Source organism: Variovorax sp. 3319, from assembly GCF_031456585.1.
GTDB classification, from domain to species: Bacteria; Pseudomonadota; Gammaproteobacteria; order Burkholderiales; family Burkholderiaceae_C; genus Variovorax; species Variovorax paradoxus_P.
In genome coordinates, this window is record NZ_JAVDUZ010000001.1 from 1 (window position 1) to 112,285 (window position 112,285).

At 65.8% G+C, this 112,285-nt stretch carries 105 protein-coding genes and 4 tRNA genes (1 of these 109 cut by a window edge); 71 read left to right on the top strand and 38 right to left on the bottom strand.

Going from position 1 to position 112,285, the window contains the following annotated elements; all coding sequences use genetic code 11:
• The coding region (locus J2X67_RS00005; protein ID WP_309949400.1) for a cytochrome ubiquinol oxidase subunit I at window positions 1-695 on the bottom strand (695 nt) is incomplete at its 3' end.
• Window positions 696-884: 189 nt separating this feature from the next.
• On the opposite strand from J2X67_RS00005, the gene J2X67_RS00010 reads away from it, so the two are divergent.
• From J2X67_RS00010 to J2X67_RS00020, 3 genes are all read left to right on the top strand, one after another.
• Window positions 885-1,535 carry a glutathione S-transferase family protein gene (locus tag J2X67_RS00010; protein WP_309949401.1) on the top strand — a complete coding sequence of 217 codons (651 nt, stop codon included), beginning with the start codon at window positions 885-887 and terminating at the stop codon, window positions 1,533-1,535.
• A gap of 17 nt (window positions 1,536-1,552) precedes the next feature.
• A complete protein-coding gene (locus J2X67_RS00015; RefSeq protein WP_309949403.1) occupies window positions 1,553-2,818 on the top strand; it encodes an MFS transporter in 1,266 nt (421 codons plus the stop codon).
• Window positions 2,819-2,925: 107 nt separating this feature from the next.
• Entirely contained in the window at window positions 2,926-3,846 is a 921-nt protein-coding gene (locus J2X67_RS00020) for an AraC family transcriptional regulator (protein WP_309949405.1), read from the top strand.
• A gap of 22 nt (window positions 3,847-3,868) precedes the next feature.
• Here the strand turns inward: J2X67_RS00020 and J2X67_RS00025 are convergent, their stop codons facing one another.
• Complete coding sequence (locus tag J2X67_RS00025; protein ID WP_309949407.1) at window positions 3,869-4,777, bottom strand: LysR family transcriptional regulator; 909 nt, start codon at window positions 4,775-4,777, stop codon at window positions 3,869-3,871.
• A 163-nt stretch (window positions 4,778-4,940) separates the two neighbouring features.
• On the opposite strand from J2X67_RS00025, the gene J2X67_RS00030 reads away from it, so the two are divergent.
• The 10 genes from J2X67_RS00030 (at window position 4,941) to J2X67_RS00075 (ending at window position 14,360) form a co-directional block, all read left to right on the top strand.
• Entirely contained in the window at window positions 4,941-5,660 is a 720-nt protein-coding gene (locus J2X67_RS00030) for a pirin family protein (RefSeq protein WP_309949408.1), read from the top strand.
• Between the two features lie 155 nt (window positions 5,661-5,815).
• Entirely contained in the window at window positions 5,816-6,469 is a 654-nt protein-coding gene (locus tag J2X67_RS00035; protein ID WP_309949410.1) for a hydrolase, read from the top strand.
• A 17-nt stretch (window positions 6,470-6,486) separates the two neighbouring features.
• Entirely contained in the window at window positions 6,487-6,762 is a 276-nt protein-coding gene (locus J2X67_RS00040) for a DUF1427 family protein (RefSeq protein ID WP_309949411.1), read from the top strand.
• Between the two features lie 104 nt (window positions 6,763-6,866).
• Entirely contained in the window at window positions 6,867-8,756 is a 1,890-nt protein-coding gene (locus J2X67_RS00045) for an amidohydrolase (RefSeq protein ID WP_309949413.1), read from the top strand.
• A gap of 5 nt (window positions 8,757-8,761) precedes the next feature.
• On the top strand, window positions 8,762-9,157 hold the full coding sequence (locus tag J2X67_RS00050; protein WP_309949415.1) for a DoxX family protein: 396 nt from the start codon (window positions 8,762-8,764) through the stop codon (window positions 9,155-9,157).
• Complete coding sequence (locus J2X67_RS00055) at window positions 9,150-10,745, top strand: MFS transporter (RefSeq protein WP_281147481.1); 1,596 nt, start codon at window positions 9,150-9,152, stop codon at window positions 10,743-10,745. Before J2X67_RS00050 ends, J2X67_RS00055 begins: the two co-directional genes overlap by 8 nt.
• 39 nt (window positions 10,746-10,784) lie before the next feature.
• Entirely contained in the window at window positions 10,785-11,330 is a 546-nt protein-coding gene (locus J2X67_RS00060; RefSeq protein WP_309949417.1) for a DNA starvation/stationary phase protection protein, read from the top strand.
• Between the two features lie 59 nt (window positions 11,331-11,389).
• Window positions 11,390-12,211 (top strand): alpha/beta hydrolase, encoded by an 822-nt coding sequence (locus J2X67_RS00065; RefSeq protein ID WP_309949419.1) that lies wholly within the window; start codon window positions 11,390-11,392, stop codon window positions 12,209-12,211.
• Between the two features lie 19 nt (window positions 12,212-12,230).
• Window positions 12,231-12,812 carry an AraC family transcriptional regulator gene (locus tag J2X67_RS00070; protein WP_309949421.1) on the top strand — a complete coding sequence of 194 codons (582 nt, stop codon included), beginning with the start codon at window positions 12,231-12,233 and terminating at the stop codon, window positions 12,810-12,812.
• Window positions 12,813-12,911: 99 nt separating this feature from the next.
• On the top strand, window positions 12,912-14,360 hold the full coding sequence (locus J2X67_RS00075; protein WP_309949422.1) for a catalase: 1,449 nt from the start codon (window positions 12,912-12,914) through the stop codon (window positions 14,358-14,360).
• Here the strand turns inward: J2X67_RS00075 and J2X67_RS00080 are convergent.
• The 5 genes from J2X67_RS00080 to J2X67_RS00100 all read right to left on the bottom strand — a co-directional run bounded on the left by J2X67_RS00080 (window position 14,357) and on the right by J2X67_RS00100 (window position 19,854).
• On the bottom strand, window positions 14,357-14,914 hold the full coding sequence (locus J2X67_RS00080) for a thioredoxin domain-containing protein (RefSeq protein ID WP_309949423.1): 558 nt from the start codon (window positions 14,912-14,914) through the stop codon (window positions 14,357-14,359). The two genes, J2X67_RS00075 and J2X67_RS00080, sit on opposite strands and share 4 nt — an antisense overlap.
• A gap of 24 nt (window positions 14,915-14,938) precedes the next feature.
• Complete coding sequence (locus J2X67_RS00085) at window positions 14,939-15,931, bottom strand: AraC family transcriptional regulator (RefSeq protein WP_309949425.1); 993 nt, start codon at window positions 15,929-15,931, stop codon at window positions 14,939-14,941.
• Between the two features lie 158 nt (window positions 15,932-16,089).
• Window positions 16,090-16,911, bottom strand: coding sequence for an alpha/beta hydrolase (locus J2X67_RS00090; RefSeq protein ID WP_309949427.1), 822 nt, complete (start codon window positions 16,909-16,911; stop codon window positions 16,090-16,092).
• Between the two features lie 128 nt (window positions 16,912-17,039).
• Entirely contained in the window at window positions 17,040-17,852 is an 813-nt protein-coding gene (locus tag J2X67_RS00095) for a methyltransferase domain-containing protein (RefSeq protein ID WP_309949429.1), read from the bottom strand.
• 175 nt (window positions 17,853-18,027) lie between these two features.
• Window positions 18,028-19,854, bottom strand: a complete 1,827-nt coding sequence (locus J2X67_RS00100; RefSeq protein WP_309949430.1) for a histidine kinase — start codon at window positions 19,852-19,854, stop codon at window positions 18,028-18,030.
• A gap of 225 nt (window positions 19,855-20,079) precedes the next feature.
• Between J2X67_RS00100 and oxlT the strand changes: the two genes are divergently transcribed.
• Window positions 20,080-21,432, top strand: a complete 1,353-nt coding sequence (oxlT, locus tag J2X67_RS00105) for an oxalate/formate MFS antiporter (protein WP_309949432.1) — start codon at window positions 20,080-20,082, stop codon at window positions 21,430-21,432.
• Window positions 21,433-21,548: 116 nt separating this feature from the next.
• Here the strand turns inward: oxlT and J2X67_RS00110 are convergent, their stop codons facing one another.
• From J2X67_RS00110 to J2X67_RS00155, 10 genes are all read right to left on the bottom strand, one after another.
• Window positions 21,549-22,298 (bottom strand): response regulator transcription factor, encoded by a 750-nt coding sequence (locus J2X67_RS00110; RefSeq protein ID WP_309949434.1) that lies wholly within the window; start codon window positions 22,296-22,298, stop codon window positions 21,549-21,551.
• A gap of 8 nt (window positions 22,299-22,306) precedes the next feature.
• Window positions 22,307-22,597, bottom strand: coding sequence for a DUF1330 domain-containing protein (locus J2X67_RS00115; RefSeq protein ID WP_309949435.1), 291 nt, complete (start codon window positions 22,595-22,597; stop codon window positions 22,307-22,309).
• 68 nt (window positions 22,598-22,665) lie between these two features.
• Window positions 22,666-24,297, bottom strand: a complete 1,632-nt coding sequence (locus tag J2X67_RS00120; RefSeq protein WP_309949436.1) for a tannase/feruloyl esterase family alpha/beta hydrolase — start codon at window positions 24,295-24,297, stop codon at window positions 22,666-22,668.
• Window positions 24,298-24,458: 161 nt separating this feature from the next.
• The gene (locus J2X67_RS00125) at window positions 24,459-25,139 is read right to left on the bottom strand and encodes a Crp/Fnr family transcriptional regulator (protein ID WP_258504151.1); all 681 of its coding nucleotides are present in this window, start codon (window positions 25,137-25,139) and stop codon (window positions 24,459-24,461) included.
• A gap of 239 nt (window positions 25,140-25,378) precedes the next feature.
• Window positions 25,379-25,942 carry an HNH endonuclease gene (locus J2X67_RS00130; RefSeq protein WP_309949437.1) on the bottom strand — a complete coding sequence of 188 codons (564 nt, stop codon included), beginning with the start codon at window positions 25,940-25,942 and terminating at the stop codon, window positions 25,379-25,381.
• A gap of 69 nt (window positions 25,943-26,011) precedes the next feature.
• Window positions 26,012-26,086 (bottom strand) — tRNA-Asp (locus J2X67_RS00135).
• Window positions 26,087-26,138: 52 nt separating this feature from the next.
• Window positions 26,139-26,339, bottom strand: a complete 201-nt coding sequence (locus J2X67_RS00140) for a short-chain dehydrogenase (protein WP_309949439.1) — start codon at window positions 26,337-26,339, stop codon at window positions 26,139-26,141.
• A gap of 102 nt (window positions 26,340-26,441) precedes the next feature.
• A tRNA-Arg gene (locus tag J2X67_RS00145) sits at window positions 26,442-26,519 on the bottom strand.
• Window positions 26,520-26,575: 56 nt separating this feature from the next.
• A tRNA-Asp gene (locus J2X67_RS00150) sits at window positions 26,576-26,651 on the bottom strand.
• 158 nt (window positions 26,652-26,809) lie between these two features.
• Window positions 26,810-26,886 (bottom strand) — tRNA-Gly (locus J2X67_RS00155).
• 545 nt (window positions 26,887-27,431) lie between these two features.
• Here J2X67_RS00155 and J2X67_RS00160 point away from each other — a divergent pair.
• Window positions 27,432-27,818, top strand: coding sequence for a hypothetical protein (locus J2X67_RS00160; protein WP_309949440.1), 387 nt, complete (start codon window positions 27,432-27,434; stop codon window positions 27,816-27,818).
• 23 nt (window positions 27,819-27,841) lie between these two features.
• Here J2X67_RS00160 and paoC read toward each other — a convergent pair whose 3' ends face one another.
• From paoC to J2X67_RS00190, 6 genes are all read right to left on the bottom strand, one after another.
• On the bottom strand, window positions 27,842-30,055 hold the full coding sequence (paoC, locus tag J2X67_RS00165) for an aldehyde oxidoreductase molybdenum-binding subunit PaoC (protein ID WP_309949442.1): 2,214 nt from the start codon (window positions 30,053-30,055) through the stop codon (window positions 27,842-27,844).
• Window positions 30,056-30,060: 5 nt separating this feature from the next.
• Window positions 30,061-31,011 (bottom strand): xanthine dehydrogenase family protein subunit M, encoded by a 951-nt coding sequence (locus J2X67_RS00170; protein WP_309949444.1) that lies wholly within the window; start codon window positions 31,009-31,011, stop codon window positions 30,061-30,063.
• On the bottom strand, window positions 31,008-31,667 hold the full coding sequence (gene paoA / locus J2X67_RS00175) for an aldehyde dehydrogenase iron-sulfur subunit PaoA (RefSeq protein WP_309949446.1): 660 nt from the start codon (window positions 31,665-31,667) through the stop codon (window positions 31,008-31,010). The genes J2X67_RS00170 and paoA overlap by 4 nt, the downstream gene beginning before the upstream one ends.
• Before the next feature lie 197 nt (window positions 31,668-31,864).
• Complete coding sequence (locus J2X67_RS00180) at window positions 31,865-32,806, bottom strand: AraC family transcriptional regulator (RefSeq protein ID WP_309949448.1); 942 nt, start codon at window positions 32,804-32,806, stop codon at window positions 31,865-31,867.
• Window positions 32,807-32,935: 129 nt separating this feature from the next.
• Window positions 32,936-33,838: a beta-1,6-N-acetylglucosaminyltransferase gene (locus tag J2X67_RS00185; protein WP_309949449.1), complete on the bottom strand. Its 903-nt coding sequence runs from the start codon at window positions 33,836-33,838 to the stop codon at window positions 32,936-32,938.
• 71 nt (window positions 33,839-33,909) lie between these two features.
• Complete coding sequence (locus tag J2X67_RS00190; protein WP_309949450.1) at window positions 33,910-34,809, bottom strand: LysR substrate-binding domain-containing protein; 900 nt, start codon at window positions 34,807-34,809, stop codon at window positions 33,910-33,912.
• Window positions 34,810-34,935: 126 nt separating this feature from the next.
• Here J2X67_RS00190 and J2X67_RS00195 point away from each other — a divergent pair, with 126 nt between their 5' ends.
• The 5 genes from J2X67_RS00195 (at window position 34,936) to J2X67_RS00215 (ending at window position 39,901) form a co-directional block, all read left to right on the top strand.
• Window positions 34,936-36,096, top strand: coding sequence for a CoA transferase (locus tag J2X67_RS00195; RefSeq protein WP_309949451.1), 1,161 nt, complete (start codon window positions 34,936-34,938; stop codon window positions 36,094-36,096).
• Window positions 36,097-36,148: 52 nt separating this feature from the next.
• Window positions 36,149-37,075, top strand: a complete 927-nt coding sequence (locus J2X67_RS00200) for a dioxygenase (RefSeq protein ID WP_309949452.1) — start codon at window positions 36,149-36,151, stop codon at window positions 37,073-37,075.
• A 12-nt stretch (window positions 37,076-37,087) separates the two neighbouring features.
• Window positions 37,088-37,894 (top strand): citryl-CoA lyase, encoded by an 807-nt coding sequence (locus tag J2X67_RS00205; protein ID WP_309949454.1) that lies wholly within the window; start codon window positions 37,088-37,090, stop codon window positions 37,892-37,894.
• Window positions 37,891-38,859 carry a tripartite tricarboxylate transporter substrate binding protein gene (locus tag J2X67_RS00210; RefSeq protein ID WP_309949456.1) on the top strand — a complete coding sequence of 323 codons (969 nt, stop codon included), beginning with the start codon at window positions 37,891-37,893 and terminating at the stop codon, window positions 38,857-38,859. The genes J2X67_RS00205 and J2X67_RS00210 overlap by 4 nt, the downstream gene beginning before the upstream one ends.
• Before the next feature lie 61 nt (window positions 38,860-38,920).
• The gene (locus J2X67_RS00215; RefSeq protein ID WP_309949458.1) at window positions 38,921-39,901 is read left to right on the top strand and encodes a tripartite tricarboxylate transporter substrate binding protein; all 981 of its coding nucleotides are present in this window, start codon (window positions 38,921-38,923) and stop codon (window positions 39,899-39,901) included.
• Between the two features lie 22 nt (window positions 39,902-39,923).
• Here the strand turns inward: J2X67_RS00215 and J2X67_RS00220 are convergent, their stop codons facing one another.
• Entirely contained in the window at window positions 39,924-41,336 is a 1,413-nt protein-coding gene (locus J2X67_RS00220; RefSeq protein WP_309949459.1) for a PLP-dependent aminotransferase family protein, read from the bottom strand.
• Between the two features lie 161 nt (window positions 41,337-41,497).
• On the opposite strand from J2X67_RS00220, the gene gabT reads away from it, so the two are divergent.
• The 7 genes from gabT (at window position 41,498) to J2X67_RS00255 (ending at window position 49,719) form a co-directional block, all read left to right on the top strand.
• Window positions 41,498-42,790: a 4-aminobutyrate--2-oxoglutarate transaminase gene (gabT, locus tag J2X67_RS00225; protein WP_309949460.1), complete on the top strand. Its 1,293-nt coding sequence runs from the start codon at window positions 41,498-41,500 to the stop codon at window positions 42,788-42,790.
• 27 nt (window positions 42,791-42,817) lie between these two features.
• A complete protein-coding gene (locus J2X67_RS00230) occupies window positions 42,818-43,912 on the top strand; it encodes an ABC transporter ATP-binding protein (protein ID WP_309949462.1) in 1,095 nt (364 codons plus the stop codon).
• 61 nt (window positions 43,913-43,973) lie between these two features.
• Window positions 43,974-45,002: an ABC transporter substrate-binding protein gene (locus J2X67_RS00235; protein ID WP_309949464.1), complete on the top strand. Its 1,029-nt coding sequence runs from the start codon at window positions 43,974-43,976 to the stop codon at window positions 45,000-45,002.
• A gap of 27 nt (window positions 45,003-45,029) precedes the next feature.
• On the top strand, window positions 45,030-46,286 hold the full coding sequence (locus J2X67_RS00240) for an ABC transporter permease (protein ID WP_309949466.1): 1,257 nt from the start codon (window positions 45,030-45,032) through the stop codon (window positions 46,284-46,286).
• Window positions 46,287-46,308: 22 nt separating this feature from the next.
• Window positions 46,309-47,127 carry an ABC transporter permease gene (locus J2X67_RS00245; RefSeq protein WP_309949467.1) on the top strand — a complete coding sequence of 273 codons (819 nt, stop codon included), beginning with the start codon at window positions 46,309-46,311 and terminating at the stop codon, window positions 47,125-47,127.
• Between the two features lie 12 nt (window positions 47,128-47,139).
• Entirely contained in the window at window positions 47,140-48,096 is a 957-nt protein-coding gene (gene speB / locus J2X67_RS00250) for an agmatinase (RefSeq protein ID WP_309949469.1), read from the top strand.
• A gap of 144 nt (window positions 48,097-48,240) precedes the next feature.
• A complete protein-coding gene (locus tag J2X67_RS00255) occupies window positions 48,241-49,719 on the top strand; it encodes an NAD-dependent succinate-semialdehyde dehydrogenase (RefSeq protein ID WP_309950802.1) in 1,479 nt (492 codons plus the stop codon).
• A gap of 67 nt (window positions 49,720-49,786) precedes the next feature.
• Here the strand turns inward: J2X67_RS00255 and J2X67_RS00260 are convergent, their stop codons facing one another.
• The gene (locus J2X67_RS00260) at window positions 49,787-50,521 is read right to left on the bottom strand and encodes a M48 family metalloprotease (protein ID WP_409050450.1); all 735 of its coding nucleotides are present in this window, start codon (window positions 50,519-50,521) and stop codon (window positions 49,787-49,789) included.
• 273 nt (window positions 50,522-50,794) lie between these two features.
• Between J2X67_RS00260 and J2X67_RS00265 the strand changes: the two genes are divergently transcribed.
• The 6 genes from J2X67_RS00265 (at window position 50,795) to J2X67_RS00290 (ending at window position 55,388) form a co-directional block, all read left to right on the top strand.
• Window positions 50,795-51,211: a hypothetical protein gene (locus tag J2X67_RS00265; protein ID WP_309949472.1), complete on the top strand. Its 417-nt coding sequence runs from the start codon at window positions 50,795-50,797 to the stop codon at window positions 51,209-51,211.
• Between the two features lie 126 nt (window positions 51,212-51,337).
• Entirely contained in the window at window positions 51,338-51,682 is a 345-nt protein-coding gene (locus tag J2X67_RS00270; protein ID WP_309949473.1) for a hypothetical protein, read from the top strand.
• Complete coding sequence (locus J2X67_RS00275) at window positions 51,679-53,106, top strand: TolC family protein (protein ID WP_309949474.1); 1,428 nt, start codon at window positions 51,679-51,681, stop codon at window positions 53,104-53,106. The genes J2X67_RS00270 and J2X67_RS00275 overlap by 4 nt, the downstream gene beginning before the upstream one ends.
• Window positions 53,107-53,136: 30 nt before the next feature.
• Entirely contained in the window at window positions 53,137-54,561 is a 1,425-nt protein-coding gene (locus J2X67_RS00280; RefSeq protein ID WP_309949475.1) for a copper oxidase, read from the top strand.
• A gap of 20 nt (window positions 54,562-54,581) precedes the next feature.
• Window positions 54,582-55,073, top strand: a complete 492-nt coding sequence (locus J2X67_RS00285; RefSeq protein WP_309949476.1) for a cupredoxin family protein — start codon at window positions 54,582-54,584, stop codon at window positions 55,071-55,073.
• A 21-nt stretch (window positions 55,074-55,094) separates the two neighbouring features.
• A complete protein-coding gene (locus tag J2X67_RS00290; protein ID WP_309949478.1) occupies window positions 55,095-55,388 on the top strand; it encodes a copper-binding protein in 294 nt (97 codons plus the stop codon).
• Window positions 55,389-55,397: 9 nt separating this feature from the next.
• Here J2X67_RS00290 and J2X67_RS00295 read toward each other — a convergent pair whose 3' ends face one another.
• Window positions 55,398-55,727 carry a four-helix bundle copper-binding protein gene (locus J2X67_RS00295; protein WP_309949480.1) on the bottom strand — a complete coding sequence of 110 codons (330 nt, stop codon included), beginning with the start codon at window positions 55,725-55,727 and terminating at the stop codon, window positions 55,398-55,400.
• Between the two features lie 244 nt (window positions 55,728-55,971).
• Between J2X67_RS00295 and J2X67_RS00300 the strand changes: the two genes are divergently transcribed.
• Window positions 55,972-56,865, top strand: coding sequence for an alpha/beta hydrolase (locus tag J2X67_RS00300; RefSeq protein WP_309949482.1), 894 nt, complete (start codon window positions 55,972-55,974; stop codon window positions 56,863-56,865).
• 4 nt (window positions 56,866-56,869) lie between these two features.
• Here J2X67_RS00300 and J2X67_RS00305 read toward each other — a convergent pair whose 3' ends face one another.
• Window positions 56,870-57,421: a DUF4142 domain-containing protein gene (locus J2X67_RS00305; protein ID WP_309949484.1), complete on the bottom strand. Its 552-nt coding sequence runs from the start codon at window positions 57,419-57,421 to the stop codon at window positions 56,870-56,872.
• Between the two features lie 296 nt (window positions 57,422-57,717).
• Between J2X67_RS00305 and J2X67_RS00310 the strand changes: the two genes are divergently transcribed.
• Window positions 57,718-57,981 carry a hypothetical protein gene (locus tag J2X67_RS00310; RefSeq protein ID WP_309949486.1) on the top strand — a complete coding sequence of 88 codons (264 nt, stop codon included), beginning with the start codon at window positions 57,718-57,720 and terminating at the stop codon, window positions 57,979-57,981.
• Window positions 57,978-58,733, top strand: coding sequence for an alpha/beta fold hydrolase (locus J2X67_RS00315; protein WP_309949487.1), 756 nt, complete (start codon window positions 57,978-57,980; stop codon window positions 58,731-58,733). Before J2X67_RS00310 ends, J2X67_RS00315 begins: the two co-directional genes overlap by 4 nt.
• Before the next feature lie 43 nt (window positions 58,734-58,776).
• Here the strand turns inward: J2X67_RS00315 and J2X67_RS00320 are convergent, their stop codons facing one another.
• Window positions 58,777-58,983 (bottom strand): hypothetical protein, encoded by a 207-nt coding sequence (locus tag J2X67_RS00320; protein ID WP_309949489.1) that lies wholly within the window; start codon window positions 58,981-58,983, stop codon window positions 58,777-58,779.
• A gap of 230 nt (window positions 58,984-59,213) precedes the next feature.
• Between J2X67_RS00320 and J2X67_RS00325 the strand changes: the two genes are divergently transcribed.
• From J2X67_RS00325 to J2X67_RS00390, 14 genes are all read left to right on the top strand, one after another.
• Window positions 59,214-61,244, top strand: a complete 2,031-nt coding sequence (locus J2X67_RS00325; RefSeq protein WP_309949490.1) for a S9 family peptidase — start codon at window positions 59,214-59,216, stop codon at window positions 61,242-61,244.
• A complete protein-coding gene (locus J2X67_RS00330; RefSeq protein ID WP_309949491.1) occupies window positions 61,241-61,648 on the top strand; it encodes a response regulator in 408 nt (135 codons plus the stop codon). The genes J2X67_RS00325 and J2X67_RS00330 overlap by 4 nt, the downstream gene beginning before the upstream one ends.
• Window positions 61,649-61,784: 136 nt before the next feature.
• Window positions 61,785-62,702, top strand: a complete 918-nt coding sequence (locus J2X67_RS00335) for a manganese catalase family protein (RefSeq protein ID WP_309949493.1) — start codon at window positions 61,785-61,787, stop codon at window positions 62,700-62,702.
• A gap of 13 nt (window positions 62,703-62,715) precedes the next feature.
• Entirely contained in the window at window positions 62,716-63,621 is a 906-nt protein-coding gene (locus J2X67_RS00340; RefSeq protein ID WP_309949495.1) for an NAD(P)/FAD-dependent oxidoreductase, read from the top strand.
• Between the two features lie 99 nt (window positions 63,622-63,720).
• A complete protein-coding gene (locus J2X67_RS00345; RefSeq protein WP_309949497.1) occupies window positions 63,721-64,902 on the top strand; it encodes a zinc-dependent alcohol dehydrogenase in 1,182 nt (393 codons plus the stop codon).
• A 17-nt stretch (window positions 64,903-64,919) separates the two neighbouring features.
• Window positions 64,920-65,441, top strand: coding sequence for a hypothetical protein (locus J2X67_RS00350; RefSeq protein WP_309949499.1), 522 nt, complete (start codon window positions 64,920-64,922; stop codon window positions 65,439-65,441).
• 17 nt (window positions 65,442-65,458) lie between these two features.
• Window positions 65,459-67,261: an ATP-dependent DNA helicase RecQ gene (locus tag J2X67_RS00355; RefSeq protein ID WP_309949500.1), complete on the top strand. Its 1,803-nt coding sequence runs from the start codon at window positions 65,459-65,461 to the stop codon at window positions 67,259-67,261.
• 10 nt (window positions 67,262-67,271) lie between these two features.
• Entirely contained in the window at window positions 67,272-68,597 is a 1,326-nt protein-coding gene (locus J2X67_RS00360; RefSeq protein WP_309949502.1) for a lytic murein transglycosylase, read from the top strand.
• 136 nt (window positions 68,598-68,733) lie between these two features.
• Window positions 68,734-69,993, top strand: a complete 1,260-nt coding sequence (locus J2X67_RS00365) for a putative Na+/H+ antiporter (RefSeq protein WP_309949504.1) — start codon at window positions 68,734-68,736, stop codon at window positions 69,991-69,993.
• 53 nt (window positions 69,994-70,046) lie between these two features.
• Entirely contained in the window at window positions 70,047-71,711 is a 1,665-nt protein-coding gene (locus tag J2X67_RS00370; RefSeq protein WP_409050451.1) for an alpha/beta fold hydrolase, read from the top strand.
• A 58-nt stretch (window positions 71,712-71,769) separates the two neighbouring features.
• Window positions 71,770-72,357, top strand: a complete 588-nt coding sequence (locus J2X67_RS00375; RefSeq protein ID WP_309949506.1) for an XRE family transcriptional regulator — start codon at window positions 71,770-71,772, stop codon at window positions 72,355-72,357.
• A 13-nt stretch (window positions 72,358-72,370) separates the two neighbouring features.
• Window positions 72,371-72,907, top strand: coding sequence for a GNAT family N-acetyltransferase (locus tag J2X67_RS00380; protein WP_309949508.1), 537 nt, complete (start codon window positions 72,371-72,373; stop codon window positions 72,905-72,907).
• 63 nt (window positions 72,908-72,970) lie between these two features.
• Window positions 72,971-74,617 carry a Mur ligase gene (locus J2X67_RS00385; protein WP_309949509.1) on the top strand — a complete coding sequence of 549 codons (1,647 nt, stop codon included), beginning with the start codon at window positions 72,971-72,973 and terminating at the stop codon, window positions 74,615-74,617.
• Window positions 74,614-75,684 carry an aldose epimerase family protein gene (locus J2X67_RS00390; RefSeq protein WP_309949511.1) on the top strand — a complete coding sequence of 357 codons (1,071 nt, stop codon included), beginning with the start codon at window positions 74,614-74,616 and terminating at the stop codon, window positions 75,682-75,684. Before J2X67_RS00385 ends, J2X67_RS00390 begins: the two co-directional genes overlap by 4 nt.
• A gap of 4 nt (window positions 75,685-75,688) precedes the next feature.
• Here the strand turns inward: J2X67_RS00390 and J2X67_RS00395 are convergent, their stop codons facing one another.
• Entirely contained in the window at window positions 75,689-76,639 is a 951-nt protein-coding gene (locus tag J2X67_RS00395; RefSeq protein ID WP_309949512.1) for an SMP-30/gluconolactonase/LRE family protein, read from the bottom strand.
• A gap of 136 nt (window positions 76,640-76,775) precedes the next feature.
• On the opposite strand from J2X67_RS00395, the gene J2X67_RS00400 reads away from it, so the two are divergent.
• Window positions 76,776-77,552 carry an SDR family oxidoreductase gene (locus J2X67_RS00400; RefSeq protein ID WP_309949513.1) on the top strand — a complete coding sequence of 259 codons (777 nt, stop codon included), beginning with the start codon at window positions 76,776-76,778 and terminating at the stop codon, window positions 77,550-77,552.
• Between the two features lie 4 nt (window positions 77,553-77,556).
• Here the strand turns inward: J2X67_RS00400 and J2X67_RS00405 are convergent, their stop codons facing one another.
• Window positions 77,557-78,516, bottom strand: a complete 960-nt coding sequence (locus J2X67_RS00405) for a LysR family transcriptional regulator (RefSeq protein WP_309949515.1) — start codon at window positions 78,514-78,516, stop codon at window positions 77,557-77,559.
• Window positions 78,517-78,652: 136 nt separating this feature from the next.
• On the opposite strand from J2X67_RS00405, the gene J2X67_RS00410 reads away from it, so the two are divergent.
• From J2X67_RS00410 to J2X67_RS00455, 10 genes are read left to right on the top strand one after another with little or no spacing between them, the layout of a single operon-like run.
• Window positions 78,653-80,104 (top strand): aldehyde dehydrogenase family protein, encoded by a 1,452-nt coding sequence (locus J2X67_RS00410; protein WP_309949517.1) that lies wholly within the window; start codon window positions 78,653-78,655, stop codon window positions 80,102-80,104.
• Between the two features lie 47 nt (window positions 80,105-80,151).
• On the top strand, window positions 80,152-81,117 hold the full coding sequence (locus J2X67_RS00415; protein ID WP_309949518.1) for an ABC transporter substrate-binding protein: 966 nt from the start codon (window positions 80,152-80,154) through the stop codon (window positions 81,115-81,117).
• 11 nt (window positions 81,118-81,128) lie between these two features.
• Window positions 81,129-82,199 carry a multiple monosaccharide ABC transporter substrate-binding protein gene (chvE, locus tag J2X67_RS00420; protein ID WP_309949520.1) on the top strand — a complete coding sequence of 357 codons (1,071 nt, stop codon included), beginning with the start codon at window positions 81,129-81,131 and terminating at the stop codon, window positions 82,197-82,199.
• 8 nt (window positions 82,200-82,207) lie between these two features.
• The gene (gene mmsA / locus J2X67_RS00425) at window positions 82,208-83,764 is read left to right on the top strand and encodes a multiple monosaccharide ABC transporter ATP-binding protein (RefSeq protein WP_309949522.1); all 1,557 of its coding nucleotides are present in this window, start codon (window positions 82,208-82,210) and stop codon (window positions 83,762-83,764) included.
• Window positions 83,751-84,965, top strand: a complete 1,215-nt coding sequence (mmsB, locus tag J2X67_RS00430) for a multiple monosaccharide ABC transporter permease (RefSeq protein WP_309949524.1) — start codon at window positions 83,751-83,753, stop codon at window positions 84,963-84,965. The genes mmsA and mmsB overlap by 14 nt, the downstream gene beginning before the upstream one ends.
• Window positions 84,966-84,969: 4 nt before the next feature.
• Window positions 84,970-86,493 carry a sugar ABC transporter ATP-binding protein gene (locus J2X67_RS00435; protein WP_309949526.1) on the top strand — a complete coding sequence of 508 codons (1,524 nt, stop codon included), beginning with the start codon at window positions 84,970-84,972 and terminating at the stop codon, window positions 86,491-86,493.
• Window positions 86,490-87,524, top strand: coding sequence for an ABC transporter permease (locus tag J2X67_RS00440; RefSeq protein WP_309949529.1), 1,035 nt, complete (start codon window positions 86,490-86,492; stop codon window positions 87,522-87,524). Before J2X67_RS00435 ends, J2X67_RS00440 begins: the two co-directional genes overlap by 4 nt.
• Window positions 87,521-88,564 (top strand): galactofuranose ABC transporter, permease protein YjfF, encoded by a 1,044-nt coding sequence (yjfF, locus tag J2X67_RS00445; RefSeq protein ID WP_309949531.1) that lies wholly within the window; start codon window positions 87,521-87,523, stop codon window positions 88,562-88,564. Before J2X67_RS00440 ends, yjfF begins: the two co-directional genes overlap by 4 nt.
• Before the next feature lie 50 nt (window positions 88,565-88,614).
• Window positions 88,615-90,366, top strand: a complete 1,752-nt coding sequence (locus J2X67_RS00450; protein ID WP_309949532.1) for an IlvD/Edd family dehydratase — start codon at window positions 88,615-88,617, stop codon at window positions 90,364-90,366.
• 6 nt (window positions 90,367-90,372) lie between these two features.
• Window positions 90,373-91,290, top strand: coding sequence for a dihydrodipicolinate synthase family protein (locus J2X67_RS00455; RefSeq protein ID WP_309949533.1), 918 nt, complete (start codon window positions 90,373-90,375; stop codon window positions 91,288-91,290).
• Window positions 91,291-91,320: 30 nt separating this feature from the next.
• On the opposite strand, the gene J2X67_RS00460 is transcribed toward J2X67_RS00455, so the two are convergent.
• The 5 genes from J2X67_RS00460 to cphA (J2X67_RS00480) all read right to left on the bottom strand — a co-directional run bounded on the left by J2X67_RS00460 (window position 91,321) and on the right by cphA (J2X67_RS00480) (window position 97,733).
• Window positions 91,321-91,575 (bottom strand): hypothetical protein, encoded by a 255-nt coding sequence (locus tag J2X67_RS00460; RefSeq protein WP_012746204.1) that lies wholly within the window; start codon window positions 91,573-91,575, stop codon window positions 91,321-91,323.
• Window positions 91,576-91,741: 166 nt separating this feature from the next.
• On the bottom strand, window positions 91,742-92,272 hold the full coding sequence (locus tag J2X67_RS00465) for a hypothetical protein (RefSeq protein ID WP_309949534.1): 531 nt from the start codon (window positions 92,270-92,272) through the stop codon (window positions 91,742-91,744).
• A gap of 79 nt (window positions 92,273-92,351) precedes the next feature.
• On the bottom strand, window positions 92,352-92,759 hold the full coding sequence (locus tag J2X67_RS00470; protein ID WP_309949535.1) for a hypothetical protein: 408 nt from the start codon (window positions 92,757-92,759) through the stop codon (window positions 92,352-92,354).
• Between the two features lie 149 nt (window positions 92,760-92,908).
• Window positions 92,909-95,476 carry a cyanophycin synthetase gene (gene cphA / locus J2X67_RS00475; protein WP_309949536.1) on the bottom strand — a complete coding sequence of 856 codons (2,568 nt, stop codon included), beginning with the start codon at window positions 95,474-95,476 and terminating at the stop codon, window positions 92,909-92,911.
• Window positions 95,477-95,489: 13 nt separating this feature from the next.
• Entirely contained in the window at window positions 95,490-97,733 is a 2,244-nt protein-coding gene (gene cphA / locus J2X67_RS00480; protein WP_354328394.1) for a cyanophycin synthetase, read from the bottom strand.
• 139 nt (window positions 97,734-97,872) lie between these two features.
• On the opposite strand from cphA (J2X67_RS00480), the gene J2X67_RS00485 reads away from it, so the two are divergent.
• The 3 genes from J2X67_RS00485 to queC are packed head-to-tail and all read left to right on the top strand — an operon-like array spanning window position 97,873 to window position 101,440.
• Complete coding sequence (locus J2X67_RS00485) at window positions 97,873-100,155, top strand: ABC transporter ATP-binding protein (RefSeq protein ID WP_309949539.1); 2,283 nt, start codon at window positions 97,873-97,875, stop codon at window positions 100,153-100,155.
• Window positions 100,155-100,655, top strand: coding sequence for a DUF1854 domain-containing protein (locus tag J2X67_RS00490; protein WP_309949541.1), 501 nt, complete (start codon window positions 100,155-100,157; stop codon window positions 100,653-100,655). Before J2X67_RS00485 ends, J2X67_RS00490 begins: the two co-directional genes overlap by 1 nt.
• A gap of 56 nt (window positions 100,656-100,711) precedes the next feature.
• The gene (queC, locus tag J2X67_RS00495) at window positions 100,712-101,440 is read left to right on the top strand and encodes a 7-cyano-7-deazaguanine synthase QueC (RefSeq protein ID WP_309949543.1); all 729 of its coding nucleotides are present in this window, start codon (window positions 100,712-100,714) and stop codon (window positions 101,438-101,440) included.
• Here queC and J2X67_RS00500 read toward each other — a convergent pair.
• Entirely contained in the window at window positions 101,398-103,185 is a 1,788-nt protein-coding gene (locus J2X67_RS00500; protein WP_309949545.1) for an ABC transporter ATP-binding protein/permease, read from the bottom strand. The genes queC and J2X67_RS00500 overlap by 43 nt on opposite strands.
• Before the next feature lie 110 nt (window positions 103,186-103,295).
• Window positions 103,296-103,856: a phosphonate degradation HD-domain oxygenase gene (locus tag J2X67_RS00505; RefSeq protein ID WP_309949547.1), complete on the bottom strand. Its 561-nt coding sequence runs from the start codon at window positions 103,854-103,856 to the stop codon at window positions 103,296-103,298.
• Window positions 103,857-104,082: 226 nt separating this feature from the next.
• Between J2X67_RS00505 and J2X67_RS00510 the strand changes: the two genes are divergently transcribed.
• The 7 genes from J2X67_RS00510 to J2X67_RS00540 all read left to right on the top strand — a co-directional run bounded on the left by J2X67_RS00510 (window position 104,083) and on the right by J2X67_RS00540 (window position 111,699).
• Window positions 104,083-105,117 carry a putative 2-aminoethylphosphonate ABC transporter substrate-binding protein gene (locus tag J2X67_RS00510; protein WP_309949548.1) on the top strand — a complete coding sequence of 345 codons (1,035 nt, stop codon included), beginning with the start codon at window positions 104,083-104,085 and terminating at the stop codon, window positions 105,115-105,117.
• Window positions 105,117-106,190: an ATP-binding cassette domain-containing protein gene (locus J2X67_RS00515; protein WP_309949549.1), complete on the top strand. Its 1,074-nt coding sequence runs from the start codon at window positions 105,117-105,119 to the stop codon at window positions 106,188-106,190. Before J2X67_RS00510 ends, J2X67_RS00515 begins: the two co-directional genes overlap by 1 nt.
• A 229-nt stretch (window positions 106,191-106,419) precedes the next feature.
• Window positions 106,420-108,135 (top strand): putative 2-aminoethylphosphonate ABC transporter permease subunit, encoded by a 1,716-nt coding sequence (locus J2X67_RS00520; protein WP_309949550.1) that lies wholly within the window; start codon window positions 106,420-106,422, stop codon window positions 108,133-108,135.
• A complete protein-coding gene (locus J2X67_RS00525; protein ID WP_309949551.1) occupies window positions 108,135-109,289 on the top strand; it encodes a TIGR03364 family FAD-dependent oxidoreductase in 1,155 nt (384 codons plus the stop codon). The genes J2X67_RS00520 and J2X67_RS00525 overlap by 1 nt, the downstream gene beginning before the upstream one ends.
• A 10-nt stretch (window positions 109,290-109,299) precedes the next feature.
• On the top strand, window positions 109,300-110,127 hold the full coding sequence (gene phnX / locus J2X67_RS00530; RefSeq protein WP_309949552.1) for a phosphonoacetaldehyde hydrolase: 828 nt from the start codon (window positions 109,300-109,302) through the stop codon (window positions 110,125-110,127).
• A gap of 82 nt (window positions 110,128-110,209) precedes the next feature.
• Window positions 110,210-110,344: a hypothetical protein gene (locus tag J2X67_RS00535; RefSeq protein WP_309949554.1), complete on the top strand. Its 135-nt coding sequence runs from the start codon at window positions 110,210-110,212 to the stop codon at window positions 110,342-110,344.
• A 101-nt stretch (window positions 110,345-110,445) separates the two neighbouring features.
• On the top strand, window positions 110,446-111,699 hold the full coding sequence (locus J2X67_RS00540) for an MFS transporter (RefSeq protein WP_309949556.1): 1,254 nt from the start codon (window positions 110,446-110,448) through the stop codon (window positions 111,697-111,699).
• 9 nt (window positions 111,700-111,708) lie between these two features.
• Here J2X67_RS00540 and J2X67_RS00545 read toward each other — a convergent pair whose 3' ends face one another.
• Window positions 111,709-112,285 carry the final stretch of a phosphocholine-specific phospholipase C gene (locus J2X67_RS00545; RefSeq protein WP_309949557.1) on the bottom strand. 1,667 nt of this gene lie beyond the right edge of the window, so 577 of the gene's 2,244 nt are visible here — the last part of the coding sequence; the start codon falls outside the window, past its right edge; it ends in the stop codon at window positions 111,709-111,711.

Consider the following 112,285-nt stretch of genomic DNA (forward strand, 5'->3'; position numbering starts at 1 on the left):
AGCGGCGCGGCGGCCAGGAGCATCCACAGGGCCATCGACAGCATGGTGCGCACGCGGGTGTTGTCGCGCCCGCGCAGCAGGTGCCAGGCGGCCGCCCCGCCGACCATGAGCGCGGTGGCCAGGTAGGCGGCGGTGACGGTGTGGGCGAGCCGGTAGGGGAACGAGGGGTTGAAGATGACACGCAGCCAGTCCACGGGCACCACGCGCCCGTCGATGATCTCGTGGCCCTGGGGCGTTTGCATCCAGCTGTTGGAGGCCAGGATCCAGGTGGCGGAGATCAGGGTGCCGACGGCCACGGCCAGGGTGGAGACGAAGTGCAGGGCGGGGCCCACGCGTTCGCGCCCGAAGAGCATCACGCCCAGGAACCCTGCTTCCAGGAAGAAGGCGGTCAGCACCTCGTAGGCCAGCAGCGGCCCGGTCACGCCGCCGGCAAAGCGCGAGAAGTTGCTCCAGTGGGTGCCGAACTGGTAGGCCATGACCAGCCCGGAGACCACGCCCATGCCGAAGGCCACGGCAAACACCTTGATCCAGAACTGGTACAGGTCCAGGTAGACCTTGCGCCCGGTGCGCAGCCACAGGCCCTCCAGCACGGCCAGGTAGCTCGCCAGGCCGATGGTGAGCGCCGGAAACAGGATGTGGAACGAGATCGTGAAGCCGAACTGGATTCGGGCAAGCAGCAGGGCGAGGGGTTCCATATCGGTTTCCATTCGACCGGGTTGCCGCAACGCTCGTGAGCCGAATGGTGGGCGGCGCCGGTCGGTTGCCGCTATTACACGGCCGCGCGGCGATTGGGGGAATTGGGCGTTTTGCCCTACCGCCTGCGGACGCCGGCAGCTTTTTCAACGCGGCTTGTCCGGCTACATTCGGCCAAACGGACGTTCACCATGACCATCACCATCACTGCATTCGAACGCTCGCCCGACGGCGGCAAGGGCCTGGCGCGCGACACGCGCGTGCGCTGGGCTTTGGAAGAAGCGGGGTTGCCCTACGAGGTGCGCCTGGTGTCCTTCCGCGCGATGAAAGAGCCGGCGCACCTGGCACTGAATCCCTTCGGCCAGATTCCCACCTACGAGGAAGGCGACCTCGCGCTGTTCGAGACCGGCTCCATCGTGATGCATATCGCCGAGCGCCATCCGGGGCTGTTTCCGCCTGACGCCGACGCAAGGGCGCGGGCCATCACATGGATGTTCGCGGCGCTCAATACTGTCGAGCTTCCCATCCTGGAGCTTGTCACCGTCAAGTTTGCGGAAGGCGACAAGCCCTGGAAGGCCGACCGCCTGTCCCTCGTCGAAGACCGTGTGCGCGCCCGATTGAACCAGCTGGCCGACCGCCTGGGCAATGCCGAGTGGCTGGACGGCAGCTTTACCGCAGGCGACCTGCTGATGGTGTCGGTGCTGCTTCGGCTCAGGCCGTCGGGCTTGCTGAACGAGTTTCCCGGCCTGGCCGCGTACGTCGCTCGCGGCGAAGCGCGGCCTGCCTACCAGCGCGCGTTTGCAGCGCAACTGGCGATCAACGCCGCGCCCCTCGCGAACTGACGTTCGATGCAAAGCCGATGAGCGCCGCACCTTCGCCCGCGGCTCGCACCGGCCTTGCGAGCCTGCTGCCAGCCGGGGTCGATCCGGGCGCCATCCCCTTGCTCGCCGCGCGCGGACTGCGCGCTTTCGGCGACGGCTACATGGCCGTGTTGTTGCCCGCCTACCTGCTGTCGATCGGCCTTGGCACGCTGGAGGTCGGCATCGTTGCCACGGCGACGATGCTGGGCTCGGCCCTTGCTACCCTTGCAGTGGGCGCTTGGGGATATCGTTTTGCAGGCGGCCGGTTGCTTCGCGCCGCCGCCTTGCTGATGGCGGCCACGGGCCTCGGCTTTGCGGGCTTCACCTCGTTTTGGCCGCTGCTGGTCATCGCGCTGGTCGGCACGCTCAATCCCAGTTCTGGCGACGTCAGCGTGTTTCTTCCGCTGGAGCACGCCAGGCTCGCTGCGGCGGCGCAGGGCCATGCGCGCACCGCACTGTTCGCGCGCTACAGCCTGTTGGGCGCGCTGTGTGCAGCATTGGGTGCCTTGGCCGCAGCCGTGCCCGACTGGCTGGTTCGGCACAGCCAGCTCGTGCGGCTCGATGCGCTGCGCGGAATGTTCGTGATCTATGCGGCCATCGGACTGGCCGTGTTCTGGCTCTACCGAAACTTGCCAGCCCACGCCGGCGGCAGCGCCGACGCAGAGCGCGCGCCCGTCGCACCGGCCCCGCTCGGGCCGTCCCGCCGCGTGGTAATGCGGTTGGCAGCACTCTTCAGTGTCGATTCGTTTGCGGGCGGACTGGCCATCAACGCGCTGATGTCGCTGTGGCTGCTGGAGCGCTTCGGCCTCTCGCTGACGCAAGCGGGCGTGTTCTTCTTCTGGACCGGTTTGCTCGGTGCGGCATCGCAGCTTGCCGCACCCGTGGTCGCCCGGCGCATCGGGCTGCTCAACACCATGGTCTTCACGCACCTGCCGGCCAACGTCTGCCTGGTGCTCGCGGCGTTGGCGCCCAGTTTGCCGATCGCGCTCGGCCTGTTGATGGTTCGCAGTGCGCTTTCTTCGATGGACGTGCCCACGCGAACGGCCTACGTGATGGCCGTGGTCACGCCGGCGGAGCGCAGTGCCGCGGCGAGCTTCACCGCCGTGCCGCGCAGCCTCGCGGCGGCCATCAGCCCGACGATCAGCGGCGCGTTGTTTGCAGCGGGCTGGATCTCGCTGCCGCTCATCGCCTGCGGGCTGCTGAAGATCGGCTACGACCTCGCGCTTTGGCGGGCCATGCGGCGGGACCGGGTGGACGACGAGTAGCCGTGCGGCGAAGGCGGGTTGCCGCCTTGACGCAGCCGGGCAGCACAGCAACTGGCTACCATGCAGTCTTCCCAATCGGCAATCGTGGCCTTGCACATCGTTTCCAAATGCTGACTCCCCTTGGCCCCGGCTGCAAATTCGGACAACGGCTCGCATCGCAGTACGGCATCGATGCAATCCAGTCGCTCGTGAGCAGGTCGCATCGCGGGGCGGAGCTGGGCGTTGCGCGCATGCGCTATGAGCTGCCGCATCTGTTTGTGCTGGCGCCGCTGCCCACCGAAGACGCTTTCCTGCTCAGTGTGGAAATCAACTCGGGCGGCAGCCGGCGCATCGTGCGGCACGATGGCAAGTCCCGGCAACTCGGCCTGCAGCAAGAGGGCGCATTCCACATTGCCGATCTGTCGCAGCGCGCTTCGGCCTACGTGAGCAGCCCGTTCCATTCGATGTTCTTCCATCTGCCGCGTGCAACCATCGATGCGTTTACCGAAGAGATGGAGATGCCGCGTGTCGACCGCTTGCGCTGCGCCACCGGCACGCTCGACCCGGTGGTCGCCAATCTGGGCCGTGCCATGCTGCCGGTGCTGATGCACCCGGAGGACGCGAGCCGGCTGTTCATCGATCACTTGACGATGGCGCTGAAGGCGCATGTGGTGCATGCCTATGGCGGTGTGCCCGGCCCGGCGCCGGTTCGAGTGCGTGGCCTCGCGCCCTGGCAGGAGCGCCGGGCCAAGGAGTTCCTGATGCAGCACCTTGCCCACGATGTGTCGCTGGCCGACGCCGCTCGCGAATGCGCGTTGTCGCGCAGCCACTTCAGCAAGGCCTTCAAGCAGACGACGGGCCAAACGCCGCATGCATGGCTTGTGGCGCAGCGCATTGAGGCGGCGCGCAGCCTGCTGGCGCATCCCGATGTTCCGATTGCGGAGATCGCCAGCAGCTGCGGCTTTTCTGACCAGAGCCATCTGACGCGCGTGTTCACCGCGCACATGGGCACTTCGCCCGCTCGCTGGCGGCGCCTGAACGTCGGTTGATCCAGGGGCTGACCCGGGGTTTTCAGGCCGACCTGGGCAAGAGCGCCGGCACCAGCTGCCGGTTCAACTGCTTCACCCACCACTGCAGTGCCTTGCCCTTTGCGCCGGTCTTCCACGCCAGCCAGAACGCCTCGGGTGCGCGCGGCTCTTCGGTCTGGAGTTCGATGAGCGTGCCGCGCGCCAGTTCGCCTTCAATGCATGCCCGCGGCAGGAATCCGTGGCCAAGTCCCGCAGCCTGGCAAGCAATCTTGGCGGCCATGGTCGGTACGGCAACGCGGTGCTGGCCCGCGACCAGCCCCACCGTGCGGTCGGACAGGGTGCGTGCGCTGTCGCTCACCACAATGGCGTTGTGCTCCAGCAGGTCGCCGCGATGCAGCGGCCGGTCGAGCCGGGTCAGCGGATGCGTCGGCGCCACGCAAAACGCGAAGTCGAGGCTGCCCACCATCACCGCCTGGTAGCCCCCGCCCGCAGGCCCTTCGCCGGCGGCAATGACGATGTCGGCGCGCCCTTCGCGCAATGCCTCCCAGCTGCCCGTGAGCGCCTCGCAGCCAATGCGCAGCCGCGTGCCGCAGCGCAGTGCCTCGAAAGCGCGAATGTCGTCGATGAGCGCCTGCGTGGGAACCAGCGAATCGTGAACCAGCCGCAGCTCCGATTCGAATCCGGTGGCAATTTGCCGCATGCGCGATTCGAGGTCGCCCGCGGCGCCTAGCAGCCAGCGGCCTTCTTTCAGCATTTCTTCGCCGGCGGCCGTAAGGGTTACGCGCGGCCCGTTGCGCACGAACAGCAGCATGCCCAGCTGTTCCTCGAGCTTGCCCACCGCGTACGAGATGGTCGAGGGCACTTTGTTCAGCCGCGCGCCCGCGGCGGCAAAGGAGCCGTGGCGCGCAATGGCGTCGACGAGTTCGATGGCTTCGAGACTGAGCTTGAGCACGGAAGTCCTTGGAAATGAATCATCGAAAAATTCGATGATGAACGGATAAAAGTTTCGTCAAAAGGCACGACTGAAAGAAAGATGATTCAGCCATGCCTCGGGAAGATCTCTTCGAGGCCATTGTGAATCAGATCGAACTCAACGACCACCAAGGACCCAGATCATGTTGGAAATTCGCAGCGCCAATGACCGCGGACTCGCAGACTTCGGTTGGCTCAAGTCCCGCCACACCTTCTCTTTCGGCCACTACCACGACCCGGAGCAAGAAGGTTTCTCCGACCTGCTGGTGATCAACGACGACCGCGTGCATCCCGGCCGCGGCTTCGGCACCCATCCGCACCGCGACATGGAAATCTTCTCGTACGTGCTCGACGGCGCGCTCGAGCACAAGGACTCGATGGGCACCGGCTCCGTCATTCGCCCCGGCGACGTGCAGATGATGAGCGCGGGCACCGGCGTGCGCCACAGCGAATTCAATTCGTCGGCCACCGATCCGCTGCACTTCCTGCAGATCTGGATCGTGCCGGGCGCCAAGGGCGTTGCTCCCCGCTACCAGCAAGTGCACTTTGCGGCTGAAGAAAAGCGCGGCCGCCTGCGGTTGATCGTTTCGCCAGAGGGCACCGATGGTTCGCTGGCGGTGCACCAGGACGCCCGCGTCTACGCAGGCCTCTTCGACGGCGATGAATCCACGTCGCTCACGCTCGGCCCCGATCGCCATGCCTATGTGCATGTGGCGCGCGGCAGGATCGAAGTCAACGGCCAGCGGCTGGGTGAAGGCGATGGTGCACGGGTGCGCGGCGAACAGCGCCTCGACCTCGCCCGGGGCGAGGGCGCCGAGGTGCTGGTGTTCGACCTGCGCCCGAATGAGTTGCCTTCCTTCTGACAACGAATGTGCGCCCAGGGCCGGCGCGGACGGCAAATGTCCAAACGGCCCGACTAATCGACAAGACACGCATCGGCGCTGAAACGACGATGCATGCAAGGCAAGACCATTTTTTCAATCACCGACTTTCAATCACCAAACTCCCGGAGAACTCCATGTCCATCAAAGCCACCCCCACCGCCGGTTCCAAGCTGCTGACCCCCGCCGATCACACGCTGGTCATGATCGACTTCCAGTCGCAGATGGCTTTTGCCACGCATTCGATCGACGCGGTCAACCTGCGCAACAACGCCGCCCTGGTGGCCAATGCAGCGGCCGGCTTCGGCGTGTCGACCATCCTCACGACCGTGGCTGAAAAGAGCTTTTCGGGCCCGATGTTCAGCGAGATCACCGATGCGTTCCCGGGCCAGAAAATGCTCGACCGCACCTCGATGAACACCTGGGAAGACGCCGCGGTGATCGCCCGGGTGAACGAGATCGGCAAGAAGCGCATCGTGCTGTCGGGCCTGTGGACCGGCGTGTGCATCGTCGGCCCTGCACTGTCGGCCATCGATCAGGGCTTCGAGGTGTTCGTGATTGCCGACGCCTGCGGCGACGTATCGACCGAGGCGCACAACCGTGCCATGGACCGCATGGTGCAGGCCGGTGCGCAGCCGATGACCTCGCTGCAATACCTGCTGGAGCTGCAGCGCGACTGGGCCCGCACCGACACCTACGAGCTCACCACCGGCATTGCGAAGAAGTTCGGCGGCGCCTATGGTCTGGGCGTGACTTACGCCAAGACCATGTTCGGCGCCCACGAAGGCTGATTGCTGGAGTGAAAGCAATGAAGCCCTACGTCCTGTCGCTCGCGCTCGGCCTGCTGGTCGGTGTGATCTACGCACTGTTCCAGGTGCGCTCGCCGGCCCCGCCGGTCATCGCCCTCGTGGGGCTGCTCGGTATCTTGCTCGGCGAGCAGATACCGCCTCTCATCAAGAGCGTCATCAAGCCCGATGCCGTGGCCACGTCGTGGCTGCGGCACCAGGTCAAGCCGCATGTGTTCGGCGAACTGCCGCAATGCGCCAAAGGCCGCCCAGGCGCCGCAACGGGTGAAGACGCATGAGCGATCCATTCGACGAGCAACGCCGCCGGCTCTGCCTAGGCACGCTCGGCGCCGCATTTGCCGGAACGGCAATGGCCCAACCCAAATCTCCGAGGACACCCGACATGGCCGGAAGCACCGCCCCCCAACTGATCCTGCACAACGGCCGCTTCACCACGCTGGACCGCGCCAACCCCGTGGCCGACACCGTGGCCATTACCGATGGCCGCTTCACCCACGTGGGCCGCGCGCAAGACATTCTTTCGCTGGCAACGGGCAACACCCGGGTCATCGACCTGCAGGGCAGGCGCGTGTTGCCGGGCCTCATCGACAACCACCTGCACATCATTCGCGGCGGCCTCAACTTCAACCTCGAGCTGCGCTGGGACGGCGTGCGCAGCCTGGCCGACGCCATGGCGATGCTGAAGCGCCAGGTGGCGATCACGCCCGCGCCGCAATGGGTGCGCGTGGTGGGCGGTTTTACCGAACACCAGTTCGTTGAAAAGCGCCTGCCGACCATCGACGAGCTCAATGCCGTGGCGCCCGATACGCCGGTGTTCCTGCTGCACCTGTACGACCGTGCGTTGCTCAACGGCGCGGCGCTGCGCGCGGTGGGCTACACCAGGGACACGCCCGCGCCGCCCGGCGGCGAGATCGTGCGCGACGCGGCCGGCAACCCGACCGGGCTGCTGCTTGCCAAGCCCAACGCGAGCATCCTCTATGCCACGTTGGCCAAGGGGCCGAAGCTGCCGTTCGAATACCAGCTCAACTCCACGCGCCACTTCATGCGCGAACTGAACCGCCTCGGCGTTACAGGCGCCATCGACGCGGGCGGCGGCTTCCAGAACTTTCCCGAGGACTACCAGGTCATCCAGCAACTGGCCGATGCCGGCCAGCTCACCATTCGCCTGGCCTACAACCTGTTCACGCAAAAGCCCAAGCAGGAGAAGCAGGACTTCCTCAACTGGACGTCGACGTCGAAGTACAAGCAGGGCGACGACTACTTTCGCCACAACGGCGCGGGCGAAATGCTGGTGTTCTCTGCAGCCGACTTCGAAGACTTTCGCCAGCCGCGGCCCGACATGGCGCCCGAGATGGAAGGCGAGCTCGAAGAAGTGGTGCGCGTGCTGGTGCAGAACAAGTGGCCGTGGCGCCTGCACGCCACCTACGACGAAACCATCGACCGTGCGCTCGACGTGTTCGAAAAGGTCGACCGCGACACGCCGCTTGCGGGCCTGAACTGGTTCTTCGACCACTGCGAAACCATCTCCGACAAATCGATCGACCGCATCGCCGCGTTGGGCGGCGGTATTGCGGTGCAGCACCGCATGGCCTACCAGGGCGAATACTTCGTCGAGCGCTACGGCGCCGGTGCGGCCGAAGCCACGCCGCCGGTGAAGCGCATGCTCGAAAAAGGCGTGAAGGTGTCCGCGGGCACCGACGCCACGCGCGTTGCGTCGTACAACCCGTGGGTGTCGCTGTCGTGGCTGGTCACCGGCAAGACCGTGGGCGGCATGCAGCTCTACCCGCAGCGCAACTGCCTGGACCGCGAGGCCGCGCTTCGCATGTGGACCGAGAACGTCACCTGGTTTTCGAACGAGGTCGGCAAGAAGGGCCGCATCGAAGCGGGCATGCTGGCCGACCTGGTGGTGCCTGATCGCGATTTCTTTGCCTGCCCCGAATCGGACATTGCCGACACCACGGCGCTCCTGACCATGGTCGGCGGCAAGGTGGTGTATGCCGCGGGTCCGTTCAAGCCGCACGACGAAGGCGTGCCGCCGCCGGCTATGCCCGACTGGTCGCCGGTGCGCAGCTTCGGCGGCTATGCCGGCTGGGGCGATGCCGAGGGCGCGCCGCTGCAAAAGGCAATGCGCCACGCGGCCATGGCCTGTGCGTGTGCCAACAACTGCAACGTGCACGGCCACCAGCATGCAACCGCGTGGAGCAGCAAGCTGCCGATTGCGGACCTGAAGAGCTTCTGGGGCGCGCTGGGCTGCGCCTGCTGGGCGGTGTGATGGCCATGCGCTGGACCACTTCACCGGCAGTGCGCTGGGTTGCCTTGCTCATGCTCTGCGCGGCCTACCTGCAGGGCGGACTCAACAAGGCCATGGACTTCAACGCGGCCATCGCCGAGATGAACCACTTCGGCCTGTCGCCAGCGGCTCCGCTGGCCGTGGCCGTCATCGTGCTGGAACTGGGCGCCTCGGCGCTCATCCTCACGGGCTTTCTGCGCTGGCTCGGCGCGTTGGCGCTGGGCGGCTTCACGCTGATGGCAACCTTCGTCGCCTTGCGCTTCTGGGAGATGCCGCAGCCCGAGCGCTTCATGGCGGCCAATTCGTTCTTCGAGCACCTGGGCCTGGTGGGCGGCTTTGTGCTGGTGGCCTGGCTCGACCTGAAGGAGCGCACCCATGGCTGATTCCCCCAAGGGCGCCGCCGCTTCGCCGCCCGGTGCCTTCGCTCCCCTGCGGCAGCCGGTGTTCGCGGTGCTGTGGGCAGCCACCGTGCTCGGCAACATCGGCAGCTTCATGCGCGACGTGGCGAGCTCGTGGCTGGTGACCGATCTTTCTGCAAACCCGACCGCGGTGGCACTGATCCAGACCGCGGCCACGCTGCCGATCTTTCTGCTTGCGATTCCGGCAGGCGTGCTCTCCGACATCCTCGACCGGCGGCGCTTCCTGATCTTCGTGCAACTGGTGCTTGCGGCCGTGAGCGGCACCTTGCTTGTGCTCTCCCACACCGGTGCGCTCACTGTCGAATACCTGATCGTGCTGACCTTTGTCGGCGGCATCGGCGCGGCGCTCATGGGGCCGACGTGGCAATCGATCGTGCCCGAGCTCGTGCCGCGCAGCGACTTGAAGAGCGCGGTGGCGCTCAACTCGCTGGGCATCAACATCGCGCGTTCCATAGGGCCGGCGGCCGGCGGGTTGATTCTGGCGAGCTTCGGCGCGGCAGTGACCTACGGCATCGACGTGCTGAGCTATGCATTCGTCATTGCGGCGCTGCTGTGGTGGAAGCGCCCCGCGGCCGCCGATACCGGCCTGTCGGAAAACTTCTTCGGCGCCTTCCGCGCGGGCATCCGCTACACGCGGGCGAGCAAAGAGCTGCATGTGGTGCTGCTGCGCGCGGCGGTGTTCTTTCTGTTCGCAAGCTCCGTGTGGGCGCTGCTGCCCCTGGTGGCGCGCCAGATGCTCGGCGGCACCGCCGGTTTCTACGGCGTGCTGCTCGGCGCCGTGGGTGCGGGTGCCATCGGCGGTGCGCTGGTCATGCCGCGGCTGCGTGCCCGGCTCGATGCGGACGGCATGCTGTTGCTGGCCTCGCTGCTCAGCGCGGCCGTGATGGGCGGGCTGGTTTTTGCGCCGCCGCAGTGGCTTGCGGTGGTGCTGCTGTTGTTGCTGGGCCTGGGCTGGATCATTGCGCTCACCACGCTCAACGGCGTGGCGCAATCCATCTTGCCGAACTGGGTGCGCGGCCGCGGGCTGGCCGTGTACCTCACCGTGTTCAACGGCGCAATGGCGGCCGGCAGCCTGGGCTGGGGACTGGTCGCGCAGCAGATCGGCGTGCCGTACACGCTGGTGGCTGGCGCCGTGGGCCTGGTGGTGGCGGGCCTCATCTTCCACCGGGTGCGCCTGCCCGCCGGGGAGGCCGACCTGCAGGCTTCCAACCACTGGCCCGAGCCTCTCTTGGCCGAACCCGTCGCGCATGACCGCGGGCCGGTAATGGTGCAGGTCGAATACCGCATTCGCAAGGAAGACCGCCCTGCGTTCATGGAGGCGGTAAGGCGCCTGTCGCTCGAGCGCCGCCGCGACGGCGCCTACGCATGGGGCGTGACCGAGCACACGGGCGACCCGGAGCGGGTGATGGAGTGGTTTCTCGTCGAGTCATGGGCCGAGCACCTGCGCCAGCACCAGCGCGTGTCGCATGCCGATGCCGACCTGCAGAACGAAGCCGTGCGCTTTCATATCGGCCCCGGAAAGCCCGAGGTGCACCACTTTCTTTCCCTCTGATCTTCTTCAGTGCCTTTCAACCAACCTTCGAATCGAAACATGGCCAATCCGAAAACCGCCAAGTCCATCAAGTCCGTCAAGTCAACCAAGGCGCGCCGCCAGGCGCCGCTGCATACGCCAAGCGATCTTGGCGCAGACGCCACGCGCGACATTTCCGCCGCGCTCAACCTGCTGCTGGCCGACGTGTTCGCGCTGTACTTCAAGACGAAGAACTTCCACTGGCACATGTCGGGCCCGTCGTTTCGCGACTACCACCTGCTGCTCGACGAGCAGGCCGACCAGATCTTTGCCACGGTCGACCCCATTGCCGAGCGCGTGCGCAAGGTAGGCGGCACCACGCTGCGCTCCACCGGGCATGCCGCACGCCTGCAGCGCCTGTCGGACAACGATGCCGACTTTGTGACGCCCATCGGCATGCTCGCCGAGCTCCGCGAAGACAACCAGCGCCTGGCCGGCTTCATGCGCGCGACCCACGGCGTATGCGACGAGTACGGCGACGTGGCCACGGCCAGCCTGCTCGAAAACTGGATCGACGAGGCCGAGCAGCGCACATGGTTTCTTTTCGAATCGGTGCGCCAGAGCTGAAAACGCCTGCACCTGTCGAATTCCCGTCTTTTCCTTCAATCCAATCCAACACAAAAAGCATGACCACACTCACATTGCGCGACGGCACCGAGCTCTACTACAAAGACTGGGGCACGGGCCAGCCCATCCTCTTCAGCCACGGCTGGCCGCTCAGCGCCGACATGTGGGACGCGCAGATGCTGTTCTTCGCCGAACGCGGCTACCGCGCTATTGCATTCGACCGCCGCGGTTTCGGCCGTTCGAGCCAGCCCTGGACGGGCTATGACTACGACACCTTTGCCGACGACATCGCCGAGCTGATCGAGAAGCTCGACCTGAAGAACGTCGTGCTTGCCGGCTTCTCGATGGGCGGCGGCGATGTAACCCGCTACATCGCGCGCAAGGGCAGCGCACGCGTGGCAAAGCTGGCGCTCATCAGCGCCGTGACGCCGCTGTTCATGAAGACCGAAGACCACCCCGTGGGCCCCGACGCATCGCTGTTCGCGAGCATCCGCGCAGGCCTGGCCACCGACCGCCCGCAGTTTCTGGACGACTTCAGCACGCTCTTCTACGGCACCAACCGCCCCGGCGCCAGCGTGTCGCAGGGCGTCTTCAAGCAGACGCTGCAAATTGCGCTGCAAGCCTCGATCAAGGCCACGATCGATTGCGTGACCGCGTTTTCGGAAACCGACTTCCGCCCCGACATGGCCATGATCGACGTGCCCACGCTCGTGATTCACGGCGACGACGACCAGGTGGTGCCGATCGATGCCACAGGCAGGCTTGCGGCCAAGATGATCAAGGGCAGCCAGTTCAAGGTGTACGAGGGCGCGCCGCATGCCACCAGCACCACCCATAAGGACCAGCTGAACGCCGATCTGCTCGCGTTCATCCAGGGCTGATCCGGGGGGCGGCGAGAACATGGGCACGCAAGGCGCTTATGGCGACCTCCTGGGGCGCTACTTCGAGCTGCCTTCCGTGCCCGCTCTGGTAATGCTGCCGGCGCCCAAGGCGCCTTTCGTCGCAACGCGCATCACCTGCCGGCGCGACCAGCTGGGCATGAAGCAAGAGATTCCTCCCGAGGACGCCTTCGTGGTCACCCTGCACCTGGCCGGCGTGGGCCACCACGAGTTGTGGGTGCGCGGCCGGCCATCGGTGGTGCGCGGCTATGCGCGCGGCGCCATCAGCATCGTCGACCTGCGCGACGAGGTCGCAAGCTACCTGGGCAGTCCGCTGGACGCCCTTCATTTTTACGTGCCGCGCGCACTGATGGACGCCGTGACCGACGCCGCGGGCCTGCCGCGTGTGTGCGGCCTTGCATGCCCGCCGGGGCTCGTCGATCCGGTCATGGAAAACCTGGGCGCGGCGGTGCTGGCGCTGCTCGACGGCCCGCGGCGCGAAAGCTCCGCCGTGAGCGAACACCTGGCCATCGCCATATGCGCCCACCTGGTCCATCGCTTCGGAAACAAGCCCGAGCGGGCCCGCGGCCGCTTTGCACATTAGTGCGCCCGGCAAGGGTGCACGGCGGGCGACTCTTGTTCAAGACGGGCGCTCCGGGGCGCGGTACACACGAGTCGAGACAACCCCGCACCCGATAACTCAATGACGACCCAGCCCCATCGCAGGCCACCCACCTTGACCACGGCCAGCGGCGCGCCCGTCGCGGACAGCCAGCACTCGATCACCGCGGGCCCGCGCGGTCCCATCCTGCGGCAGGACTACCAGATGAGCGAAAAGCTCGCCTACCTGGCGCGCGAACGCATTCCCGAGCGGGTGCTGCACGCCAAGGGCGCGGCCGCCTTCGGCACGCTGCGAATCACGGGCGACATCTCGGGCTACACGCGGGCGCGGGTGCTGCAGCCGGGGCAAATCACGCCGGTGCTGGTTCGCTTCTCGGGGTTGACCGGCGAACAGGGCTGCGCCGACGCAGAGCGCGACCTGCGCGGCTTCGCCTTGAAGGCCTATACCGAAGAGGGCAACTGGGACCTCGTCGGCAGCCACTTGCCGGTGGCCTGCATACGCGATCCACAGAAATTTCCGGACCTGGTGCGCGCGCTGAAGCGGCACCCCGTAACGCACCTGCGCTCGCCCACCGCAACCTGGGATTTCTGGTCGCTGTCTCCCGAGAGCCTGCACCAGATCGTGATGCTGTTCTCGGACCGCGGCCTGCCGGCGGGCTTTCGGCACATGCACGGCTATGGCGCGCATGCCTTCGGGCTGGTCAATGCCGCCAATGAAAGGGTGTGGGTCAAGTTCCACCTCAAGACGCTGCAGGGTATTCGGTGCCTCACGAATGCGCAGGCCCGCGAGGTGATTGCCGACGACCGCGAGAGCGCGCAGCGCGACCTGTTCGACGCCATCGAAAAAGGCGAATGCCCGCGCTGGTCGCTGCAGATCCAGGTGATGAGCGAGGCACAGGCGGCGCAGTTGCCGTTCAACCCCTTCGACGCCACCAGGGTCTGGCCGCAGGCTGAGTTTCCGCCGGTCGAAGTCGGCGTTCTTGAGCTGAACGCCAACCCCGACAACTATTTTGCGCAGGTCGAACAGGCCACCTTCAATCCGGCCAACATCGTGCCGGGCATCTGCTTTTCGCCCGACAAGCTGCTGCAGGGGCGGCTGCTGGCCTATGCCGATGCGCAGCGCTACCGCGTCGGTACGCATCACGAGGCGCTGCCTGTCAACCGGCCCCTGTCGCCGGTGCATACCTACCATGCCGACGGCGCCATGCGGCTGGATGTTCCGCCGCGCACCGATGCCTACTACGAGCCCAACTCGTTCGGAGGCCCGCGCCCCGACCGCACGCTGGCCGAGCCGCCGATGCCGCTGCAAGGCGATGCCATGCGCTTCGATGACCGGCAGGGGCTGGGCGACCACGCGCAGGCGGCCGTCTTGTACCGCGGCATGGACGAGGACCACAGGCAGCGCCTGTTCGAGAACATTGCCCGCTCGATGGCCGGCGTGCCCGACGCCATCCAGCGGCGCCAGGTGGCGCACTTCAGGCTGGTCGACGCCTCGCTGGGCGAGGGCGTGGCGCAGCGGCTTGGTCTTTAGCCCGCTTGCGGGCTGTCGAGCAGGCGCTGGATGGTGTCTCGCAGCTGCTGCAGCCCGAAGGACACGTCCGTGAAGTTCTCGTTCACGTAGAAGGTGGGCGTGGCCCGCACGTGCAAGCGATTGCCGATTTCGATCTGCTCTTGCACGCGTTGGCGGTACACGCCGTCTTTCAGTTCGTTTTCGAAGCGCGGCATGTCCAGGCCAAGCTGCGCCGCGTAGCCGCTCAAATGGCGCGCGTCGAGCTGGTTCTGGTGGTTGAAGAGCAAGTCGGCGTAAGGCCAGAAGCGTCCCTGCGCACCTGCTGCCTCGGCGGCCTCTGCCGCCAGTTCTGCATGCGCATGGACCTCGCGCAACGGAAAGTGCCTGAAGACAAAGCGCACGCGCTCTCCGAAGTGCTGCAGCATGAACTGCACCGCCGGATGCGCCTGGCGGCAGGACGGGCACTCGAAATCACCGAACTCGACAACGGTGACCGGGGCCGAGGCGGGGCCGGCAATGTGGTCGACCGCCGGATCGGGAACGAGAACTGAACGGGGCTGAGGCGATGTCGTCATACGGCCTTGCGAAGGGAGGGTGTGTCAGTTGGATGGGGGAAAAGGCCGGTCCTGGTTTCCAACCCGCATCCTGCGCCGCCAGATGCCTGGCGGAACGCCCGAATGCTGGGAGAAAACGCGGGTGAAGTGGCTTTGATCGGAAAAGCCGCAGGCCGCGGCAACTTCGGCCAGCGAGGTCTCCGCGTTCACGAGAAGCGCGCGCGCGTGCTCCAGCCGCTGTGCAATCAGCCATTGATGCGGCGTGTGCCCGGTGGTCTCGCGAAACGCATGAATGAAGTAGCTGCGCGAAAGCCCGCACGCATCGGCAATCTCGGTAATCGAAATGCTGCCGTCGATTCTGCTGCGCAGCATCTCCTTTGCCCTTGCCTCATGCGAGCGCGACAGGATGCGGTTGGTCCTGGGTGTCGTGGGCGCCGCGCCGCCGTAGGTCTCGACGAGATAGCTCGTCATGGCAATGCTCAACTGCTCGACGAACAGCATGCTCGCGCCAGCGGGGTGCTCGAGCGCGGGCGTCAGGGCTTCCGCAAGATTGAGCAGCACGTCGTCACGGACACCCGCCAAATGGACGAGGCTGCCGACGCGCTTTCCCTGCTTGTCCTCGATGGCACGGTCCAGGCTGGCCTGCGAAATTTCGAGCAGCACAAAGTCGAAAGGGCGCTGGATGTCGGCGCGATAGCGCTCGGAAAAACCGCGAATGTAGATGGAGCCCTTGTCGAAATCGTGGCACGACGCATGCCGCCCCGAAACGACACGCCGGCTGTGGCCGTCTCGCATCGAAATGCCCAGCAGCACGCCGCGAGCGCTGCACTCCGTCTCCACGTAGTGGAGATGCTGCGTAGCCATCGTCTTGCGATGGATCTCGATTCCGTTCGCGCAAAGGCCCTGGTCCCGTTGCAGGTGGCTGGACATGCAGCCCAAGGTGTCCTTGGGCGCCGGAGCGACACGCAGCGACGAGGCTTGCCGGGCCGGGGGAGGCAGGTTTCTGCTTTGCGCTGAATGGTCGCTTTCGACGTGCATGGGCGGATGAACAGGAGAGGGGAGTTGGCGACCGCCTATTTGCCGCTTTCGAAACGTTTGCAGATAGAAGGTTTGAGCGCTTTCTTGAACATTTTGCACCCGGTTGATGACAACCGTAGGAGGCCGGCCACCTCCTGCAGCCGGGTTCGCCCGCCGCCTCAGCTCTTGAAGAATGCAAGAAGGTCGGCGTTGATGAGGTCGGCGTGCGTGGCGCACATGCCGTGCGGGAGCCCGGGGTACACCTTCAGCGTGGCGTTCTTGATGATCTTGGCGGTGAGCTCGCTCGAGATGGCGATGGGCACCACCTGGTCGTCGTCGCCGTGCATGACGAGCGCCGGCACGTCGATCTTCTTCAGGTCTTCGGTGAAGTCGGTCTCCGAAAACGCCTTGATACCGTCGTAGTGCGCCTGGATGGAGCCCATCATTCCTTGCTGCCACCAGTGCTCGCGAATGCCTTCCGAAACGGTGGCACCCGGGCGGTTGAAGCCGTAGAACGGCAGGGTGAAGTCCTTGAAGAACTGCGGCCGGTTGCCGGCCACCGCCGCGCGAATGCCGTCCAGCACTTCCATCGGCACGCCGTTGGGGTTGGCTGCGGTCTTGGCCATCAAAGGCGGCACCGAGCTGATGAGCACGGCCTTGGCAACCCGCTTGCTGCCGTGGCGGCTGATGTAGCGCGCAACCTCGCCGCCGCCGGTCGAGTGGCCCACGTGGATGGCTTCGCGCAGGTCGAGTGCTTCGGTGAGCGCTGCCAGGTCGTCGGCGTAGTGGTCCATGTCGTGGCCTGTCGAGCCCTGGCTCGAGCGGCCGTGCCCGCGGCGGTCGTGCGCAATCACGCGGTATCCCTGGCGCAGGAAGAACAGCATCTGGCCGTCCCAGTCGTCCGCACTCAGCGGCCAGCCGTGGGAGAAGACAACGGGTTGCCCGCTGCCCCAGTCCTTGTAATAGATTTGTGTGCCGTCCTTGGTGGTGATGGTGCTCATGGATCGCGTTCCTTGGTAAGGGTGATGTCGGATGCGGCGTCGATTGCCACGCCGTGGACGAGCCTACGCATCGCCGGTTGAACTGGCTTGCACGATTTAACGCTCCGTTGTCTGTTTGTCGGGCTCTGCTAGCCCGCGGCCACGATCACATGGGCCTGGATCTTTCCTGCCACCGGGCCTTGTCCGTGGCGGCTTGCAATGGCTTCTGCCGCGCGGTCTGTGGCGAGCTGAAGCAGGGTGGCGTCACGCGCCTCGATTTCGTTGCGCAGCGGCGTTCCCTGGCAATAGGCGGTAGCAACCTCGCGCGCCGAGGACGAACGGCTCACCTTCTCGCGCGTTGCAATCTCGATGCTGGTGAACCCTGCGCGGCTCAAGTCGTCGCGGATCAGTGCCACGTCGTTGTAGCCGTGCGGCGTGCGGGCAAGAAACCGGGGAGGGTCTTGCGGAAACACCGTGGCAACCGCGCGGGTAACCTCGTCGGCAAAGGCGTTTTCTTCGATGCGGTCCCAGACGTTGAAGACAAAACGCCCGTCCGGCTTCAGCACGCGGCGCGCCTCGACGTAGCCCGCAACACGGCTGGGAAAAAACATGGCGCCGAACTGGCAGCAAACAACGTCGAAGGAAGCGTCTGCAAACGGCAGGCCCAGCGCGTCCGCCTGCCGCCATTCGATGCGGCTGTCGGCGCCCTGCCGGGTGGCGGCATAGTCGAGCATGGGCTGGTTGAGGTCGGTTACCACGTACCGCGCCTCGGCACGCAGCCTTGGTGCAAGCGCCCGTGTGACAACGCCGCTTCCCGCTGCCGTTTCGAGCACCGAGCCGGGAGAAAAGGCGGCAACGATCTCCGCCATGTCGGCCGCGTAGCCCTCGAAAATCAAGGGGACCATCAGCGTGTCGTAGAACTTCGGAATGGAGCCCGTGAACACCTTGTCGCTCTCAGCCATGAGACCTCCTCGAGTTCTGAACGGTGCCCTTCGACCGTGCCATGGCACCGAGCGTGCGCAGGCCCTTTTCGATGCGGGCGTCCCAGCCGTGGCCGCCGCTCAACACGACCCCCGGCGCAAAGCATATGCCTTTTTCGAGCGCTTGTGCGGCAGGCGAAGCGAACCGCTTGCCGGCCTAGCCCGCGCTCTGCCCGGGCTGCGCCCAGCGCAGCGAAACCCAGGTGCCTTCGCCGCGGCGGCTTTCGATGCGCAGCCGGGCACCAATGGCTTCGGCCTGCTCCCTCAGGCCCACGATTCCATAGTGCCCCGGCGCGCCCGCGTTGGGCTCGAAGCCCATGCCGTCGTCGCCGATCTCCAGCTCCACTTCGTCGGTTGCAACGCAGTGCAGGCGAATCAGCAGCCTGCGCGCGCCCGCGTGGCGTTCAACGTTGCGCAGCACTTCCTCGCACATGTGAAACACGGTTGCCGCGGGCTCGGCAGCCAGGGCAAACAGGGCGGGGTCGATCTGGCAATCGAGCGCCATGCCCGAGCGCTCGCTCAGGTTCTTGGCCAGTTCGCTCAGCGCCGCGCCCAGCCCGATGTCGCGCACCGGGTTGCTGCGCAACTGGTCGATGGCGCGGCGTGCCTCGTCCAGCCCGTCGCGCGCCGCGCGTTCGGCACGCACCAGTTCATCCGGCAGTGCGTCGGGCCGGCTCGATGCCAGGTGCTTGAGCACGCGGATCTCGGTGAGCATTGCCATCATGGAGTGCGCCAGCGTGTCGTGCAGCCCGCGCGCCAGGCGCAGGCGCTCGCGCACCACTTCGGCGGCGCGCGATTCCTGCGCCAGCCGGCTGATTTCTTCGGTGCGCTGCCGCACGCGTTCGTCCAGTTCGGCATTGAGGCGGCGCAGCTCGTCGCGTTCGCGCTGGAGTGTGTTGAGCAAGCGGTCGAGCGCGCTCCCGAGCCGCGCGGCTTCGTCGGCCCCTTGCGGCACCTCGATGCGCGTTGCGCTGCCGGCCAGCACCGCGTCCGCCGAATGCGCAATCACGCTCACGCGGCGTGTCAGGCGGTGTGCCACGATGATGCCGGCAATGGCTGCGCCCAGGCCCAGCAGGCTCAGCACGATGGAAATGCGCCATTCGATGGCCGTTGCAAAGGCCGCCACCGATTCGACCGGCTGGATCACCACGGCCTGCCAGCCGAGCCGGCGCAAGGTGCCGTCGCGCGCATTGGGCGGCGACGCGATGAGGTAGGGCCGGTTGTCCAGCAGCCGCCTTGTGCGGATGCGCGTGGGCAGGTCGGAGCCATCGTTGCCCAGCCCGGCGACGACGGGATCGAATGGGGTGATCGGGTCGCCGACATCCTGCCAGCGCTTTCCCAGAAGGGCGCTCGGTCCGTGGCGCACGATGCCGTCGCGGTCGACCAGCAGCCATTCGCCGGGTGAGGCGCGGATTTCGGCGACCATCTTTTCCACCCAGCTCCAGCTGAGGTTGGCGGCAACCACGCCGATGATCGCGCCGTCGGCATTGCGCACCGGCGCGGTGAGCTTCAGGAAGCGTTCGCCGGGGGTGCGTCCTTCCTCGATCCACGCGGCGTCCAGGCCTTGCGAGATCCATGCGTGCTGGTTGACGTTCTGGCCCACCACCTGCTCGTCGGTCGCCGCAACGATGAAGCCGTCGGCATCGGTCACGGCCAGCCAGATGAGGTCTGGCACGCCGCGGCGCACTGCCTGCAGCGACCGCTTCAGGCGCTCGCCTTCGCTGTGCTGCACGTCTTCGGACAGCATGGCCGCCACCACGCTGACTGCCTGCAGCCGCAGCAGCAGGGCGGTGTCGAGCTCGGCGTTGACGTGCTCGGCCGCGGCTTCGAGCCGCTGGCCGTGCTGTTCGAGCAGCGTTGCACGCACGAAGCCGCGCAGCCACAGGTTGGCCACGAGCGCCAGGCACAGGGTGAGCGCAATCAGCAGCCAGCCGATCGCAGCAGCCATGGAGCGCCGTGGGTCGATGCGACGTGCGAGGTTCATTGGCTGCGGATTCTCGCAAACGGCAGCCATGACTTTCGGCATGGGTAGTTCCCCTGAGCACTCGGGGTTTGTCTCGACTTGCTGCGTGACTTCCGGCAGGCGCGCCGGCGGCGGTTTGCGGCAACAGTTGCACCCATCGCGATCCGTGCCCCCAGCGCGACTGAATCCCAACCCCTGCAACGTGCCGCGACGCGATCGGCGCGACAACGAATGGAGACGAAGCGAATGAACCCCACTTCCCCGACATACATCTCATCCGGCGCGCCGCCGCGATTGATCGACAACCGCTGGCTGCAACTGGCGGTCGGCATCGTCTGCATGATTGCCACGGCCAACATCCAGTACGCATGGACCTTGTTCGTGCCGGAAATCCAGGGCAAGTTCGGCTGGGAGCGTGCGTCGATCCAGGTCGCGTTCACCATCTTCGTGCTGGTGCAGACCTGGCTCGCACCCATCGAGGGCTACTTCATCGACAAGTTCGGGCCGCGGCTGATCGTGGCCTTTGGCGCGCTGTTCATCGGCGCGGCCTGGTTCATCAACTCGCAGGCCACCACGCTGATGGGCTTCTACATTGGCGCGGCCGTCGGCGGTATTGGCGTGGGCTCGATCTATGCCACCTGCATCAACAACGCGCTCAAGTGGTTCCCCGACCGCCGAGGCCTGGCAGTAGGCCTCACGGCCGGCGGCTATGGCGCCGGTTCGGCTGCCACCATCCTGCCGATTGCCGCGATGATCGAATCGTCGGGCTTCCAGCAGGCTTTCCTGTTCTTCGGCCTGCTGCAGGGTTCGCTGGCCTTTGCCGCGGCCTGGTTCCTGCGTCCGCCAAAGGGCAACGAGGTACGCGGATCGACCAAGGTTGCGCAGAGCCGTCGCGACTACACGCTGGGCGAAGCGCTTCGCACCCCGCTGTTCTGGCTGATGATCGTGATGTTCTCGTGCGTGGTTACCGGCGGCATGATGGCCGTGGCGCAACTGGGCGTGATTGCGCAGGACCTGGGCGTGAAGAACTTCAAGGTCGACCTGTACTTTGTGACCATGGCCGCACTGCCGCTCGCGCTGATGCTCGACCGCGTCATGAACGGCGTCTCGCGCCCGATGTTCGGCTGGATCTCCGACCACATCGGCCGCGAGAAGACGATGGTGATCGCCTTCACGCTGGAAGGCATCGGCATCATCGCGCTGGGCTATTTCGGCCACAACCCGTGGGCCTTCCTGATCCTGTCGGGCGTGGTGTTCCTGGCCTGGGGCGAGGTGTATTCGCTGTTCTCCGCACTCGCGGGCGATGCCTTCGGCACCAAGCACATCGGCAAGATCTATGGCGTGCTGTACTGCGCCAAGGGCATCGGCGCGCTGTTCGTGCCGCTCGGCAACCTGATGATGGAAGCCACCGGCACCTGGTCGACCGTGCTCTACACCGTGGCGGGCCTCGACCTGTTCGCAGCGTTCCTTGCAATCGTTGCACTGCGGCCGATGCTGGCAAGGCACACCGCCAGCAATATTGCCGCATCGCATGCGCCTTCGCCGGCGCCTGACCTTGCGATGCCGGGCGGCCTTGCGTCCGCAGGCCGCACGGCCTGACCGGCACCCGCTTCCGTTTTTTCAATGCACCCGTGGAACCGGCTCTGCCGGGCCACCGGGTGCATTTTGCATTTGGGTAGTTCAGAAGGCGCGCAAGGCGCGCCGGGCGCAGCGCGCTATTTCTTGAGCACCAGCACCGCCAGCTCGGTGCGGGTATTGGCGTGGAGCTTTTGCATGATCCGGCTGACGTGGTTCTTTGCCGTTCCCTCGGCCAGGTTGAGCGCCGCGGCAATCTGCCGGTTGCCGTAGCCCTTGGCGATCAGCTCGAGCACCGCGGCCTCGCGGTCGGTGAGCGGCTTGGTCGTGGCGTCAGGCTGCGACAACTCGCCGGGCGCGGTGGCTTGCGGCTCGGCACGCAGGTCTGGCGCGGGTGGCTGCTCTTGCGCAACGCGGTCGGCCAGCAGCCGGAACTGGTCCATTACCTTGCGGGCGATTTGCGGCGTGAGCCGCGACTCGCCGCGATGCACCGCCCGCACGGTGTCCAGCACTTCTTCTTCCGATGCGTCCTTGAGCAGGTAGGCCTGCGCGCCGGCACGCACCGCGTCGAAGACGAGGTCGTCGCGGTCGAAGGTGGTCAGCACCATGACGCGCGTATGCGGCAGCGCGGCCGAGATCTCGCGCGTGGCCAGCACACCGCCCTTGCGCGGCATGTGCAGGTCCATCAGCACCACGTCGGGCAGCAGGCGGCGGGCCAGCTCCACGGCTTCGATGCCGTCGGCGGCCTGGCCGACCACTTCGATGTCCGGCGCGGCATCGAGCAGCATGGCCATGCCGCGGCGGATGAGTGCCTGGTCGTCGGCAATCAGCACGCGAATGCGCTGCGCCGCATGCGGCGCGGGCGCCGACGGCTCGGCAATGGTGCTCATGGCGGGGCTCAGACGCCTTCGACGATCCGCAGATCCCGCTCGGCGCCGTCGCCCAGCGCTTCGAGCGCGGCCTGGTAGTCGGGGCTGTCATGCACGGCGCGGGCCTGCTCGACGCTGTCGAATTCGATCAGCACGGTACGCTCTTGCAAGCCGAATTCATAGACCTGCGCGGGCAGGCCCCGCGCCAGAAAACGACCGCCGCCCGCAGCGATTGCGGGGCCGGCGAGTTTTGCGTAGGCCGCGAGTTTGTCGGCATCGTTGACGGCACGGTACGCGCTGACCCAATAGGCTTTTGCCATGGTGATTTCTCTCAGTTGCAGAGCAAGCAATATAGCTTGCCCGCCGCATCACCGCTCGGGTTTGCAACTCAGGATGTGCACGCGTAATTGGCCGCCAACCTGGACGCCGCGGCATCGTTGGCCGGACCGGTGTACCGTGGATACTGCGGGTATTGGCACAGGGGCCGGCTGAGCAGAACCGATCCATCGGTATCGCGCTTCTCCGCAACCAGCGTGGCGGGTGCCGCGCTTTTGGTTACCCATTGGTCGAGCGCTGTCAGCAGGTCTGCCGTATCGGCGCCCGGCCCGCCGGCGCAGTGGTTGACCCCCGGCGCAATGTAGAAGCGCGTGGACGCATCGGCCGCCGCGGCGCCGACAGAGGTTCGCATGTTGCCGTAGTACTCGACAGTCGATTTCGCGCTGAGAGCGGCGTCGTTTCCGCCGTGCCACAAGATCAGCTTGCCGCCGCTGTTGATGAACGGACGGATGTCCGTGTTGGTTGCGTCGTTGAGCGCGGCCATGGCATAGAGTGCGTTCTGGTTCTGGTCCCAGGGCGTGTAGGCCAGCGAGTCGGCGCTGCTGTCGCGCGCAAGGTAGTTCTTGACGGTCGTGTCCTGGAACAGGAACTGCAGCGCCATGGCGACATTGCCGTCGCCCGTGAGCCAGGTGCGCCAGGCACCCGGGTCGTCTTCGTTGCCTGTCAGGTTCCACCCCGCGTTGCGGAAGGTGGTGCTGCCCGTGAACGTGGCCGCGGTGGTCCATGATGTGACCACGTCCAGCTGTGCGTCCGACAGGCAGGTGTCACCTGTATCGGCTCCGCCGGCGCAGCGCAGCGCCGCAACGTTGGCCACTGCCGGCGTGCATGCGGCCTGGTTCGACACTACGCCGTCCGCAACGCCGTCGAGCCCGTCGCAGGCGTCGCGCACATGCTTGCTCAAAAGGGCCGTCTTCGCGGCGCTGAACGCCCCGCCAGGCGCGGCAAGCGCCCGCGAGTTGCGGTTGAAGGCCCCCATGAAGCCGACCCAGTTGTAGGCGGGTGCGCGCGCAATGACGCCGTCGAAGAGGTTGGGTGAACGCTGCACCGCCATCAGTGCTTCCCGTCCGCCGTTCGAGCAGCCCTCGAAATACGACTTTGCGGGCAAGGCCCCGTAGGCGGTCGCCAGGGTTTCAGTCGCGGTCGACATCACCGTGGGTACCGAGAGGCTGCCGAACAATTGCGCGGCAAAGGTGTCGGTCAACGCAAAGTTCGCGCTCAATGCGTTGTCCTGGTGGCCGGAGTCGCTGGCAACCACCGCGTAGCCCTGGTTGAGTGCCGGTGCGCCGGGCGGCGTGATGGCGCCGTTGTAGCCGCCTCCGCCCTGGTAGTAGAGCTTGCCGTTCCACGCCCCGGGCAGGGATATCTGGAAGTTGAGCGAAGGCGCTATCGTGCCGGTGACCTTGCAGTACACAGGAGTGGGTGCCGATGCGGGCTCCATGGCAGCCGTCAGGGTGGCGCCCGCAACGGTTTTTCCGTTCAGGTCGCCGCAGGCCTTTTGAGCGGAAACAGCCGGGGCAGGTGGAGGGCTTGCGGGTGGCGCGGCTGGAGGGGCGGGGAGCGGCAAGAAGACCGCGCCGTTGCCGTTGCCCGAGCCGCCGCCGCAAGCCGCCAGCAGGGCCACGCTGACAGCAGCAGCATGGAGCTTTGCGCGAGGCAACAAGGCCTTTGAGGATAAGAAGTGCATGTCTCTATTCCTTTGTCAGTTTTCAGCCTGCGCACCGCATCGGAATTGAGCGATGCCCACCAGATTCTGAAAGGCGAGAACTTGGGCAACTGTTCCGGGACGGACATTCGAGCCGCTAATTTCTAAGGAAAAACCCTCCGCCCCGATGCGCGAGATTTGCGTCAGGGATACCGTGCAAGCGCCTGCCGGTCCATTACGGTGATGTAGCCGTAGCCCCGCTGGATGAGGCCCGCGGTTTCGAGTTCGGTCAGCGCAATGTTGACGCGCTGCCGCGAGATGCCCACGAGCAACCCGATCTCCTCCTGGTTGATTCGCAGCGTGGAATCGGTGTTCGGATAGAGCACCGGATGAAAGAGGCTGGAGATTCCACGCGCCACGCGCGCGGTCGGCTCGAGCAGCCGGTCGAACTTCACCATGGCAATGAACTGCCCGAGACGTTCGTTCAGGTGCGAAAGCATGAAGTGGTTGAACGGAATGCTCCGGTCGAGCAGCCATGAGAACGTGGCTCTCGGCAGGTGGACGGTGATCGTCGGCCGCGTTGCCATGACCTCGTACCTGCGGTGCTCCGGCTTCAGCAGCGACCCTTCGCCGATCCATCCGCTGGCCGCGACCCCTGTGAACATGATCAGGCGGCCGTCCACCGTGGTGTCCTGCACACGAAGAAAGCCTTCGAGCACGCCAATCCAGCTGTCGGCAATTTCGTCGCGCTGGCACACATAGGAGTGGGCTTCATGGTGACGGACGTACAGGGCCTCGAAAGCCTTCGTTCGCTCTGCCTGCGTCAGCGCGCGCGGCCAGATGCACCGCTCGAAGAATGCATTCAGTTCCTTGGCTGGCAGCATGCGTTACCACCGCGCCAGCAGAGCGATATCGGCGTGGGCAAGGAACGAAGCGGGTCGAGCTCTCATTGCAAATTCCTTCAGCTGCCGAATCCTATGGGCGCTGGCTTGCCGAGTTTGTAGCGTGGACGACATTTACGCCTTTGCACCGCTGGGACAAACCCTGAGAGGAGAGCCGGCGAAGCGCTTCGGATGGCGCGAAAAGAAAAAGGGGCGCCCCTCACGGAGCGCCCCTTGGTCGTTCAGTTCAGCCTCGAGCCCTTTGGCAGGCGGCTCGCGAGCCATTCGTGCACGTCGGCTCGTACGTTACGGCCTTCCAGGAGAAAGTCTTCCCAGCGGCTTGGCACGTACGGCAGGTAGACCAGCTTCATGCCGGCTTCCTCGGGCAGGCGGTCGGCCTTCTCCGAGTTGCAGGCGCGGCAGGCCGCGACCAGGTTCATCCAGGTCCAGCCACCGCCGCGGCTGATGGGAAGGATGTGCTCGCACGTGAGATCCTGCTCGCGAAAGTGCTGCGCACAGTAGGCGCAGGTGAAGCGGTCGCGCACGAAGAGCTTGCGCCGGCTGAAGGCCGGCGTGTGGTCGAACAGGTTCACCTTCGCGCAGCCCTTGAGCGCGATGATCGGAGAAATTTCGAGCCGTGATTGCACGCCCCGCGCCACGCTGAAGCCACCGCGCATCGTCGCCAGCGGGCCCGCGCCGTCCTCCCACACAACGGAGTCCGTTGCGTAGTGGGCAGCAGCATGCTCAAGCGAAATCCAGGCCTGCGGCGTTCCCTGGATATCGAGCTGAAGAACTTGGGGTTTCATGATGACGGCCTCCTTTCATGGCCGAGCGCGCTTTTTCTTTTAGCGGGGAATCTCCTGTTAAGTGTTTGTTGGACCGGCCGGCTGGATCCGCCCCAGCGACCTCGCGCATTGACAGTGCAACGCTGCTACCAGCTGAGCTACCGAGGAAAAAAGAATGTGTTCGATCGAGTGGGCGGCGGCAGCATTGCCGCGGCTGCTACCACTCGCCGATTTCGCGCACGCGCTGGTCGAAGTCGAGCTTCTCGAAGCGCTCGCGTGCGCGCTCGGCCTCCCGTTGGCGCTGCCCGCTCATCGCACCGAAGCTGCGGGTGACCGCCTGCACAAGCGTGTTGCGAGGCCTGGGCCCGGACACCAAGATGCTGTTCGCCGGCCGGCGGTGGCTGGTGGTGAGTCGCATGGATGTCCTCCTGTTGGTCGCGCTCGGCGGTCGTGAATGATCTCTCTCTGTATATCGGCGGGTGACGTCAAATGTTGAGTGGCTGCTCGCACTCCAGGTGTATGGCCCCACGCACACGATTCGAACGTGCAACCCCCGGCTTCGTAGGCCGGTGCTCTGATCCAGTTGAGCTAACGCGGGAAGAAAAATGAATGGATGATGTCGCTCGATGCCAGGCGAGTCGAACGCTGAGGAGATGGCGATCCGTAGGGGAGTCGAACCCCTGGCTTCCTCCTGGACAGGGAGGCACTCTGGCCACTGAGTTAACGGATCGAAGTCGGGGCATTCCATTTCGGTTGTGTCTTCACGCGATTCGAGCGCTTGCGCGCCCACGTCGGCATCGCTGCACATGGTTGGGTCCAGACCGTGCACATCCCTCCAGGCCGCCGGCGCGGTTGGCCTCTGGAGGTGCTGCAAAGGCACACCCGAAATGGAGCAGCAGGAGGGCTTCGATCCCTCGGCCTCAACGTTGGCGACGTTGCGCTCTACCTGACTGAGCTACGGCTGCATGTACTTGCAAATTTTTAAAGAGCATTCACCGGCGCCGCCAGGCGGGTGAATTCACGGCAGCGCGATCACTGCAGCGGCGGCCGGCAACAGGTGCCATTCGCGGTAGGTGGTGAGAAAAAAAAACAAAAAGGCCCGGAATCCATTTCGGAATCCGGGCCTCTGGTGAGAGAGCTTGGAAGGTATGCGCCTACGCGCTACCTCCACCCGGGTGCGGCTGATCCTCGTATTGCTGTCCGAGCCACAAGGTGGCTGGCGTTGCGGGAAGGGAGTTCAGCTGCGAATGCATGTTGGACGCCGACAGGCTGCGACCGTCGCGAAACGAGACGCGCACGAACGTCCGGCCCGATGCCGGTCGGTTGTTCAGTGAGGTCATGTTTGCTTTCACGATGGTTTCCAGTGCCTGGCGAAGTTCTCGACGATTCGAAGTGGGTTGTTGCGGATGAAACGGGGACGAAGCAATTTCGTCGATGGGATGTACTGTAAACTCGGTTTACTAATTCGCGCAACACTTTTTTTGAGTGTTGTGTTTTTTTCTCGTCAAGCATGTCCCTTCCAGCTATTCGCCGCAACAACGTCCTGCTTCTGTTCGGCGAGTTCGTTGCGGAGCATGCGGCCAACGGAGCGGAGCCGCTCGGCCTGGCGGCCAAGTTTGCACAGAAGCTGCAGATCTCGGCCAGCATGTGGAGCCAGATCAAAAAGGGCCGGGTGATCTCCGACAAGCTGGCCCGGCAGATCGAGTCGCACTGCGAGAAGGCTCCGCTCTGGCTCGATGCGCCCCAAGCCGCCGAGCCTTTGCCAGACCGGGGGGAGGAGCGGTTCGTGGAACTGGCACGCCAGGCCTACAGGGCGCAAAACGCGCGTGGCAAGCGCGCGCTGCGCACCATCTTGCTGGAGCACTCGAATCCTCCGGAGGGCAAAAGCCCCCGGTAGATTTGCAAGTGCCGCAGGCCGGCTCAGGCCACCGGTGGCAGGCGGTCCAGCAATTTGTCGAGCGTGATCGGATAGTTGCGCACCCGGGCGCCCGTGGCGTTGTAGACGGCATTGGCCACCGCTGCCGCAACGCCGCACATGCCGAGTTCGCCCACGCCCTTGGCCTTCATCGGCGACGAGATCGGGTCGGTCTCGTCGAGGAAGATCACTTCCTGGTGCGGAATGTCGGCGTGCACCGGCACCTCGTAGCCCGCCAGGTCGTGGTTGACGAAAAACCCGTGCCTCTTGTCGAGCGCCAACTCTTCCATCAAGGCGCCTCCAACGCCCATCGTCATGGCGCCGATCACCTGGCTGCGCGCCGACTTGGGGTTGAGAATGCGGCCCGCCGCGCACACGGCCAGCATGCGCCTGACGCGTATCTCGCCCGTGGCCGCATCGACGCCAACCTCCACGAAGTGCGCGCCGAAGGTCGACTGCTGGTACTTCTTGTCGAGGTCTCCGTACTCGATGCCGTCTTCCGCCACCAGGCCGTTCGCGCCTGCCGCTTCTGCGATGGGCGCCACGCGCTCTCCGGAGCGCACCATGCCATCCGAAAATTCCACGCCCGCCGCAGATGCAAAGCCCAGCTTGCTTGCAACGGCTTCGCGCAGCTTCATGCACGCCGCATAAACGCCCGATGTCGAGTTGTTGGCTCCCCATTGCCCGCCCGAGCCGGCCGAAACAGGATAGGCCGAGTCGCCCAGGCGCACCTGAACCTTGTCAAGCGTTACGCCCATCGTTTCTGCAGCCGTTTGCGCAATGATGGTGTACGAGCCGGTGCCGATGTCGGTCATGTCGGTTTCCACGGTGACCATGCCGCGGTTGTCCAGGCGCACCCGCGCGGCCGATTTCGTCAGCAGGTTGTTGCGGAACGCCGCGGCAACGCCCATTCCCACGAGCCAGCGGCCCTCGCGCTGGCGGCCCGGCGTGGCGTTGCGCTTGTTCCATCCGAAGCGCTCCGCACCCGTGCGCAGGCACTCGATCAGCTTGCGCTGCGAATAAGGGCGCTCCGGCTTTTCCGGATCGACCTGGGTGTCGTTCAGCACGCGAAACTCGACGGGGTCGATGCCGAGCTTCTCGGCCATTTCGTCCATCGCGATCTCCAGCGCCATCAGGCCCGGCGCTTCGCCGGGTGCGCGCATGGCGTTGCCCTCCGGCAGGTCGAGCACGGCAAGCCGCGTGGTCGTCAGCCGGTTGGCGCCCGCATAGAGCAGCCGCGTCTGGTTGACCGCCGTCTCGGCCTGGCCGCCGGGCAGGTCGCCGGACCAGCCCTCATGCGCAATGGCTGTGATCTTGCCGTCCTTTGCGGCGCCGATGCGAATGCGCTGGATGGTTGCGGGCCGGTGCGTGGTGTTGTTCATCATCAGCGGCCGTTGCAGCGCCACCTTCACGGGCCGCTTGGCCGCGCGCGCGCCCAATGCGGCAAGCAGCGCATCCGCACGCACGAACAGCTTGCCGCCAAAACCCCCGCCGACAAAAGGCGACACGAGGCGCACGTTCGCCTTCGGAATGCCGAGTGTCTTGGCGACGTCGCCGACGCCCCAGGCGATCATCTGGTTCGATGTCCAGATGGTGAGCTTGTCGCCCTTCCACTGCGCAATGGAAGCATGCGGCTCCATCATTGCGTGCGACTCGTCGGGCGTGGTGTAGGTCGCATCGAGCTGGACCGGTGCCGATGCGAACGCGCCGGGAAAATCTCCGGTCTTCGTTTCAGGCTCGCCGGAAAACGGGTTGGGCTTGGGCAGTTGCGCCCCGCTCATTTCTGCCGACAGGTCGAAGCGGCCCGCTGTTCGCGTGTACTCGACGCGCACCAGCTGCGCCGCGGCACGCGCCTGCTCGAAGGTGTTGGCCACGACCACTGCGACCGCCTGGTGGTAGTGGTCGATCTCGGGTCCGCCCAGGAGCTTGGCGGTATTGAAGTCGCCCTTGCCGAGCTTGCCTGCGTTGCGCGCGGTGACGATTGCCAGCACGCCGGGAGCTGCGCGGGCGGCGGTCAGGTCCATCGAGGCGATGCGGCCTTTTGCAATGCCGGCGCCCACCACGTACCCATAGGCGGCGTTGGGTACTTCGGTGTTGCGTTCGTAGGCATAGCGCGCCGAGCCGGTGGTCTTGACGGGGCCATCGATCCGGTCCGTCGCCTTGCCGATGATCTTGAGCTGGTCGATGGGGTTGGTGGTGGCGGGTGTGTCGAATTTCATGATGGTCAGCTCCTCGCTTGCACCAGCGCCGCAGCCAGCGCGCGCTCGGCCAATGGCAACTTGAATGCGTTGTCGTGGGTCGGCTGCGCGCCGGCCAGCAGTTGCGCGGTCACCGCCTTGGCGCCCTGGGGCATCGCGGTCTCGGCGGCCTCCAGGCGCCATGGCTTGTGCGCCACGCCGCCCAGGGCCACGCGGCCCGAGCCATCGCGCTGCACGACGGCCGCCACGGAAACGAGCGCGAAGGCATAGGAGGCCCGGTCGCGCACCTTGCGGTACACCTGGGTGCCGCCGATGGGCTTGGGGAGCGTGACACTGGTGATCAGCTCGTCTTTTTCCAGCACCGTTTCGATGTGCGGCGTGTCGCCCGGCAGCCGGTGAAAGTCGGCAATCGGGATCACGCGCGTGCGGCCGTCGGGGCGCACCGTTTCAACCGCCGCGTCGAGCACGCGCATGGCCACCGCCATGTCGCTCGGATGCGTTGCGATGCAGGCCTTGCTCGTGCCGATCACCGCATGCTGCCGCGTGATGCCGCCAATGGCGCTGCAACCGCTGCCGGGCTGGCGCTTGTTGCACGGCTGGTCGGTGTCGTAGAAGTAGGGGCAGCGCGTGCGCTGCAGCAGGTTGCCGGCCGTCGTTGCCTTGTTGCGCAATTGGCCGGAAGCGCCTGCCAGCAGCGCGCGCGAGAGCACGCCGTAGTCGCGCCGCACGCGCTCGTCGGCTGCCAGGTCGGTGTTGCGCACTAGCGCGCCAACACGCAAGCCGCCCTCGGCCGTGGGCTCGATCTTGTCGAGCGCAAGACCGTTCACGTCGACCAGGTGCGGCGGCGCTTCGATCTGCAGCTTCATCAGGTCGAGCAGGTTGGTGCCGCCCGCAATGAACTTGGCACCCGGGCTGCGGGCCACGGCGGCGGCGGCCTCGGCCGGAGACTGTGCCTTCTCGTAAGTGAATGGCTTCATGCCCTGCTCCCCGCCACTTCGGTAATGGCCTCGACGATGTTGGAGTACGCGCCGCAGCGGCAGATGTTGCCGCTCATGCGCTCGCGCAGCTCGTCTGCCGACAGGATGGGGCGTGCGATCAGGTCGGCGCTCACATGGCTCGGAACACCGCGCTTCACCTCGTCGATCACGCCGACGGCCGAGCAGATCTGGCCCGGCGTGCAGTAGCCGCACTGGTAGCCGTCGTGCTTGACGAATGCCGCCTGCAGCGGATGCATGTTCTGCGGAGTGCCAAGCCCTTCGATGGTGGTGACCTGCCCTCCGTCGTGCATGACGGCCAGCGTCAGGCAGGAGTTGATGCGTCTTCCATCGGCAATGACCGTGCACGCGCCGCACTGGCCGTGGTCGCAGCCCTTCTTGGTGCCCGTCAGGTGCAGGTGCTCACGCAGCGCGTCGAGCAGCGTGGTGCGCGTGTCGAGTTCGAGCGAGTGGGCTTTGCCGTTGACGTTCAGCGTCAGCTTTGCGCGCGGCACTGCGCCTGCCCCAGAAGCCGTGGGCGCAGCGGGTGCCGCAGAAGCAGGGGATGAAGACGAGACCGCCGCGGCGGTGGCGGCAGTTGCGGCGCCGACAATGAGCGCGTCTCGTCGCGAGATCAAGGGGGTCGTGGCACTGTCCATGTCAGCTCCTGTTGTTCGAGGTTCGTGGGTTCTTCGGGCGATCACCGCTGATATCGCGAGCCATCGGCAATGGCAATAGGAGACGGGCTCTTTGTTGCCGGATGGGTTCCCCGACAGCCAAAAGTCCTCAGCCCGAAAGGCAAGGCCGGATCACCATTTTTAGAGGCCGCGCGCGGGATTCGATAGAGCAATCCGCTTCATTTCTTGCCTGATCCGCTGTGCTCGGCACCTCGCAGCACCTCGATGTCCCGCTTGGGCGGGGCGCCGAACAGCCGGCTGTATTCGCGGCTGAATTGCGAGGGGCTTTCGTAGCCAACCCTGAATGCGGCGCTCGCCGCGTCGGTGTGCTCGCTCAGCATCAGCCGCTTGGCTTCGTTCAGGCGCAGCCACTTCTGGTACTGCAGCGGGCTCATTGCAGTGAGCTGGCGAAAATGGTGATGAAACGTCGGCGTACTCATTTGCACGCGGCCCGCGAGCTCGTCGATGCGAAGCGGCGAGGCGTAGTTGAGCTTCAGCCAATCGATGGCTCTTGCAATCCGGTAGCCTTGCCCGTCGACCGAGGCAATCTGCCGCAGCTTGGGTGCCTGGTCGCTCAGCAGCAGCCGGTAGTGAATCTCGCGGTGGATCAGCGGCGCGAGTACAGGAATGGCCGCGGGTTCGTCCAGCAGTTCCAGCAGGCGGCCAATCGGCGCCAGCAGCGCGGGTGTTGCCGAGCCGATGCCCACGCCCACGCCCGGCGAACGATCGCGATTCGGCGGCAGGCCGCCCTGTGCAACCAGCTCGGCCAGCACCCGCACATCCAGCTTCAGCACCAGGCCGAGGCAGGGGCGCTCGGGGCTTGCCGCCAGCACTTCTGAATTGGCGGGCACATCGAGCGAGGTGACGAGAAAACGCGATGTGTCGTACGGATAGGCGTCACCACCCACCCACATCTGCTTTGCGCCTTGCGCGACAAGCACGATGCTCGGCTCGACCATGCACACCATCGGCGGCGCCGGGGCGTCGCGCCTGAAGAAGCCGAGGCCTGCAATGGGCGTTTCGAAGTCGCCAGAGCCCGCGGTGCGCGCGCCGATGATGCGGGCCATTGCCTCCTGCGGCGGAACGGGCAGGGCGGCCGTGTCGTGGGGTTTGGGTGCCATCTTGCTGGAGCCTTCTGCGGAACACTCTACCGCCCGGGCGAAGCTTCATCCGCAAAAGAACTGCGGCGCGAGAGGATCAGGCAAGAAATCGAGCGGAATGCGCAACCGATCGGTCGGGCGTGGCCGGCGCTACGCGGTCTTCCGGTTTTCTTGCACAGCCAGCTCGTCGATCTTGTCCAGCCTGTCGCACAGGTCGCCCGATATGCCACTGCCCACCTTGCGCACGAACCACCTGTCGGACGCGACGATCTCTTCGTAGTCTGCCGCCTCGAACCATCGCGACAGCGAAGGATCGATCAGGTGGAGGTTGGCCGCGTCCCACACGCCAGAGCCGCTGACGCGCTTCACGCTGTGCCGCAGCGGAGAGTGTGCAAGCAGCGTGTGAAAGTAGATTTCGTCCGGCGCTTTTGAAAACCTCAGAAAGCGCTTCGCCGGCCCTTCAAGCGGATGGGAGACGAGGTACCCCACGGCTTCGGGTGTCAGTGCCCACCATTGGGAGCCGAAGTGCCACTGCGGAATAGGCGCAAACGACCGGCGGCCGAGCTTGCCCGCGAGCTGCAGCAGGCCGCGCGCCAGCCTTGCGAGCGTGAACTTGCGCCCATCGACCGGCAGGTCTTGATAGAACCAGAAATGGCGAACGCGCTCGTGCAGCTTGCGCGTGCTTGCCAGGGGAATCATCTTGAGGAAGTTCATGCCCGCATGCGAGCGCGAATAGGCGCCAAACTCTTCCAGCGGACGCACCGGGTAGCAGTTGCCGGAGAGCAGCACGAAATGGCTCACCTGCGATGTGTCGCATGCAGCAAGTGCAGCACGCATGAGCTTCAGGGTGGCCTCGACCTGCGAGATGGCGCCCCAGCGCACGTCGACGCGGTCTTGCAGGTAGCTCACGCGCGAGTCCTCTATGCGGAACGCCGAAAGGTTCGCCTTTGCATCGACATGGACAATGCAGCGGCCAACGGAAACGAGCCGCTGCAGCAGGCGCTTTACCTGCTGTGGGTCTGCGTGGACAAGCAATAGGAATACCGGGCTCATGTCACGGTGTGCTCTGTGTTGGGGGCCTTTCGATCATGCAAGAAGAATGCCCCGGGCACTAGTGCGCCCGGCTAGTGGGTACCCTGCAGGCTGCTTCGCAATGCCAGCTTGCGCACAATGGTCGAGAACGCACGCGTGGCCGCGGCATCGCGCGCCACCGGCGACCACAGCATGCCGGGCGTGCGCACCGGCGTGGGGCTTTCGAGCCGCACGACAACGAGCCCCGACTGGGCAGTCACCACATTCGCGGCCATGATCGAGGCAAGCTGCGTCTTGGCAACGAGGTCCATCATGGGCGCGAGCGTGTTGATTTCGGCCACGACGTGCGGCTCGGCGCCGCAGGAGCGAAAGCATTCGTCAAGCATCTGGCGCGTGGCAAAGCTGCCCGGCAGCAGCACCATCGGCAGGCGATGCAGTTCGACCATGCGCACGCGCTTGCGCCGTGCCAGGGGGTGCTTGCCGGCCACCACCAGCACCATCTCCTCGTTGTAGAGGGGCTCGAACTGCAACGGCCCGGGCGCATTGGGCCGGTAGGCAATGCCCAGGTCGAGCGTGCCGTGCTGCAGCCGCGCCGCAATCTGGTCGGCCGAGAGTTCTTCGACCACCACTTTCACGCGCGGATGCTTTCCGTGAAAGCTTGCAATGCAATCGGGAATGAAGCCCAGGTTGAATGTGTGCGTGGAGCCCACGCGCAATTCGCCCGCCACCTCGGAGCTGCTCTGGCGCAGTGCGCCCAGGCCCAGGTCGATCTCGTGCAGGGCCTTGGTGCAGTAGTGCAGAAACTCGTCGCCCGCTTCGGTCAGGCTCACGCGCTTGCCGATGCGGTCGAACAGCGGCTGGCCGATTTCTTCTTCGAGCTGCTTGATCTGGTGCGACAGCGTCGACTGCGTCACGTGCAGGCGCTCGGCCGCACGGGTGAAGTTGAGCGAGCCTGAAAGGGCGATGAAGTAGCGCAGGTGCCTGAGTTCCATGGCGGTTCCTGGTCCCGATGATCGATGGTGTCGATGCTAACGATGAAAAACAATCATTTTCTGGAACGGCCGGCGACGCCTACAGTTTCTTCCAGCCCTTACAAACAACGATCAGGAGACGCCCCGGTGCAAAAAGTCCTCAGCGGCATCAAGGTGCTGGAACAAGGCACGTTCATTACCGGGCCGGCCGCGGGCATGTTTCTCGCAGACCTGGGTGCCGAGGTGGTGAAGATCGAGCAGCCCGGCGCGGGCGATCCATTTCGCGCTTTTCGCGGCGGGCTCTACAGCCCTCACTTCCAGACCTACAACCGCAACAAGCGCAGCATTACGCTCAACCCCAAGCTGCCTGAAGACGCGGCGGTTTTCGACGAGCTGGTCAAGGACGCGGACGTCTACATCCAGAATTTCCGCCCGGGTGCGGCCGACCGGCTGGGTGCCGGCGAAGCACGGCTGCGCGAGCTCAACCCGCGGCTGGTGTACTGCGCCATCAGCGGCTTTGGGCAAACAGGCCCCGCCGCCGGCCGGCCCGCCTACGACACCGTGGCGCAGGCCGCAAGCGCTTTTCTCAAGCTGCTGGTCAACCCGGCCAATCCGCGCGTGGTGGGCCCCGCGCTCGCCGACGCCATGACTGGCTTCTACGCCGCCTATGGCGTGCTCGGCGCACTGGTCGAACGGGGCCGCACCGGCCGCGGGCGCTCGGTGGAAGTGTCGATGCTCGAGGCCATGTGCCACTTCAACCTCGATGCGTTCACGCACTACTTTTCAGAGAGCGAAGTGATGGGCCCGTTCAGCCGGCCGAGCGTGTCGCAGTCCTATGTGCTCGAGTGCGCGGACGGCCTGTGGATTGCGCTGCACATGTCGTCGCCCGAAAAGTTCTGGCAGGGCCTGGCCAACGCCATCGAGCGGCCGCAGCTTTTTGCCGACCCGCGCTTTGCCTCGCGCGAGGCACGCATCGCCCACCAGGAAGACCTGATCACGCTGCTCGGCGAGCTGTTTCGCCAGCAGCCGCGTGCCACCTGGTGCGCCCGGCTCGAGGCGGAAGACGTGCCGCACGCCCCCATGTACGACACCCGCGAAGCCATGGAAGACCCGCAGGCGCGGCATCTGCAACTGCAGGTGAGCGCGCCGCATCCGGAGGGCGGTGAATGGCACACCATCCGGTCACCCGTGAGCTTTGACGGCGAACGCGCACTGGAAGTGACGGCGCCCCCCACGCTCGGTGCCGACAACGCATCCATCGTCGATCCGATTCGCAAGCGCCTGGGGCAGCCGTCGGGCGCAAGCTGAATCTCTCTCGACACAGCCATTGAATCAAAACAGAGCCAGGAGACAAAAGAACATGACCCCATCGAACGAAAGCGAGCTGACGCAGGCCGTGCTGCAGCGCCTCGAAGGCGCCGGCGATGCGCGCTTTGCAGAGATCATGCAGTCGCTCATCACCCACCTGCACGCCTTCATCCGCGAGGTCGACCTGAAGCCCGACGAGTGGATGAAGGGCATCGAGTTTCTGACGGCCGTGGGCCAGACCTGCACCGACAGGCGGCAGGAGTTCATCCTGCTGTCGGACACGCTGGGCGCCTCGATGATGGTGGTCATGCTCGACCAGCTGCGCGCCGCCGCCGGCAAGCGCAGCCGCGCGGGCGGCGGAGCAACCGAAGCTACTGAATCCACAGAGCTGGGCGAGGCCACGCACGCCACGGTGCAGGGCCCCTTCTACTGGGAGGGCGCACCCGATCTTCCGCTGGGCGCCGACGTGGCACAGGGCGCGCGCGGCGAGCCGACCTTCTACAGCGGCCGCGTGACCGATACCCATGGCCAGCCGCTGCAGGGTGCGCTGCTCGACATCTGGTCGGGCGACGGCGAGGGCGTGTACGACATGCAGATCGAAGGCGCCGCCATGGCCGCGCGCGGGCGCATCCGCACCGACCACGAGGGCCGCTACTGGTTCTGGTCGATCCGCCCGACCTTCTATCCGATTCCGGTGGATGGCCCTGTGGGCCGCATGCTCGATGCGATGGGCCGCCACCCGAACCGCCCCGGGCACATCCACATGATGGTTTCGGCGCCAGGCCATGTGCCGGTGACCACGCACCTGTTCGTGGCGGGCAGCCCGTACATCGAATCCGATGCGGTGTTTGGCGTGCGGCCCAGCCTGATCGTCGATTTCGAGTCGCACCCCGCAGGGCGCGCGCCCGACGGCAAGAGCCTGGAAACGCCGTACTGGTCCGCGCACTACGACTTTCGCCTCGAACCTCAACACGCCTGAAAGAAGCTACCCATGAAGATCGGAAAGTCGACCGTACCGAGCACCGTCATCTGCACCTCGGACGAGCACACCATCGTCGTGCGCGGCCAGGACCTGTGCCAGGAGCTGATCGGGCACCTCTCGTTTGCCGACTATTTCTTTCTGCTGCTCACCGGGCGCCGCCCCGATGCGGCGTGCAGCGCCGTGCTCAACGCCACGCTGGTCGCCATTGCAGAACACGGCCTGGTGCCCAGCGTGCAAGCCAGCCGCATGACCTTTGCGGCGGCGCCCGACGCGCTGCAGGGTGCGGTCGCGGCGGGCATTCTCGGCTGCGGTTCGGTGATTCTCGGCGCCTCCGAAACCGCCGGCCGCCTGTTCATGGACGTGGCGGCGCGCGTGGATGCGGGTGCCGCGCTGGCCGATGCGGCCACGGCAGCCATTACCGAGCTGAAGACCGCTCGCGCTGCCATTCCGGGCTACGGCCACCCGCTGCACAAGGAGCGCGATCCGCGCGTCGACCGGCTGGTCGAAGTGGCCACGCAGGCGGGGGCTGACCTGCGCTACGTGCGCATTGCGCAAGCGCTCGAAGAGGTGATTCCGGGCATCGTCGGCAAGGACCTGCGCATGAACGTTTCCGCGGCCATTCCGGCGGTACTGCTGGGTGTGGGCTTTCCGGTGGCGTCGCTGCGGGGCGTGCCGATTCTTGCGCGCACGGCGGGGCTCATTGCGCACCTGGCGGAAGAAGCCGAAACGCCGAGCGGCTTTGCGCTGTCCTACCAGGCCACGCGCGAGCTCCAGTACAACGGCACCGTGCCCGCGGGCTTCGGAAAACCGGCATGAAGCGCCGCGCAGTCCTGGCCGCGGCAACGCTTGCCGCCACGCTGCTTTCGCAAACGGGCGCATGGGCGCAGCAGGCCGGCGACGCCCGGCCACTCAAGCTGGTCGTGCCCTTTGCAGCCGGCACGTCTACCGACATCGTGGGTCGCGTGCTGGCCGAGGCGCTGGGGCGCCAGCTGTCGCAGGTGGTCATCGTCGACAACAGGCCCGGTGCGGGCGGCGCCATCGGCAGCGAGCTGGTGGCCCGTTCGGGTGCTGACGGGCACACCGTGCTGCTGGGCACCGTGGGCACGCACGCCATCAACGCCTCGCTCTACAAGCGGCTCTCCTACCAGCCGCAGCGCGACTTCGTGCCGCTGGGCTTTGTGGGCGCAACGCCCACGCTGCTGGTGGTGCCGGCTGCGGCGCCCTGGAAGACGGTGGCGGACATGCGGCAGGCCAGCGGCAAGTCGGTGAGCTTTGCATCGGCCGGCAACGGTACCTCGGGGCACCTTGCCGGCGAGCTGCTCAACCTGCGGCTGGGCAAGGACTTCGTGCACGTGCCTTACCGCGACGGCGCACAGGCGCTCACCGAGGTGATGGCGGGCAACGTGCAGTTCATGTTCTATCACCCGGCTGCGGTGCTGCCGCAGGTGCGCGCCGGCAAGCTGCGCGCCCTCGGCGCTTCGAGCGCCAGGCGGAGCACGGCGGCGCCCGATGTGCCCACGCTCACCGAGCAGGGCATACCCGACTTCGACCTGGTCGCGTGGTTCATGTTGTATGCGCCAGCCGACATGCCTGCTGCGCAACGCGACCGGCTGCGCGAAGCAACGCAGGCCGTGCTCGCCCAACCTGCGGTGCGCGACAAGCTGGCAGTGCAGGGCATCGAGCCCATGGCGATGAACGCGGCGGAGATGGCGGTCTTCGGCACGGCCGAGATCGCGAAGTGGGGCGAGGCCGTGCGCCGTTCGGGCGCACAGGTCGATTGAAGAAAAGACAAGAAGCGAAATTACCAAAACACGGGCACGCCGTTGCCCAAGGAGACAAAGAATGCGTTCGACAACCCTCAAGAAGATGCTCGGCCTGGTGCTGGGCATTGCCGGCAGCGTGGCTTCTGGCCTTGCAGGTGCCCAGGCACCTGAATGGCCGAGCAAGCCGATCAGGATCGTGGTGGGCTTTGCGCCCGGCACGCCGCCCGACATCTTTGCGCGCCTGTACGGCGAGTACGCAAGCCGCAAGCTCGGCGTGCCCGTGCTCATCGACAACAAGCCGGGCACGGCCGGCAACCTTGCGTCGGACACGGTCGCCAAGGCGCCGCCTGACGGCTACACCTTTCTCTACAACCTCTCGACGGCGTTCACCATCAACCCGTACATCTACAGCAAGCTCCCGTTCGACCCCGACAAGGACCTGGTGCCGGTTGCAACGACGATGCGCCAGGGCCTTGTGCTCATCGCCAACTCCAAGTTTCCGGCCAAGACCATCAAGGAACTGGTGGCCGCCGCCAAGGAGAAGCCGGGCACCTACTCGCATGCCTCATATGGCGCGGGCAGCCCGTCGCAGCTGATCGTCGAGTCGCTGAAGGACGAGGTGGGCATCAACATGCTGCACGTGCCTTACCGGGCCAGCCCCATCGCAGACCTGGTCGGCGGGCAGGTCGATACGCTGATGGAGCCCATTGCCACGGGCTATCCGCTCATAAGCAGCGGCCGTGTGCAGGCCCTGGCGTACTCGGGCCCCACGCGCCATCCGGCCTTGCCCGACGTGCCCACGTTGTCGGAAGTCATGCCCGGTTTTTCGATGATGTCGTGGCACGGCATCTGGGCGCCCGCTGCCACGCCAGCCGCAGTGCTCAACCGCTTCAACGCGGTGTTCGTCGAAGCCAGCAAGGACCCCGACCTGGCCAAGCGCATCAAGGAGCTCAACAGCGAACCGCTGGGTGTCACGCGCGGCGAGATGAGCGCCATGGTGCGCCGCGACGCCGAGATCTACAGCCGGGTAGTGAAGGCCCGCAACATCCGGGTGGATTGAAGCAGCCGGCCGCCGGCGCGGCTCAATCGACCTTGCGCTCTTCGATGCTGCGCGCCAGAAAGCGCCAGATCCGCTCGTCCTCGCTGAACGCCACGTTGAAGCGCAGCCAGCCGGAGGGGCGGGGGCTCACCAGAAACAGCTGTCCCGGGCCGAGCATGATTCCTTCCGCTGCCGCCAGCCTCGACAACTCGGCGGTATCGGTCAGGTCGGGGTGGCGCGCCCACAGGTACAAGCCCGCGGCGGGCTCGTGAAAAATCTCGAAGCCCTGGGCTTCGAGCCGCCTGGCTACGTTCGAATGCGCCTCGGCCAGCCGCTCGCGCAGCGACTTCAGGTGCTTGCGCCAGCGCCCATCGGTCACGGCGCCGAAGACCAGCCGCTCGGTGATGTCCGAAGAAGTAAGCCCCGAGACCATCTTCAGCTGGGCCAGGTCTTCCATCAGCTCGGGCTGCGCCACCACGTAGCCGACCCGCAGGTTCGGCGAAATCGTCTTGGAGAAACTCCCGACGTACACCACCTGGCGCAATTGGCTCAGGCTTGCGAGCGATGGCCGCGACGAGGCGTCCATGTCGGCGTAGATGTCGTTCTCGACCAGCACGAACTGGTGCTCTTGCGCAAGCTGCAGCAGCCGCACCAGCTGCGGCATCGATGCGAGCGAGCAGGTGGGGCTTTGCAGCCGCGGCTGCGTGAAGAAGGCCTTGGGCCGGTGCAGCGCCAGCAGCGCCTCCAGCGCGGGCAGGTCGTAGCCGGTGGGCGTGCGCGGCACGCCGATGATGTTCACCCCCAAAAAGCGCAGCATGAACATCAGGTTGGGATAGCCGGGGTCGTCCACCAGCACTTCGTCGCCCGGTTTCAGCAGCTGGCGCGCCACCAGGTCGAGCGCCTGGCTGGAGCCCTGGGTGAGCAGCACCTGGCCTGCCTCGACCGCAATCTGCCTTTCGCACAGCGAATCGGCCACCGCCATGCGCAGCGCCATGTGGCCGAACGGCAGGCCGTAGCCGCCGATGTCCGTGCCGCCGGCCGCGAGGCTCCGCAGGCTGCGGCGCATGCCGTCCTCGAACAGCCAGTCGTGCGGCAGCCATCCGCAGCCCGGCTTGAGCGGCAGGTTGCGGTTTTCGAATATCTGCCGCAAGTACCAGCGCGCATCGAAGCGCGGGTCGGGCTGGGCGGCGGCGGCTCCGCTGCCGGCGGGGTTGTCGTCGCTTCGCCGCTTGACGAAGAAGCCCGCATTGGCGCGCGACACCAATAGCCCCTGCGCCACCAGCCGGTCGTAGGCCTCGACCACCGTGAAAACGCTCACGCCATGGGTCGCGGCAAAGGCGCGGATCGACGGCAGCTTGCTGTCCGCCTTGAGTTTCTGGGCGCCGATCAGCCCGCGAAGCCCTTCCACGATCTGACTCACGAGCGGAGTCGGCTGTTCGGGATGAAGAATGAGCATCGGAGGGGGCCCGGCAGGCCGAATCTGCACCATATTGAGGAAAGTATGTACAGGATACAAGACCAGCACAGTCCGCCGATCCGCGGCCCGGGGTGTACATGGTCAGGCCCGGATGCGAAACCTAAAGTGCCAGCATCTTCTTTCAGGCACAGGTCGTATCCATGCAGCGCGAACCCCATCTCACCAATGCCGCCCTCATGGCCCGCCGCGGCGCGGCCGTGGCCCGCGGCGTTGGCCAGGCCCATGAAATCTTCGTCAGCCGGGCGGCCAACGCCGAGGTCTGGGACGTCGAAGGGCGCCGCTACATCGACTTTGCGGGCGGCATTGCGGTGCTCAACACCGGCCACTGCCACCCGGAAATCAGCGCGGCGGTCAAGGCGCAGGTCGACCTGTATTCGCACACCTGCTTCCAGGTGCTGGCCTACGAACCCTATGTAGAGTTGGCCGAGCGGCTGAACGCGCTGGCGCCGGGCCGGTTTGCGAAGAAGTCGATCTTCCTGAGCACGGGCGCCGAGGCGGTCGAGAACGCGGTGAAGATCGCCCGCGCCTATACCAGGCGGCCAGGTGTCATCGCCTTTACCGGCGGCTACCACGGCCGCACGATGATGACGCTGGGCCTCACCGGCAAGGTGGCGCCCTACAAGGTGGGCTTCGGGCCGTTTCCGGGCGAGGTGTTCCATGCGCTTTACCCGAACGCGCTGCACGGCGTGAGCGTGGACGACGCCCTGCATTCGGTCGAGCTGCTGTTCAAGAACGACATCGAGCCCGAGCGCGTGGCGGCTTTCATCCTGGAGCCGGTGCAGGGGGAGGGCGGCTTCTACGTTGCGCCAAACGACTTTGTCGAAGGCCTGCGCGCGCTGGCAGACCGCCACGGCATCCTGGTCATTGCCGACGAAGTGCAGACCGGTGCCGGCCGCACCGGCACCTGGTTTGCCAGCGAGCAGTGGCCCGTGGCGCCCGACCTGATCACCACCGCCAAGTCGATGGCGGGCGGCTTTCCTATTTCCGGCGTGGTGGGCCGCGCCGAGGTCATGGACGCGCCCGCTCCCGGCGGGCTGGGCGGCACCTACGCTGGCAGCCCCATCGGCTGCGCCGCGGCGCTGGCGGTGCTCAAGGTGTTCGACGACGAGCAACTGCTGGCGCGCAGCAGGGCGCTGGGCGAACGGCTCACTGCGGCTTTGCGCCGCATGGCGGCCGAGGTGCCGGCCATCGGCGACGTGCGGGGCCTTGGCGCGATGGTGGCCATCGAGCTGTTCGAAGAGGGCGATACCGCGCGCCCCGACGCGGCGCTCACCCGCCGGGTGGTGGCCGAAGCGGCGCGGCGCGGGTTAATCCTGCTGTCATGCGGCACCTACGGCAATGTAATTCGCGTGCTGGTGCCGTTGACGGCATCCGACTTGCTTGTGGACGAAGGCCTGTCGCTTCTCGCGGACAGCTTTGCCGCACTGCGCTGATCGGTCCCTTTTCTCTTGAACACCTCCATGACAGCAGAACCCCTGGTGCGTTTCCAGCGCGTTCAGAAAACCTACGATGGCGAGCACCTCGTGGTGCGCCAGCTCGACCTGGACATTCACCGCGGCGAGTTCCTGAGCCTGCTCGGCCCGTCGGGCTCGGGCAAGACCACCACGCTGATGATGCTGGCGGGTTTCGAGTCGCCGACCTCCGGTGAAATCCTGCTGAATGGCAAGCCGATTACAGGCACGCCGCCGCACAAGCGGCACTTCGGCATGGTGTTCCAGAACTACGCGCTCTTTCCGCACCTGAGCGTGGGGCAGAACGTGGCCTATCCGCTCACCGTGCGCAAAGTGCCGAAAGACGAGCAGCAGCGCCGCGTGCAGCGCGCGCTCGACATGGTGCAGCTGCGCGGCATGACCGACCGGCTCCCGGGCCAGCTTTCGGGCGGCCAGCAGCAGCGCGTGGCGCTGGCGCGCGCGCTGGTGTTCGAACCGCAGCTGGTGTTGATGGACGAGCCGCTGGGCGCGCTCGACAAGCAGCTGCGCGAGCACATGCAGATCGAGCTGAAAGACCTGCACCGCCAACTGGGCGTGACCTTCGTCTATGTGACGCACGACCAGAGCGAGGCGCTCACCATGAGCGACCGCGTCGCGGTGTTCAACGAAGGCGTCATCCAGCAGCTGGACACGGTCGACCGGCTGTATGAAAAGCCCTCCAACCGTTTCGTGGCCGGCTTCGTCGGCGACAACACGGTGCTCAAGGGGCAACTGAGCCGCGCCGGCGAACACGCCGAAATGACGCTGCCAGACGGCCGCGTGCTGAGCGGCCTCAACGTGGGCGCAGCCGCTGCCGGCAGTGCCGTGGAGACGTGCATTCGCCCCGAGCGCGTGGTGCTGCACCGCAACAGCGAGGTGTCGGGCCCCAACATGCTGCAGGCCGAGGTGGCGCGCGTCATCTACTTTGGCGACCACCTGCGGCTGCTCTGCAACGTGGGCGGCGGGCAGGCCGAAGCCACAGTGAAGCTGCCGCTCACCGGCCTCAACGGCGTGGCCGCACCGCAAGGCGGCGAGTCGGTGTCGCTCGAATTTCCGGTTGCGCATGCGCGCATGTATGCACTCTGACGTGCGCTCCGAATCCCGTTCCGTTTCTCGCTCCCGTTCATCACCCAGGACCAAAACCACCATGAAAAAGACACTCCTCGCCTGCACCGTCGTTGCCAGCTTCGCGCTGCCGGCGCTTGCCCAGCAGCAGCTCACCGTCGTCAACTTCGGTGGCGCCAACGCCAACGCACAAAAGAAGGCGTACTACGAGCCCTACGAGAAGGCCGGCACCAAGATCATTCCGGTCGAATACAACGGCGAGCAGGCCAAGATCAAGGCCATGGTCGAAACCAAGAAGGTCACCTGGGACGTGGTCGAAGTCGAATCGCCCGATGCGGCGCGCGGCTGCGACGAAGGCCTGTTCGAAAAGCTCGACTACTCGAAGATCGGCAACAAGGCCGACTTTCTTCCGGCTGCGGTCACCGACTGCGGCGTGGGCCTCTTCGTGTGGTCGACCGTCATGGCCTACAACGGCGAAAAGCTCAAGACCGCGCCCACCAGCTGGGCCGACTTCTGGGACGTGAAGAAGATCCCGGGCAAGCGCGGCATGCGCAAGGGTGCGCGCTACAACCTCGAGTTCGCGCTCATGGCCGACGGCGTGAAGCCGGCCGACGTGTACAAGGTGCTGGCCACCAAGGACGGTGCGGACCGCGCATTCAAGAAGCTCGGCGAACTGAAGCCGAACATCCAGTGGTGGGAAGCTGGCGCCCAGCCGCCGCAGTTCCTGGTGGCCGGCGACGTGGTGCTCACCACCGTGTACAACGGCCGCATCGACGCTGCCAACCGCGAGGGCCGCGACCTCAAGATCTTCTGGCCGGGTGGCATCTACGACCTGGACTACCTGGTGATTCCGAAGGGTGCACCCAACAAGGAAGCCTCGCTGAAATACATCCAGTTTGCGATGCAGCCGGCCAACCAGTCGGTCTATGCGCAGAACATCGCCTACGGCCCCACCAACACCAAGGCACTGGCTTCGCTCAGCCCCAAGGTGCTGGCCGACCTGCCCACCTCGGCCAACAACGCGAAGGATGCGCTGCAGTTCAATGTCGCCTTCTGGGCCGACCAGGGCGAGGCGCTCGAGAAGCGCTTCGCATCCTGGGCCACCCAGTAACCGCCAGGCGAGCGAACGAAAGAGGCCATGCACGCGGCAACGACTGTCCCCCTGGTTCCGGCGGAGGCGCCGCCCGTTTCGCTGCGGCGTGCGCTGGCCCGCGCCGAGGCGCGCCGCAAGTGGCGGGCCTTTGCGCTCACGGCGCCGCTCCTGGTGTTCCTGCTGCTGACGCTGCTGGTGCCTATCGTCGCGCTGTTGCAGCGCGCAGTCGAGAACCCCGAAGTGGCCAACGCGCTGCCGCGCACCGTGCGTGCGCTCGACGGATGGAACCGCAAGGAGGCGCCCGCGCCCGCGGCCTACGCCGCCATGGCGGCCGACCTGGGGCAGTTGCCCGACAGCTCCGATGCGGGCGCCCTGGCGCGCCGCCTCAATACTGAAATTGCCGGCGCCCGCTCGCTGGTAATGAGCACCTTCAGGGCGCTGCCGATTGCCGGCACGCCCGAAGAGGTCAAGGCGCGCATGCTGGAGCTCGATCCGCGCTGGGGCGAGGCGCCGTATTGGCAGGCCATTGCAAAGAACGGCTCGCGCTGGACGCCCGACTACCTGCTGGCCTCGCTCGACCTGCGGCGCAATGTGGCAGGCGAGGTAGAGCGCATGCCCGACGACCAGCGCGCCTTCGCCAACATTCTTCTGCGCACCTTTCATATCAGCGCCGTGGTTACGCTTTTCTGCCTGCTGCTGGCCTATCCGCTGGCGTGGTGGCTGTCGACCTTGCCCGCGCGCAAGGCCAATGTGCTGATGATCCTGGTGCTGGTGCCGTTCTGGACATCCATCCTGGTGCGGGTGGCGGCGTGGATCGTGCTGCTGCAATCCGAAGGCCTGGTGAACCGCGGCCTCATGGGCATCGGCCTGATCGACCATCCGCTGGCGTTGCTGTTCAACCGCACCGGCGTGATCATCGCCATGGTGCACATCCTGCTGCCGTTCATGATCTTGCCGCTCTACAGCGTAATGAAGAGCGTGCCGCCCACCTACCTGCGCGCGGCGGTGTCGCTGGGCAGCTCTCCACTGGCGGCGTTCTTTCGCGTGTATGTACCGCAGACCTATCCCGGCATAGGCGCAGGTGCGCTGCTGGTCTTCATCCTGGCCATCGGCTATTACGTAACTCCGGCGCTGCTCGGCGGCGCGGACGACCAGATGCTGAGCTACTACATCGCTCGCTACACCAATGTGGAAATCAACTGGGGCATGGCATGTGCACTGGGGGCCGTGCTGCTCATTGCCACGCTGGTGCTGTATGCCGTGTACCGCCGCATCGGCAAGGCCGAGCTGAGCCTTGGCTGAACGGCACGAAGGACACACACGCATGTTCAAGCTTCCTCAATTTCCGGCCTACGCCACCTTTGCCGACAAGCTCGGCTGGTGGCTGGTGCGCGCCGGCTGTGTCGCCGTGCTGGCTTTTCTGCTGGCGCCCATCCTGGTCGTGATTCCGCTGTCTTTTTCGGACAGTTCGTTCCTGGCCTATCCGATCCGCGGCTGGTCGCTGCAGTGGTACCGCAACCTGTTCGAATCGCCCGAGTGGGCACGCGCGGCGCGCAACAGCTTCATCGTGGCGCCCGCTGCCACGGCCCTGGCGACCGTGCTCGGAACCCTGGCGGCAGTGGGCCTGTCGCGGACCAACTTCGCGTTCAAGGGCCTGCTCATGAGCGTGCTGATCTCGCCGATGGTGGTGCCCATCGTGGTGGTGGGCGTGGCCGCGTACCTTTACTTCGCGCCCATCGGGCTGGCCGACACCTACTTCGGGCTGATCGTGGTGCATGCGGCACTTGGCGCGCCGTTTGTGCTGACCACCGTGCTTGCCACGCTGGCGGGCTTCAACCACAACCTGGTGCGCGCATCGCTGAGCTTGGGCGAAACGCCTTTCAGGACTTTCATGCGCATCACGCTGCCGGTGATTGCGCCGGGTGTGATTTCGGGCGCGCTGTTTGCCTTTGCCACTTCGTTCGATGAGGTGGTGGTTACGCTGTTTCTTGCGGGGCCGGACCAGGTGACGTTGCCGCGCCAGATGTTCACCGGCATCCGCGAGAACATCTCGCCGACGATTGCGGCGGTTGCAACGCTGCTGATCATCTTCACCACCACGCTGCTGCTCGCGCTCGAATGGCTGCGCGGCCGGCAGCGCTGAGGCCAGGCTCCCATGACCGAAGCAGCACCCAACCAGCCGCTCGGCGGCAACAGCATGCCGCGCTTTGCGGGGCCGGGCACGATGATGCGACTGCCGCCGGCAATGTCGGCAGAGGGGCTCGATGCGGCGTTCATCGGCGTGCCGCTCGACATCGGCACCTCCAACCGGCCGGGCGCACGCTTCGGACCGCGCCAGATCCGCGCCGAATCGGCGCTGCTGCGGCCCTACAACATGGCCACAGGCGCGGCGCCATTCGACAAGCTGAATGTGGCCGACCTGGGCGACGTGCCCATCAACACCTATTCGCTCGAAAAGTCGGTCGACATCGTCTCGGCCTTCTACGACTCGGTGCTGGCGGCCGGTTGCGCGCCGCTCACGCTCGGCGGCGACCACACCATTGCGCTGCCCATCCTGCGTGCGGTCGCGCGCAAGCACGGTCCGGTCGCGCTGGTGCATGTGGATGCGCATGCCGACGTCAACGACGAGATGTTCGGCGAGCGTATCGCGCACGGCACGCCGTTCAGACGCGCGGTAGAAGAAGGGCTGCTGGCCTGCGACAAGGTCTGGCAAATAGGCCTTCGCGGCACCGGCTATGCGGCCGACGATTTCGACTGGCCGCGCCAGCAGGGCTTTACCGTGGTGCAGGCGCACGAGGTCTGGTACCAATCGCTGGCCCCGCTCATGGCGCAGGTGCGCGAGCGCGTCGGGCCGACGCACCCGGTCTACATCAGCTTCGACATCGACGGCATCGATCCTTCGTTTGCCGGCGGTACGGGCACGCCGGAGATTGGCGGGCTCACGGTGCCGCAGGCACTGGAGATCGTGCGCGGGTGCCGGGGGTTGAACGTGGTTGGGGCCGATCTGGTAGAGGTGAGCCCGCCTTACGACGTCAGCGGGAATACTGCGCTGTTGGGGGCTAATCTTCTTTACGAGATGTTGTGTGTGCTGCCTGGGGTGCCTTATCGGTGAGTTGTCTTTCGGGTCGTTGTTTTTCAGGGCGGGTGCACAGGCCACCGGGTGCACTTCGGCACGCTGCTGGTGCGCCGCTCTGGAGAACAGCAGCGTCCCCAACAACCTTCTCACTTAAACAGAATCGCCATAAAACTCGAGACCATCGACATGAACACATCTCCCCTCGCATTGCTGAATGACCCGACCCTCCTGAAGACAGACGCGCTGATCGCCGGCGAATGGATTCGAAGCAAGAGCCGTTTCGATGTGAACGACCCGGCCACCGGTCAGAAGCTGGTCGACGTTGCCAACCTCACGCGGGCGGACGCTGCCCAAGCCATTGCCGCGGCCAACAAGGCGCTTGCTGGCTGGCGCGGCAAGACCGGCAAGGAGCGCAGCGTCGTGCTGCGCAAATGGTTCGACCTGCTGGTTGCCAACACCGAAGACCTGGGGCGCCTCATGACCGCGGAGCAGGGCAAGCCTTTTGCAGAGGCCAAGGGAGAGGTTGCCTACGGCGCCAGCTTCATCGAGTGGTTTGCCGAGGAAGCCAAGCGCGTCAACGGAGAGGTGCTGCCGCAGTTCGACAACAACCGGCGCTTGCTGGTGATGAAGCAGGCCATCGGCGTGTGCGCCGCCATCACGCCATGGAATTTTCCGCTGGCCATGATCACGCGCAAGGTGGCGCCGGCGTTGGCCGCGGGTTGCACGGTTGTCATCAAGCCGGCGGAGCTCACGCCGCTTACCGCGCTGGCCGCGGCTGAATTGGCCGTGCGCGCGGGCATTCCGGCGGGCGTGCTCAACGTGCTTACTGCCGACAGCCAGAACAGCATTGCCGTTGGCAAGGAACTGTGCGAGAGCGACGTCGTGCGGCACCTGAGTTTCACCGGTTCCACCGAGGTGGGCCGCATTCTCATGAGCCAGTGCGCGCCCACCGTGAAGAAGCTCTCGCTCGAGCTTGGCGGCAATGCGCCGTTCTTGGTGTTCGACGATGCCGATGTCGATTCGGCTGTCGAGGGTGCGATGGCCAGCAAGTATCGCAACGCGGGCCAGACCTGCGTATGCGCGAACCGGCTGTATGTGCAAGACGGCATCTACGACAGCTTTGTCGAGAAGTTTGCAGCCAAGGTCAAGGCGCTGAAGGTGGGCAACGGCTTTGACGTGGGCGTGGTGCAGGGGCCGCTCATCGAAGATGCGGCTGTTGAAAAAGTGCAGCGGCACGTCGACGACGCGGTTGCCAAGGGCGGCAAGCTGCTGGCCGGCGGCCACAAGATCCAGGGCCAGTTCTTCGAGCCGACGGTCATCGCCGAAGCTACGGCGGACATGCTGTGCGCGAAGGAAGAAACATTCGGTCCGTTTGCGCCGGTGTTCCGCTTCAAGACCGAGCAGGAGGCCATCGACGCAGCCAACAACACCGAGTTTGGCCTGGCGAGCTACTTCTATACGCGCGACGTGGGGCGCATTTTTCGCGTGGCGGAGGCGCTGGAGTACGGCATGGTCGGCATCAATGCCGGCGTGATCGCCACCGAGCATGTGCCCTTCGGCGGGGTGAAGCAGTCGGGCCTTGGGCGCGAGGGTTCGCACCATGGCATGGACGACTACGTCGAGATCAAGTATCTCTGCCTGGGCGACATCCAGAAGTAGCAGACGAGAAGAAAACCTTCGCGACCGGCAACGCGCAGGCCGCGCGCGCCGGTCGGAAGGCGGGCCTTTACTTGGCCTTGGTGTCGAGGCGCTTCTGCATTGCGGCAGCGCGTTCGCTCGACGGCGGGTGCGAGCTCAGGATCGAGCTGCCCGAACTGCCGCTGCTGAGTGCAGCCAGCTTCTGGAAGCTGCTCACCAGGCCCTTGCGCTCCAGCTTGCGTTCCGTGAGCAGGTCGAACGAGTAGTTGTCGGCCGCGCTCTCTTGCGATTGCGAGAACTGGGCGTTGATGAACTTCTCGCCCAGGTCACCGGCTTGCGATTGCGACAGTTGGCCCACGACGCCGCCGGCTGCGCTGGCAAGGCCGCGAACGGCCGAGGCTGCGTAGGCGGTTTGCATGCGCGCCTTCGAATGGCCCAGTGCCACGTGGCCGATTTCGTGGCCGATGACGCCGCGCAGCTCGTCGTCGTTCATCAGGTCCATCAGGCCGCTGTACACGCGGATGCAGCCGTTGGCCATGGCCCAGGCGTTCACATCCTTGGTCAGGTAGACCTTGTAGTTGGCCGTCTTGCCGTTCACGCTGTTGGGCATGGCGCGCACCACCTGGTTCAGACGCGTGGTGTAGCGGCTGTTGGCGGGTGCGACTTCGTTCTTCTGGTCCATTGCGGCGCAGGACTGGTCGGACATCGTTGCAATGTCCGCGTCGGTCAGCGACATGGCCTTGTAGGCAGAGCCGCCGACTTGCGCGAGGGCGCCGGTGTCTCCACCCTTCATGGCTCCGCAACCCGCGAGGGCGGCAGCCATGATGACGGAAACGGCGATTGGTAGTTTGAGATGGTGCATTGGAGCTCCCCTTCTTATGAATATTAAAAGTCAGTGCATCAAGCTGGCCGCGCTGCATCGCCTGACATTGCATCGGCGCGCTGCGCGGCAGCGGGCGCCATCATAGGTGAGCAAAAGCGCTTCAAGCCATTGCTTTTTTGCCGGATCGCTTCGTGTAATTCTTTCGTTGGACGGCCCGCGAACCGAAGCCCGCACCGGGCTTGTTGGTGTTGTATCGACCACTACAATGCCCGCATGTACCGGGTCCGCCTGCTCGTTCTTTGGATCATGATGATCGCCGTGCCCTTCCAGGGTTACGCAGCGGTTGCCATGGTCTTTTGCGGACCGGACCATGGCGGTACGCCCGCGGCTGCAACGGCCGCGGCCGAGCACTCGCATGCTGACGGGCACGCGGACCATCGCCATGCCAAAGCCGAGGGCGAAGCAAAGCAATCCGCAGATAGTGGCGCCGGCAAGACCGCCAGCGCCGAGCCTGACGCAATGCACAAGTGCAGCACTTGCGGTACCTGCGGCGCCTGCCACGGCACCGCACTGATCGGCACGCTTGAATTTCCGGTGCTCCACGGGCTGCCTCGCGCAGACCTGGCGGAGCCACCTTTCGCGATGGCCACGCTCGCGCCTCGCGTTCTCGACAAACCTCCTCGCTCCTGACGCGTTCGTGCCTGCTCGTCCGTGACTTGCTCACGGGCGGCTGCGAACGCCCATGCATCGCTGCGCCGCGCCTTTTCGGGCCGCTTTGGCGCACTCCGTTCATGACCAACAAGTTGCGAGGACTCCATGTTCCACCCATTGCCGGCCCGTTGGCTGGCTGTAATTCCTGCCGTGGCCGCGCTTGCCGCCATGGCGCAGCCCGCGCCGGAGGCAGCGCCCGCTGCGGCGCCCACTGTCCTGACATACAAGTCGGCGCTGGAGGGCTACCGTTCCTTTACTGACGAAAAGCCCATTCCGTGGAAAGAGGCCAACGAGACCGTGCACCAGCGTGGCGGTTGGCGGGCCTACGCCAAGGAGGCGGCAGGTAGCGGCACCGGCAAGGCCGAAACCGCCAAAGGCCGGCCGGATGCGCCTGCCGCGCACCAGGGCCACACGATGCCCATGCCCCCGAAGAAGGAGCAGCAGCCATGAAGCGCGCCTTGTTGCGGCTGACTGGTGCTGCATTCGCGACCGCGTTGCTGGCGGGCTGCGCTTCGGTCGGCATCGACGATGCGCTGGAGCAGACGAACTCTGATGCCCGGCAGTTCACCGGCGGCAAGCTCGAACTCAGCCGCACGCAAGAACAGCGGGACCGCCGCTCGGCGCTCGCGCAGGAGTTGCTGTCCAAGCCGCTTTCGCAAACCGATGCGGTGCAGCTTGCGCTGGCCAACAGCCCTTCGGTGCAGGCGCTGGTCGCGCAGAGCTGGGGCGACATCGCCGCGGCCAACCAGTCGAGCCGGTTGCCCAACCCGGTTTTCACCTTCGAGCGCATGCGCCTGAACAGCGAGCTCGAGCTGGGGCGGCTGCTCTCGTTCGGACTGGTCGATCTCATCCTGCTGCCGCAGCGCCTGTCGATCTCCCGTAGCCAGGCCAGCCAGGCCAGGCTGCAGCTCACCGGTGCGGTGGTCGACCAGGTCACGCAGGTCAGGCAGGCATGGGTGCGCGCCGTGGCGGCGCAGCAGATGCTGCAGTACGCAGAGCAGGTGAACCGCTCGGCCCAGGCCAGCGCAGAGCTTGCGCGCCGCATGCAGCAGATCGGCAACTTCAGCAAGCTGCAGCGCGCGCGCCAGCAGGTCTTCTATGCCGATGCGACCACGCAGCGGGCTTCTGCGCAGCACGCGGCCACGGCCACGCGCGAGGAGCTTGTTCGCGCGCTGGGGCTCGACGATGCGCAGGCCGCAAAGATGGCGCTCCCTGGGCGGCTGCCCGATTTGCCCAAGGCGCCGCGCGAGGCGAAGGAAGTGGCCGCCACCGCTGGCGAGCAACGCCTCGACGTGCAGCTTGCGCGTGCGCAGCTCGACGTGGCGGGCAAGTCGCAGGGTATCAACCTGCTGTCGACCTTCGTCGACGTGGAAGTGGGCGGCCGGCGCGACACGGTCTTCGACAACGCCGAAGGCACCCGAAGCACGCGGCGCGGGTTCGAGCTCGACATGCGGCTGCCGCTGTTCGACTGGGGCTCGGCCCGACGCGATGCCTTGAATGCGCAGTCATTGGCTGCGGCCAACCGCTACGACGCCGCGGTGCGAAACGCCTCGTCGCAATTGCGAGAGGGCTACTCGGCCTATCGCACGGCCTACGACATGGCGCGGCACTACCGCGACGAGATCGTTCCGCTGCGTCAAGCGATGGCCGACGAAAACGTGCTTCGCTACAACGGCATGCTCATCGGAGTTTTCGAGCTGCTGGCCGAGGCACGCGACCAGGTGGCCAGCGTTACCAGCGCCATCAACGCCCAGCAGCAGTTCTGGCTAGCCGATGCCGCCCTGGCGGCTTCGGTGATTGGAAAGCCCACGGCCGTTGGCGACGCCGCAGCCAGCTCGAGCAGCGGGGCCGCCGCTGCAAGCGCCTCTCACTGAGCGCACACGCTCATCAACCCATTGAACGACATGACCAACAGACGCAACTTTCTGGGTGGCGCGGGCGCCATTACCGGCGCCCTGGCCGCTGCGAGCGTGAGCAAGGTGGCAATGGCCGCATTGCCGGAGCCCGTGATCCGCACCACGCCCGACACCATGCCGCCGCTCGCGCCTTCGGGCGGCCGGCCCTACAACCCCGTGGTCACGCTCAACGGCTGGACCCTGCCATGGCGCATGAACAACGGCGTGAAGGAGTTTCACCTGGTCGCCGAGCCCGTGGTGCGCGAGATGGCGCCCGGCTTCAAGGCGAACCTGTGGGGCTACAACGGCCAGTCGCCCGGGCCGACCATCGAGGTGGTCGAAGGCGACCGGGTGCGAATCTTCGTGACCAACAAGCTGCCCGAGCACACCAGCGTGCATTGGCACGGGCAGCGCCTGCCCAACGGCATGGACGGCGTATCGGGCCTGACGCAGCCGCCCATACGCCCGGGCAAGACCTTCGTCTACGAGTTTGTCGCGCGCCGCCCGGGCACCTTCATGTACCACCCGCATGCGGACGAAATGACGCAGATGGCCATGGGCATGATGGGCTTCTGGGTGACGCACCCCAGGACAGAGCATCCGCTGATCGACAAGGTCGACCGCGACTTCGTGTTCTTGCTGAATGCCTACGACGTGGAGCCCGGCAGCGCCACGCCCAGGATCATGACGATGCTGGACTTCAACCTGTGGTCGTGGAACAGCCGCATCTTTCCGGGCATCGACTCGCTCAACGTGAGGCTCAACGACAAGGTGCGCATCCGTATCGGCAACCTGACGATGACCAACCACCCGATGCACCTGCACGGGCACGAATTCCTCGTCACCGGCACCGACGGCGGCCCCACCCCCAAGAGCACGCGCCAATACGAGGTAACCACCGACGTGGCGGTCGGCCAGATGCGGCAGATCGAGTTTGTTGCGGACGAGGAGGGCGACTGGGCCTTTCATTGCCACAAGAGCCATCACACCATGAACGCGATGGGCCACGACGTGCCCACGATGATCGGCCTGGACCACAAGGACGTGGCCAGGCAGATCACAGACCTTGTGCCCGACTACATGGTGATGGGCGAGCGCGGCATGGCCGACATGGCCGAAATGGAGATGCCGATTCCGGACAACACGGCGCCCATGATGACCGGGCAGGGGCCGTTCGGCTCTGTCGAAATGGGCGGCATGTTCAGCGTGGTGAAGGTGCGCAAGAACCAGAAGCCTGGCGACTACAGCAACCCCGGCTGGTTCAAGCACCCCAAGGGCACCGTGGCCTATGAACTGGATGGCCCGCCGCCCGAGCCTGCGCGCCGGCGCGGCGCTGGCGCGGCCGCCATGCCCGCGCAGAACATGCCCGCCAGCAACATCGAAGTACAGGTCCGTAAACCCGGCAAGGCCAGTTCCGGCCATGCAGGGCATTGATTCATCTTGAAAGGAAAACCATGAAACACACGCTTCGCAATATCGCTTTCTCAGCCTTCGCTGTGCTGGCTGCCGCGGACGCCTTGGCGGCCGGCAACCATGCCGGGGGCCACGGGCACGATGCAGATGCAGCCATCGGCAATCCCGGCGTTGCCGCCAAGGCTACGCGCACCATCAACGTCGACATGGCCGACTCGATGCGCTTCACCCCGGCCGACATCACCGTGAAGCAGGGCGAAACGGTCCGGTTCATCGTCAGGAACTCCGGACAGCTGAAGCATGAGCTCGTGCTCGGAACCGAGCAGGAGCTCAAGGAGCACTACGAAGCCATGAAGAAGAACCCCGAGATGGAACATGCCGATGCGAACATGGTGACGCTGGCCGCAGGCAAGACCGGCGAGATCGTCTGGCAGTTCACGAAGGCCGGCAGGGTCGACTTCGGCTGTTTGCAGCCGGGCCACTACGACGCGGGCATGAAGGGCGCCGTAGAGGTTGCCAGGGCCGCCAGGTAAGCAGGGAAGGGAAAAATCCAGATGTCGAACATCCGAACCGCACTCGCGGCATTCGTTGCCGCACTTTCGCTCACCGGCGCAGTGGCCGCCGCAGAACTCGCCGACGGCGAGGTCCGCAAGGTGGACAAGGACAACAAGAAGCTCACCATCAAGCACGGCCCGTTGACGGACCTGGAAATGCCCGGCATGACCATGGTTTTCGGCGTCAAGGACGACGCATTGCTCGACAAGGTGAAGACCGGCGAGAAGATCCGCTTTCAGGCCGAGAAGATCGATGGCAAGTTCGTCGTGACCGCCATCGAACCTGCGCCCTGAGCGGCCGGCTCAACCGGCCATCGAGCGGCACGCTGCCGCGCACTCCCGGCATGCCTTGGCGCATGCCTGGCAGTGCTCGGCCTTGTGCTTGCCGCATTCTTCGCCGCAAGCCTGGCAGATGTCTGCGCACAGGGCGCAAATGGCTTTTGCATGGGTGCTGCCGCGCGCCATGGCGGCCGCGGCAAACTGGCAAGCGGCCGCGCAGTCGATGTCCAGGGCGATGCACCGGGCCATCATGGCGACATCCGTTTCTTTGAGGCACGAGGCGGCGCAGTGGTTGCACGCGGTGGCGCAGCCGTTGCAGGCTTCAATGCATGCGGCATAGGTTTCATGTGGCATTTGCCGACTCCTTCAGGCGTTTGGAAAAATGCTCTTCTCTCGGACGACTTCATGTGTAGGAAGAGCGCCCATGGCGTCGTGAGGCGGCGGCGATGCATGGCTGCCCCAGGGGTGCGCAACTGCTGGCGGCACCCACGCCCGCACCCGCGTTTTTCCTACGCGGCAGATCCGTCCGCCGAAGAGCATTCCGCCTTCGATCGATTCGTTTTTTTCAACGCAGGAATATTTCGCACGAGCACTACCCATGCAGCGACGCCCTGACCATGCCGATGCGACTGGTGCCGCGCAGTTGATCCGCCATCAACGCATTGCCGCAAACGGCATCGGCTTTCACGTGGCGACTTGCGGCCCGGAGGACGGGCCCGCGGTGGTCTTGCTGCACGGCTTTCCGGAGTTCTGGTATGGGTGGCGACAGCAGATGGAGCCGCTTGCAGACGCCGGCCTGCGCGTGATCGTGCCGGACCAGCGCGGGTATGGCGAATCCGACAAGCCCGCGGGTGTCGGCGCCTATGCGCTCGACACGCTGGCCGATGATGTGTGCGCCATATGCAGCCAGCTGGGCCACGAGCGCTTTGCGGTCGTGGGGCACGACTGGGGCGGCATCGTTGCATGGCATCTCGCCGCGCGGGAGCCGGCGCGGCTGAGCCGCCTTGCGATCCTGAACGCGCCGCATCCGGCCACGTTGGCGAGCTACGCGCTCACCCATCCGATGCAGGCCGTGCGCAGCGCCTACGTCGGCTTTTTCCAGACGCCATGGCTACCCGAGATGGCGTTGAGCGCGAACGACCATGCGCTGCTCGCGCTGGCGCTTACCGGCCGCAGCCCGCCCGGAACCTTCGACGAAGCAGCGCTCTCCAGGTACCGTGAGGCGTGGTCGCGCGAAGGCGCCCTCAGTGCCATGCTCAACTGGTACAGGGCGATGCCGCTGGCGCAACCGCTCGGCAGGCGAATCGAAACTCCGGCGTTGGTCTTGTGGGGCGATGAAGACCCGGCGCTTTCCAGCGGATTGGCCGAAGCGGGTGCGGCACTCTGCGAAACCTGCGAAGTGGTTCACCTGCCGGGCGCAACGCACTGGCTGCAACACGAGATGCCCGGGCAAGTGAATGCATCGCTCATTGCATTTCTTGCCGGGGCCTGAACGATCAGCGCATTGCCGACCCGAGCGTTTGCGCCGCGTCGAGGTGCAAGCGGAGCGTCGGCAGGTTCTTGCTTGCCCAGGCCCTCAGCTCGGGGTCGCGAAGCTCGCGGCCCGCGCGCTCGAACAGCGCAATGTCCGCATGGTGGTCTTCGATGCCCGCGAGCCGGATGTACATGCGGTCGAACTCGCCTGCAGGGGCCGACACCAGTCGGTCCAGCCTGATTCGCTTGTCGCGCGGGAGCACACCGGGAAGCCGCATTCCACGGGCCCGCACCAGGTCCATCAGCTCGTTGTTGGCCAGCGTGTGGTGGTCGATGAGCATCTGCGCATAGCTTCGCACCTGCGGGCTCGCGGCGCGGTACATGGCCAAACGTGCCGCCTGCACTTCATAGCGCCCGTTGCCCGCCGCCGTGGTGATGAACTGCGGGTCTTGAAGGCCGCCCGCGCGTGCCGCGGCCGGCCTCGACGCAGGATCTTCCGGGGCCGCACATCCGGCCGCAAGCGCAGCAGCGCAGGCAAGCATGAGGACGCGCGTAGGGGTTCGAAGCTTTTTCATTGTTCTCCTTGCAGCCCGGCGATGGCCGGACCTCCACCTCGGCGAGGGTAGGCCAATCTATAAGTCCTGCTCGCATTGCCCCGTGTCGGACGCTACCTGCACCTGCGGCATGCCAATCACCTGTAATGCGGCCCGTCTGCGGAAGGGGCCGGCTTTGAATCGGCATTCGAGAGCCGGCGCACCGCTCAACTCATCAATTCCACCGCGTGTACAGTGACATCCCGTGAAATTTTTCACACGAAGTAAGCAGTGCGAACTTTGCATTGCATTTGGATCCGCAGAGCACAGGGGCAGCGATGGAGCTCATTCCACAAGGGCGCTACTTTCACAAGGGGTGGGAGATCGCCTTGTTCTCCCAAAAGACGCTGAGCGGCGGCCAGACTTCTGGCGTGGCCGAGGTGCGAAAGGAGGGCGAGCTTCGCTGCTCGCTGCTTTCCACGGGCGTTTTCGAAAGCCGGAACAACCTGTTCGAAAGCCTCAAGGCGCGTGGCATCCGGTGGATCGACGAACATGAAACCCGGGGAGGCGTCGTCGCCGATCGGGAGGAGTCCGGCTCATGAGCAAAGACCTTGGTTCGCTGCCGCCCTTGACGCCCGAGGTGTTGCGGCACTGCCTCCCGCAGAAGCCCGCGGTGCTCGTTGTGCCGGGGTGGGACGACGACAAGCACGAGCAGTACGACCGCATAGGCGCCGCGCTGCGCGAGCAGGGCTGGTTCATGCGCCGTGTCGATTTCCCGGGCGAACGAAGCCGCGGCGTCTCCCGCGAGAAGATGAACCGGGACCAGAACCTGAAAGAGCTCGTTGCCGCATACGACAGCCTTGTGGAGCAGCGGGCGGTCGAAGGGCGGGCGGTTGCCTTCATCGGGTTCAGCTACGGCGGCTACCTTGGCGCGCTCCTGAGTGCCCAAAGGCCGCTCCAGTGGATGGCGCTGCGCTCACCGGCGCTGTATCGGGACGAGGACTGGTTCGTTCCCAAGGAAGAGCTCGACAAGGACGAGCTCGACCGCTACCGCCGCGGCATTCGGAGCCCCGAAGAAAACGCGGCGCTTGCCGCATGCAAAGCGTTTTCGGGCGACGTCCTGCTGATCGAATCCGAAGACGACGACACGGTGCCGCACCCCGCGGTGAAGAGCTACAAGGAATCGTTTACGAACGCACGGTCATTCGACTACCGCCTTCTCGAAGGAGCGGACCACGAGCTGTCGAGCAAGCAAGCGCAGAGCAGGTTCATCGATGACTTGCTGCGCTGGATGAACCAGGTGACCGGCGGCGCGGCAGCTGCAGTGAGCGACAACGCGCGCGGCGCGGCGTGAGCTTGCACCGGGTATGAGGCGCTGCTGCGCTTCGCTCGCCCTGTCAGGGCTTCTGGCGTTTTAGAAAGCCCGGCGCGTTCTCGCCCTTGCCGGGCTGCGCCTCGTCGTCGGCCAGGTCTTTCGCGTCTTCAGGCGGTTGCGATTCATCCAGCTCGAGGTCGTTTGCGCGCACCTCCGCCTCGAGCGGCAGCTTGCCGGGCGTGAGGGGCGCAGACTCCGACGGCTCGGCGGACGTTTGCTTCCGATTCATGACTGGTGCTCCTGTTGTTCGCCAATGACCATCCTCGTTCGGTGGCCGGCACGGGCAGTCGGACGGAAAGAGCACGCGGTGCAGGACGATTTCCAATGCCAGGCCGCGCGTGCAGAAGAGGGCTTTATTGACCGCATGTCTTACATGCCGCTGCGAGCCAGTGCACAGCAGCGGGCGATGGCGCCGGGCACGCGGGTTGCCTCCTTGCTCTGCATACGGAGTACATCGACATGACCCAACCCTTCAGCGTTGAAGACCTCTACCTGCACCAGAAGGTCCAGGATCTTCACTGCTTGCCCACTCTCGAACTCGCTGCTTGCACGGTTTCGTCGGTCGATCGCGAGAACGACAGCTACATATCGTGCATCTGGACTTTTGCGCCGGACGGCTCGGCCGCCTTGCAGCTCACGCGCGGCCCGGGGCGGGACGAGTCGCCGCGCTGGTCGCCGGACGGTACGCGGCTCGCATTCCTGTCGAACCGCGGCGGCTCGCCCCAGGTGCATCTGATCCGGCGCGACGGCGGCGAGGCATGGCAGCTGGGCGGCTTTCCGCAGAGCGTTTCCAACCTGCGCTGGGCGCCTGACGGCAGGTCGCTGGTGGTTGCAGCCGCGGTAAAGACCGAACCCGACCTGCGCGGCGCGCGTGCCAACGGCAAACAGCCCGAAGCGCGCAAATGCGCGCCGGAAGTCGCATGGCGGCTTCCCTACAAAGAAGACGGCGTGGGCTATCTGCTGCAGCGCGAGTTCCACCTGTTCCGGCTCGACGTGGCGAGCGGGCGGCACACGCAACTTACTGACGGCGCGTTCGATGTGCTCGCCTTCGACGTGTCGCCGGACGGCCGGCGCATCGCCTTCGCACGCACGCGGGAGGGGCGCTTTGCGCATTGCAACGACCTCTGGGTTTGCGACGCCGACGGCAGCAACGCCCGGCGCCTGACGCACGAGCACGCCATAGTGATGCAGCCTTGCTGGTCGCCGGACGGACGCCGCATCGCCTTTACGGGGGCACGCGAAGAGGGCGATGCGGAACCGCAGCTCTGGATTGCCGAAGCGGACTCCGCAAAGGTGCGTGCCGTTTGCGAGGCCACGGTGGATGTTGCCGACCCCGGTTCGGTTCAATGGACATCCGACGGCAGATCCCTGGTGTTCACGCGGGCCCATCGTGGGCGGCACCAGATCGTCGCGCTCGATGTGGAAAGCGAAACACTGCGGGTGCTCGCCGGCGGAGACCGGCAACTGGGGGCCTTCGGCTGCACGGCTCGGCACTTTGTCTACAGCGTGGACCATCCGTCGCTGCCCAGCGAGGTGTGGGCGCGGCCGCGCGGCGAAGAAGAAGGTGGCACCGGCGAGCCCGGCCCGGAGCGCCAGTTGAGCCGCCTGAACCCCTGGTGGCAAGACCGCGCCGCCATTGAGGCGCGCGCAATGGAGTTCGAGGTGCCCGACGGCATGGGCGGCACCGAGCGAATCGAGGGCTGGCTGCTTCGCGCCTGCGGCAGCACGCAGCCCCAGCCGTTGTTGAACGATGTGCACGGCGGGCCGGCAAGCTATGCGTTGCTCGACTTCGATACCAACGTCTTCTGGCAGGTGCTGTGCGCCAAAGGCTGGGCGGTCCTTGCGCTGAACGCGGTGGGCTCGGCCAGCTATGGCCGCGAATTCTGCCGGCGGCTCGCGGGGCACTGGGGCACGCGCGATCTCCCACAGCACCTCGCGGCAATAGAGCAACTGCGTGCCGCCGGTGTGTCGGACGGGCGGGTAGCCGTTTCGGGCAAGTCGTACGGCGGCTATCTGAGCGGTTATGCCACCGGCAATTCCGACGCATTCGCCGCCGCCGTGGTGATGGCGCCCGTAGGCAACATCGAAACCCACTACGGCACCTCTGACGGCGGCTACTACGCCGACCCGTTCTACATGGGCAGTTCACCCGTGTTCGACCGCAAGCTGGCCGGCAGGCTGTCTCCGCTCCAGCACATTGAAAAATCGGCAACCCCCACGCTCTTCATGCAGGGCAAGGACGACGAACGCTGCCCCAAGTGCCAGTCGGAAGAGCTGTTCGTGTCTCTTGCGCGTGCGGGCGACACGCCGACGGAACTGGTGCTCTACCCGGGCGAGACGCACGGCTTTCTGGGCAGCGGCGCACCCTCGTGCCGGGAAGACGCGGCAAAGCGGATCGTCGAATGGGTTGTCCGCTACGCCGGGCCTCGCAACACGCCGCAGCCCGCTCGGGCCAGGGCGCAAGAGACGGAGGAAGAGAGTCTTCGATGAGAGTTTTCCTTGCGGAAGACGATGCCGCCATGCGCGAGCATCTTGGACAGGTCCTGCGGCCCATCGCGGGAGTGGAGATCGTGTTCGCTGCCGCGACCGAGCAGGAGGCCATCGACTGGCTCGATGCGCACCCGCGGGACTGGGACCTGGCGCTGATCGACCTTTTCCTGGCGCGCGGGCACGGCTTCAACATCTTGCGGCGATGCACCGTGCGTTCGCCGCGCCAGCGGGTGGCCCTGATGTCGAACTATGCGCGGGAGCCTGTGCGGGAACGCGCCGCCCAAGTGGGCGCCGACGCGTTTTTCGACAAGACGACCGAGATGGATTCGCTCATCGACTTCTGCATTGCGGCGAGCAGGTCGCTCTGCCGCGACGCCGGGGGCAAAGACGCACACGCGCGGTAACACACCCCGGCAATAGACAGGGGGATTCAACCTACATCAGCGTGGCGCACATGCCGAGTCTGGAGGGCGTGGGGCTCTGCAACATGGAAGTCGTTTTCCATTCTTTCCGCCCACTTTCCCAGAAGGAGCCCCACGCATGTTCTCTCACAACAAGCGACTGCAATACACCGTGCGCGTCAGCGAGACCAATCCCGCCCTTGCCAACCTTTTGCTCGAACAGTTCGGCGGCCCGCAGGGCGAGCTGGCGGCCGCCTGCCGCTACTTCACGCAGGCCGTCGGCGAGGACGACCCGGGCCGCAAGGACATGCTGTTCGACATTGCCACTGAAGAGTTGAGCCACCTGGAAGTCATCGGCACCATCGTCGCCATGCTCAACAAGGGCGCAAAGGGCCGCCTGGCCGAAGGGGTGGACGCCGAGGCGGAGGCCTTTCGCAGCATTACCGGCGCCGGCAACGACAGCCACATCACGCAGGTGCTCTACGGAGGCGGCCCCGCACTGGTCAATTCCGCCGGCGTGCCGTGGACGGCCGCCTACATCGACACCATCGGCGAGCCCACGGCCGACCTGCGCTCCAACATCGCGGCGGAAGCGCGCGCCAAGATCGTCTACGAACGGCTCATCAACCTGACCGACGATCCCGGCGTGAAGGAGGCGCTGGGCTTCTTGATGACGCGCGAGATTGCGCACCAGAAGTCGTTCGAGAAGGCGCTCTACGCAATCCAGCCCAACTTTCCGCCCGGCAAGCTGCCCGGCATGCCCGAGTTCACGAAGGTCTACTTCGACATGTCCAAGGGCGGCGAAGTTCGCGGGCCGTGGAACCAGGGCGAGAAATGGGACTACGTGAGCAAGCCCGAAGACCAGATGGCGGTGGACGGCGGCTCCGGCGAGCCCACCGTGCAGCTCACCGCAGAAGACCAGGCAGCGGTGGAAGCAATGGCCACACGCACTGCGTCGGACCCGACCGGCAATCCTCCGACCGGTGCCGAGCTGGGCATGTCCGACGACGCCATCCTCGACGAGCTGGCCACTGAGCTGGGCAAGCCGAAGGTTTGACCAAGACGACCCCATGGCCGACGCGGTAGTTGTCGGGGGCGGTCCGGCCGGACTCATGGCGGCCATCTACCTGGCCCGCTTCCGCCGCTCGGTGGTGCTGGTCGATGCGGGCCAAAGCCGGATAGAAAAGACTCCTCGCTCGCACAACTATCCCGGTTTTGCGGACGGCATTCCGGGCGCGAAAGTGCGCGACATGCTGCGTGCGCAACTGCGCAGCTATCCGGTTCGCATCGTCCAGACTTTTGTAGAGCGGGCAGAGCGCACGCCGGACGGCTTTCGCCTGGCAACCCGGCAGGAGCCCATCGAGGGCAAGCGGCTGCTGCTTGCCACCGGCGTGACGGACATCCCGCCCGCCATGCCGCAGGTGCGGTCCGCGCTGGACGCAGGCGTGCTGCGCTATTGCCCGGTGTGCGACGCCTACGAGGTTGTCGGCAAGGCTGTTGGCGTGTATGCCAACGGCCCGGCCGGCGTGGCGGAGGCGATCTACCTGCGGCACTTCAGTGCCGACATCACGCTGTTCATGGCGCAAGGCGGGCCAGGCCTGGCTGCGGATGAGCGGCGCCGCCTGGCCGACGCCGGCATCCGCTGGAACGATGCGCCGGTCGATTCCATACGAAAGCACGGCGAACGCATCGAGGTGATGCATGCAGGCACCCGCACGTTGTGCGACACGCTCTATTGCGCGCTCGGCCTGACGGTGCACTCGCAGCTTGCGGTGGCGCTTGGCGCGTCGGTGGACGATACGGGGTATGTGCGGGTCGATGCGCATCACGCGACCGATGTGCCGGGCCTGTATGCAGCAGGCGATGTGTGCGCCGGCCTCAACCAGATTGCGGTGGCCATGGGTGGCGCGGCCGTGGCGGCTTCTGCCATTCACCGCGAACTCGGGCCCGACTGGCCGGCGCGTGCCGGCACCTGATGCAATGTGGGCCCTGTCCGACGAACCCTGTGGGTCTCTGCTTGCGCAGCGCTGTTGCCCGGCGCAGATGCTGACGCCGTATTCAAGAAGGAGCAACCGATGCTGGCAATGAACTACCGCGGCCCCTACCGGATTCGCGCGGTGCACAAGCCCGAACCCGAGATAGAGCACCCGGGCGATGCGATCGTGCGGGTAACGCGCTCATGCATTTGCGGGTCCGACCTGCACCTGTACCACGGCCTGGTGCCCGACACGCGCATCGGCTCCACCTTCGGGCATGAGTTCACCGGCGTGGTCGAAGAGGTGGGCTCGGCGGTGCAGCATTTGAAACCGGGCGACCACGTGCTGGTGCCCTTCAACATCTTTTGCGGCAGCTGCTACTTCTGCCAGAAAGAGCTCTACAGCAACTGCCACTCGACCAACCCCGAGGCCACGGCGGTAGGCGGCATCTACGGCTACTCGCACACGGCCGGCGGCTACGACGGCGGACAGGCCGAGTATGTGCGGGTGCCCATGGCTGACGTCGGCCCTACGGTGATTCCGGCGGACATGGACCTGGACGACGCCGTGCTGCTGACCGACGCATTGCCCACCGGCTACCAGGCCGCCGAGATGGGCGGCATTCGCGAGGGCGACACGGTGGTGATCTTCGGCGCCGGGCCGGTCGGCATCTTTGCGGCCAAGTCGGCCTGGCTGCTGGGTGCGGGCCGGGTGATCGTGGTGGACCACGTCGACTACCGCCTGGAGTTCGTGCGCTCGTACGCGCAGTGCGAGGTGATCGACTTCAAGCAGGTGGGCGACATGGCGATCCATATCAAGAAGATGACCGACGGCCTTGGCGCCGACGTGTGCGTCGACTGCGTGGGCTGCGAGGCCGCGGGCAACTTTGTCCAGACGCTGCTCGGCGTCAAGCTCAAGCTGCAGGGCGGCGCGGCCACGGTGCTGCACTGGTGCATCAACTCGGTTCGCAAGGGCGGCACCGTATCGATCGTCGGCGTCTATGGGCCCACCTTCAACGCCGTGCCCATTGGCAACGCGGTGAACAAGGGGCTCACGCTGCGCATGAACCAGGCCAGCGTGAAGCGGCACCTGCCGCGCCTCATCGAGCACATCCAGGCCGGCCGCATCGAGCCTCGCCGCGTGATCACTCACCGCATCGACCTGCGCGACGTGGCCGACGCGTATCACATCTTCTCGAGCAAACTCGACAACTGCATCAAGACCGTGCTGGTACCGCCCGGCATGGTGCGCGAAACGACCACCGCGGCCGCAAGCCTTTGATTGACGGGAGCGCACCAATGAACATGCCAGATCCCTCGAACACCCGTTCGCCGTCGCCCAGCCATGCGCACATCATCGGCTGGGGTGCCGACCTCGACCCCGCCATGCGTCCGGCCTACCCCAAGGAGCGCACGCCGCCGCGGCTGCCGCACCCGGTAGCGCCGGCAGAGCAGCAGCACTCGCATGCGGAGGTGCTTCATTCGACCGAGCGCCCCGGCATCACGCCCATCTTCGGGACCACCTTGCCGCCCTCCGGCTTGAGCGGCCGGCTGCGCCGCGTGGCGTTCCGGCATTCGGAGAACGACCTCCGGCACTGGCTCATGCTGCTGCTGGCAGACCGGGTGCAGATGGGCGAAGGCCTCATCGAAGACATCTCTCGCGGGCATGTGCCCAACATCTATGCCGAGATGGGCGGTCGCGCCGAACTCAGGCACAACCCGATGGGCGCTGCACGCAAGGTGGCCATCGGCGTTGCGGCGCTGGCGCTCGTGGCCGTGGCGCTCAAGGGCCGCGGACGGGCTCGCCGCCTGCGTGGATGAGTCCGCATCAGCGCAGCTTGCCGAGTCATCCCATCCTTCAGCACCAAACTTCCAGACGCCGGCGCGGCCGTGGCCAGCCCACTGCCGCCACCGCGGTCGACCGGGTGCTGCGCGAAGTGTTCGGCCACGAGCGCCTGCGGCCCGGCCAGCGCAGCGTGATCGACAGGGTGGTGGCGGGCGAATCGACGCTCGCCGTCATGCCCACGGGCGCCGGCAAGTCGCTGTGCTACCAGGTGCCCGCGGTCCTGGCCTCGGGACAGACCGTGGTGATATCGCCGCTGATCGCGCTCATGAAAGACCAGTGCGAAAAGCTCGATGCGAATGGCGTACGCGCCGTGCAGCTGAACAGCCTGTGCTCGGCCGATGAGATCGACGCCGCGGAAGCCGCCATTGCAGACGGCACGGCGCGCGTGATCTTCAGCACGCCCGAGCGATTGGCCGACGCTGCCTTTTTGAAACTGCTGCAGCAGCGGCCGACGTCTTTGCTGGTGGTCGACGAGGCGCATTGCATCTCGCAGTGGGGCCACGATTTTCGGCCCGCGTTCCTGGAGATTGGCGCGGCGGTGCGCGCGTTGCGCAAACCGGTGGTGCTGGCGCTCACGGCCACAGCCAACGACGAGGTGGCTGAAGAGATCATGGAGAAGCTCGGCATTGCGCGCGCGGGCCTCATCAACACGGGTGCCTACCGGCCCAACCTGCACTATGCGGTGGAGCCGATGATGCGCGAAGAAGACAAGCTGCAGCGTGCGCTTGCGCTGGTTGCGGGCCTCGAAGGCAGCGGCATTGTCTACACAGCGACGGTGAAGGCGGCCGAGTCGCTGGCGGCGCAGCTTGCGGAGGCGGGCGAATCGGTGGGCCTGTACCACGGCAAGCAGCGCTCGGGCGGGCGGCATGCGGCGCAAGACGCGTTCATGGCCGGCAAGCTCCGCGTGATGGTGGCCACCAATGCGTTCGGCATGGGCATCGACAAGCCGGACATCCGCTTTGTGCTGCACTACCAGGTGCCTTCGAGCCTTGACGCCTATTACCAGGAGTCCGGTCGCGCCGGGCGCGACGGCGAACGTGCGGACTGTGTGCTGCTCTACCTGCGACGCGACAAGGCGGTGCAGCAGTTCTTCCTGGCCGGCTGGTTGCCAGAGGCGGCCGAACTGCGGGCGCTGCAGCAGGTGCTTTCGAGTGCGCCTCCCGAGGAGGCCAAAGGCTGGACGGCGGCAGGGCTCCAGCAGCATGCGCGCCTGCCGCGCGGCAAGCTTCGCGTGTTGCTGAGCCTGCTGCGGCAGGAAGGCCTGCTGGAGCGCAACAGCGAGGGTTTGCTGCGCTGGGGAAAGAAGCCGCTGCTCGACGACGCCCAACTCGAGGCAATGCTCGGCGGCCACCGGCAAAAGCGCGAGCAGGACCGCGAGGCGCTCGAGCGCATGACCTTCTATGCAACGACTGGCATGTGCCGCTGGCAGGTGCTCCTCTCGGGGCTGGGCAGCGACGAGCTTGCGCAGCGCTGCGGTGCCTGCGACAACTGCGTGCGCCTGGCGAAGCACGACAAGGTGCAAGCGGCGCAAGCCACGCAAGATGCACAGCCGGAAGCGGTGGACGAAAAGGAGCCCGGCGCTTCGGCACGCGTTGCCTTTGCAAAAGGCGACTCGGTGCGCGTGCCGCGCTACGGTGTCGGGTCTGTGGCAGGTGCCGATGCGATCTCTGTCACCATCGAATTTGCCGATGGCAGCCAGCGCTGCTTTCAGCCCGAGTTCGTGAGCCCGGTGCCGGCGCGGCGAGGCGGCAGGGCCGCGCAGCGTCTGGTAACAGGGCGCGCGGGCCAGCGGTGAGAATCGATGGATGCATCAAGCAAATCATTTCTTCTCGCGTTTCAACCGCTTCGCATTGTTGGGCACGTCGACGGCAATAGCCGTGTTGCTGGCAAGCTGTGCGTCCGCTCCGTCAGCCACTGCGCCGAACCCGCCTGCGTCGTCAGCAACGGGTTCCCGGCCCGCAACGGCGCCCGCGGCACCTGGCACGGCGGGCGTTGACGATGCGGCTGCCGAACAGCGGTTCGCAAAATGGATTGCCGACTTTCGCACCAGGGCGCGCGCCGAAGGCATCAGCGATGCAACGCTGCACAGCGCGTTCGACCAGGTGCGTTATTTGCCGCGCGTGATCGAGCTCGACCGTGCACAACCCGAGTTCACGCGCACCGTGTGGGACTATCTGGACAACGCCGTCACGCCGCAGCGAGTGGCAACGGGGCAAGACAAGCTACTGCAGGTTCGCGCCGAGGCCGATGCGGCTGCCGCGCGCTACGGCGTGCCGCCCGCGGTGGTCGTTGCCATCTGGGGCATGGAAAGCAACTACGGCGGAAACTACGGCAACACGCCGGTCATCGATGCGCTGGCCACGCTCGGCTTTGAAGGGCGCCGCGAAGACTGGGCCAAACGCGAGCTGCTGGCGGCATTGAAGATTCTCGACAGCGGCGACATCGCACGCGACCGGATGATCGGTTCCTGGGCCGGGGCCATGGGCCAGACCCAGTTCCTGCCGTCCAACTTTCTGGCCTATGCGGTCGATGCCGACGGTGACGGCAAGCGCGACATCTGGGGCAGCATGCCCGATGTGGTGGCCTCTACCGCCAACTTTCTTTCGCGCTCGGGCTGGCAGGCTGGCGTGCCGTGGGGCGTGGAGGTGCGGTTGCCGCAGGGCTTCGACTACGGCCGCGCCGATACGTCGGTGCGCCAGTCGTCGGCGCAATGGGCGGCCGAGGGGCTGCGCGCCATCGACGACCAGCCGCTGCCGGAGTTTTCCGAAGCCACCGTGCTGCTGCCCGCGGGCGCGCGCGGGCCGGCCTTCCTGATCGGGCCGAACTTCAGAGCCGTGCTGCGCTACAACAACTCGACCAACTACGCGCTCGCGGTTGGCCTTCTTGCGCAGCGCCTGGGCGGCGGGCCTGGTGTGCAGGCGGCCTGGCCGCGTGATCTGCCGGCGCTCTCTCGCAGCCAGATGGTCGAGCTGCAAACCGCACTCAACCAGCGCGGCTTTGCAACCGGCACCGCCGACGGTGTGATGGGCCCCGCCACGCGCGAGGGGTTGCGCCGCTACCAGCGCAGCGTGGGCTTGCCCGCAGACGGCTACCCGAGCACCGAGTTGCTGCAGCGCCTGCAGCAGCCATAGCGCGGCTCGCAGCGGCCAACGCGCCTGCGAAACGAGCCCGAAGCCCGTTAAACTGGCATCGGGTGCGGGGCCGTTTCGTGGCGTCGCAGGTTCATGCGCTGGTCGGGCCGCCACGCGGACCGGTCACGCCAATCCCATGCAAGAACCCACCATCCAGTACATCGCCGCAGGCCTCTTCGCTGTCGCGCTCATCCACACCTTTGCCGCCAAGCAGTTCGAGCGGCTGTCGCACCGCTTTCCGCGCCACGCCGGCCTGTTCCACTTGCTGGGCGAGGTCGAAGTCGTGTTCGGCTTCTGGGCCATCGTGCTGGTCCTTGCCATGGCACTCGTGCTCGGCGGCGGCCCGGCGCTCGGCTATGCGGAATCGCGCAACTACACCGAGCCTCTGTTCGTCTTCGTGGTGATGGTGGTGGCTGCTTCGCGGCCGGTGCTGCGCACGGTCATGGCGTGCGTGAGCCTCGTCGCGCGCGTGCTGCCGGTGCCCACGCCCCTTGCCGCGGCGTGGCTCGGGCTGGCGGCCGTGCCGCTGCTGGGGTCGCTCATCACCGAGCCGGCGGCCATGACCATTGCAGCGTTGATGCTCGCGCCGCAGATCTTCAGGCCGCAGGTGCCCGAGGCGGTGAAGTACCTCGCGGCCGGCGTGCTGTTCGTCAACATATCGATCGGCGGCACGCTCACCTCATATGCCGCGCCGCCGGTGCTGATGGTGGCTTCGACGTGGCAGTGGGACAGCGCGTTCATGCTTGCCACCTTTGGCTGGAAGGCCGCAGTTGCCGTATTCATCAATGCGACGGTTGCAACCTTCGTGCTGCGCAGGCATCTGCCCAGCGCGTCTTCTGCCAATGCTGCGCTATCCGAAGCGCCCGTGCCGCCCGCCGTGGCCCTGGTTCACCTGGTGTTGCTTGCCGGCATTGTGCTTTTCGCTCATCACCCGGTCGCGTTTCTCGGGCTGTTCCTGATGTTCCTGGGGTTCACGCAAGCGTACGAACGCCACCAGAGCCCGTTGATCATCAAGGAGGCGCTGCTCGTCGGCTTCTTCCTGGCCGGGCTGGTGGTGCTGGGCGGCATGCAGCAGTGGTGGCTGGAGCCGGTGGTTTCCAGCCTGGAGCCGCTCGCCCTGTTCTTTGGCGCGCTCGGCCTCACCGCCATTACCGACAACGCCGCGCTCACCTACCTCGGTTCGCTGATCACGAACATCTCGGACGAATCCAAATACATGCTGGTTGCCGGCGCTGTAGCCGGCGGCGGCTTGACGGTGATTGCCAATGCGCCCAATCCCGCAGGCGTGGCTTTGCTGAAGCGCGGTTTCTCGGACGAGACCATCGGCGCGGGCGGGCTGCTGCTGGGGGCGCTGGGGCCCACAGTCGTGGCTGCCGCGGCATTCATGCTGCTGTAGAAGTCAGGCCTCCGCCGTGGGCGGCAATGAAGGAGACGAAAGGACACAGGAACATGTTCATGCGCTCTCGCACGGGCCTTGCCGCAGGTGCGGCAATCATGGCCCTGGCCTTTGCATCGGCCGGCTGCAGTCACACAGGCAGTGCCGGTTCAACGCAGGCAAGGGCGGAGCCGCCGCCCACCGATTGCCGCGCGTGGGTAGGCGTCGACCGCAACCAGGAGCTGCCCGGCTACCTGCTGCCGCAACCCGGCGGCCATATCGCTTGCGTGCCGCTCGGCGTTACGGCCCATCGCCCTCCCGCCGGATACAGGGGCGACTACTACGTCGACGAGTTCACCGATGCGCGGCTGAAGGAGCGCTGGCGCAACTGCAAGGCCGATGCCGCCTGCTTCGCACGCATCGATGCGCAGATGCAGCGCTGGCTTCCGCCGAACAAGGCACGCTCGACGCGCTCGACGGGCGTGGTCGATCCGTCCGGAAAAATCGATCCTGACGGCCCGGTGGACCTGCGGCAGATCCGCCGTCCGGCCTTCTTTGCGAAGGCTCCTTATGCCGAGGCCATTGCGCGGGCCGATGCCAGCACCTACATCGTGGAGTTCACCGTGCCGCGCGACACCTTCGAGCGCATCGAGCTGAAGATGACCGACCCGGTCAAGCTGCGCGGCTGGTACATCGAAGGCCGTGGTGTCGATGACGGCAAGGGCGGCACCACGCGCGCGCTGGTGGTCATGGCGCCGGGCGGCGGCGGGCAGCTCACTGCCATCCAGCACCCCGAAGAGAAGCCCTACCGCATCGACCCGGCCACGGGCAGGGCGGTGGACATCAGGTTTCCGAATGCCACCACCGAGACGATGGGGCAGCGCTGGTGGCGCGAGAACCTCGACGCGCTCAACCAGGCGGGCTTCGATGTGCTGGCCTATGACCGGCGGGGCGAGGGTATTTCGGGCGGGTTCAGCGACACCCACACGCTGGAGCAGGGCGAAGACGTGTTTCGCGTGCTGGCGCAGTTCGACACCGGCGAAGGCATGCGGCTTCTTGCGCCAGACGGGCGCGTGCTTGCGGGCGACGAGGCAGCGGGCAAGCTGCTGGGCGGCATGAAGTCGACCCGCATACCCATTCTGCTGGGTGGCTACTCGCGAGGCTCGATGTCGACGGCATGGGCCATGGCAAAGAACTTTTCGGGTGCATGCAGCTACGACATGCCAGTGCCTGAATGCGCCCCGCCCAAGGGGCTGGCCAATATCAGGGGCGCGATTCTGCTGGCCTCTTTTGCGAGCGGCGCGGGTTATCTGCCGTCGTCGCCCGACCTGGCCGACCGCAACCTGTTTCTCGGCGGAATGGTGGCGGACCATCACATCCAGTTCTATCCCAACTCGGCGTCGCTCGCGGGCATGCACAAGTGGCCGGCGGCGTTTTTCGGCAAGGGCCTGTGGGACCGTGCGGAAACGCTGGAAGGCACCGTTGCGGCCTACGACCGCATTCGCGGCGCGCGCGAAATCGTGGTGGCCCGTGGGCCCCATTCGATCGAGACCTGGCCGGAGAGCGATCGGCAGTATTTGCGCGAGCGGATGGTCGCGTTTGCCAGGGTGGCGATAGCCGGCGGCACTACGGTGCCGGGTGCCAAGCCTTGGGGCAACCTCAAGGATCTTGTGGCGACCACGCCTGACTCGTGGGAGCCGTCTTCTAAGCCGAAGGAACCCGAGCCGAAGGACCGCTGACACGATTCAAGCTTCGTCTTGACATTGTTTCCATCATGTTGGATATTATTCCGACATCATGGAAGAGCAATCATCAAGCCTCAACGAGCGCATCGCACAGCGCGTGCGAGACCTGCGTGCCCATCGGGGCCTTTCTCTGGACGCATTGGCCGCGCACTGCGGCGTGAGCCGCTCGATGATCTCGCTCATCGAACGCGGCGAAAGCAGCCCGACCGCGGTGCTGCTCGAAAAACTTGCCACCGGCCTTGGCGTTCCGCTGGCCTCGTTGTTCGACGCACCCCGGCCGGAGGCGGGGCCCGTGTCCCGCCTGGCCGACCAACCCCAATGGCGCGATCCGCATTCAGGTTACGTGCGCCGCAACGTGTCGCCCGCGGGCACTGCTTCGCCGATCCAGATTGTCGAAGTGCTGTTTCCACCCAAGGCCCGTGTGGCCTACGAAAGCGGGGCGCGCGACCCGCAGGTGCACCAGCAGGTGTGGGTGCTCGAAGGCACCATCGAAGCCACGCTGGGAGACGAACGCCACCGTCTCGATGCGGGCGACTGCCTGGCGCTGGTGCTCGACCGCCCCATGAGCTACTACAACCCGACCCGCAAGATTGCACGCTACGCCGTCGTGATCGCGACCTCGCCCTTTGCCTCAAGATGATCGTGGAGATGAGATGACAACAGATACGGCAACACTTGCGCCAGCCATTCGCGCTCTTTCCAGCGTCAACGACGCACACATCTGGCAACTGGCCGATGTGCTCGTCGATTGCGTGGAAGGCGGCGCATCCGTCAGCTTCATGCTGCCGCTCACGCGCGATCGCGCACTCGGCTTCTGGCAGCGGGTGGGAGAGGGCGTGGCACGCGGCGAACGCGCACTGCTGGTGGCCGAAGACGCGCAAGGCATTGTCGGAACCGTGCAGCTCGTGCTCGACCAGCCCGAGAACCAGCCGCATCGCGCCGAGGTTTCCAAGATGCTCGTGCACCGTCGGGCGAGGCGCCAGGGCGTGGGGGCGCTGCTGATGCAGGCTGTCGAGCAGCTTGCCCGCGACCACGGAAAGACCTTGCTCGTGCTCGATACATCCAGCGCCGAGGCCGAGCGGCTCTATGCCCGCCAGGGCTGGACGCGCGTCGGCGTGATTCCGGGCTTTGCACTGCTGCCGGGCGGCGAGCCGTGCGACACCACGTATTTCTACCGGGTGCTGGGCTAGCGTGGCCGGCGGGGCGCGAGGCCTGTCATCATTCGCGCCTGCATGAACCACGAAATGAGCCTCATGGATCTGTTCAATCGCGCCAGGCAGGTCCTGGCGGCGCCTGAGGGGGCGCTGCCGGGCAGCGCTGCCACACCCGAGGCCGGCTGCGTGATGTTCGTCGCACTGGGCGACGGCGCGAGCCGTGCGCGCGTCACGGTGGGGCGCGGCGGCACGGCCGAAGAGGCGTGGCAGAAAGCGAGCGATGCGGCACTTGCGCTCACACAGCGCATCGGCTTGCAGCCCCACCGCATTCGCGTGGAAATCGTCGACGAGGTCGAGCCCATGACATGGGGCGCATTGAAAGAGCGCCTGTCGCGCACCAAGCGCAACTACTTCAACCGGGGCGTGTCGTTCGACGTGAAGTTCGAAGTGGCGCTGCTCGCGCCGGAGATCAACGGCAGCGCCATCTTCTACAACGGCACCGTGGAGCATGCGGAACCCAACGCGGGCAACCTGCGCCTGCACGGCCAGAGGCGCTTCGGAACCGACATCGACTTTCCCGCTCATGATGACGCGCCGGTGTGGTGCTTCACAACCCGCGGCGCCTATGTGGACGGCGAGGGCGCATGGCCGCTTACGGCCAAGGGGCAGGCGGCGGGCTATCGAATGCTGCCTGAGTGGGGCGCGGCCCAGGTGCGCCAGATGGTAGACACGGCGAGCGACTATCTCGCCGCGCAGGTCAAGCCTTCGGGCGAGTTCTACTACGGTTGGTTTCCGTGTTTCGACCGGCCGATTCCCACCTACAACACGCTGCGCCATGCCAGCTCTACCTATGCGCTGCTCGAGGCCTGGGAGCTGACCCGCAGCGACAGCCAGAAGGCAGCCATCGACCGCTCGCTCGCCTTCCTGAAAGACCGGCTCATCCGCCAGGTCGACCTGCCCGACGGCACGCGCGCGGCCTACCTGCTCGACGTGGGAAATGAAATCAAGCTTGGGGGCAACGCGGTCTGCCTGCTGGCGCTGGTCAAGTACACCGAGCTCACCGGCGATGCGCAGTACCAGCCGCTCATGGAGCAACTTGCGCTCGGCATCCGGGCCATGCAAGACCCGGTGAGCGGGCGCTTCGTGCATGTGCTCAACCATCCGGCGCTCGACGTGAAGGATGCATTCCGCGTCATCTACTACGACGGCGAAGCGGCCTTCGGCCTGATGCGTCTCTATGGCCTCACGCGCGACGAGCGGTGGCTTGCCGTGGTCGAAAAAGCCTTTGAGCATTTCATTGCGGCGGAGCACTGGCGCGCCCATGACCACTGGCTGAGCTATTGCGTCAACGAACTCACGCGCTACAGGCCCGAAACGCGCTACTACCAGTTCGGCCTGCGCAACGTGGCCGACTACCTGGACTTTGTCCTGCAGCGCATCACCACTTTTCCGACCTTGCTCGAACTGATGATGGCCGCACGGGAAATGGTGGTGCGGCTCGATGCAGACCCCGCGCTGCGCCCGCTGCTCGAAGGGTTCGACCGCGACAAGTTCGACCGTGCGCTGGAGCACCGCGCGCGCTACCTGGCCAATGGTTATTTCTGGCCCGAGCTCGCAATGTTTTTCCGGAATCCCGACCGAGTGGCGGGTTCGTTCTTTATCAAGCATCACAGCTTCCGCGTTCGCATCGACGACGTGGAGCACTATCTTTCGGGCCTTGTCGCCTACTGGAAATATCGCCGATGAAAAGCAGCATCACCTCGCGCGAGTTCGGACGCATGCCCGACGGCCGCGCCGTGACCGAATACACCCTGGACAACGGCCGGGGCCTCAGCCTGAGTGCCATCAATCTTGGCGGCATCGTCACGGCGCTGCATGTGCCCGACCGCGATGGGCAAAGCGGCAACGTGGTGCTCGGCCTGCCCACGCTCGAGGACTACCTGAAGCCGCATCCGCACTTCGGCACCATCGTCGGGCGCTACGCCAATCGCATCGCGCGCGGGCGCTTCACGCTCGACGGCGTTGCGCACCAGCTTGCAGTGAACGACGGCGCCAACTCGCTGCATGGCGGGCACAAGGGCTTTGGTACGCGCTTCTGGCACATCGAAGAGGTGGTTGCTCCCGATTCCGCTGCCGACGAGATGGCCATCGAGCTGCGCTACACCAGTGCGGATGGCGAAGAGGGTTTTCCGGGCGAAGTGCAAGTGGCCGTGCGCTACGTGCTGGGCACCACCGAAAACACATGGCGCATCGACTACCGTGCCGTGACCGACCGGGCCACGGTGTTGAACCTGAGCCATCACGACTACTTCAACCTGGCAGGCGGCGGCGCGGTGCAAGACCACAGGTTGACGATTCCGGCGAGCCGCTTCTGCCCTGTGGACGCGGGGCTGATTCCGCTTGGCCTCGCGCCCGTCGAGGGAACCCCTTTCGACTTTCGCGTACCCACGCAAATCGGCGCGCGCATGGGCGAGCCGCATGAGCAGTTGCGCGTGGCCGGTGGTTATGACCATAACTGGGTGCTCGACCGCGAGCCATCTGGCATGGCTCTGGCGGCGCGCCTGGAGCACGAGCCCTCAGGCCGCGTGATGGAGGTGCTGACCACCGAGCCGGCGGTGCAGTTCTATTCAGGCAACTTTCTCGACGGCAGCATTCGCGGGCGCAGCGGGGAGAGCATTCGCCGGGGAGCGGGGCTGTGCCTGGAGACGCAGCACTACCCCGATTCGCCGAACCAGCCGGGCTTTCCTTCGACGGTGCTGCGGCCGGGGGAAGCGTTCAGCAGCAGCACGCTGCACCGCTTTGGCGTTGTTTGAATAACTAGGCCTTGGCCGCAGCCGCGCCGAACTCGGCGGCAGGCAGCCCCGGGCTCCCGACACGAACCGAGAACAGCGCACCCGCCAACGGCTCAGCTTCGATCTGCCCAGTCGTCAATCCGCTGCGCGCGGTCGTGATGTAAAGCGTGCACATGTCTTCACCGCCGAAGGCGCAGTCGGTAACGTTGCTTGCGGGCAGCTCGATTCGGCATAGCTCGGCGCCGCTCACCGGGTCATGGCAGCTCACGCAGTGGCCGCCCCAGCGCGCAATCCACAGCCGGCCGGCCGCATCGGTCGTCATGCCGTCGGGCAGGCCGTCGCCGTCGGCAAAGCGCAGCCATACACGCTTGTTGCTCACGGTGCCGGCTTCGCTGTCGAAGTCGTACGCATACACGCAGCCTTCGACGGTGGCGTTGAAATACATGGTGCGCCCGTCGAGCGACCACGTGGGGCCGTTGGTAACTGCAAAGCCGTCGTCGTGGCGCGTGCAGCGGCCGTCGGCATCGAAGCGATAGAGCGCACCAGTCGGCGCCACGCAGTCGAAGTCCATGGTGCCGCCCCAGAAGCGGCCCTTGCTGTCGCACTTGCCGTCGTTGAAGCGGTTGCCCGGCCGGTCGGGTTCGGGCTGGTGCAGGTAGCGCGGCTGCGCATCGGCTGCAGGGTCGAAGAGCGCGAAGCCGCGGCGCATGGTGACGATCAGCCCCGGCGCGCCCGCGCGCTCCGCCAGCGCGGTGATCTCTTCGTCGAAGGCCCAGCTCTGGCGCGCGCCGCTTTGCGGGTCGTACCTGTACAGGCGGCACTTGAGGATGTCGATCCAGTAGAGCGCCTGTTCGCGTGGCGACCACAGCGTGCCCTCGCCGAGCGTGGCTTCCGCCGGCCACAGGCATTCGGGCTGGCCGAGGATCGTTGGCGCGCCGATTGGCGCGGGCGTGGATGTGCTGCCGTTCTGAGTCATTGTTTTTGTGCCTTCGTTGTCTCGGTCCTTGACGCGGCGGATCGTATCAAGGCATATTGATAATAGAAATCAAAGTTTAAGGCATTGATTGATATCGATTTTGCAATGCCACTACCCGACCCTGGAGACACATACCTTGAAGGATTCCCCGAAGCTCTCGATCTACCCCAGCCTGGAGGGGCGCACCGTGTTCGTCACCGGCGGTGGCAGCGGCATTGGCGCGGCCATTGTTGCCGGGTTTGCCGCGCAGGGGGCCCGCGTGGCGTTCATCGACATTGCCGAAGACGCCAGCGCAGCCCTGGCGCAGCGCATTGCCGATGACGGCCATGCGGCGCCATGGTGGCGCGCCTGCGACGTGCGCGACATCGGCGCAATGCAAAAGGCCATTGCCGATGCGGCCGCCGAACTGGGCGACTTTGCCGTGCTGGTCAACAACGTGGCAAGCGACGATCGCCACACGCTCGAGTCGGTCACGCCCGACTACTACGACAACCGCATGGCCATCAACGAGCGGCCGGCGCTGTTCGCCATCCAGTCGGTGGTGCCGGGCATGCGGCGGCTGGGTTTCGGCTCGGTGGTCAACCTGGGTTCCACGGGCTGGCAGACCAAGGGCTCGGGCTATCCGTGCTACGCCATTGCGAAGTCTTCGGTCAACGGGCTCACGCGCGGACTGGCGGTGGACCTGGGCCGCGACCGCATCCGCATCAACACCGTGTCGCCCGGCTGGGTAATGACCGACCGCCAGGTGAAGCTGTGGCTCGACGACGAGGGCGAGCAATCGCTCAAGCGCAACCAGTGCCTGCCCGACAAGCTCATGCCCGAAGACATCGCACGCATGGTGCTGTTTCTCGCGTCCGACGACGCGAAGATGTGCACCGCGCAAGAGTTCACGGTGGACGCGGGCTGGACCTGATCGGTCAGTCCATCTCGAGCTTGCGTCCGTAGACGCTGAAGCTTGCGGTCTTCAGCGCCTTCATCATCACCTTTGCCGCCGGCGAGAGCAGCCGGTCGGTGCGCGTGATGATGCCGAAGGCGTCCATGTGGCAGGGCATGTCCAGCGGCAGCAGCGACACGATGCCGTGCGCGGCGTAGTAGCGCGCCACGTCGCTGGCGAGCACGGCCACCATGTCGCTTTGCTGCAGCATGCGCGTGATGAAGAGCAGCGCCGAACTCTCGATGACGTTGCCCGGCGGCGAAAGCCCTTCTTCCTGGAACATCAGCTCGAAGCGGTGCCGCAGCACGCTACCCGCGGGCGGCACGATCCAGCCGGCGCCCACCACGTCGCGCAGGGTAAGGCTGCTCACGCCCAGCAGCGGGTGGCCGGGGCGCACAAGCGCGCACACCGGCTCTTCGGCCAGCGCTTCGTAGCGCAGCTGCGACTTGTCGTGCTCGGCGAAGAGCCGCGCCACGAGGATGTCGAGCTTGCCTTGCTCGAGCCGGTCGATCAGCACCGCGCTGGTCTCGATCTCGAGCGACACGCGCAGGTCGGGCTGTTCGCGCTTCACCATGGCCACCGCGGGCGGCATCAGCGTAAGGCCCGGCGCGGTAATGGCGCCCACGCCCACCTGGCCGAAGCGGCCCGCCTTGAGCGCGGTGAGCTCGTCGTGCGCCTGGTTCAGGCTGGCCAGCGCAACGCGGGCGTGGCGGATCATGGTTTCGCCATACCAGGTGGGGCGCATGCCGCGGGGCAGGCGGTCGAACAGCGGCACCTCCAGCACGTCTTCCAGGTCTTTCAGCAGCTTGGACGCTGCGGGCTGCGTCATGTTGAGCACCTGCGCCGCGCGGTGGATGTTGCCTTCCTCCGCCAGGGCGACCAGCAAAAGCAGCTGCCGCGTCTTGAGGCGGGCGCGGATGAACCAGTGGTTGTAGTTGGTCATTTGTTATTGAAACTTTGGGCTGCCCGGGTTTTCCAGAATCCAGCGATTGATATGCATTTTGTCGAAAAAATGATTGGATTGATATCAATTCTGTTCCTAGACTCGCGGCACTTCAAAACGAGAGACAAGGCGCAGGGTGATCCACGGCGAGCTCCATCAGAGCGTGCGGCAATACATCAATGGCCGCTGGGAAACCAGCGCAACCACGGGTGTGAGCGCCAATCCTTCGGACACCAGCGAAGTGGTGGCCGAGTACGCACGTGCCGACCGCCGCCAGGTAGAAGTTGCCGTCCGCGCCGCCGCCGACGCCTTTCCGCACTGGAGCCACAGCACGCCCCAACGCAGGGCCGACGTGCTCGACCGCATCGGCACGGAGCTGCTGGCGCGCCGGGACGAGCTCGGCCTGCTGCTGGCACGCGAAGTCGGCAAGACCCTGCCTGAAGCGGTGGCCGAGGCCACGCGCGCCGGTCAGACCTTCAAGTTTTTTGCCGGCGAGGCGATGCGGGGCGGCGGCGAAAACATGGCTTCGCTGCGAGCCGGCGTGCAGGTCGACGTTACGCGTGAGCCGGTGGGCGTGGCGGGGCTCATCACGCCGTGGAACTCCCCGCTCGCAGTGCCCGCCACCAAGATTGCGCCTGCGCTTGCGCATGGCAACAGCGTGGTGTTCAAGCCGGCCGAGCTGGTGCCGGCCTGCGGCTGGACGCTGGCCGAAATCATCAGCCGTGCCGCATTGCCGGCGGGCGTTTTCAACCTGGTAATGGGTAGCGGCCGCGAGGCGGGGCAGGCGCTGGTCGACAGCCCGCTGGTCGATGCGGTGAGCTTTACCGGCTCGGCGCGCAACGGCGAACGCATTCTGCAGACGGCCGCCGCACGGCGCGCCAAGGTGCAGCTGGAGATGGGCGGCAAGAACGCGCTCGTGGTGCTGGCCGATGCCGACATCGATCACGCGGTCGATTGCGCGGTGCAGGGCGCCTACTTTTCGAACGGACAACGCTGCACGGCGTCGAGCCGGCTCATTGTCGAAGCCGCGGTGCACGACGCTTTTGTTGCGCGGCTGCGCCAGCGGCTCAAGGCGCTGAAGATCGGCCACGCGCTGGAGCGCGGCGTGGACATCGGCCCCCTGATCGATGAAGAGCGGCTTGCGCGCACTTTGGCCTGGGTCGAGGTTGCCCGCGAAGAGGGCGCCGAACACGTGTGGGGCGGAGAGCGGCTCAAGCGCGCCACCGAGGGCCACTACATGAGCCCGGCACTGTTTCTTGCCAGGCCCGGGCACCGCATTGCGCGCGAAGAAATCTTCGGCCCGCTGGCGTGCGTGCTGCGCGCTGCCGACTACGAAGAGGCGCTGGCGCTGTGCAACGACACGCCGTCGGGCCTGAGCGCGGGCATTTGCACCAACTCGCTCAAGCACGCGATGCATTTCAGGCGGCATGCCGAGGTCGGCATGACGATGGTCAATCTGCCGACCGCGGGGGTGGACTTCCACGTGCCCTTCGGCGGCCGCAAGGGGTCGGGCTACGGGCCGCGCGAACAAGGGCGCCATGCCGCGGAGTTCTACACGACGGTCAAGACCGGCTTCATGCTGGCCTGACCACCACGGACGGTTTTCAACAAGCACTTAGAAAGAAGGAGACAGCCATGACACTCAATCGCCGCACCCTCAACATCGCGCTCGCCGCAGCTTCGCTCGGCGGCCTCCTGCCCGCCACTGCGCTGGCGCAGAAAAAAATCGTGCTGGGCTTCAGCCAGGTCGGCGCCGAAAGCGAATGGCGCACCGCCAACACCGAGTCGATCAAGTCTTCCGCCAAGGAGGCAGGCATCGAGCTGAAGTTTTCCGACGCGCAGCAAAAGCAGGAAAACCAGATCAAGGCCATTCGCTCGTTCATTGCGCAGAAGGTCGACGTGATCGCCTTCTCCCCGGTGGTCGAGTCGGGCTGGGAAACCGTGCTGCGCGAAGCCAAGGCCGCAAAGATTCCGGTGGTGCTGACCGACCGCTCGGTCAACACCAAGGACGACTCGCTCTACGTCACCTTCATGGGCTCCGACTTCGTCGAGGAAGGCCGCAAGGCCGGCCGCTGGCTGGTCGAGAAGATGAAGGACCAGAAGGGCGAAGTGAACATCGTCGAGCTGCAGGGCACCGTGGGCTCGGCTCCGGCCATCGACCGCAAGAAGGGTTTCGAGGAAATCATCAAGGCCGATCCCAAGTTCAAGATCGTGCGCTCGCAAACCGGCGACTTCACCCGTGCCAAGGGCAAGGAAGTGATGGAAGCCTTCCTCAAGGCCGAGGGCAAGAAGATCAACGTGCTGTACGCGCACAACGACGACATGGCCATCGGCGCCATCCAGGCCATCGAGGAAGCGGGCCTGAAGCCTGCCAAGGACATCACGATCATCTCGATCGACGCCGTCAAGGGCGCCTTCGAAGCCATGATCGCCGGCAAGCTCAACGTGTCGGTCGAATGCAGCCCGCTGCTCGGCCCGCAGCTGATGAGCGCCGTGAAAGACATCAAGGCCGGCAAGCAGTTGCCCAAGCGCATCGTGACCGAAGAGACGATCTTCCCGATGGAAGTCGCCGCCAAAGAGTTTCCCAATCGCAAGTACTGAGAGCCACACCCATGAAACGCAACTTCCTCAAGGCCTCTCTCGCAGGCATCGCATTGGCCATGGCCGGCATCGCGCCGCTCGCGCATGCGCAGGACAAGGGTCCGATCGCCATCTCCATGCCCACCAAGTCGTCGGCACGCTGGATTGCCGACGGCGCCAACATGGTCAAGTACTTCAAGGAGAAGGGCTACAAGACCGACCTGCAATACGCCGATGACGACATTCCGAACCAGCTCGCGCAAATCGAGAACATGGTCACCAAGGGCTCGAAGGTGCTGGTGATTGCGGCCATCGACGGCACTACGCTTTCGGACGTGCTGCAGAAGGCAGCCGACAAGGGCGTGAAGGTCATTGCATACGACCGGCTCATCAAGGGTTCGAAGAACGTCGACTACTACGCCACGTTCGACAACTTCCAGGTGGGCGTGCTGCAGGCGCAGTCGATCGAAACGGCGCTGGGATTGAAGAGCGGCAAGGGCCCGTTCAACATCGAGCTCTTCGGCGGCTCGCCGGACGACAACAACGCCTTCTTCTTCTACAACGGCGCCATGTCGGTGCTCGATCCGTACATCAAGAGCGGCAAGCTGGTGGTTCGCAGCAAGCAGATGGGCATGGAAAAGGTCGGCACGCTGCGCTGGGACGGCGCAGTGGCGCAGGCGCGCATGGACAACCTGCTGTCGGCCTTCTACACCAAGGACCGCGTCGATGCGGTGCTGTCCCCGTACGACGGCTTGTCGATCGGCATTCTTTCGTCGCTCAAGGGCGTGGGCTACGGCTCGGCTTCGCAGCCGATGCCTGTGGTCTCGGGCCAGGACGCGGAGATTCCGTCGGTCAAGTCGATCCTGCGCAAGGAGCAGACCTCGACCGTGTTCAAGGACACGCGCGAGCTTGCCAAGGTAACGGTGGCCATGGTGGATGCAATGCTTTCCGGCAAGACGCCTGAAGTGAACGACACCAAGACCTACAACAACGGCGTGAAGGTGGTGCCCTCGTACCTGCTCAAGCCCGTGAGCGTGGACGGCAGCAACTGGAAGCAGGTGCTGGTCGACAGCGGCTACTACAAGGAAAGCCAGGTCAAGTGAGAAGCGGCATGGAAGCAGACTCGCGCAGCATCCTCGAGATGCGCGGCATTACCAAGACGTTTCCCGGCGTGAAGGCGCTGAGCAATGTCAACCTGGCCGTGCGCGCGGGCGAGATCCATGCCGTGGTCGGCGAGAACGGCGCGGGCAAGTCGACGCTCATGAAGGTGCTGAGCGGCGTCTACCCGTGCGATTCGTACACCGGGGAGATCCACTTCGAGGGGGAGCTCCGCCGCTTCAAGGGCATTGCCGACAGCGAGAAGCTCGGCATCATCATCATCCACCAGGAGTTGGCGCTGGTGCCGCTGCTGTCCATTGCCGAGAACATTTTTCTCGGCAACGAAATTGCGCACGGCGGCGTGATCGACTGGTTTGCCGCCTATGCAAAAACCCGCGAGCTGCTCGCCAAGGTGGGCTTGAAAGAGCCCCCCACCACGCTGGTAACCGACCTTGGCGTGGGCAAGCAGCAGCTGGTTGAAATTGCCAAGGCCCTGGCCAAAGAGGTCAAGCTGCTGATTCTGGACGAGCCCACGGCCAGCCTGAACGAGAACGACAGCGACGCATTGCTGATGCTTCTGCTCGAGCTCAAGCGCCAGGGCATTGCATCGATCCTCATCTCGCACAAGCTCAACGAGATTGCCAAGGTGGCCGACTCGATTACCGTGCTGCGCGACGGCGCCACGGTGGAAACGATGGATTGCCGCAACCAGCCGATCAGCGAAGACCGCATCATTCGCGGCATGGTCGGCCGCGACATGGCGCACCGCTACCCGCAGCGCCATCCGAAGATCGGCGACACCGTGTTCGAAGTGCGCGACTGGCGCGTGCACCACGCACTGCATGCCGACCGCGAGCAGATCAAGGGCGTGAACCTGCATGTGCGTCAAGGCGAGATCGTCGGCATTGCGGGCCTGATGGGCGCGGGGCGCACCGAACTTGCGATGAGCGTGTTCGGCAAGTCCTACGGCCAGCGCATCAGCGGCACGGTGCTGATGCACGGCAAGCCTGTGGATGTAGGCACGGTGCGCAAGGCCATCGACCAGGGCGTTGCCTATGTCACCGAAGACCGCAAAGGCCTGGGCCTGGTGCTGGAAGAAAACATCCAGAAGAACGTGAGCCTGGCCAACCTGGAGGCGGTGTCGAGTTCGATGGTGATCGACGATGCACGCGAATTCAAGGTGGCAAGCGATTACCGCAAGGCGCTCAACATCCGGTCATCGGGCGTGGAGCAGCTGGTGGTCAACCTGTCGGGCGGCAACCAGCAGAAGGTGGTGCTCAGCAAGTGGCTCTTTACCAAACCCGAACTCCTGATTCTCGACGAGCCCACGCGCGGCATCGACGTGGGCGCCAAATATGAGATCTACACCATCATCGACCAGCTCGCGAGCGAGGGCAAAGGCATTCTCATGATTTCTTCCGAACTGCCGGAACTGCTAGGTATGTGCGACCGCATCTATGTGATGAACGAGGGCCGCTTCGTGGCCGAATTTACGGCGGCCGAGGCTTCGCAGGAGCGCATCATGCACGCCATCGTGAGCGCAGGGAGTTCCGTTCATGTCCCAGCCTGAAGCCAACGCGGTAAACGCCGCCGTCCCCGTTGCCGAGGCTGCCCCGAAGCTGCATGCCGGCTTCCTGAAGAACAACCTGCGCGAATACGGCATGCTGATCTCGCTGGTCGCGATCATGGTGCTGTTCCAGGTGCTGACCGACGGCACGCTGCTACGGCCGCTCAACCTGACCAACCTGCTGCTGCAGAACAGCTACGTCGTCATCATGGCGCTCGGCATGCTGCTGGTGATCGTGGCGGGGCACATCGACCTTTCGGTGGGTTCGGTCTGCGGCTTCATCGGCGCGCTGGCGGCGGTGCTGATGGTCGAATACGAATGGCACTTTGTGCCCACGGCCCTCATCAGCATTGCGGCGGGCGCGGTCATCGGCGCGGCGCAGGGCTGGTTTGTCGCGTTCCGAAAGATTCCGTCGTTCATCGTCACGCTCGCGGGCATGCTGGTGTTCAAGGGGCTTACGCTGGCGCTGCTCGCGGGGCAGTCGGTGGGGCCGTTTCCGGTGGAGTTCCAGCGGCTGAGCTCGGGCTTCATTCCCGATCCGCTGGGCGGTGACACATTGCGCACCACCTCGCTGGTGGTGGGTGCCCTGGCGGCTGCGGCGCTGGTGTTCTTCAAGCTGCGCGGGCGCGCCAAGCTCGCGGCGCACGGCATGGAGACCGAGCCCTATGTGTTCTTCCTGGTGAAGAACCTGTTCTTCGCTGCGATCATCCTGTTCTTCAGCTACCTGCTTTCCACCTACAAGGGCCTGCCCAATGTGCTGATCGTGATGGCGGTGCTGATTGTGATTTACGACTTCGTCACCAATCGCACCACCATCGGCCGGCGCATCTATGCCCTGGGCGGCAACGAAAAAGCCGCGCGGCTTTCCGGCGTGAAGACGCAGCGGCTGGCATTTCTCACCTTCGTGAACATGGGCGCGCTGGCCGCGCTCGCGGGCCTGGTGTTCGCGGCGCGGCTCAACACGGCCACGCCCAAGGCCGGCCTCGGCTTCGAACTCGACGTGATTGCGGCCTGCTTCATCGGCGGGGCCTCGGCCTCGGGCGGCGTGGGCCGTGTCATGGGCGCGGTAATCGGCGCTTTCATCATGGGCGTGATGAACAACGGAATGTCGATCCTGGGCATCGGCATCGATTACCAGCAGGTGATCAAGGGCCTGGTGCTGCTGGCCGCGGTGTTCATCGACGTCTACAACAAGAACAAGTAAGCGCATGACGGGCAGCAGCATTTCACCCGTGCTCGAACTGCGTGGCATCCACAAGCAGTTCGGCGACATTCCGGTGCTGCGCGACGTGCAGCTCAGGCTCTACCCGGGCGAGATACATGCGCTGATGGGACAGAACGGCGCGGGCAAGTCGACACTCATCAAGGTGCTGACGGGCGTGCTGCCGTCAAGCGCCGGGGAGATACGCCTGGACGGCCAGGCCATTCACCCCGCGTCGCCGCTCGAAGCGCAGAAGCTGGGCATCAGCACGGTCTACCAGGAAGTGAACCTGTGCCCGAACCTCTCTGTGGCCGAAAACGTGTTTGCAGGGCGCTATCCGCGCTGCGGCGCCGCGCAGGGTTTTCGCATCGATTGGGCGGCGGTCAACCGGCGTGCCGCCGAATTGCTGGCGCGCATCGGGCTCGACATCGACGTGACGCGGCTGCTTTCGAGCTACTCGGTGGCGGTGCAGCAACTGGTGGCCATTGCCCGTGCGCTCGGCGTGTCGTCGAAGGTGCTGATTCTCGATGAGCCCACTTCGAGCCTGGACGACGACGAGGTGGAAAAGCTGTTCGAGGTGCTGCGGCGCTTGCGCGGCGAAGGGCTGGCCATCGTCTTCGTGACGCACTTTCTCAACCAGATGTACGCGGTGTCGGACCGCATCACGGTGCTGCGCAACGGCAGCTGGGTAGGCGAGTGGCGCGCTGCCGACCTGGGGCCGCAAGCGCTGATTGCCGCCATGCTGGGGCGCGAACTCGCAGCCCAGTCGGCGCGGCCCGCCGCGCTGCCGGCTTTCGACGAAGCGGCGCCGGCCCTGCTGCAGGCTGAAGGCCTTGGGCAGGCCGGGCAGCTGCAGGCAACCGACTTGCGCGTGCGTGCGGGTGAGGTTGTCGGCATTGCAGGGCTGCTGGGTGCCGGCCGCACCGAGCTTGCGCGCCTTTTGTTCGGGCTTGAAACGCCCGACCGCGGCGTACTGAAGATCGACGGCCGTTCGGTGAGTTTTTCAAACCCTGCGGACGCCGTGCGCGAAGGGCTGGCGCTGTGCCCCGAAGAGCGCAAGACCGACGGCATCGTGGCCGAACTTTCGGTGCGCGAGAACATTGCGCTGGCGCTGCAGGCGCGGCTGGGCACGCGTCGCTATCTGCCCCATGTTGAACAGACCGCAATGGCGGAGCGTTTTGTCGCGTCGCTGGGCATCAAGACCGCGAGCGTGGAAACACCCATTGGCCTGCTTTCCGGCGGCAACCAGCAGAAGGCCATGATCGCGCGCTGGCTCGCAACGGAGCCGCGCTTGCTGATTCTCGACGAGCCCACACGCGGCATCGATGTGGCGGCCAAGCAGGAAATCATGGAAGAGATTCTTCGGCTTGCGCGCGCGGGCATGGCGGTGATCTTTATCTCGTCGGAGATCAGCGAGGTGGTGCGCGTGGCGCATCGCATCGTGGTGCTGCGCGATCGCAAGAAGGTGGGCGAACTGCCTGGCGGTTCGACCGAGGACGAGGTTTACGAAATGATTGCAGCGACAGCATGACACGCCTTGCATCCCTCAGGAGCCATCGTCTCGTATGGCCCATCGTCACGCTGCTGCTTCTGCTGGCAGTGAACACGGCGTTCAACGCCAGCTTCCTGCATCTTGAATGGCGCGAGGGCCATCTGTACGGCAGCCTGATCGACATCGTGAACCGCGCGGCGCCGCTGGTGCTGGTGTCGCTGGGCATGACGCTCGTCATTGCCACGCGCGGCATCGATATTTCCGTAGGCGCGGTAGTGGCCATTGCAGCAGCCGTGGCGGCCTGGATGATCGGCGGCTCTGTGGCAAGCGACGTGAGCCGCTTTCCGATGTGGCTGGCCATCCTGGCTGCCCTTGGCGTTGCCTTGCTGTGCGGCCTGTGGAACGGCCTGCTGGTCGCCAAGGTGGGCATGCAGCCGATCATCGCGACGCTGATTCTCATGGTGGCGGGGCGCGGCATTGCGCAGCTCATCGCCGACGGGCAGATCATCACCATCTACTACAAGCCCTTCTTCTTCCTGGGCAGCGGCTACCTGCTGGGCCTGCCGTTCTCGCTGTTCATCGTGGGGGCGGTGTTCGTGCTGCTGTACCTGGCCATTACGCGCACGGCACTTGGCCTGTTCATCCAGGCGGTGGGCATCAACCCGACGGCGGCGCGCGTAGCCGGCGTGCAGGCGCGGCGCCTCATTGTTGGAGCGTATGCGTTCTGCGGACTGTGCGCGGGCGTGGCGGGCCTGTTGATCAGCTCCAACGTCAAGAGCGCCGATGGCAACAACGCGGGCCAGCTGCTGGAGCTCGACGCCATCCTGGCCGTGACGCTGGGCGGCACCGCGCTTACCGGCGGGCGCTTCAGCCTCATGGGCAGCGTGATCGGTGCGCTGATCATCCAGACGCTGACCTATGCCATCTACTCGCTCGGCGTGCCGCCGGAGATCAACCTTGTCGTGAAGGCCGTGGTCGTGTTTGCGGTAATGCTGCTGCAGTCGCCCGAGTTCAGGGCCCAGGTGCGAACGCTGGTGCAGCGGCCGGTGCATGAAGGGGGACGGGCATGAGCGCGGTGATCGAAGCGGCTGCACCCTCGCCCCAAGCCTCTGCCGCCACCGGGAGAAGAGGCGGGAGAGGGGGCAAGACGGGGCTCAACCCGAAGTACTTTCCGTTGGCCGCGACCATCTCGCTGTTCATGCTGATGGCCACGCTGGGCTCGGTGTTCTACGACGGCTTCTTCTCGGCGCAGGTGTTTCTCAACCTGCTGATCGACAACGCCTTCCTGATCGTCGTGGCCGTGGGCATGACCTTCGTGATTCTCTCGGGCGGAATCGACCTTTCTGTGGGTTCGGTCATTGCGCTCACCACCATGGTGTCGGCCTCGCTGGTCGAGAAGCACGGCTGGAGTCCCGCCGTGGTCATTCCGCTGGTGCTGGCAATGGGCACGGCGTTCGGCGCGTTCATGGGGTTGCTCATCGAGCGCTTCAGGCTGCAGCCCTTCATCGTGACGCTGGCGGGCATGTTCCTGGCACGCGGCCTTTGCTACCTGATCAGCATCGATTCGATCAGCATCACCAACGAGTTCTATTCGCAGGTTTCGCAAATCCGCATTCCGATCTGGGGCGAGGCTTCGCTTTCGATCAGCGCGGTGATTGCCATCGCGGTGCTGCTGGCGGCGGTCTTCATTGCGCATTGCACGCCCTTCGGCCGCGCGGTGTACGCCATTGGCGGCAGCGAGCAGTCGGCCATGCTGATGGGCCTGCCTGTGCGCTCCACACTCGTTGGCGTGTACACGCTGTCCGGCTTTTGCTCGGCATTGGCGGGCGTGATCTTCACCTTCTACATGCTCTCGGGCTACGGCCTGCATGCGTTGGGGCTGGAGCTCGACGCGATCGCAGCGGTGGTCATCGGCGGCACGCTGCTCACGGGCGGTGTGGGCTATGTGGCGGGCACGCTCTTCGGCGTGCTGATGCTCGGAATCATCCAGACGCTGATTTCGTTCGACGGCACGCTGAGTTCGTGGTGGACGCGCATCGTGGTCGGGGCACTGCTCTTCGTGTTCTGCCTGCTGCAGCGCTTCTTTACTTCGCGCGCGCCGCGGCGCTGACGCTTTCGGCTCTTTTCTCTTTTTCTCTCTCGCTTTCAGGAAACTTCCGCATGCCGGACCAAACTCCCAAGAAGAAGCTTCGCTCGACCGAATGGTTCGGCTCGGCCGACAAGAACGGCTTCATGTACCGCAGCTGGATGAAGAACCAGGGCATACCGGACCATGAGTTCGACGGCCGCCCGATCATCGGCATCTGCAACACGTGGTCCGAACTCACGCCCTGCAACGCGCACTTCCGCAAGATTGCCGAGCATGTAAAGCGCGGCATCTCGGAGGCGGGTGGTTTTCCGGTCGAGTTTCCGGTGTTCTCCAACGGCGAATCGAACCTGCGGCCCACCGCCATGCTCACGCGCAATCTTGCGAGCATGGACGTGGAAGAGGCCATTCGCGGCAACCCGGTCGATGCGGTGGTGCTGCTCACGGGCTGCGACAAGACCACGCCCGCGCTGCTGATGGGCGCGGCAAGCTGCGACATTCCCGCCATCGTCGTCACCGGCGGGCCCATGCTCAACGGCAAGCTCGAAGGCAAGAACATCGGCTCGGGCACAGCCGTGTGGCAACTGCACGAGTCGCTGAAAGCCGGCGAGATCAACCTGCACCAATTCCTTTCGGCCGAAGGCGGCATGTCGCGCTCGGCGGGCACCTGCAACACCATGGGCACCGCCTCGACCATGGCCTGCATGGCCGAAGCGCTGGGCACTTCGCTGCCGCACAACGCGGCCATTCCGGCGGTGGATGCGCGGCGTTATGTGCTTGCGCAGATGTCGGGCATGCGCGCGGTAGTAATGGCGAAAGAAGGGCTCACGCTGTCGAAGATTCTCACGCGCGAGGCTTTCGAGAATGCGATTCGCGTCAACGCGGCCATCGGCGGATCGACCAACGCGGTAATCCACCTGAAGGCCATTGCGGGGCGCATTGGCGTCAACCTTGAGCTGGAAGACTGGACGCGCATTGGCAGCAACACGCCGACCATCGTCGACCTGATGCCTTCCGGCCGCTTCCTGATGGAAGAGTTCTACTACGCAGGCGGCCTGCCCGCGGTGCTGCGGCGCCTTGGCGAGGCCGGCCTGCTGCCGCACCCCGGCGCGCTCACCGTCAACGGCCAATCCATCTGGGACAACGTGCGCGAAGCGCCGAGCCTCGACGACGAGGTGATTCGTCCGCTGGACAAGCCGTTGATTGCCGACGGCGGCATTCGCATCTTGCGCGGCAACCTGTCGCCACGCGGCGCGGTGCTCAAGCCGTCCGCAGCGTCGCCCGAGCTGCTGAAGCATCGCGGCCGCGCAGTGGTGTTCGAGAACCTCGAGCACTACAAGGAACGCATCGTCGATGAGAACCTCGAAATCGACGCCAGCTCGGTCATGGTGATGAAGAACTGCGGCCCCAAGGGCTACCCCGGCATGGCCGAAGTCGGCAACATGGGCCTGCCGCCCAAGCTGCTGCGCCAGGGCGTGAAGGACATGGTGCGCATTTCCGATGCGCGCATGAGCGGCACCGCCTACGGCACGGTGGTGCTGCACGTGGCGCCCGAAGCGGCCGACGGCGGGCCGCTTGCGGCGGTGCGCGACGGCGACTGGATCGAGCTCGACTGCGATGCGGGCCGGCTGCACCTGGACATCAGCGATGAAGAACTGGCATCGCGCCTGGCTTCGCTTTCGAGCAACGACGCACAGCCCATGAGCACGCGCGGCGGCGGCTACCAGAAGCTCTATGTCAACCACGTGCTGCAAGCCGACGAAGGCTGCGACTTTGACTTTCTGGTGGGCTGCAGAGGCTCCGCCGTTCCCCGACATTCACACTGATTCATCATGACTCCCAGATACCGCGGCATCTTTCCGGTGGTGCCAACCACCTTTACAGAACAGGGCGCACTCGACCTCGAGAGCCAGAAGCGATGCGTCGATTTCATGATCGATGCGGGCTCGGACGGCCTGTGCATCCTGGCCAACTTTTCAGAGCAGTTCGTGCTGTCGGACGAAGAGCGCGAGGTGCTCACGCGCACGATGCTGGAGCACGTCAAAGGCCGCGTGCCGGTGATCGTGACGACCACGCACTACAGCACCAAGGTCTGCGCCGAGCGCAGCCGGCGTGCGCAAGACATGGGCGCGGCCATGCTGATGGTGATGCCGCCGTATCACGGCGCCACCTTCCGCGTGCCCGAGCCCCAGATCTTCGAGTTCTATGCTGGCTTATCGGACGCTGTGAGCATCCCGATCATGATCCAGGACGCGCCGGCCAGCGGCACGGTGCTGTCCGCGCCGTTTCTCGCGCGCATGGCCAGGGAGATCGAGCACGTTGCGTACTTCAAGATCGAAACGCCAGGTGCAGCATCGAAACTGCGAGAGCTGATCCGCCTTGGCGGCGATGCCATCGAAGGCCCGTGGGATGGCGAAGAGGCCATCACGCTGATGCCCGACCTGGATGCCGGCGCGACCGGTTCAATGACCGGCGGTGGCTACCCGGACGGCATTCGCCCGATCATCGAGGCGCACCGCGCGGGCGACCGCGACAAGGCGTTCGCGCTTTACCAGCAGTGGCTGCCGCTCATCAACTACGAGAACCGCCAGGCCGGCCTCCTGGCGTGCAAGTCGCTCATGAAGGAAGGCGGCGTGATTGCCTGCGAGGCGCCGCGGCATCCATTGCCCGCAATGCACCCTGACACGCGCGCAGGGCTGATCGAAACCGCGAAACGGCTCGACCCGCTGGTGCTGCGCTGGGCGCGTTGAAGATAAAAAAGACGTGAAAGAGAAGGGTGCTCAGCTCTTCTCGAGTTCACTCACTTGCAGCGACAGGTCGAACAGCTTCGACTTGCTCGCGTAGTAGCGGTCGAGCCGCCACTCCTTCAGGATGTCCATGGCGAGCTCGAAGCTCTTGTAGTCAAGGCTGTAGAGCGTGACCAGCTCGAAACTGCGTTCGGATTCGAGCGCCAACACGAGCTGGGCCAGGATCTTGGCCGATTCGTTGGCCGGGTCCGTTTCTATGAATCGGCGAGCGACCTTGATGGCATTCATGGGAAAGGTTTCCTCGGTAGGCAGAGACCGAGAACTATAGCTAGCAGGCCGCCCTGATTTATGACAGTCCCGTGACAAGCGGGGACATCGCGGTATGCGAGCCTCCTGCTGCAGCCCCGCCGCCGCATTCAAGAAGCGATGGGGCCACAGGGCTGCCAGCAGTGCTTCAGCGCGCAGGCAGTGGTGCCGGCATGGGCTGCATCGGCGCCATCGGAGCCATGGGTGCCATCGGCGCGATAGCGGGTGCCGGAACGCGCGAAGGCGCAGGCACCGGGGCCGGCATTACAGCGGGCGCCGGCATCGCAGCCGGAGCCGGCATGACGACCGTGGTGACCGACTCGCGAATCACCCCGCCGCCCATTACGCTGCCGTCCACGGCGCCGCGCGCGCCGCCGCTGCCGCCGAGCACGCGCGCTTCGCAGTCCGCGCGATCAGAGGGGGGCTGGAGCCCGCAACGTGCGAGCGCATTGCGCTGGTAGTCGGGCGCGCTGGTCAGGCCGCCGCGAGCGGCTTCCTGGCGCGCGGCGCCGGCTTCGCGAATGCAGGCGGCACGGTCTTGTTGGTTGTGCCCGCAGACCGCAATTTCTTGCTGGTAGGTGGAATCGCCGCGGCGCGGCTGCGCCGATGCCGATGTGGCCGCGGCAATACCGCCCACGGCAATCAGGGCGGCAATCATCGAACGTGTGGTGCTGTTCATGGTGTGCTCCTCGAAGTGACGTGAAACGAAAACTGTTCGACAGGCATGCGCCCACCGGGTTCCACGCGTGGGTTGCTGGTCAGCGTGCAGGCGTGACGGGTTGCGGCGGCAGCGGTGTCACTGTTTCGCGGATGACGCCGCCACCCATCACGCTGCCTTCGGTGGTGGTGCGTGCGCCGCCCTGCAGGCGGGCTTCGCAATCGGCACGGTCGGCAACCGGCTGTTCGCGGCACCGCGCCATGGCGTTGGCATCGGCGCGGCCGGGGCTCACGTTGGTGAGTCCGTTGCGGTTTGCTTCCTGCCGGGCGGCGCCGGCCTCGCGGAGGCATGCGGCGCGGTCTTGCTGGACACCGTCGCACACAGCGCGCTCTTGCTGCGCGCGGGCAGCAGAACCCGGGGCCTGGGCCAGCGCCGGGGCAGATATGAAAAAGCCGCTTGCCGCAAAAAGCGCGGCAGCAGAAAGGGCGGAACGAACTGTTGTTGTCATCGGGTGCTCCTGGTTGAGGCGCGCCCTCCGAAAGCGCGACCGGAGCAACAGTTTGGTCCGGCCGCCCCCTAAGGGGTGTGGGACTGCAGAGACAGCAGCCCCGGCCAGACTCGCCGATGCGTGTGGGACGTGTCCGGCACCCGCCGGGATCAGCCCGCTGCGATGCGCTGCGCCAGGTGTGCGAGCGCTTCTTCGACCTGGTCGACCAGGATCAGCGACAGGTCGCCCGGCTGCAGGCGCGCGAGCGCGGTGTCGATGGCAACGAACTCCCCGCGGATCTCGTCGATGTAGCGCGTGCGTGCCGCGCCCTGCAGCCCTTGGCGCAGCAGCGCCATCACCTCGCCGTCGGCACGGCCCCGCTGGGCGGCGTCCTGATAGAGGATGACGTCGTCGAAGGCCTGGCCAAGAATGGCAGTCTGGTCGCGGATGTCGGAATCGCGCCGGTCGCCCGCGCCGCTGATCACCACCGAGCGCTTGTTGGCCGGCATGGTGTCCACGGCCGACACCAGTGCGCGCATGGCGTCGGTGTTGTGGCCGTAGTCGGCAATCACGGTGGCGCCGCGGTAGTCCATGACGTTGAAGCGTCCCGGCACGCCGGCCGCGTCGTTCATGAAGCTTGCAAGGCCGCTGCGAATGGTGTCCCAGTCGAGGCCAACGGCCCATGCCGCGGCCACCGAAGCCATCACGTTGTCGACCTGGAAGCCGATGGTGCCGTTGCGCGTGATCGGCACGTCGCGCAGCGCAATGCGCTCGCGCCACGAGCCTTCGGCCGCAACCAGCGTGTCCTGGTCGACGTACACCGTGCGCTTGCCTTGCGCGCGGTGCGTGGCCATGACCGGATGCTGCCGGTCGGCGGTAAAGAAGATCACGTGACCGGGGCAGCCGGCGGCCATGGCGGCCACGTTGGGGTCGGCGGCGTTGAGCACGGCGTAGCCGTCGGGCGCAACGTTGCGGACGATCACGCGCTTGAGCACCGCCAGGTCTTCGACCGTGGTGATGTAGTTGAGGCCCAGGTGGTCGCCGCTGCCGATGTTGGTGACCACGGCCACCTGGCAGCGGTCGAAGCCGAGCCCCTCTCGCAGCACGCCGCCTCGCGCCACTTCGAACACGGCTGCATCCACGTCGGGGTGCATGAGCACGTTGCGCGCGCTCTTGGGGCCGCTGCAGTCGCCGCTGTCGGTCTGGCGGCCGTCGACGTACACGCCGTCGGTGTTGGTCATGCCGGTGCGCAGGCCGCTCGATGCGAGCAGGTGGTTGATGAGGCGCGCCGTGGTGGTCTTGCCGTTGGTGCCGGTAACGGCCACCACCGGAATGCGGCCGTCGTCGCCGGGGGCGAAGAGCGTGTCCACAATGGCTTCGCCGACCGCGCGGCCGCGGCCGAACGAAGGCGAGATGTGCATGCGCAGTCCGGGCGCGGCGTTCACTTCGACCACGCCGCCGTGCTGCTCTTCGAGCGGACGCAGCACGTTTTCGCAGACCATGTCGACGCCGCAGATGTGCAGGCCGACCATCTGCGCCGCATCGACGGCGCGCGCGGCCACTTCGGGGTGCACGGTGTCGGTCACATCGGTAGCGGTGCCGCCGGTGGAAAGGTTGGCGTTGTTGCGCAGCACCACGCGCTGGCCGCGCTCCGGCACGCTGTCGGGCGTGAGGCCCTGGGCCTCGAGCCGGCCGATGGCAATGTCGTCGAGACGGATCTTGGTGAGCGAAGTGGCGTGGCCTTCGCCGCGCCGCGGGTCGAGGTTGACCGCGTCCACCAGCTGGCGCACGGTGGAGCTGCCGTCGCCGATCACGTTCGGCGGGTCGCGCCGGGCGGCGGCCACCAGGCGGTCGCCCACCACCAGCAGGCGGAAGTCGAAGCCTGGCAAGAATTTTTCGACCATGACTTCGCCGTACGCCGCAGCCGATTCATAGGCCGCGGTGAGCTGCTCGCGCGTCGTGATGTTGACGGTGACGCCCTTGCCCTGGTTGCCGTCCTGCGGCTTGACGACCACGGGCAGGCCGATTTCCATGGCCGCGGCCCAGCCGTCTTCGGCATTGGCCACGGGCCGGCCCAGCGGCACGGGCACGCCGGCGGCATTGAGCAACTGCTTGGTGAGTTCCTTGTCCTGCGCAATCGATTCGGCCACGCCGCTGGTGCTGTCGATTTCGGCCGCCTGGATGCGGCGCTGCTTGGAGCCCCAGCCAAACTGGACCAGGCTGCCGCTGGTGAGGCGGCGGTACGGAATGCCGCGCGCCACGGCGGCGTCGACGATGGAGCCGGTGCTCGGGCCAAGGCGCTCCGATTCGTCGAGGTCGCGCAGCTCGGTAATTGCGGCATTGGCGTCGAAGGGCGTGTCGTTCAGTGCGGCTGCAATCAGCTCTTCGGCCAATGCGAGTGCGCGGCGGCCGACGGCTTCTTCGCTGTATTGCACGGTAACCTGGTAGACACCGTCTTCGACCGTGGGGGAGGTGTGGCCGAAGTTGACCGCACAGCCGGCCTGGGCCTGCAATGCGACAGCGGCGTTCTCGAGCACATGCGCAAGCGCCAGCGGCTGGCCCAGCACCATCGGGTGCAGTTCGCCGATGGTGGGAAAGCGTGCACGCAGGCGGGCTTCGAAGCCTGCCAGGCGGCTGATGGCGTTTTCGTCGCCTTCGCAGGCAACAACGGCTTCGACGGCGGTGTGGCGGCTCCAGAGATTGGGACCGCGCAAGGCGCGGATACGGGTGACTTTCATGGGGCGACGCGCATCAGGCAAGTTGTGGTTGGGACGAAAGCGGCTGCGTCTGCGAAAGCTGCAGCGAAGCCAGCGCCGCCTGCAGGTCGGCTTCAAAAGCCTCGACACCGGCACCGATGAGGTTCAGCGGAATGCCCAGCGCCCAGGCTGCGGCCACTGCGGCCAGCACGCTCTCCAGGCCGACGCCCGCGTGCGTTGCACGCCAGACGGTCAGGCGGCCGAGGCCGGGCAGGAACGATTCGCTGCTGCCGTTGGCCAGCACCACGCGGTCTTGCCGTACCAGCACGGCCTTGCCACCCGCAGCCTGGTGCGCGGTGAGCGCGGGGGCCTGCGGATCGGCGGCATACAGAATGACTGAACCGTCGCACAGCGGCGCCAGGCCCGCCACGCGCGGATCGCCTGCATTGAGCACGGCCGTGCCCTCGGCAAGCACCACGTCGACCTGCGTGCGCAGCACCTTGACCATCTGGTCGCTTTCGGTGATGTCATAGTCGGCCAGCGCCTCGACGCCTTCCAGGTCGGTAACGATGCCGACTTCGCAGCGGTCGTAGGCAAGGCCGTCGCGCAGAATCGTTTCGGCGCCGTTCTCGATGACCACGGCTTCCACCGCGCGGTTCACGAGCAGGCGGTGGCCGGCGTCCCAGTTGGCGCTGTCGCGTGCATCGACGCGGCGGCGCTCGAGGAACAGGCCGTCGCGGCAGGCAAGGCCGGTGTGGCGTCCGCCAAGGTTGATGACCCAGGCAACCAGCCGCGCGAGCACGGCAGTGCCCTTGGAGCCCGCGACGCCCACCACCGGAATACGGCCGGGTGCGTCGTTGGGGAACAGATGGTCGCAAATGGCGCGGCCCACCGGGCGCGGCGAGCCGACAGCCGGCTTCAGGTGCATGAGCAGGCCGGGGCCGGCATTCACTTCGACGATGGCGCCGCGCTGCGGGCCGAGCGGCTTGCCGATGTCTTGCGCCACGAGGTCGATGCCGGCAATGTCGAGGCCGACCACGCGCGCGGCCAGCACGGCGGCATGCGCCACTTCAGGGTGCACCTGGTCCGTGCAGTCGTTGGCCATGTTGCCGTTGCGCTGGATGGTGACCACGCGGCCCGCGGCCGGCACCGAGGCACCGTCGAGTTCTTGCCGCTTGAGTTCGAGCTGCAGCTTGGCGTCGGTGGCCAGCACGATCAGGTCGAGCGGGTATTCCTCTTCGGCGCCACGGCGCGGATCGCTGTTGAGCTGCTTTTCGATGAGTTCGGCCACGGTGCTCTTGCCGTCGCCGGTTACGGTAATGATCTCGCCGCGCGCGGCCGCCACCACTTCGCCGCCCACCACCAGCAGGCGGTGTTCGTGGCCGCGGATGAAGCGCTCGACCATCACGTCGCTGCCTTCGGGTTCGGCCACGGCAAAGGCTGCCATGACTTCTTCGCGCGTGGTGAGTTCGAGCGACACGCCGCGCCCGTGATTGGCGTCGGAGGGCTTCACGACCACGGGAAGGCCGATGTCCTCGGCGGCTTCCCAGGCCTCTTCGGCGCTGGCCACCACCTGGCCTTCGGGCACCGGCACGCCGCAGCTTGCGAGCAGCGACTTGGTCAGTTCCTTGTCGCTGGCAATCGATTCGCCGATGGCGCTGGTGTAGTCGGTTTCGGCGGTCCAGATGCGCTGCTGGTTGGCGCCGTAGCCCAGCTGCACCAGGTTACCGCTGTTCAGCCGCATGTGCGGAATGCCGCGGTCGGTGGCTGCCGAGACGATGGCCGCGGTGCTCGGGCCAAGGTAGCAGTCTTCGACCTTGGCCTTGACCGCATCGACGGCCTTCTGCACGTCGGCGGCGGTGAACGGGTCGTTGTTGATGGCCGCCATCAGCAGGCGATGGCCCTCGGCCAGCGCCACCCGGGCCACTTGCTCGTCGCGCGCACGGAACACCATGCGGTATACGCCGTGCTCCGACGTGCTGCGGGTCTGGCCGAAACCGGTCGGCATGCCGGCCAGGTTCAAAAGCTCGATCACCACGTGTTCGAGCACGTGGCCCGACCAGGTGCCTTCGGTCAGACGCTGGATGAAGCCGCCGCGCTCGCCCACGCCACAGTGGTGCTCGATGAGCGCCGGCAGCAGGGTGGTCAGGCGGTCGGTAAACCCGTCGATCTTGTTGGAGGGGTAGTCTTCGAGCTGGCCCAGGTCGAGCCAGACTTCGAGCACCGGACGGTAGGTCCAGAGGTTGGGACCGCGCAAATAGTTGATGCGCAGCAGGCGGATGTCGTCGAAACGGGTCATGCAAACGTTCGATGTGCTTTGGCCGAGCACCACGGCGCCTTCAAGCGCGCCCATGGCAATCGGTCAGAATCGGCGCCCGACAAAGGACGCCATGGCGCGGTCCCTGAGGCCCGCGACGGGCAAGAGTCAAAGAAACACAATGCAACATCACGATCCAGTCGGCACCCGGGAGGGCGAAACAGAGGCGGCCTCAGACGCGCTGAAAAGCCGGCTCACTGCCGCGGAAAACGTTCTGGTCACATTACCGGTTGACCTTGACGATGAACTTCTGTTTACGTTTGGTCAGGTGACACTGACCGACCGGCGGCTGCTCGCGCTGCAACCGGGCGGGCAATGGTGTGAGTGGTCACTAGCAGACGAATCTCTTGAACTGTATCTCAACGACCATTCAGGCGTTGGCACCCTCGATCTGGTGGGTGCCAAGGGCCGGCTGGCGCGCTGGCGTTACACGTTGGCCAACCAGCCTGCCGCGCTGCGCTTGCTCAAGCTCTTCGGCCAGCGGGTAAATGGAATTGTCGCCGAGGCGACAGCAGAGCCCGACGGCGACGACCCGGCCGCGGCAGACGCCGAACTGCAGACACCGCCCTCGACCTGGGTGCTGCTGCGCCTGGGCCGCTTTGCCAAGCCTTACCGCAAGCAGTTGATCGCGGGCTTCTTCCTGACCCTGATTTCGACCGCCGCGACGCTGGTGCCACCGTACCTGACCATTCCGCTGATGGACGACATCCTGATTCCGTTCCAGAACGGGCAGAAGATCGATCCCTCGCGCGTGGCGCTTTACCTGAGCGGGCTGCTCGGCGCGGCGCTGGTCGGCTGGGGCCTGGGCTGGGCACGCACCTATCTGCTGGCGCTGGTCTCGGAGCGCATTGGCGCCGACTTGCGCACCACCACGTACGAGCACCTGCTGACGTTGCCGCTCGACTATTTCGGCGGCAAGCGCACCGGCGACCTGATGGCGCGCATCGGCTCCGAAACCGACCGCATCAACGTGTTTCTCTCGCTGCATGCGCTCGACTTTGCCAACGACGTGCTGATGATCGTCATGACCGCGGTCATCCTGGTGTCCATCAATCCGCTGCTGGCGGTAGTCACCCTGGTGCCGCTGCCGTTCATCGCCTGGATGATCCACGTGGTGCGCGACCGGCTGCGCACGGGCTTCGAGAAGATCGACCGCGTGTGGTCGGAAGTGACCAACGTGCTGGCCGACACCATTCCGGGCATTCGCGTGGTCAAGGCCTTTGCGCAAGAGCGCCGCGAAGCCGAGCGCTTTCGCATTGCCAACGTGTACAACCTGCAGGTCAACGACAAGCTCAACCGCACCTGGTCGCTGTTTACGCCCACCGTTTCGCTGCTGACCGAAATCGGCCTGCTCGTGGTGTGGGGCTTCGGCATCTGGCAGGTGGCGCGCGGCAGCATTACCGTGGGTGTGCTCACCGCCTTTATTGCGTACATCGGCCGGTTCTACACGCGGCTCGATTCGATGAGCCGCATCGTCTCGGTCACGCAGAAGGCTGCGGCTGGCGCCAAGCGGATCTTCGACATTCTCGACCACGTGAGCAACGTGCCCGAGCCCACCAACCCGGTGAAGATCGAACGCGTGCAGGGCCGCATCGAGATGAGCGGGCTGGGCTTTCGCTACGGTTCGCGCGCGGTCATCCGCGACCTCGACCTGACCATCGAGCCCGGCGAGATGATCGGCCTGGTGGGCCACAGCGGTTCGGGCAAGAGCACGCTGGTCAACCTGATCTGCCGCTTCTACGACGTGACCGATGGCGCCATCAAGGTCGACGGCACCGACATTCGCCGCTTTGCCGTGGCCGACTACCGGCGCCATGTCGGGCTGGTGCTGCAAGAGCCGTTTCTGTTCTTCGGCACCATTGCTCAGAACATTGCCTACGGCAAGCCCGATGCCACGCGCGAAGAAATCGTGGCAGCAGCCCGCGCCGCCCATGCGCACGACTTCATCCTGCGCCTGCCGCACGGCTACGACTCGCTCGTGGGCGAGCGCGGCCAAGGGCTTTCGGGCGGCGAGCGCCAGCGCATCAGCATTGCGCGCGCACTGCTCATCGACCCACGCATCCTCATCCTCGACGAAGCCACGTCGGCCGTGGACACCGAGACAGAAAAAGAAATCCAGAAGGCTCTCGACAACCTCGTGCAAGGCCGCACCACCATTGCCATTGCGCACCGCCTCTCAACGCTGCGCAAGGCCGACCGGCTGGTGGTGATGGACCGCGGCGAGGTGGTCGAAGTCGGTCCGCACGACGCATTGATGGCGAAGCAGGGCGCGTATTGGCGTCTCTACCAGGCGCAATTGCGGCAGGCGGACGACGATGCGAGCGAAGGCGCGGTGAACGAACGTGCCGGCGCCCAGATGCAGTTGGTGCCGAGCCATGCGGCGCATCCGGCTGGAGACGCGTGATGAACAACAGCAGCAACAACACAGCCCCCGCCGCCGTCCCCGTCTTCGAACTTGCGCGCGACGATTTCGGCCGCCTTGTGCTGACCGATGCCGGCGGCGAGCGCCACGTGGGTGTGACGCCTGTGCGCGCCTTTCCGCTCAGCGCGCCCGCAGAGGGCGTGTCGCTGGTCGGCAGCGAGGGCCGCGAACTGGTCTGGATCGACCGCGTCGAAGCCTTGCCGCCGGCAACGCGCGCATTGCTGGAGCAAGAGCTGGCCGTGCGCGACTTTGCACCCACGCTGCTCAAGCTGCATGGCGTGTCGAGCTTCGGCGTGCCCAGCACCTGGACGGTGAGCACCGACCGCGGCGAAACCAGCTTCGTGCTCAAGGCCGAGGAAGACATTCGCCGGCTGGAGGGCGGCGCGCTGCTGATTGCCAGTGCGCACGGCGTGCAGTTCCGCATTCCCGATGTGAAGACGCTCGACCGCCCCTCGCGCAAGCTGCTCGAGCGCTTTCTGTAGCAGGCTGCGAAAATCGGGGCTTTTGTACCGCGACGGCCCGGCGCCGTCGAAGAGAAATGCCCCTGCACACCACCGCCCTCGTCCTGTTCTCCGGTGGCCAGGACTCGACCACCTGCCTCGCGGACGCGCTCTCCAAGTACCAGCGCGTTGAAACGCTGGGCTTCGACTACGGCCAGCGGCACCGCGTCGAACTCGACGTGCGCGGCACCATCCTTTCGAAAATGCGCGAGCGCTTTCCAGGCTGGGCGCCGCGCCTGGGCGAAGACCACGTGCTCACGCTGGCCGCACTGGCGCAGCTCGGCGGCTCGTCGCTCACCGAAGAGGTGGCCTTCGAAATGCAGGCCGACGGCCTGCCCAACACCTTCGTGCCCGGCCGCAACCTGCTGTTTCTTACCCTGGCCGGCGCGCTGGCCTACCGCCGCGGCCTGCAGGTGATCGTTACCGGCGTTTGCGAAACCGACTTTTCGGGCTACCCCGACTGCCGCGACGACACCATGAAGGCGATGCAGCTTGCGCTTTCGCTCGGGCTGGAACGCCGCCTTGTCATCGAAACGCCGCTGATGTGGATCGACAAGGCCGAGACCTGGCAGATGGCGCACCGCCTGGGCGGCGAGCCGCTGGTCGACCTGATCGTGGAAGAAACCCACACCTGCTATCTCGGCGACCGTGAGCACCGCCAGGCCTGGGGCTACGGCTGCGGCGAGTGCCCTGCTTGCGACTTGCGCAAGAAGGGCTGGGAGCGCTACGCGGCGACGCCGCCTGCCGGCGCCACCTCCACGCGATAGCGCGCGGCGGCGCCCTCGGCCTCAGGCACCAGCGTCCAGCGCTGGGTGTGGAACTCGCCCACGGCCGCGCGGTGCGCAATGGAGACCATCGCGCCGTTCCGTTCGCGCACCATTTCCGAAAGGCGCTGATAAAGCGCGTGCTCGGCCGGCCCGTCCAGCGCGCTGCTGATTTCGTCGGCGAACACCCAGCGCGGTTTCTTCAGCAGCACGCGCGCAATTGCGAGCCGCTGCTGTTCACCGCCCGAGAGCTTCTGGCTCCAGGCGTCGCTGTCGTCGAGCCGGGCGGCCAGGTCGGGCAGCAGCGCGTCGGCCAGGGCCTGGCGCAGCTCGGCGTCGCTGTACCTGGCGGCATCTTCGGGATAGGCCAGCGCCTGGCGCAACGGGCCGTTGGGCACGTAGGGCCGCTGCGGCAAGAACATCGCGTCCGCCGGCACCTGTACCTTGCCGCTTCCGAACGGCCAGATGCCCGCGAAGGCGCGGAACAGCGTGGACTTGCCGCTGCCCGATGGGCCCTGCACCAGCACGCTGTCGCCGGCCGCGGCCGAAAGCGCTGCATTCGCGAGCAGCGGCTTGCTGCCGCCCGGCAGGCTCAGCGAGAGTCCGTCGGCGCGCAGCACCTCTGCATCGCTGCGTTCGAAGGCGTTCGATTTTTCGGCATGCGCGCGGATCGCATCGTCGAAGCTTGTGAGCCGGTCGGCCGTCGCGCGCCACGAAGCCACGTTGTCGTAGTTGTCGACGAACCAGCTCAAGGCGTCCTGCACCTTGCCGAAGGCCGATGAAATCTGCATCAGTTGCCCCAGCTGGATCGCGCCGCTGAAGAAGCGCGGTGCCGCCACCACGAACGGGAAGATCACCGCAGCCTGGCCGAAAAAGGCGGTGAAGGTCACGAGGTTCTTCTGCTGCTTGATGAGCGCGAGATAGTTGCGCAGCACCGCGCCAAAGCGCAGGTCGAGCTGCCCGCGTTCCACCGTCTCGCCGCGGTCGAGCGCAATTGCCTCGCTGTATTCGCGCACGCGCACCAGGTGGTGCCGGAAGTCGGCCTCGAAGCGCTGCTGGCGAAAGTTCAGCCCGATCAGCGGACGTCCGATGTAGTGGGTGATCACCGTGCCGACCACGCAGTAGACAAGTGCGAGCCACACCATCGAGCCGGCGATTTCGTAGGTGGTGCCGCCGATCGGCAGCGCCGTGGTGCCCGACAGGCCCCAGAGAATGCCCACGAAGCTGATCAGCGTGACCACGGCGTTCAGCAGCCCCATCGAGAGCGTCATGGTGGCCGCGGTGAAGAGCTGCATGTCTTCCTGGATGCGCTGGTCGGGGTTGTCGGGCGTGGCGCCGTCGCTCTTGGCGTAGCGGGCGAGCTCCAGCTCGTAGAACGTGCGGTTGGCCATCCAGCGGCCGAGATAGTTGCGCGTGATCCACGCGCGCCAGCGCAACTGCAGCAGTTGGGTCACATAGAACTTGAGCACCTGCAGCGCGATATTGAAGAAGGCCAGTACGCAGAACACGCGGACCTCGCGCCAGAACACGGCGGCGTCCTTGTTCTGCAGGCCGTCGTAGAAGCGGCCATACCACTGGTTGAAAAGCACCAGCGCATAAACATACGCCAGGTTGAGGGCGACGATGCCAGCGAACATGAGCCGTGCACGCCACTTCTCCTCCGACCGGAAGTAGGGGGCCGCGAGCGCTAAAACGCGGCGCAGCACCTGGATGAAGGTTTTTGCGCGTTCGTTGACGGAAGGGGACATGCGGGGCTTTCCTCGGAGGCGCTTGCGCGCGGAGATCTTGAGGGAGCCATCCTAGACAAATTTCTTAAGCCGGCCTGAAGCTGGCGCGCGCAGGCCGCGGGGCCGCAGCCTCAGCGCAGCATGACCCGGGCCGCAATTTCCAGAAAGTGCTTGAGCGGCGGCGTCTGGAGCCCGGCCACCTTGGCCTCTTCGTCCCAGAGCCGCAGCCGTATCGCATCGCCCGACCAGGGATGGTCGGCAAAGCGCCGGGCGGCCTCCGCGCTCATTGGCCCGCCCTGCAGTGCGAGGCTGCGCACCGAATCCGGCGACAGCCGCGAGAAGTAGCCGGGCCGAGTCGCGCAAAGATATCGCTTGGCATCCACATGCAGGCGGACCGGCTCGCGCACCTCCAGCCCGAAGGCGCCGCGCAGCACCGGCATTGCAATGTATTGGTGCCGGTCGTCGATGCCCAACTCGGAGGGTGAGCGCGAAAGCGTCTGGTGCTCTGCAATCAGCAGGTGGCCAAGGTCGTGCAGCAGCGAGGCCGTGACCAGCGCGTCGCCGGCGCAGGCCTGCTCGGCCAGCCAGGCGCACTGCAGCGCATGCTCGAGCTGCGACACCGGCTCGCCCGCATACGCGACCTCGCCCCGTTCGGCAAACAGGCGGGCGATCTCGGCGAGGTCGAGTGTCATGGCTCCGAAACAAAAAGCTGAAAACGCAGGGGTGGCAGCACGCGAGCTTCGCGCATTGCAGTGACAGGGGCATGACGAGGGGCCGCAACCGGCGTGCAAGCACATGTCTTCTGACAAATGCCTGTCACACGCCGCTGCCAGCATCGCCGCGTTCATGGCGCTTGCCATGGGTACTTTCTTCTTCCGCGTTACTTCCCGCTTCGTCTTCTTTTCCGAGGTATTCCCCATGCTGCGTCGTTCTATCCGCTGGGCCGCCGTGCCGGCCGCCCTGCTTTCGCTGGCCTTTGCCGCTTCGGCCCAAGGCCGCACCGAGCTGCTGGTGTACACGGCGCTGGAAGCCGACCAGGTGCAGGCCTACAAGGCTGCGTTTGAAAAAGAAAACCCGGCCATCGAGCTGAAGTTCGTGCGCGATTCCACCGGCATCGTCACCGCCAAGCTGCTGGCCGAAAAGGCCAACCCGCAAGCCGACGTGGTGTGGGGCCTGGCCGCCACCTCGCTGATGCTGCTCGACAAGGAGGGCATGCTGCAACCCTATGCGCCCAAGGGCCTGGACGCCATCAAGCCCACGATGCGCGATGCGGCCAACCCGCCCAAGTGGGTGGGCATGGACGTGTGGTCGTCGGCCATCTGCTTCAACACCGCCGAAGCGCAAAAGAAGAGCCTGCCCAAGCCCACAAGCTGGGCCGACCTGACCAATCCGGTCTACAAGGGCCAGATCACCATGCCCAACCCCGCCGCGTCGGGTACGGGCTACCTGATGGTCTCGGGCTGGATCCAGATGATGGGCGAAGAAAAGGCGTGGAAGTACATGGACGCGCTGCACCAGAACATCGGCATCTACAGCCAGTCGGGCAGCAAGCCCTGCCGCCAGGCCGGCGCCGGCGAGTTCGCGCTTGGCATGTCGTTCGAATACCGCGCCAACAAGACCAAGCGCGACGGCGCTCCCATCGACATCGTGCTGCCCAAGGAAGGCCTGGGCTGGGACATGGAAGCCACCGGCATCATGAAGACCAGCAAGAAGCAGGAAGCAGCCAAGGCGCTTGCCGATTGGGCAGTGACCAGGCAGGCCAACGAGCTGTACGCAAAGAACTTTGCGGTGCTCGCGCTGCCGGGTATCCAGGAAAAGCTCGAGTTCGTGCCCGGCGACGTGGAGAAGCTGCTCGCCAAGAACGACTTCACCTGGGCCGCAGCCAACCGCGACCGCATCCTGACGGAATGGTCGAAGCGCTACGAATCCAAGTCGGAAAAGAAGCCGATGTGATGACCAGCTTTCTTTCTCTTCGCGGCATAGGCAAGTCCTTTGGCGCCACGCGGGTGCTCGACGGCATCGACCTGGACATCGAGCCGGGCGAGTTCGTGTGCCTGCTCGGGCCCTCGGGTTGCGGCAAGACGACGCTGCTGCGCATCGTGTGCGGCATCGAGCGTGCCGACAGCGGGCAGATACTGCTCGGCGGGCAGGACATCGCGGGCCTGCCCCCCGCCGCGCGCGGCTTTGGCGTGGTGTTCCAGTCGTATGCGCTGTTCCCCAATCTCACTGCCGCGCAGAACATTGCCTACGGGCTGCATCCCACCGGCGCACTGGCGCGCGAGATGGCCAAGCGCTCGCGCGAGATGCTCGACCTGGTCGGGCTGGCCGCCCATGCCGACAAGTACCCGGTGCAGCTTTCGGGCGGCCAGCAGCAGCGCGTCGCATTGGCCCGTGCACTGGCGCCCAACCCGCGCCTGCTGTTGCTCGACGAACCGCTGTCGGCACTCGATGCGCAGGTGCGCGCAAGCCTGCGCAGCGAAATACGCTCGCTGCAGAAGCGCCTGGGCATCGTCACCATCATGGTCACGCACGACCAGGAAGAAGCCCTCTCGATGGCCGACCGCGTGGTGCTGATGCACAACGGCCGCATCGAGCAGGCCGGCACGCCCGACGAGCTCTACCGCCAACCGCGCACGCGCTTTGTGGCAGGCTTTGTCGGCCGCATGAACATGCTGCCCGCCACGGTGTTGGCCGACGGCAAAGTGCGCGTGCGCGAAAGCGAACTGTTCTGTGCGCCGGGCAACCTGAGCGTAGGTGCGCAGGCCACGGTGGGCATTCGGCCCGAGCATGTGGTGGTCAAACGCTTCGGTTCGGAGCTCGGCGCCAACAGCTTTGCGGCGCGACTGTTGGATACGGAGTTCTTCGGCAACCGCACTTCGGCCCGGCTGGCTTGCGAGCCGCTGGGCATCGAGATCGAAGCCGAGTTGCCGGCAGATGCGCGTGGCGATGGCGGGGAGCCGCTGGTGCCCAGCAGCATGGTGCATATCCAGTTGCCTTTGAATGCGCTGTCTGTTCTGGCGCATTGAATGAGTTCCTGGTTGTCGGTTCGCAGCGTCGTGCGTTTGATGCTTTATTCGGGGCGCGCACCCGCCGACGGGGTACCTTTCTCCGCGAATGTCCCCCGGCCTGCGGCCTCCTCCTTTATTTCGCTGCGCAAGGCACCCCATCGACGGGCGCGTTGCAAAGAGCGGTTGTTGATCGGCGGTGCACCCGCCCTGAACTCAGCCACCGCCAATTCGAGCGGGTCCCGCTGACATGAGCAGCTCTCCCGAAGCCGTCGCCACCCTCCCGATGGTGATCACACGCAGAAACGAATTCGACCGCGAACGCTGGCTGACAGGCGCCGCCGTGTGGCTCGTCGTATTGCTGCTGGTCGTGATTGTCGCGCTGCCCGTCGGCGCACTTGTCGGCCAGAGCTTCTTCGACCGCACCGGCGTGTTCGTCGGCGCGGCCAACTTTGCGCGCTACCTCGAGAACCCTGCGCTGGTGCAGTCGGCTTTCAACAGCCTTGGGCTCGCTGCGATCAGTGCCGTGATCTGCACGGCCATTGCCTATGTGTATGCCTACGGCCTCACGCTTTCTTGCATGCCGGCCAAGGGCGTGCTGCGTGCCGTGGCGCTCATCCCGCTGCTTGCACCTTCGCTGTTGCCGGCCATCAGCCTGGTCTATCTGTTCGGCAACCAGGGGATCTTCAAGGGGCTGCTGGGCGGTGCGTCGATCTATGGCCCGTTGGGCATTGTTCTCGGTTCGGTGTTCTGGACACTGCCGCATGCGCTGCTGATTCTCACCACCGCCATGGCCACTTCCGATGGTCGGCTCTACGAGGCGGCGCAAACGCTCGGCGCTTCTCGTTGGCGCATCTTTCGCACGGTGACGCTGCCGTCTTCCCGCTACGGCCTCATCGTTGCAGCGATGGTGGTGTTTGTGCTGGTGATTACCGACTTCGGCGTGCCCAAAGTGGTGGGCGGGCAGACGGGCGTGCTTGCTACCGACATCTACAAGCAGGTGGTCGGTCAGCAAAACTTTGAGATGGGCGCGGTGGTCGGTCTGGTGCTGTTGATTCCGGCGGTGCTCTCGTTCCTGGTCGAGCGTCGCGTGCGAAGCAAACAGGCCGCGGCGCTCTCGGCGCGCGCCACGCCTTACCGGCCGGAGCCCGTCAAAACGCGAGACCGTGCGCTGTTGGTGTTCTGCGTGCTCACGGCCTGCGCCATTGTCGTGATGATCGGCATGGCGGTGTTCGCGTCGCTTGCTACCTACTGGCCCTACAAGCTTGCTCCGTCGCTCAAGAACTACGACTTCGGCAACATGGACGGCGGCGGCTGGGGCAGCTACTTCAACTCGCTGCGGCTTGCGGTGTGCGCGGCGGTGTTGGGTGCATTCGCCACCTTCATTTCGGCCTACCTCGTCGAAAAGCCGCGCCACTTCGGTTTGCCGCGCGAGTTGCTCAACCTGCTCGCCAATTTGCCGCTTGCAGTGCCGGGGCTGGTGCTGGGTGTGGGCTACATCTTCTTCTTCGTTTCGCCGTCGAATCCGCTGCGCGCCATCTACGGCAGCATGACCATTCTCGTGGTGTGTACGGTGGCGCATTTCTTCTCGGTCGCGCACCTCACTTCGCTCACCGCGCTGCGCCAGCTCGACCGCGAATACGAGCTGGTGTCCGAGTCGATGGGCGTTCCCTTCTGGCGCACACTCTGGCGCGTGCACCTGCCGGTGGCGCTGCCTACCGTGCTCAACGTGGGCGGCTATTTTTTCGTCAATGCAATGACGACGGTGTCGGCCGTCGTCTTCCTCTATTCGCCGCAGACCACGCTGGCCGCCATTGCCGTGCTCAACATGGACGATGCCGGCGACGTGGCGCCCGCCGCGGCCATGGCCTCGCTGATCATGCTTACGGCCGCTACAGGCCGCGGCGTGTTCGCGCTGGCCGGGCACTGGGCGCTCGCGCGCACCCAAACCTGGAGAAACCGGTAATGCCCGGACCTCGAATCGACAACAGCAGCAACACCAGTAACAACAGCTTCGACGTGATCGTCGTCGGGGCCGGCATCGTGGGCATGGCCCATGCGTATACGGCGGCGCAGCGCGGCCTCAAGGTGTGCGTGGTCGAGCGCGATGCGGCCTGCATCGGCGCGTCGATCCGCAACTTCGGCTTCATCACCATTACCGGGCAAGCGCCGGGCGACACCTGGCGCCGCGCGATGCACGCCCGCGAGGTCTGGCAACACATCGCGCCTCAGGCTGGCATAGACATCGTGCACCGCAACCTCTGGCTCGCGGCCTACCGGAACGAAGCGCACGACGTGCTCGAAGCCTTCATGCGAACCCCCATGGGCCAAGGCTGCGAACTGCTCGATGCGGCCGACGCGCAGGCCAAGGCGCCGGCGCTGAGCTTGGCCGACGCTCGCTCGGTGCTCTTCAGCCCGCACGAGCTGCGCGTGGAATCGCGCACCGCCATCGGCCTGCTTGCGAAATGGCTGGCCAAAGTGCATGGCGTGGTGTTCCGCTTCGGTGAAACCGTGCACGAGGTAGAAACGCCGCGCGTGCGTACTTCGCGCGGCACATTGCGCGGCGAGCGCGTGGTGGTGTGCACCAACACCGACCTGCACGGCCTGTTTGCCGAACGCATTGCCGCGCACGAGCTCACGCTGTGCCGCCTGCAGATGCTGCGCGTCAAGCCGGAGGTCGGCTTTCGGCTGCCGGGCTCCGTAATGATGGACCTGAGCCTGGTGCGCTACGAGGGCTACAGCACCTTGCCCGAAGCGGCCGCCTTGCGCGCGCGGCTTCAAGAGGAAGAAGCCGCTTCGCTCGCGCACGGCATTCACCTCATCGTGGTGCAAAGCGCCGACGGCTCCCTGGTGGTTGGCGACTCGCACCACTACGGCGATGCGCCCGAGCCGTTTGCGATGGAAGAGGTCGATCAGCTCATCCTGCGCCATCTTCGCAGCACGCTCAATCTCGAAACAGCGCAGGTCACCGAGCGGTGGACCGGCGTCTATCCGTCGTCGAAAGCCGCGCCCTGCGTGATCGATGCGCCCGACGACGCGACGCGCGTGGTGCTGGTTACCAGCGGCACCGGTGCGAGCACCGGCTTCGGCATCGCGCACGACGTGTTCGAGACATGGTGACCTCCTTTTTATGAACGCACACAATCACTCCAAGCTCCAGGCCGTCGTCTTCGACTGGGCCGGCACCATCATCGACTTTGGCTCTTGCGCGCCCATGGGTGCCTTCGTGAAACTGTTCGAACAGTTCGGCGTGGACATCACCGTTGCCGAAGCACGCGGGCCGATGGGCATGGCCAAGTGGGACCACATCAAGGCGCTGGGCACGCTGCCGCGCATCGCGTCGCAGTGGGAGGCGGCGCAGGGCCACGCCTTCAGCGATGCCGACGTCGATCATCTCTACGAAGTGTTCACGCCGATGAACGCGGCCAGCGTGCGCGACCATGCGGAGTTCATTCCCGGAGCGCTGGAGGCCGTCAATGCCGCGCGCGAACGCGGTCTCAAGATAGGTTCGACCACCGGCTACAACCGGCCGATCATGGAAGTGGTGACGCCCATTGCCGCCGCTGGCGGCTATGCGCCCGACAACCTCGTGTGCGCCGGCGATCTTGCCGAAGGCCGCCCCTCGCCGCTCATGATGTACCGCTGCTTTGCCGACCTGGGCGTGTGGCCGCCGCACACGGTGGTCAAGGTCGATGACACGGGCGTGGGCCTGCAGGAGGGCCTGAACGCCGGCACCTGGGCCGTGGGCCTTGCGATAAGCGGCAACGCGACAGGCCTCACGCTCGTCGAATGGCAGGCGCTCGATGCTGCACAGCAGCAAGAGCACCGCGAGCGCGCCACTTCGCAACTACAGGCTGCGGGTGCCCACTACGTGATCGACAGCGTGGCCGACTTGCCCAATGTGCTCGAGGACATCGAGCGCCGGTTGCAGGCGGGCGAGCGGCCGGCCACGGCCTGAGGGACTGCCCCCCGAAAGGCGCGAACGCGCACGGCGCGGCGTCCGACTTGACTTGCAGGGTGGCGGGCATAGCATCCGCCGCATGAGAAGCACAGCCGTAGTTCTTCTGTTCTGCATCGGCCTGTTGACGGCCGGCTGCAACGACAAGCCCAAGCCGGGCGGACCGATGCCCAAGGCTTCGGCGAATGTCGTGATGCCGGTGCTGTCCGCAGGCTGATTCGCCGCATCGGGCGGCAGGCGGCCAGGCGCCGCCGGTTATTGCGCGCTCGCGTCGATGCGTCTCCGTACCTGCGGGTATCCTCGCGGCGGAGAAAAACAATGACGACACCCGAGACAAGCATCCATCAAGCCGATTCACGCTATGCCATGGTGCGGCTCGGCCTCACGCTGCTCGTCATGACCGTCGGCAGCAGCGGCATGTACGTGGTCTCGGTGATGCTGCCCGCGGTGCAGGCCGAGTTCGGTGTCGCGCGCGCCGATGCTTCGTTGCCATATACCTTGCTGATGCTCGGCTTCGGCGTGGGTGGCGTGCTGATGGGGCGGCTGGCCGATCGCTTCGGCGTGATGTGGCCCTTGCTGGTCGGTGCGTTGAGCCTCGGCGTGGGCTATGTCGCGTGCGGCATGGCCGACGGCATCGTTGCCTTCATTGCGGCGCAGGCCGTGCTGGTCGGCCTGCTGGGAAGTGCCGCGGCTTTTGCGCCCCTGGTGGCCGATACGTCGCTGTGGTTCGTCAAGCGGCGCGGCATTGCGGTGGCGGTATGCGCGAGCGGCAACTATGTGGCCGGCGCCATCTGGCCGCCGATTGCACAGCATTTCATCGAGACGGTCGGCTGGCGCCAGACCTACATCGGCATGGGCATTTTCTGCGGGCTTGCGATGGCGGCGCTCGCGCTGTTCTTTCGTGCACGGCCACCGGCATTGGCCACCGCACCGGCGGGCGCTGAATCGGGTGCGGCGCCGGTGCGAGACATGATGCGGCCCTTCGGCTTCAGCATGGGCACTGCCCAGGGGCTGCTGTGCGTGGCAGGCGTGGCCTGTTGCGTTGCCATGGCAATGCCGCAGGTACACATCGTGGCCTATTGCGGCGACCTCGGCTACGGCGCTGCTCGGGGTGCGCAGATGCTGTCGCTGATGCTGGGCTTTGGCGTGGTGAGCCGGCTGGTGTCGGGCGCAATCTGCGACCGCATCGGCGGGCTGCGCACGCTGCTGCTTGGCGGCGTGCTGCAGTGCGTGGCGCTGCTGCTCTTCCTGCCCTTCGACGGGCTGGTGCCGCTGTATGTGATCTCGGCGCTGTTCGGCCTGTTCCAGGGCGGGCTCGTGCCGTCTTACGCCATCATCGTGCGCGAGCACTTCCCGCCCGCGGAAGCAGGCGCGCGCGTGGGCACGGTGCTGATGTTCACGCTCTTCGGCATGGCGCTGGGCGGCTGGATGTCGGGCAAGATTTTCGACCTGACGGGCAGCTACCACGCGGCATTCCTGAACGGTATCGGCTGGAACCTGCTGAACGTCAGCATCGCGGCGCTGCTGACGTTCAGGGTTCGGCAGCTGTGGCTTCGCACCGCCACGGCATAGCTTGCGCGGCTACAGGTCGACGAAGCCCATCGCCGGATCGCTCACCGTGTGCCTGCCGGTTTCCACCCGGCCGGCAAAGCGGCGCAGGTAGGCCGGGTCGGCATCGCAGGCAACCTCGAAGTCGTACCACTGGCCGCTGGTGGCGAGCTCCCAATGCTGTTCGGCCGCGGCGCCGCCGTCGACCGTTGCAATCCACGGGCCATCGCTGCGGTAAGCCTTGGCGCTCACGGTGAACTTGCAGCTCTTTGTTCCGCCGTTGCGCATGTCGAGGTAGACGTTGCCGTTGGCAATGTCGTAGCACACCCGCACTTCAGGGCTGGCGCCGCTTGCGCGCAGCGCATTGAGATTGCCCTTGAAGTGGCGATGAAAGCCGTTGGGCCCGAGCACCCACAAGTCGTAGAAGCCGCTGTTGTCCGCGGCGGCATTCCAGGTGTCGTCGAGCGTCTTGCCGGCTTCTACCGTGTAGCGGCGCGGCAGGCGGCCAAGGTTGAGCTTGTCGTACACATGGAACACCGCGCCTGCCTTGCCGGTGTTCGCGAACAGCAATTGCACGGTGCCCCCAGCCGCATCGGCCCGCGCACTGGCA

What these genes read in the sequence shown, in the direction of transcription:
- J2X67_RS00040 (WP_309949411.1), top strand. Translation starts at nt 6,487, where the DNA reads ATGAAGCCCTACGTCCTGTCGCTCGCGCTCGGCCTGCTGGTCGGTGTG.
- J2X67_RS00490 (WP_309949541.1), top strand. Translation starts at nt 100,155, where the DNA reads ATGAACAACAGCAGCAACAACACAGCCCCCGCCGCCGTCCCCGTCTTC.
- J2X67_RS00435 (WP_309949526.1), top strand. Translation starts at nt 84,970, where the DNA reads ATGACGGGCAGCAGCATTTCACCCGTGCTCGAACTGCGTGGCATCCAC.
- gabT (WP_309949460.1), top strand. Translation starts at nt 41,498, where the DNA reads ATGCAGCGCGAACCCCATCTCACCAATGCCGCCCTCATGGCCCGCCGC.
- J2X67_RS00210 (WP_309949456.1), top strand. Translation starts at nt 37,891, where the DNA reads ATGAAGCGCCGCGCAGTCCTGGCCGCGGCAACGCTTGCCGCCACGCTG.
- J2X67_RS00320 (WP_309949489.1), bottom strand. Translation starts at nt 58,983, where the DNA reads ATGAATCGGAAGCAAACGTCCGCCGAGCCGTCGGAGTCTGCGCCCCTC.
- J2X67_RS00500 (WP_309949545.1), bottom strand. Translation starts at nt 103,185, where the DNA reads ATGTCCCCTTCCGTCAACGAACGCGCAAAAACCTTCATCCAGGTGCTG.
- J2X67_RS00265 (WP_309949472.1), top strand. Translation starts at nt 50,795, where the DNA reads ATGTACCGGGTCCGCCTGCTCGTTCTTTGGATCATGATGATCGCCGTG.
- J2X67_RS00385 (WP_309949509.1), top strand. Translation starts at nt 72,971, where the DNA reads ATGGATCTGTTCAATCGCGCCAGGCAGGTCCTGGCGGCGCCTGAGGGG.
- J2X67_RS00130 (WP_309949437.1), bottom strand. Translation starts at nt 25,942, where the DNA reads ATGAAACCCCAAGTTCTTCAGCTCGATATCCAGGGAACGCCGCAGGCC.
- J2X67_RS00275 (WP_309949474.1), top strand. Translation starts at nt 51,679, where the DNA reads ATGAAGCGCGCCTTGTTGCGGCTGACTGGTGCTGCATTCGCGACCGCG.
- J2X67_RS00090 (WP_309949427.1), bottom strand. Translation starts at nt 16,911, where the DNA reads ATGAGCACCATCACCACCAAGGACGGCACACAAATCTATTACAAGGAC.
- J2X67_RS00370 (WP_409050451.1), top strand. Translation starts at nt 70,047, where the DNA reads ATGTTCATGCGCTCTCGCACGGGCCTTGCCGCAGGTGCGGCAATCATG.
- J2X67_RS00085 (WP_309949425.1), bottom strand. Translation starts at nt 15,931, where the DNA reads ATGCACGTCGAAAGCGACCATTCAGCGCAAAGCAGAAACCTGCCTCCC.
- J2X67_RS00205 (WP_309949454.1), top strand. Translation starts at nt 37,088, where the DNA reads ATGAAGATCGGAAAGTCGACCGTACCGAGCACCGTCATCTGCACCTCG.
- speB (WP_309949469.1), top strand. Translation starts at nt 47,140, where the DNA reads ATGACCGAAGCAGCACCCAACCAGCCGCTCGGCGGCAACAGCATGCCG.
- J2X67_RS00260 (WP_409050450.1), bottom strand. Translation starts at nt 50,521, where the DNA reads ATGGCTGCCGCCCTCGCGGGTTGCGGAGCCATGAAGGGTGGAGACACC.
- J2X67_RS00520 (WP_309949550.1), top strand. Translation starts at nt 106,420, where the DNA reads ATGAGCAGCTCTCCCGAAGCCGTCGCCACCCTCCCGATGGTGATCACA.
- phnX (WP_309949552.1), top strand. Translation starts at nt 109,300, where the DNA reads ATGAACGCACACAATCACTCCAAGCTCCAGGCCGTCGTCTTCGACTGG.
- J2X67_RS00240 (WP_309949466.1), top strand. Translation starts at nt 45,030, where the DNA reads ATGCACGCGGCAACGACTGTCCCCCTGGTTCCGGCGGAGGCGCCGCCC.
- J2X67_RS00535 (WP_309949554.1), top strand. Translation starts at nt 110,210, where the DNA reads ATGAGAAGCACAGCCGTAGTTCTTCTGTTCTGCATCGGCCTGTTGACG.
- J2X67_RS00075 (WP_309949422.1), top strand. Translation starts at nt 12,912, where the DNA reads ATGACGACCCAGCCCCATCGCAGGCCACCCACCTTGACCACGGCCAGC.
- J2X67_RS00330 (WP_309949491.1), top strand. Translation starts at nt 61,241, where the DNA reads ATGAGAGTTTTCCTTGCGGAAGACGATGCCGCCATGCGCGAGCATCTT.
- J2X67_RS00200 (WP_309949452.1), top strand. Translation starts at nt 36,149, where the DNA reads ATGACCCCATCGAACGAAAGCGAGCTGACGCAGGCCGTGCTGCAGCGC.
- J2X67_RS00345 (WP_309949497.1), top strand. Translation starts at nt 63,721, where the DNA reads ATGCTGGCAATGAACTACCGCGGCCCCTACCGGATTCGCGCGGTGCAC.
- J2X67_RS00525 (WP_309949551.1), top strand. Translation starts at nt 108,135, where the DNA reads ATGCCCGGACCTCGAATCGACAACAGCAGCAACACCAGTAACAACAGC.
- J2X67_RS00395 (WP_309949512.1), bottom strand. Translation starts at nt 76,639, where the DNA reads ATGACTCAGAACGGCAGCACATCCACGCCCGCGCCAATCGGCGCGCCA.
- yjfF (WP_309949531.1), top strand. Translation starts at nt 87,521, where the DNA reads ATGAGCGCGGTGATCGAAGCGGCTGCACCCTCGCCCCAAGCCTCTGCC.
- J2X67_RS00055 (WP_281147481.1), top strand. Translation starts at nt 9,150, where the DNA reads ATGGCTGATTCCCCCAAGGGCGCCGCCGCTTCGCCGCCCGGTGCCTTC.
- cphA (WP_309949536.1), bottom strand. Translation starts at nt 95,476, where the DNA reads ATGAAAGTCACCCGTATCCGCGCCTTGCGCGGTCCCAATCTCTGGAGC.
- J2X67_RS00035 (WP_309949410.1), top strand. Translation starts at nt 5,816, where the DNA reads ATGTCCATCAAAGCCACCCCCACCGCCGGTTCCAAGCTGCTGACCCCC.
- J2X67_RS00350 (WP_309949499.1), top strand. Translation starts at nt 64,920, where the DNA reads ATGAACATGCCAGATCCCTCGAACACCCGTTCGCCGTCGCCCAGCCAT.
- J2X67_RS00010 (WP_309949401.1), top strand. Translation starts at nt 885, where the DNA reads ATGACCATCACCATCACTGCATTCGAACGCTCGCCCGACGGCGGCAAG.
- J2X67_RS00390 (WP_309949511.1), top strand. Translation starts at nt 74,614, where the DNA reads ATGAAAAGCAGCATCACCTCGCGCGAGTTCGGACGCATGCCCGACGGC.
- J2X67_RS00505 (WP_309949547.1), bottom strand. Translation starts at nt 103,856, where the DNA reads ATGACACTCGACCTCGCCGAGATCGCCCGCCTGTTTGCCGAACGGGGC.
- J2X67_RS00065 (WP_309949419.1), top strand. Translation starts at nt 11,390, where the DNA reads ATGACCACACTCACATTGCGCGACGGCACCGAGCTCTACTACAAAGAC.
- J2X67_RS00450 (WP_309949532.1), top strand. Translation starts at nt 88,615, where the DNA reads ATGCCGGACCAAACTCCCAAGAAGAAGCTTCGCTCGACCGAATGGTTC.
- J2X67_RS00360 (WP_309949502.1), top strand. Translation starts at nt 67,272, where the DNA reads ATGCATCAAGCAAATCATTTCTTCTCGCGTTTCAACCGCTTCGCATTG.
- J2X67_RS00540 (WP_309949556.1), top strand. Translation starts at nt 110,446, where the DNA reads ATGACGACACCCGAGACAAGCATCCATCAAGCCGATTCACGCTATGCC.
- J2X67_RS00070 (WP_309949421.1), top strand. Translation starts at nt 12,231, where the DNA reads ATGGGCACGCAAGGCGCTTATGGCGACCTCCTGGGGCGCTACTTCGAG.
- J2X67_RS00280 (WP_309949475.1), top strand. Translation starts at nt 53,137, where the DNA reads ATGACCAACAGACGCAACTTTCTGGGTGGCGCGGGCGCCATTACCGGC.
- J2X67_RS00305 (WP_309949484.1), bottom strand. Translation starts at nt 57,421, where the DNA reads ATGAAAAAGCTTCGAACCCCTACGCGCGTCCTCATGCTTGCCTGCGCT.
- J2X67_RS00115 (WP_309949435.1), bottom strand. Translation starts at nt 22,597, where the DNA reads ATGGCAAAAGCCTATTGGGTCAGCGCGTACCGTGCCGTCAACGATGCC.
- J2X67_RS00375 (WP_309949506.1), top strand. Translation starts at nt 71,770, where the DNA reads ATGGAAGAGCAATCATCAAGCCTCAACGAGCGCATCGCACAGCGCGTG.
- J2X67_RS00290 (WP_309949478.1), top strand. Translation starts at nt 55,095, where the DNA reads ATGTCGAACATCCGAACCGCACTCGCGGCATTCGTTGCCGCACTTTCG.
- J2X67_RS00050 (WP_309949415.1), top strand. Translation starts at nt 8,762, where the DNA reads ATGCGCTGGACCACTTCACCGGCAGTGCGCTGGGTTGCCTTGCTCATG.
- J2X67_RS00015 (WP_309949403.1), top strand. Translation starts at nt 1,553, where the DNA reads ATGAGCGCCGCACCTTCGCCCGCGGCTCGCACCGGCCTTGCGAGCCTG.
- J2X67_RS00460 (WP_012746204.1), bottom strand. Translation starts at nt 91,575, where the DNA reads ATGAATGCCATCAAGGTCGCTCGCCGATTCATAGAAACGGACCCGGCC.
- J2X67_RS00245 (WP_309949467.1), top strand. Translation starts at nt 46,309, where the DNA reads ATGTTCAAGCTTCCTCAATTTCCGGCCTACGCCACCTTTGCCGACAAG.
- J2X67_RS00140 (WP_309949439.1), bottom strand. Translation starts at nt 26,339, where the DNA reads ATGCGACTCACCACCAGCCACCGCCGGCCGGCGAACAGCATCTTGGTG.
- J2X67_RS00285 (WP_309949476.1), top strand. Translation starts at nt 54,582, where the DNA reads ATGAAACACACGCTTCGCAATATCGCTTTCTCAGCCTTCGCTGTGCTG.
- cphA (WP_354328394.1), bottom strand. Translation starts at nt 97,733, where the DNA reads ATGACCCGTTTCGACGACATCCGCCTGCTGCGCATCAACTATTTGCGC.
- J2X67_RS00060 (WP_309949417.1), top strand. Translation starts at nt 10,785, where the DNA reads ATGGCCAATCCGAAAACCGCCAAGTCCATCAAGTCCGTCAAGTCAACC.
- J2X67_RS00120 (WP_309949436.1), bottom strand. Translation starts at nt 24,297, where the DNA reads ATGCACTTCTTATCCTCAAAGGCCTTGTTGCCTCGCGCAAAGCTCCAT.
- J2X67_RS00215 (WP_309949458.1), top strand. Translation starts at nt 38,921, where the DNA reads ATGCGTTCGACAACCCTCAAGAAGATGCTCGGCCTGGTGCTGGGCATT.
- chvE (WP_309949520.1), top strand. Translation starts at nt 81,129, where the DNA reads ATGAAACGCAACTTCCTCAAGGCCTCTCTCGCAGGCATCGCATTGGCC.
- J2X67_RS00180 (WP_309949448.1), bottom strand. Translation starts at nt 32,806, where the DNA reads ATGGCACCCAAACCCCACGACACGGCCGCCCTGCCCGTTCCGCCGCAG.
- J2X67_RS00325 (WP_309949490.1), top strand. Translation starts at nt 59,214, where the DNA reads ATGACCCAACCCTTCAGCGTTGAAGACCTCTACCTGCACCAGAAGGTC.
- J2X67_RS00510 (WP_309949548.1), top strand. Translation starts at nt 104,083, where the DNA reads ATGCTGCGTCGTTCTATCCGCTGGGCCGCCGTGCCGGCCGCCCTGCTT.
- oxlT (WP_309949432.1), top strand. Translation starts at nt 20,080, where the DNA reads ATGAACCCCACTTCCCCGACATACATCTCATCCGGCGCGCCGCCGCGA.
- J2X67_RS00270 (WP_309949473.1), top strand. Translation starts at nt 51,338, where the DNA reads ATGTTCCACCCATTGCCGGCCCGTTGGCTGGCTGTAATTCCTGCCGTG.
- J2X67_RS00405 (WP_309949515.1), bottom strand. Translation starts at nt 78,516, where the DNA reads ATGACCAACTACAACCACTGGTTCATCCGCGCCCGCCTCAAGACGCGG.
- J2X67_RS00365 (WP_309949504.1), top strand. Translation starts at nt 68,734, where the DNA reads ATGCAAGAACCCACCATCCAGTACATCGCCGCAGGCCTCTTCGCTGTC.
- J2X67_RS00125 (WP_258504151.1), bottom strand. Translation starts at nt 25,139, where the DNA reads ATGCTGCCAGCCAAGGAACTGAATGCATTCTTCGAGCGGTGCATCTGG.
- J2X67_RS00310 (WP_309949486.1), top strand. Translation starts at nt 57,718, where the DNA reads ATGGAGCTCATTCCACAAGGGCGCTACTTTCACAAGGGGTGGGAGATC.
- J2X67_RS00440 (WP_309949529.1), top strand. Translation starts at nt 86,490, where the DNA reads ATGACACGCCTTGCATCCCTCAGGAGCCATCGTCTCGTATGGCCCATC.
- queC (WP_309949543.1), top strand. Translation starts at nt 100,712, where the DNA reads ATGCCCCTGCACACCACCGCCCTCGTCCTGTTCTCCGGTGGCCAGGAC.
- J2X67_RS00100 (WP_309949430.1), bottom strand. Translation starts at nt 19,854, where the DNA reads ATGAACCTCGCACGTCGCATCGACCCACGGCGCTCCATGGCTGCTGCG.
- J2X67_RS00235 (WP_309949464.1), top strand. Translation starts at nt 43,974, where the DNA reads ATGAAAAAGACACTCCTCGCCTGCACCGTCGTTGCCAGCTTCGCGCTG.
- J2X67_RS00160 (WP_309949440.1), top strand. Translation starts at nt 27,432, where the DNA reads ATGTCCCTTCCAGCTATTCGCCGCAACAACGTCCTGCTTCTGTTCGGC.
- J2X67_RS00340 (WP_309949495.1), top strand. Translation starts at nt 62,716, where the DNA reads ATGGCCGACGCGGTAGTTGTCGGGGGCGGTCCGGCCGGACTCATGGCG.
- J2X67_RS00190 (WP_309949450.1), bottom strand. Translation starts at nt 34,809, where the DNA reads ATGGAACTCAGGCACCTGCGCTACTTCATCGCCCTTTCAGGCTCGCTC.
- paoC (WP_309949442.1), bottom strand. Translation starts at nt 30,055, where the DNA reads ATGAAATTCGACACACCCGCCACCACCAACCCCATCGACCAGCTCAAG.
- J2X67_RS00455 (WP_309949533.1), top strand. Translation starts at nt 90,373, where the DNA reads ATGACTCCCAGATACCGCGGCATCTTTCCGGTGGTGCCAACCACCTTT.
- J2X67_RS00170 (WP_309949444.1), bottom strand. Translation starts at nt 31,011, where the DNA reads ATGAAGCCATTCACTTACGAGAAGGCACAGTCTCCGGCCGAGGCCGCC.
- mmsB (WP_309949524.1), top strand. Translation starts at nt 83,751, where the DNA reads ATGTCCCAGCCTGAAGCCAACGCGGTAAACGCCGCCGTCCCCGTTGCC.
- J2X67_RS00485 (WP_309949539.1), top strand. Translation starts at nt 97,873, where the DNA reads ATGCAACATCACGATCCAGTCGGCACCCGGGAGGGCGAAACAGAGGCG.
- J2X67_RS00335 (WP_309949493.1), top strand. Translation starts at nt 61,785, where the DNA reads ATGTTCTCTCACAACAAGCGACTGCAATACACCGTGCGCGTCAGCGAG.
- J2X67_RS00470 (WP_309949535.1), bottom strand. Translation starts at nt 92,759, where the DNA reads ATGACAACAACAGTTCGTTCCGCCCTTTCTGCTGCCGCGCTTTTTGCG.
- J2X67_RS00185 (WP_309949449.1), bottom strand. Translation starts at nt 33,838, where the DNA reads ATGAGCCCGGTATTCCTATTGCTTGTCCACGCAGACCCACAGCAGGTA.
- J2X67_RS00515 (WP_309949549.1), top strand. Translation starts at nt 105,117, where the DNA reads ATGACCAGCTTTCTTTCTCTTCGCGGCATAGGCAAGTCCTTTGGCGCC.
- J2X67_RS00045 (WP_309949413.1), top strand. Translation starts at nt 6,867, where the DNA reads ATGGCCGGAAGCACCGCCCCCCAACTGATCCTGCACAACGGCCGCTTC.
- mmsA (WP_309949522.1), top strand. Translation starts at nt 82,208, where the DNA reads ATGGAAGCAGACTCGCGCAGCATCCTCGAGATGCGCGGCATTACCAAG.
- J2X67_RS00415 (WP_309949518.1), top strand. Translation starts at nt 80,152, where the DNA reads ATGACACTCAATCGCCGCACCCTCAACATCGCGCTCGCCGCAGCTTCG.
- J2X67_RS00300 (WP_309949482.1), top strand. Translation starts at nt 55,972, where the DNA reads ATGCAGCGACGCCCTGACCATGCCGATGCGACTGGTGCCGCGCAGTTG.
- J2X67_RS00465 (WP_309949534.1), bottom strand. Translation starts at nt 92,272, where the DNA reads ATGAACAGCACCACACGTTCGATGATTGCCGCCCTGATTGCCGTGGGC.
- J2X67_RS00030 (WP_309949408.1), top strand. Translation starts at nt 4,941, where the DNA reads ATGTTGGAAATTCGCAGCGCCAATGACCGCGGACTCGCAGACTTCGGT.
- J2X67_RS00110 (WP_309949434.1), bottom strand. Translation starts at nt 22,298, where the DNA reads ATGAGCACCATTGCCGAGCCGTCGGCGCCCGCGCCGCATGCGGCGCAG.
- J2X67_RS00080 (WP_309949423.1), bottom strand. Translation starts at nt 14,914, where the DNA reads ATGACGACATCGCCTCAGCCCCGTTCAGTTCTCGTTCCCGATCCGGCG.
- J2X67_RS00295 (WP_309949480.1), bottom strand. Translation starts at nt 55,727, where the DNA reads ATGCCACATGAAACCTATGCCGCATGCATTGAAGCCTGCAACGGCTGC.
- J2X67_RS00020 (WP_309949405.1), top strand. Translation starts at nt 2,926, where the DNA reads ATGCTGACTCCCCTTGGCCCCGGCTGCAAATTCGGACAACGGCTCGCA.
- J2X67_RS00380 (WP_309949508.1), top strand. Translation starts at nt 72,371, where the DNA reads ATGACAACAGATACGGCAACACTTGCGCCAGCCATTCGCGCTCTTTCC.
- J2X67_RS00095 (WP_309949429.1), bottom strand. Translation starts at nt 17,852, where the DNA reads ATGGCTGAGAGCGACAAGGTGTTCACGGGCTCCATTCCGAAGTTCTAC.
- J2X67_RS00220 (WP_309949459.1), bottom strand. Translation starts at nt 41,336, where the DNA reads ATGCTCATTCTTCATCCCGAACAGCCGACTCCGCTCGTGAGTCAGATC.
- paoA (WP_309949446.1), bottom strand. Translation starts at nt 31,667, where the DNA reads ATGGACAGTGCCACGACCCCCTTGATCTCGCGACGAGACGCGCTCATT.
- J2X67_RS00230 (WP_309949462.1), top strand. Translation starts at nt 42,818, where the DNA reads ATGACAGCAGAACCCCTGGTGCGTTTCCAGCGCGTTCAGAAAACCTAC.
- J2X67_RS00315 (WP_309949487.1), top strand. Translation starts at nt 57,978, where the DNA reads ATGAGCAAAGACCTTGGTTCGCTGCCGCCCTTGACGCCCGAGGTGTTG.